Genomic DNA, 104091 nt, shown 5'->3' on the forward strand with positions numbered 1-104091 from the left:
CCGCAGTCCGCTGCCGCGCGTTCAAGGTATTGCAGTACCTCCAGCGGGGTGTAATCGGCCAGTTCCTCTTCGGTCGCGTCCTCGCCGGGCACATCAAGGCCCAACACCTGCGCCGGGTTCAGATCAATGCGGTCAAACTCTTCGGAACCCTCGGAAACAGACAGGATCGCCTCGGCCAGAGGGACCAGCACACGCACCGAAAACTGACGGCGGCGCTGCACGGCCTGCTGGTCCTGACCGCCCCGGTCACCGCCGAAAAGCTCGCGCATCTTTTCCGCCACATAGCGGCCCCCCGCATGCTCGATGCTGTCCTGCAGACGCGGGATCACGATGGCGCTGACCACCCGGTGCACCAGGTCATCACCCGCGACGCGAAAGCCCTCGCGGAAGGTCTGCTCCGGATGCAGCACGCGGTTGGCCTCACCCCGGTAGGTCGTGATCATCAGGTCCGTCGTGCCGCCGCCGATGTCGATACAGGCCAAGCGCAAAGTCGGTTCCGGCGCCGTGTGTCCTGCGGGTTGCCGCGCCTTGCCCTTGAGCTTGAGGAAGGTGTCGATGCGGCCTTCGAACTTTTGTGTCAATTCGCTGTAGAGATACACAAGCTGCGTACAACTCGCCTCGTCCCACTCGATGATCAGTTCCGGCCTGCGCGAGATCGAACTGTCGCCCTCACCGATCCCCAGCATCGACCAGACAAGCTGAAGCGCCCCCGCCGTGCGCGACCGCATGATGGCTTGTTCCTGGATCGAGGTGGCCGTGGGCAGGCTGAGGATGATCCGGTTGAGTCGGCGCGGCAGGTCGCTCTGTGCGCGCCGCGCGCGGGACGCGGGATCATTCACCTGAATGAGCGCATGGGCGATGATCTCGGCCAGCATGAACCCAAAGAGCGAGGAGCGCGAGAACTGCGGACGGATCGCAGGTGTCAGGCTGGCCGTGCCCGCCCGTCGCAGACCGTTCTTGATGTCATAGCGTAGCTGCTCCAACACATCGCCCGCCTCATTGAGGTGGCGCATGGCGGCCCGCACCGCCTTGGGCAGGTTGTTGGGGTCCATGTGGTTGTGAAACCGCCAATCCTGCGACACCGCCGCATCGTCCCAGAGATAACGTTTGGGTGAACTGAGCCCCGAGATCGTCTCGGTCCCCGCTTCGCCCTGCACCAGACGCACCGCTTCGGGGCCCAGACGCACGAAGCTGGGCCAGAGAAACCCGTTGCGCCGCCCCGACCGGCTGGCATAGCGGTCATCGCCAAAGCGCAGTTCGGCAAACTCCACCCGGCTCTCGAAGAGGCCCGAGTATTGAAATTCAGGCCGCGACAGATCACGGATTTCCAGCGGGAAGGAGCGGGCGAGGTCCACCCGACTCTCGCCCGCGAATTGTTCGATCAGGATGCCGCAGGTCCGGCTGTTGCCAATATCCAGCACCAGATCGACCGACACCGGCGTGACCGCGTCGCGTTCGGCCACGGTGTTGACAAAGCGCATCTTGGGCGGGCGCACAGCGGTCTGAATGAGCTTGAGATAGGCCAGATAGCGTGCCCAATGCTCAAACTGATGCGGCAGGTTTTCCTCAAGGATTTGCCGCCCCGGACGCTCGACCCGCTTGAAGCTCATGAAAAGCTCCTTCAGCCAGTCCGACACCCAGAGCTGCAAGTCGATTAGGCTGCCGTCTTCGGCCTTTTCCAGACGACGCAGGAACCAGTCCATGTCGCCCGGATCAGATACCAGCCTGAAATCGCGCGGCTTTTCCGCATCGGCCACCTCGGGCGCGATGTAATGGCCCGGGTGGCCGCTGGCCATCAGGTTGGTGTCGAGCGCAAGCTGCACCCGGTGGCTGTGGCCGGTCTCGGGGTCTGCCTCTTCCAGCTCGACGACGCGCATCCGCGCCCAGCTTGACGGGCCGGGATCAAAGCGTTCCTCGCCGCTGGGACCGCGCTGGCTTTTCATCCGCAGCACCGGCACGGGGACCCATTTTTCCAAAAACGGCTCAAGCGCGGCAATCGGGCGGACCGAATAGGCATCATCCGTCTCAAGCGAGGCTTCGAGGATCGGCATATCGCGCTCTTCGTTGCCGCTCAGCGGGATCAGCGTGCGCTCCACCTCGCCTGCCTCTTCACGGGTCACGCGTTCAATGAACTTGGAGGCCTTGACCTCAAGCGCATCCAGATCGAACCCGAAATCGAGGATTTGCGCCCCGCTGTAAGGCACGAGAGCGATCTCATCCCCGAAATCGACCAGCTGTTTTAATCTTCCGACACGTTCTTCAAACATCATTTTCCCTTGTATCGGTACGTATACTGCCAGTTTTCATCGCTGGCAGAAACAGTGCCTTTTTGCGTGGTCACACGATCCCCCTCGCGCACCTGAAGCGTGAAGCTGACCGGCCCCGTGCCTTCGCGCTGGCGGTAAAGGTTCACCCGCACCCGGTAGTCGCCCGGAAACGGGTTGGTGAAATAGGTGTTCTCCACCGGGTTCGGCACAACCTGAAACCCGTTCATGTCGAGATCCATCGCGCCGTTACACCGGGCCTTGTCGAGGAAGAACAAGGTCTCGTTTCGGGGGCAGGTGGTGTGCAGGTCAAGATCGTCCGTGCCCTCCCAGATCAGCGTAAAGGACAGATCGCCGCGCTCTGCCCCGGCCGCTTCGGCGCGGTCGTCCACCTCGGGATCGATGGGCAGGCTGGGTTGAATGCCCGTGGGCGGCGGCACCGCGACCTGGGGTTCAGGGATCGGCAAGAGCGCGAAATCCGGCTGGCACAGGCGGTCCTGGATGCCGATCTCCTTTTGTACCAGGGCGATCTGATCTTCGAGCAAACTGCGCTCTTCCTGCAAAGTGTCGGGGACCACCTCGACCTTTTCGCAGGTATTGGGCAACCAGGAGACACGCAGCGCGCAGGGTTCGATCAGCAAGGCGATGACCGCGGCAATCAACAGCGCGAGAAGCGCCCAGCCCAGCCAGACCAGCCACCACCAGAGCGGGCTGACCCCTGCGACCGGAACCACGCCGGCAGCTGCGGGCGCTAAGAGCGGGGCCGGTACAAACCCCGGCCGCTTCTCCGGTGCGCGGCGGTCCATTCCGGTCAGGACCCCTCGGACGGCCACCTGCTCATCCCGCGTCCAGGCCCAGTTGACCAGCACGGGTTGCGCTGTCCCGCCCGCCTCCGGCGCGATCACGAAAACGGCGGTTTCGTCCGGGATTTCCAGCGCGTTGGCCAGCGCCTCCCCGAGGCGCTGGTCGTCCGGTAGCTTGCTGGCCAGAAGCTCATCCGCCATGCCCTTGATGTCAGACACCAGTTCCGACAGCGTCTCCCGCACAGGCTCGGGCGCGTCCATCTCGGTGAGCGGCACCGCTTTGCCCTCAACGGTGGCATACCAGTCAAACCGGTCGCCATACCGGGTGGCCACCGGCTCTGCAAAGAGCGCGGCATGGCGGTCGCCAAATCGTGCGCGCACCGTGTCACTGACCAGTTCGAACGACCGCTGCGGCGCTGTACCAAGCGGCTTGAGCCCTTCGGTGGAGGTGTTGGTCAGGAAGGATTCGATCATACCGCCCGGCCGCTACTGACTGGATGCCACGGGCAGCGGTGTGGGCCGGGCCACCAACGGTTCGCACACATCGCCCGAGATCACCGGCTGCGCGGGGGTATCCGCCAAAAAGCGTAGCAGATCGTCCGTGGCCAGTGCAAAGTTCATATTGCGTAGTGGCCCCTGCACGACAAAGGTGTTCACCCCGACAACGCGACCGCACATATCAATCAGCGGCCCGCCGGAATTCCCCGTCGAGATCGGCGCGGAATGCACGATGGCGCTGCTTGTCGCCGACAGGGACTGTTCTGTGTTCACGGTGCCATCGGTCACGGTGAGGGCCGGGACCGCCGCGACATTGCCATCCTGCAGCGCCTTGAACTCACTGTCCGTGTTGAGCACATCGCCTGGAAAGCCCGCCGCAATCACCGATTGCAGCCGCATCGATGCATCGCTCTGCCAGATCGAGTAAAACGGCTGGTCGACCCCTTCGACACGCAGCAGGGCGAAATCAGCGCCGACCTCGCGCATCGGACCGAAGGATTTCAAAATCTCCACACGTTTCAGGCCACCCATGGACTTGTTCGTCACAAAGATATTGTCCGAGGTGGCCCCTTCGATGACATGGTAATTGGTGACCATCAGGTCGGGGGCGATGAAAAATCCTGTCCCCACACCCATGCCCTGCTCGATGCCGACAATCACCATGGCGGTGCGATCATCAATATGCCGCAGCAGACTGGCGGTATCGGTGACCTGGCCGGCTTCTCCCGGCACCACCACGCGCTCAGGTGCAGGCGGCAGCACCGGCGTGCTGTCCGCCTTGAGAACCTGACCGCCCTGCGCTCTGCCCTGGTTCAATTCCGGCGGCAACAGACCCTCTATCGTCAACCCATCCGGCATCAGCAAGGTGCCATCCGCCCGGCAAACCGCCCCGTCCAGGGCAAGGGTCAGATCGTTCAGCCGCGCCTCAAGCGCGCGATTGATCTCGCGCGCGGCACGCAGGGTTTCCTCGTCCGCGATCACGGGTTGCGAGCCGTCATCCGCAAAAATCCGGTTGCCAGGCACCAACAACCAGGCCAAGGCACCACCAAAGAGCAGCAGCAAAACCACCAGCGGAACCCAGGCCAGCAAGGGCACCCGACCCCGTGGCGGCGGGTCAGACGGAGGGGGGGCCGATACGTCCTCTGCCCCTCCCGTCGCGGCTTCTTGACCTTGGTCCACCCCGCCGGATCGCGGAGCGATAGCCGCTGCCTCCGTTGCACTTGCCGCCGCAGTCGCGGCAGCCGGGGGCACCGTGGCCGCTGCCGCCGACGCAGCGGCGAGGTCCGCGCGTTTCTGATCCTGTTCGGCTTCGGTAAGCGGTGGCGCTGCGGCCATCGGTAGATAAGCCCCGAGCGTCTTTGCATAATGCGCGGCCCGCGTGGCGGCATCCGTCCCGTCCTGCGGCATCAGCCCCCAGTTGACCAGCACCGGCTGCCCCTCAACCGACCAGATATCGGCAGCACTGCCGATATGCAGAGCAGCAGCGATCTGCGGACCAACATCCGGATCGCTTATCAACCCTTCCAACGCTTGCAGACGCGCCGTGAGAATCGCCCCCACCTCTTGCTGACCTGCGGCATCGAGTTTTGTAATCGGCACCCCCTGCCCGACACGGTCGCTGTACCAGGAAACGGTTGAGGCGGCCTGATCGTTACCCTTGCTGACCAGCGGCTCGGCGAAAAGTTTCGCAACATCCGGACCCGCCTTAGCGGATACCTGCGCAAAGAAGTCCTCATAGCGCTCCAAAGCAGGCGCGCCCGCGACGACAATGCAGCGCCCCAGATCGATGCGTGACTTGGTCAAAAAGTGTTCAGCCATTATTGGCTCCAAATAATATCTGGCGCGGTATGTCGCCCCAACGTCAAACCAATGCCAACTTAGCCAAGGCCCGTGACGGTCGCAAAAAAGCCCAAAGATTTATCAAAATCAGGCGCCTACCATCGCGCCTCCTCTTGCTACACTCGCTCCCGCAGGCACAGATAACGGCATAAAAAATTCAACGTCAATCCGAGTCTCGCCCAGCTTTGGTCGGTCGCAAATCTGCGCGCAGGCGTTTTTTGCACCTACTGCCCGATCCTGTTCTCGCATTACAAGAAACTTCCCTGCCTGCGACCCGCCCGATGAGGATGCTGGATAGAATAGGCTCAGATTTCGCGCCAAATGCGTCCGCAGTCGGCGTTCAAACGCCTGAAAATCCGATCACATCACCGTATCAGGGCAAAAAACCAGTGCAGCTCAGGGCAGAATCTGATTTAATTACGCAAACGCATATGTTTCAGCGGGGTTTAGGTATGAAGAAGAGAAATGGTATCACGGGCGCATTGGCCGCAGCGATGATTTTGACATCCAGCGCGTCCATGGCGGACAGCACCTTGGGCGGCTTTGTTGCCGGTGCGGCCATTGGGGCTCTGATCAACAATCAGGTCAACAAGAACAAGCAGCAACGACAGCAGCAGCGCAGCACGACACAGCGGTCTTCGAGTGCAAACAGCTTTCAGCGTCAGCAGAACCGCGAAGTTCAGGCCGCCCTGAACGGGTTCGGCTTTCCGGTCGGTGCTGTCGATGGAGCCTTGGGCCAACGGTCCCGTGCGGCGATTTCAAACTATCAGTCCTACATGGGCTATCAGCCCACCGGCTATCTGGATGATTTTCAGCGCCAGAACCTTGTCGGCGCACACCAGCGGCTGCAGGCCGGCGGCGGTGCGGCCTATCCTGAGGTTGTTGCCAACGAAGGCACCAAGGGCCTGCTGAAAGCTTTCTCGGATCCGACCTATGCGAACCGTTACCGGAACAACGGGGTTCAATCCGCCTCTCTGCAAAACAACAACGCTTTTGCGGATCAAGGCCAGTCCAACAGCGCCGGCGCGGCGCAGGCGGCTACCCCGACAATTGCACCGCTTGATCTGTCCCTTGGTCAGGCACCGACCTCCATGGCCAGCCATTGCGAGTTGGTTGTTGGCATGACCCAGGCCAATCAGGGTGTGGTACTGGCCACGAACATCAGCGACCCTGAACAGGCACTCGGGGAGCAGTTCTGCGAGGCGCGCTCCTTTGCCATTACTCAAAGCCAGGGATTGATGTCACAGGCCCGCCAGACCGAAGATCAGGTTTCCGCCGCATGTTCGCAGATTGCCGATGCGATGTTGCCCGCAAGTGCACAGATCAGCACGGCAGATGTGAAACTGGTTGCAACCACCGCCCAGGGCATTGCGAACGGTATCTTTAACAACGATATGGCCACCGCGTCGGGCTACGGTCAGATTTGCCTCGGCCTGGGCTACCGGCAGGATGACGCAAAGATGGCGCTGGGTGCAGCGACAGTGATGTTGGCGACGGGCCAGATGCCCTATGCCGAAGTGATGGGGCACCATCTGCGCTGGGGCTTCGGCACCACGCGGTCGGCTGAGGCCTCCAATGCCTGGTATGACACTGCGCTGACAGTAATGGAGCAAGGCGCGCAACCTGTGTTCGTACCCAGTAAAACGGCAGAGCGTAACGCGATCATCAAAGCCTCCATCGAGGCACCCACAGGTGGTATTCCTCCGTTGCAATCGGCAGGAAACGGCGGGCTTTCCCTGCCTGCGTTAAACCTCGGCAACAACTGATCCAAAACTTGATCTAACAAAAAAAGCCCGCTGACCGACGTCAGCGGGCTTTTTCATGAAAGACCCCTTTCAGGGTCAGGCCTGTCTCTTCAAGCTGTCACGAATTTCCAAAAGCACTTCCAGTTCTGTCGGATCCGCCGGCGCTTCTTCTGCGACTTCCTTTTCGCCCTCTGCGGCGTCTTTGACACGGTTCACCATCTTGACCAGCATAAAGACGACAAAGGCGATGATCAGAAAGTTGATAACGGCCATGATAAAATTGCCAATTGCAAAGACCGGTGCACCGGCATCCGTTGCAGCAGCCAGGGACGCATAGCTTTCTCCGTCCAACGCATAGAACCAGCCGGAAAAATCGATGCCACCGGTAAAGAGAGCAATAAAGGGATTAACAAGATCGGCAACGAGCGAGCTGACAATCGCTGTGAAAGCGGCACCGATAATGATGCCCACAGCCATGTCCATGACGTTGCCTTTGGCGATGAAGTTTTTGAATTCAGATAGCATTATGCACCTCGCAATGTTTCATTTTGGCCATTCAATTGACCTTATGTGCGCCAGTTAACACATGGCTGCGCAAATGAAGTAGTGTTTTTCCAAGCAAAAACATGAACTGTCTGCTCCAAAGCATAAGGAGAGACCTGATGACCGAGCTATCCACACATCCGATCAACAATAAGTGGCCGGCAAAAGACCCCAAGCTGCTACAGCTTTACTCGTTTCCAACGCCAAATGGGGTCAAGGTCTCAATCGCGCTGGAAGAGATGGGCATCGCCTACGAGGCGCACACGGTGACGCTGTCCGATACGGATGTAAAAAGCCTGGAATTTCTGGCACTCAACCCCAACAACAAAATACCCGCGATCATTGATCCGAACGGCCCCGACGGCGGGCCTATCGCCCTGTTCGAAAGCGGTGCGATCCTGATCTATCTCGCGGAAAAGTCGGGAAAGTTGCTGGGCTCAACCGCGCATGAAAAGGCACAGATCATCCAATGGCTGATGTTTCAGATGGGTGGTTTGGGCCCGATGTTTGGCCAGCTGGGCTTCTTCTTCAAATTCGCCGGATCCGAGTGGGAGGACAAGCGCCCCCAGCAGCGTTACATCGACGAGGCCAGGCGGTTGCTCTCGGTGCTGGACAGGACCCTGGACGGTAAGGAGTGGATTGCCGGGCCTTATTCTATCGCCGATATTGCCATTGGCCCCTGGGTTAACGCGCTTGATTTTTACGGCACCAAAGCGGTGACGGGTTTTGCGGAGTACAAGAACGTCGTGACCTATCTCGACCGTTTCATGGCGCGGCCTGCGGTTGTCAAGGGACGGCAAATTCCACCAAGAACCCCCTGATGACATAGGCGGGTCTTACCCCCGCCTTTTTTGTCATTCAAACGGTGAGCCGGGCACGATCAGGCTGGAAGCTGCCCGGTCAGGACGTAGCGCAGTATTTCAACAACCTGTCCGGGGTCCTGCGCCACTGCCAGAGCAGCGGCGTCGACCTCTTTGAGGGCATGCGCATGGTCGGGACCGTGGAGGATAATCAGCGACTTGCCCAAAGCCGCTGCATATCCGGCATCAAAGGCCGCATTCCACTGCTTGTACTGCTCCCCAAAGTGCACCACGACAACATCGGCATCAGCGATGCCTTTGCGTGTGCGGATCGCGTTGACCATGGCGCCCTTATGGTCATGCCAGTATTTGTTCTCTTCCGCACCGAGGATTGCCACCCCGCAATCGTCACTCGCGGCATGATCCGTAACAGGGCTGCTGAAACGCACATCCAACCCTTTGGCCCCTTCGGTGATTTGTTCGCGCCAATCGGTGTGAATTTCCCCTGACAGGTAGACTTGCAGTGTCATTTTGGTCCTCTTTCATCTCCCAAGGGGAGCGGCTTCAAGCCCCCAGTCTGAATAAGCCAGCCCTCGCAGGCAAAATGTCCGGCGCACGATCAGGCGCGCAGGACACCCCCGGTGGCCTTTGTCACCTTATCAACGACTTTGGCGCTGACAGCTTCGATGTCCTGGTCCTTCAACGTCTGATCCACGGGTTGCAAACGCACTGTCAGTGCGAGAGATTTCTTGCCTTCCCCCAGCGATCCCCCGATGAATTCGTCAAAGACGTGCACATCCTCGATCAAGGATTTATCCGCGCCCAGCGCCGCATTGACCAGCGTCAGCGCCTCCACCTCGGCATTGACCACAAAGGCGAAATCACGTTCAACCGCTTGCAGATCACTGATCTGAAGGGCGGCGCGTGTCGCGCCGGATTTGCGCGGCAAAGGCACCTCCTGAGGCCAGAGCGTAAAACCCATCGCCGGACCCTTCACATCCATGGCTGACAGAACGAGGGGGTGAATTTCCCCAAAAACGCCCAGCACCTTTTTGGGACCAAGACAGATTTTTCCATGCCGTCCAGGATGCCACCAGGAGGCCGCATCGCGCAATATCTGAACCCGCGCAGGCGCACCCATCGCGGCCAGAAGGGCTTCGGCGTCCGCCTTGACGTCAAACACATCCACGGCCCGCGAGGCCCCCTGCACATCCTTTGGCCCGGTCCGCCCGACCAACAGACCGCTCAGCAGCAGATGCTGTTCACCCGGTTCGCCGCCTTGAAAGGCAGGACCCACCTCAAAAAGCGCCAGATCATTGAAGCCCCGCGCCTGATTGCGGGCCGCCGCCTGCAAGAGACCGGGCAACAACGCAGGCCGCATGTGGCTCATGTCGCTGCTGATCGGGTTTTCCAGCCGCGTGCTGTCGTCGCCGCCGCCAAAGAGCTTGGCCGACGCCTCATCGATGAAGCTGTAGGTGACACATTCGTTGTAACCCAGCGCCGCGCAGGTCCGCCGCGCGATGGCCTCGCGCCGCTGGATCGGCGACAGGATCGGGCGCGGCACCCCATCGGTCAGGCGCCGCAGCGGCTTGCCCTTGAGCTTGGTCAACGACGCAATGCGCGCCACTTCCTCCACCAGATCAGCTTCTCCCTGCACGTCCGGGCGCCAGCTCGGCACATGCGCCATATTCCCCTCGAGCCGAAAGCCCAGCGCCGTCAGCGTCTGGCGTTGTTCACTCTCGGGGATGTCCATGCCCACCAGCGACCGCACCCGCGCCGCGTCCAGCTTGTAGGCGCGGCTGGTATCGGGGATTTTGCCCGCGACGATCACCTCTGACGGCTCCCCGCCCGCGTGATCCAGGATCATCCGCGTGACCTGTTCGATGCCGTAAGGCGTCCAGGCAGGGTCGATCCCACGCTCAAACCGGTAGCGCGCATCCGAATTGATCTTGAGCGCGCGGCCCGTATAGGCGGTGCGCACCGGGTCGAAATAGGCCGCTTCGATGAACACATTCGTGGTCTCTTCGGTACATCCCGACGCCGCGCCGCCCATCACACCGGCGATGCTCTCCACGCCCTTTGCATCTGAAATCAGCGTCATACCTTCATCGAAGGTATATTCCTTGTCATCCAGCGCCAGCATGGTTTCGCCACCCCTGGCACGGTGCACCCGCAGGGTATCGCCCGCGACCTTGTCCACGTCGAAGACGTGCAGCGGGCGGTTGCGGTCGTAGGTGAAGAAATTCGTCACATCGACCAGGAACGAGATCGGACGCAGGCCAATCGCGCGCAGGGCATCCTGCAGCCACTCAGGGCTGGGGCCGTTCTTTACCCCGCGAATGACACGGCCATAGAACACCGGGCATTGCGCCAGCGTATCCGCTTCGATCGTGACACTGATGGGACAGGGGAAGGTACCCTCAACCCCCTGCACATCGCGGGGTTTGAGCTTGCCGAGCCCGCGGGCCGCCAGATCACGGGCGATCCCGCGCACGCCAAGCGCATCGGGCCGGTTGGGCGTAATCGCAATCTCGATCACCGGGTCCACCTTGGCCGGGTCATGTTCGGCCAGCCAATCGACAAAGCGCTGCCCGACCTCACCCGAGGGCAGTTCGATGATGCCGTCGTGTTCGTCTGACAGTTCCATCTCGCGTTCGGAGGCCATCATGCCAAAGCTTTCGATCCCGCGGATCTTGCCCACACCGATGGTCGTATCGAGCCCCGGCACGTAAACACCCGGCTTGGCCACAACCACCGTGATCCCTTCGCGCGCATTCGGCGCCCCGCAGATGATCTGCTTGACGCCCTCGTCGGTCTCCACCTGACAGACTTTCAAACGATCCGCGTCAGGGTGCTTCTCGGTAGATTGCACGTAGCCGATGGTGAAATCCCGCAGCTTTGACGCGCGGTCCTCGACGCCCTCCACCTCAAGCCCAAGGTCGGTGAGGGCATAGGTGATCTCGTCCAGCGTGGCAGAGGTATCAAGGTGCTCTTTGAGCCAGGAGAGGGTGAATTTCATTTTTAAGCCCTGATAGGAAGCAATTTCGAGTATTCTGTTGTTGCAATTGCCGATTTTTCGAAAACATCTTCTCGCATAGCAATCACAACATCTGACAACAGAGACTTTAGCTTTGCGTTTTCGCGCGGTTCAAAGCCTAAAGAAGTACTATCGGCATATTCGTTGTACGCGGCTAGCGCCATCAGAACTTTATCAGAAGCAAGTACAATCGCTCGAACACGTGATCTCAAATGAGGATCGGTATCTCCGTTTGCAGCATCTACAAGAGAACCAACGAATTCATAATAAAGCTCTCTGCGCTTTAATGTGAGCTCGTGTTGCCGGTCGATCCGTTTTTGGTTCCAGTAGGCCAATGCACCTCCCATAACCACTATTAAAGCGGCAACGAAACTTCCCAAATCAAAAGCAAAACTCACCTGCTCAACCCCCCATGCAGAGTCGGCTGATCGAGGCTTGCAAACCCATAGTGCCGCAACCAACGCAAATCTGAATCGAAAAACGCGCGCAGGTCGGGGATGCCGTATTTCAGCATCGCAATCCGGTCGATCCCCATGCCAAAGGCAAAGCCCTGCCAGTGCTCGGGATCGATCCCACCCGCCGACAGAACATTGGGATGCACCATGCCGGAGCCCAAGACCTCCATCCAGTCATCGCCTTCACCGATCCGCAGCTGACCGTCGACCCAGGAACACTGGATATCCACCTCTGCCGAGGGTTCGGTGAAGGGGAAATGCGACGCGCGGAAACGGGTCTTGATGCCGTCGATCTCGAAAAACGCGGCAAAGAACTCCTCCAGCGCCCACTTGAGGTTCGCCATCGAGATGTCCTTGTCGATCGCCAGCCCTTCAACCTGGTGAAACATCGGTGTGTGGGTCTGGTCGTAGTCGGCCCGGTAGACGCCGCCGGGGCAGATGATCCGCAACGGCGCGCCCTGCGCTTCCATGGTGCGAATCTGCACCGGGCTGGTGTGGGTGCGCAACACATGCGGCGGGCGGTTGTCGCCCTCGGCGCGGTGCATGTAGAAAGTATCCATCTCGGCCCGCGCGGGGTGGTGACCGGGGATGTTCAGCGCATCAAAGTTGTACCAATCGGTATCGATGCGCGGCCCCTCTGCGACGGAAAACCCCATCTCGCCGAAAATGGCGGTGACTTCCTCTGTCACCTGGCTGACGGGGTGGATTGTGCCGCGCGGGCGCCCACGCGCAGGCAGGGTCACATCCAGCCATTCATCGCGCAGACGTGCATCGAGGGCGGCGTCGGTCAGGGCGGCTTTCTTTGCAGACAAGGCGGCATTGATCTCGTCTTTGAGCGCATTCAGAGCCGGGCCTGCGACCTGCCGTTCTTCGGGGGTCATCCTGCCCAGCTCGCGCATCTTGAGTGCGACCTCGCCTTTCTTGCCCACGGCCGCCAGACGGATTGCCTCCAAAACGTTCTCATCGCCGGCATCTGCAATCTGGCTGAGGTATTTCTGCTTGAGATCGTCCATCATTCACCCGTCGTTTGGTTTGGGCTTTGTCCTAGCAGATGCGACACCAATGACAAGACGACAGCTCAATGCTGGTGGCATTTCAGGAAGGGCCCTAATGTGCCGTCCGAACGCTCTTGCTTAACCGGAAGGTCACGTTTTCGAAATCACGCGGTTTGATCGCAAAACCTGCGGTTGCGGGGCAAAGCTGCCCAGGACTTGAACGTGCCGCCTGTCCGGTTATCGTTGATGCATGAGTGCTCACGCAAATCAGATCATCGACCTTTATCGCCGCCACGCACGTGAATGGACGGCGCGGCGCAGATCAGGTTTCCAAGAGAAAAAATGGGTCGACCCGTTCATCGCACTCTTGCCGGAGATGCCGTCAGTTCTTGACATAGGGTGCGGGTCGGGAGAACCGATTGGCCGTTACTTGTTTGATCGCGGCTGTGCCGTTACCGGGATTGATGCCTCCCCGGAGTTGATCGAGATTGCAAGAGAGAACAACGCGGAGGCCACCTGGCGCGTCTCCGACATGCGTTCTCTCGGGCTGGAGGCCCGGTTTGATGGCATCTTGGCCTGGAACAGCACCTTTCATCTGACGCCCGATGATCAGCGCAAAATGTTCCACATCTTCGCGCGACATGCGGCCAACGGAGCCGCGCTGATGTTTACCAGCGGCCCAAGCTGCGGGGAAGTGGTCGGTGCGTTCGAAGGAGAGCCGCTCTATCACGCAAGCCTGGATCCGGATGAATATCGGGCTTTGCTCAATCAGTACGGGTTTGAAATCCTACAGCATGTCGTTGAAGACCCGGACTGCGGTCTTCAAACGGTCTGGCTCGCCCGGTTCCAGAACAAGGCATAGTGGCAAAAGACAAGCCCGGGCGCCAAAGCATCTCTCCCTTTGGGCTCGATGCGGATGCGCCATCGCTTGGAGAATTCATGATGAGAGAAAAAATAGCCGCACCTGGAAAGGTGCGGCTTGATATCTTTGGGCTGGGCTGGAGAGTTACGCGGCCAGCGCGTCCTGTGCCTGCTTGACGATTGCGCCAAACGCATCGGGCTCGTGCACGGCCAGATCAGCCAGAACCTTGCGGTCCACTTCGATGCCGGCCAGCGTCAAACCGTTGATGAAACGGCTGTAAGTCAGCGCTTCGTCATGGCTGCGCACGGCCGCGTTGATCCGCTGTATCCACAGCGCGCGGAAATTGCGCTTGCGGTTCTTGCGGTCGCGGGTTGCATATTGGTTGGCCTTGTCGACCGCCTGGCGGGCGACCTTGAAGCTGCTCTTGCGGCGACCGTAGTAGCCTTTGGCGGCCTTGATGACCTTCTTGTGACGGGCGTGGGTGACGGTACCACCTTTTACACGGCTCATATCTCTATTCCTTCTGGCTTAACGGTCGTAGGGCATGAAGCCCTTGATGATCTTTGCATCGGGCTCGGACAGGGTTGTCGTGCCGCGCGCGTCGCGAATGAACTTCCTGCTCCGCTTGATCATGCCGTGGCGTTTCCCCGCCTGGCCGCCGATGACCTTGCCAGTGGCCGTCACCTTAAAGCGCTTCTTGGCGCTCGATTTCGTCTTCATCTTGGGCATTTCCGTCTCCTAATCTGTAGATCGGTTTGCGCGCGACTCGGCATGCCACATTGGCCGGTCCCGCAGCGAGAAGCCGCTCTTTAGGCGAAAGCGAATTTGATAGCAAGAGAGAAGCAGGGATGCTGCGCCGTTTCCTCGACACATCCCACGCAAACCATTGAATGCCCGGCTGGCGATCAGAGACCGAATGCCAGAACGCGTACCGCGATACTCTCAACGCCTGTTAGTTGCTCTCACGCGAGGCCTGCGCGGACCCGTAAAAAACATTTGGCTGAAGTAATCATCGTGGGGTCGGCATCCCGAAACCGGACCTTCATAAAAAATGCAGGAGCATTCGAGACAGAAATGTCCGTTCGAGCAGAGCTTCTGATAATTACCCAAGGCGCGTCCATCACCGCTTTTCGCAATCGTGGGCCCTTCTGAATCTAGACCCGGTCTGAAAGCATCCTGAACGATTTTTTCTAGAAAACGCGAAAGGCACAAGATTTTGCTCAAACGGATCCCAGCTACCAGCGGAGAAAGAGAAGGGGCGTCAAGTCTAACTCTTTGTGATGAGATGGCTCTCTGGTCCCTTCGCTTCTGCGTAAGCCGCGAAGTCCGCAAAAGGCATCGGTTTGCCGAAGAGAAAACCCTGCGCTTGGGCATGGGGGTGTTGCCTCAGAAAGGCCAGATGCGCTTTCGTCTCCACGCCCTCGCAGAGGAGCGTCATCCCAAGGCTCCGGCTCAGGTCACTGATGGCCGACAGGATTGGTTCCGCCGATGGATCGGTGCCCAAAGCCTGTATAAAGGACTTATCGACCTTGAGCTTGTCGATTGGCAACTGTGAGAGATATCCCAACGAGGAATACCCTGTCCCAAAGTCATCCAATGCCCAATGAACTCCGCGAAACTGTATGTCGCGCATTTTTTCGACAACGTCACTGGTCCCATCGAAGAGAACGGTTTCCGTGAGTTCAAGACACAAGCGCGATGCCGGAAAGCCTTTCTTGTCCAGCAGCTTGCACAAATCGTCTATCAGCCGGTTACCGATCATCTGAACGCCGGACACGTTCACAGCTATGCCCAAGTCACCGGGAAACAGCAGCGTATCCTGAACAGCTTTTTCCAAGACCCAGGCGCCGAGCTCATTGATGAACCCGGTCGATTCGGCGATTTTGATGAATTCATCCGGATAAATCTGACCCAGTGTTTCTGATTTCCAGCGCACCAGCGCTTCTGAGGCGATCAGTCTGAGGTCACTGAGCCGGTGTTGTGGCTGATACCATACCTCAAACTCCTCGCAGTCCAACGCACGTCCCAGCGCACGCTCGATCTTTCTGGACCGGAATTGCCTGCTGGAGAGCGTCGGGTTGTACACCTGCGGCTCATTGGATCCGGCAAGTCGCGCGGCATCAAGTGCTTCTTCGGCCTGGGATAACACATCCGCCGCCGTGACCGCACTGTCCGGGGCAAATGTGGAATATCCAAGTTTGACCCCAACGCGCGCCTTTGCCCTTTCCAAAGAGTAAGGTTCAGAGATCACCTCACAGAGGCGACAGGCGAATGCAGAAGCTTGCGCCTCGTCCAGCGCCATCTCGGAAAAACAGGCAAAGGTATCACCCCCCAGCCGCGCAGCTGCGGAAATCTCCATATCCGCATCCGCCAGTCGCTTCACCACATGCTGTAAAAGCGCGTCGCCAATGGCGCGTCCCAGAACCACGTTGATCGTTTTAAAACGGCTCAGGTTGAACACAAAGATGGCAAAGGGCTCTTGGTCAGACGCGCGAAGGTTCAGGAACTCAAGAAACACGCTGCGCCTGAGCGCGCCCGTGAGCGCATCGTAGCTCGACAAATAGGCAATCTCGCGCTCCTGCTGCCTGATCTTGGTGACGTCCCGCATGGAAAGCGTCGCAATCCGCGTTAAGCGTTCTGGTCCTTTGTCAAACGATACCATTTCGGAACGCGTAACGGTATATTCAAGATGCAGTGGTGCGGCCCTGTTCAAAACCTCATGTTGCCGGACTGTTCGATCCGATTGACCTTCCATCGCGGCCAAAGCGTCGTTTCTCAATCGTTCAGGGAGCAGAAGTCGGCCACCCGAATCAAAGCCAAAGAGATTTGCCGCTGTGCCGCTGTGCATCTGGACCGTACCGGCACTGTCGAGAACGGCAATCGCATCAAAACTGTCATCAAAGACCTGTCGCAACAGCGCCGAGGTGTTCTCGACCTCCTGTCTCTGCCGTTTGATGACCCGTTTGTTGCGGGCCAGCCGCCGCAGCAGCGACCAGCTGCAAAAAGCAAGTAGGCTTGGGTAAAGGGCTGCAGTCGGCACAACGACGGCATTTTGCACAAAAAGAGCGTATGCCGCTGCCTCACTTGCGATCAGCGCAAAGCCTGCTGACGAAATCAAGAGGGAGGGCTTCTGAAAAACCGAGATTTGTAATAGGAGGAGCCCTGCCAAAAGCGACAGTAGTACCCACTCCACAGCGACGGTCGCCGGGACAAGCCCCGCCGCCAGAGTTTCCGCTGCCAAAGCGTGAACCAAAGCGCCGGGAAGGATGCCATGCACAGGAACGGCAAACAAATCACCCAGTTCCACGGCCGAGGCGCCCACGATGACAGAGCGACCAGCAACGAGATTCGTGTCGAATTCACCGGTCGCGACCGCTACGGCCGACAAGATCGGAATTGTTTCGGGTCGAATGGCATAGTTGATCGGAAAACTCCCGACCGTCTCCGAAAAGGAGCCGGTCAATACAGCAGCGGCGGAGGGGAGATATTCATCCTCGATCCTCTCGCCGTATGGGTAGAAGCGAACAGCGCCCTGCCAGTCGCTGAACACGTTGACCAGTGCCGGCCAGCTTCGAGCGGCAAAGAGCTCCAACGGTGCGTTTGTTATTCTCTCGGCCTCCCCGGTGCGACCTGCCTGTCGGAAAACCGGAAGATAGGCATTGCCGGACCGCTCCAGAGCAGACGCAAAGGCGGTGTCACCCGGAGCGTCAGCGGCAAACGCGAAATCAATATCGAAAAAGACATCCACGGCACCTGAGGCCGTCAGATTGTCGAGAATATCTGCATGGACCCGACGTGACCAGGGCCATTCACCTAAGTTGCGGATCGACGCCGCGTCGATTGCGACAAAAACGAAATCACCAGAAGCAGGCCGTTCTGCATGAGCCGACCGAAAGTCCTCCAATCGATCGTTCCAACCCTGTAGAAAACCGCCGCGGTCCAAAAAATAGACTGCGGCGGTGATCAGATGTGCGACGAGGATGCACCGTAGTGCGCTAGCGTGAAAACTCAGTTGCCACCTCCATTCCCGTTGCCGCCGCCATTGCCGCCACCGTTCCCATTGCCGTTGCCGTTGCCGTTGCCACCGCCGTTCCCATTGCCACCGCCGTTGCCGTTGCCGCCGCCGTTCCCATTGCCGCCGCCGTTGCCACCGCCGTTCCCATTGCCGCCACCATTCCCATTGCCACCGCCGTTGCCGTTGCCGCCGCCGTTGCCGCCACCGTTGCCGTTGCCACCGCCGTTGCCGTTGCCACCGCCGTTGCCGTTCCCGTTGCCGCCCGCGTTATTCTGCCTGCCCGTTTGGTCTGATCGTCCAAGCGCGTTGCCATTTGCCAAGCCTGTTGCACTTGCATTCCGTGCCCCAATTGACGGGTTCGCCGGAACTTCGCGCAATTCAGTGGTAAAAGCATTTGGAGACCCAGCGACCCGGCTTGTCACGCGTGCTGCTGCCACGCTCAAAGAGCCGCCATCCGACACCGCCTTGTTGCCTGCACCCACACTCACGCTTTCACCATCCCGCTGGACCTCAACAAGACCTTTGTCGACCCGGACCGATGCACCCTGTCGGTCGGTGGTGACCTCCAAAACAGTCCCCTTGATGACCGCCGCAAGATGCGGCGTCAGGACACTGGTTCGTTTTCGCTTTTTTGTGGTCACCGACAGAAAGACCGAGCCGCGCTGTTGGGTCACCTGTGTTGTTTGCCCGGTTGGGCGCGAAACGGATACTGCCGCGAGTGTATTGGCGCGATAAATGATCCTCTCCGCACCCCGACCGAGGATTGCTCGACTGCGTGCCCCCGTTCTGATCCATGTACCGCTGGCAAGATCGGAACCATCGGTCGCGCGGCTCCAGTTCCTACCATCAACAGAGATACGGACGTTGCCGTCCGCACGTTGCAAAACCCACCCGTCCGCAGCGGCAGTTACAGTCCACACGACAAAGGAGAGGGCAGCAAGAAGCAGGCGAGAGATCACGGCGTATCCTTTCAATCCAGAACGCATATCTCCTGGCCCTGAGAAGTAAAAAAAACCTCAATCGAACCGTATATCTTTGCCGGGTGGTTAAAGAGCCCTTACTTAATCGGGGCGAGATGGTGAGGGTGCAAAGCGGCTAGCGGCAAGGAACCGCGCTACTTGACCAGAGAGCGCAAGCCTGCGCGGGGGGAGTGAGGGCAGCGTTGCCGTGATCCAGAGGAACAGCAGGCGATCACCTCTGACACCGAAAGCCAGCGAAGGTGTTTTGTGCTGCAGATTCAATTTTCAGAAAGAAACCCAGCATTGAATATCTTGCGCAAAAAGCCGGGATTACCCCGCAAAACAGACCGATGCAAGCAGGCCGATCACAACGTTCGTCGGCACTGCGACGGATGCATGAACCTTGCGTCCGTTTCCGATATTCAAAGGTTCCGGCAGCCGCTGCGTTTTGTAAGAGAAATGCGCCGCCGAAAGCGTCAAGGTGCCGGAACTATTCCTGTTTCTTCTGTTGGTGATCGACCGCCAGGGCGTCCTGCCTCTTGTGCCGTTCGACATCCTGCGTTTGGCCAGGGTCATCTGGGTGTTTGCGCCAGTCAGTGGCTGTTGCAGAACTGGACAAAGGGTAAATGCGTGTCGCTTCGAACATGCATTGTGCGAATAAGCCTAACATGACGGTCACCTCCAGACTCAGCGTATTTGAGGTCTGTATATTTTCAAAACGAGTTATATTGCTCTTGTTGATGATTTTTGTTAATCATTCCTAATGAGGAAAGATCTCGAAATCGACCTTCTCCGGTCATTCCTTGCGGTTGCCGCGCACCGCAATTTCACACAGGCCGCGCGGGCCGTGGGCCGCACGCAATCTGCGGTCAGTCTGCAGATCAAGCGGCTGGAAGACATCGTGGGCAAGCGGCTCTTTGAACGGAGCCGCCAGTCCGTGTCGATTACGCATGTCGGCGAGGCGCTGCTGGTCTATGCCAACCGTATTCTGGCGGCCAATGACGCCGCCCTGTCACACATTCAACAACCGGAAGCAGCGGGGCTCATCCGGCTCGGTGCACCTGATGATTATGCAACCTACCTCTTGCCGCCGATTATGGCGCGCATCAAGAAAGACCACCCCCGCCTGCGCTTCGAAGTCTCCTGCGACAATGCCTTTGACTTGCTCGGGATGCTGACCAACGGTGATCTTGATATCGTGGTTGCAACGCACCACCCCAAGGCGGTTGCCGGTCAGATCGCCAGATACGAACCACTTCACTGGGTCGCAGCGCCCGGTTATGTGGATGACCCCGGAACGCCACTTTCACTTGTTCTGTTTCCATCCGGCTGTGTGTGCCGGGACATTGCATTGGATGCACTGCGGCAGATCGAACGGCCTTGGCATGTGGCTTACTCGACGCGCAGCATCGGATTGATGGAACAGGCCATGCTGGAGAGCGCGGGCGTGTCGGTCATGGAGGCGTCCATTATCCCACCAGGGCTGACGGTAATCGACGGCCAATCTGGATTTCCGCCTTTGTCCGAGGTCGCGATATCGGTACACCGCGCAGAAACGGGCGAGCCGCATGTTGCATTGGTAGCAGATGCTCTTGCAGCCAGGCTTGGTCAGATGATCGATAAGCAGACTGCCTTGGCGTAGAATGCTTCCCACGCAGCAAGATTGGCATTGCTTGATTGAGGTACGGTTTCTCCGGTGTTGATGTTTTCCGGGGTTCTGGTCACGGCCCCATTTGCGGCAGACTGAGCCGACACCGTAAGTTCTTCGATGGCCGCAGACGTCTCTTCGATACTCACCGCAGTCTGCCCGATGCGCGGCGCAGGTCACAAGCGCGCTGACGCCAAGTTTGATGTCTTCCTTTACGCGCTCGTCAGATTTATCGCCTATGCGCGCAGTAAAATTACCTGCCTCGGCCAGCATAACGACACAGCACAGGTTGCTCTTTTCAGCTTTTGCGATTGGGCAGTACGAGCTACCGCTTCTTGGCGGTCTCTCAGATCGTGTTCCGGGACCGCTGCTGCCCCCGCTTCTTGTGCCAGTTGCATTCTGCGTTCAGCTCCGGCCTGTTTTTGAGCAGATGGCACATTGTTTGTGTCATCCGCGTAATCGGGCCAGAAATTGACCGGACGACCACAGCCGCGACAAGACTGGATGCCATAAAACGGATCGCCGCACTGAGCTGAAAGCGCAAGGTCGCTTGAGCGGCTGCGACACTGGCCGCTTTAGCGACCCGAGGTGTCTGTTCTTTGTCTTCGGTGCTGGCGGCCTGTGCTTGTGCGATAAGTTGGATGTAAATCTCATCGGCGTCGGTTGTAAAACCGTGCCCGTACCGGAAGTTAATTATGTCTGGGTGGGATCATCACAAGATGGCAGCTTTCGGAGGTGCCGGTCCCGAACGGTCAGTGCTGATTTGACTAGACGAATTTGTCGCACCAGAGAGCATACCCTGTTGCTAAAACGTGGCTGCGGATGAGAGATGCGCAGACCCCGCAACCGATCCACACGGTCTGCGGGAACATCTAGAAAAAACTGGTAAAACGGATCGAGCACATAAGCTAACCCAAGGTAGAATGTCAGCGCTCCGGGTTCGCAAGTGGTGCCGTAAATCCCTGCCGGGCGGGCGCCAAAACGCAAACAGATGCGCCGCGTCGGCCCCCAGCAACTTCCGTGACATCGCAACAGATCAGGTCAGAAAATCCCCGCGGCGGCGGCCGGTTTGGTGAGCCCTTGTCCCATATCCTCTGGGCGTAACGTCACACCCCCTGTCACGTCAGACAGGAGGGCTTGTTACACCCACTTTCAAAGCCCTGAAGCACATTAACAGTGTTCACGCCAATCTCGGCGATGTCATAGCCGCCTTCCATCACAAATAGCGTCGGCAGGCCGAGGGCCGCAATATCTGCGCCGTAAGTCGTGAAATCGTCTGATGTGAGTTTGAAAAAACTGATCGGATCCGTTTCGAACGTGTCCACACCCAGCGAGATGATCAGTACATCCGGCGCAAATGTTGCCATCCGGGACAGCGCGTCGCTCAGGGCAGCGCGCCATGTCTCAAAGCCGGTGCCCGGCGGCATCGGGTAGTTGACCGTAAAGCCTGCGCCTGCACCGCTGCCGATCTCATCCGCGTGACCCAGAAAATGCGGGAAGGCATCCATCGGGTCGCCATGCAGCGACAGGAAGAGCACGTCATCGCGGCGGTCAAAGATGTCCTGCGTGCCATTGCCGTGATGAAAATCAACATCGAGGATGGCGACGCGCGCAGCCCCATTTTCCAGCAAGTATTGCGCCGCAATTGCCGCATTGTTGAGAAAACAATATCCACCATACATATCAATCGCCGCATGGTGACCCGGCGGACGGCAAAGCGCAAAAGCCGACCCCGCCCCCTGCCTTATCCGTTCGGCCCCGGTCAGCGCCACCTGCGCAGAAGCATAGGCCGCCTCCCATGTACCTTCCGAAATGGCGGTTTCACAAGACAGCGAATAGTACCCCAGCCGCCCCTCGATATGGGTCGGAATGCGGCTAGACATGCGCCGCGCGGGCCAGACGGTGGTCATCGCCTCACCTTTGAACCCTTCTGCCCGCCAATCGGTCCAGGCGGCTTGCAGGAAGGTCAGGTAATCCGCGTCATGAACCGCTGCAATCGGAGCAATGCCAAAGTCATTGGGTGCGCTGACCGGGCCCAAGGCAACCTCACGGACCCGTCCGATAATGTACTCCGCGCGCGAAGGGCGCTCGAATGGCTCTACCAGTTGCCCCCCGTAGAGCTCTGTCTTTGAGTTCCTCAGGTGATGCTTTTCCGTGAAGATGGTGTCCATGCCGCCCCCGAAATGCGTCATCCGGCAGACACAGATGCCTGCCGGAGCCGTTTTGCTGGAAAGATTACTTTTTCAGGTTGGTCCAGATCTGGTCATAGACGGCTTGCGTCGCCTCATCACAGACCTCGATGAACGCGCCAGCCCCGGCATCGGCCGGTGGATTGGATTCTGGCAGTGTGGCCAGTTCAGGATCAAGGAAATCCTCCGCCCCCGTCACGCCGAGACCGTAGCGCGCGTAGTTGGAGACAGCAGCGATATTCTCTGGCTCGAGCAGGAAGTCCATGAACTTGATCGCGTTTTCGCGGTTCGGTGCATCTTTCAGCAACACAACATTGTCCATCCAGACCACGTAGCCCTCTTTAGGGAAGGCATAGGTGACAGAAGCTTTCTCCTCCCGCGCCTTGGCACTGAACCCGTCATAGATCATGCCGACGACCGCATCGCCCGAGACCAGCACCTCCTTGGCGGTATCAGAGTTGAAGGATGCCCAGTTCGCCTTGGCCCCCTGCAACATGTCGTTCAGCGCCTTGAGTTGGTCGCGGTCCGTAGAGCACTGCGGGATGCCCATGTGCAGGGATGCCATCGCCATCACCTCGCCCTGACTGTCGAGCATGTTGATCTTGCCCCTCAACTCTTCGGGTGGGTTAAACAGGATGTCCGTGGTGTTGATGTCGCCCTCATAGCTGCCGGTGTCGACCGCAAAGGCGGTAGAACCCCACTGATAGGGGATCGAATGCTTGCGGCCAGGGTCAAAGCTTGGGTCGGCCCATTCAGGGGCGATGTTGCCTTTGTTGGTCAGCTCACCATCTGCAATCGTATCCAACAGACCCTCGCCCGCCATGATCGCAACCATGTAGTCCCCCGGTACGGCGACGTCATAGGTGCCCATGCCGCCTGCCTTGAGCGATGCCAGCATCGCTTCGTTTGAATCGTAGGTATCCATGGTGACATTGACGCCGGTCTCTGCGGTGAATTTGTCCAGCAGCTCCTGCGGCATGTATTCAAACCAGTGATAGACGACAAGGTCGCCTTCGGCAGCCGCTGCGCCGACGGACAGGGCCAAGGCCATGGCGGTGGATGCAAAGTATTTCATATCTGTTTCTCCCGGTTGATCTTCATTTTGTGTTGTCCCACTTCGACAGGAAGTAGGAGATCGTGACCATCATGATCGACAGCGACAAAAGCATCGTCGAGATGGCCATGATGTTGGGCTTGATGCCCTGTTTCACCGACCCGAAAATCGCCGTGGGCAGGGTTTCGACCCCTGCTCCTTTGACGAAGTTGGTGATGATGAAATCGTCAAGGCTGACGATGAACGCCAGCAAAAAGCCCGAGATGATGCCCGGCATCATCAAAGGCAGCAGCACCTGGCGAAACGCCTGCGCCTTGGTCGCATAGAGGTCCATCGCGGCCTGTTCATAAGTGTTCTCTATCCCCTGCATGCGGGCCTGGATAGGCAGGTAGGCAAAGGGGATACAAAAGGCGATATGCGCCACAAGGATGGTCATATAGCCGCGCGTGAAACCGATTGAATTGAAGAAAATCAGCGTGGCGACCGCGAGCACGATCTCAGGCACCAGGATGGGCAAGGTGATGAGCCCCAGTGACGGCAGTCGCAGCCGGAACCGCCCTGCGCGCACGATGGCGGTGGCCGATGCCGTCGCAATCGCTGTGGCGAGGGTCGCCGCGATCAGCGCAATGCTGAAAGAATTGAATGCCGCCTGTTTGAACTTGTCGCTTTCCGGCCCGGTGAAGACATCCGCGTACCAGCGCAGAGACAGGCCTTCCCAGACAGTGATCGACGGTGAGGCGTTGAAAGAATAGACTGTCACCACCATCAGCGGCGCATAGAGGATGACCATGCAAAGCAGCGTGATCGCAAAAAAACCAGGGTAGGTTTTGACGTCGGTGCGGGCGCTCATCGCATGTCCCCCATGCGCCGTTGCTGGCGGGCAAAGACCATCAGAATGATCAAGACCAGCGTGAGCAGGATCATGGAGGCCGCAGCGCCAAAAGGCCAGTTGCCTGCATTGCCTTTGAACTGCTCTTCGATCAGTGAGCCGATCATGAAATTCCTGGCCCCGCCCAGCAGGTCAGGAGCCAGAAACGCGCCAAGGCTGGGCACGAACACAAGGATGCACCCCGCGATCACGCCCGGTTTCACCGCAGGCAGCAGCACCCGGCGCAAAGTGGCCCATTTGCTGGCGTAAAGATCGGCGGCCGCTTCGGAGAGGGTGAAGTTGTAACGCTCGACTGCCGCATAGATCGGCAGCACCATGAACGGCAGATAGCTGTAGAAAAGGCCCAGTTGCACCGCAAGGTTGGTGTTTATGATCCGCAAGGGGTCATCAATCACACCGGTCCAGATCAGAAAATCATTCATCGGCCCTTGATCGCGCAGCAGGAATTTCATCGACACAGTCCGGATCAGCAGGTTCACCCAATAGGGGATTGTGATCACAAACACCCAGAGCGCGCGCGACCGTTCGGGCCGTGTGGCGATGAAGTAGGCCGTGGGAAAGCCAATGAGCAGGGAGAGCACCGTGGCAAGGCCCGCCTGCCAGATCGAGCGCCAGAAGATGTTGATATAGGTCCAGTCGATCTGCGGCGGGTCATCTCCGAACAGGCCACGGTCAAAGAAAAACTGGTCATAGGCGCCCAGCGAAAACTCCCAGATCACGCCGCCGCGGAACTCCTTGGTCAGGAAAGAGTAAACCAGCATCATGGCTACCGGGGCGGCAACAAAAATCAGCAGCACAAACCACGACGGCATCAACAGCCAGTGCCGTGCGCCCGCGTAGGTATCGCTTGCGGTAGAGCCGCTGCTTGCCGCCCCCCCTGCCATCAGTCGCGCAAGAGGCGCGCTGCACCTCGCTCCATGGTGACAAAGGCCATTTGACCGGCGTCGAAAATCCGCTTGCTCCCGCGCTCGGAGTTCGAGGTACGCACCGTGATCTCGGAGCCGTTGTCCAGAACCAGAAGGGTCGCGATATCGGTGCCGATAAAGATATTCTCAAGCACTCTTGCCCGCAGGCTGTCAGCGCCGGTTGCCGTTTCCGACAGCACCAGACGTTCGGGCCGGATCGACAAATGGACCTGCGCACCTTTGCGGACCCCCTCCACGGCTTCACAGCTCAGCGTCAGCCCACCATCCAGGCTACAGGCCGCACGGCATTCCGTCACCTCATCAACCGTTACCTCCAAGAGATTAGTGTCACCGATGAAATCGGCCACGAACATGTTGCGCGGCAGTTCATAGATATCGCGTGGCGCGCCCAGTTGCTGAAGCTCACCCGCCGACATCACCGCGATCCGGTCTGACATGGTCAGCGCTTCTTCCTGATCGTGCGTGACGAAAATGAACGTGATGCCCGTCTCGCGCTGGATATGCTTGAGCTCGATCTGCATCGCCTTGCGCAACTTCTGGTCAAGCGCAGAGAGCGGTTCATCCAGCAACAGCACTTTGGGCGCAGGTGCCAGCGCCCGTGCCAGGGCAACACGCTGTTGCTGCCCACCCGAAAGCTGCGCAGGCTTGCGCGATGCAAATTGCGACAGTTGCACAAGCTCCAGCATCTCAGCGGCACGGGTACGGGCTGCAGCCTTGGACTGGCCCAGCATTTCCAACCCAAAGCCAACGTTTTCAAGGACCGTCATATGCGGGAACAACGCGTAGTTCTGGAACACCGTGTTCACGGGCCGTTGGTGCGGCGGCAGCGTCTCAATCTCATCTCCATAGAGGAAAATGGCCCCCTCGGTCACATCTTCAAACCCCGCGATCATCCGCAGGAGCGTTGTCTTGCCACATCCCGAAGGCCCAAGCAGCGTAAAGAACTCATTGTCACGAATGCCGAGTGAGATCTGCTGAAGCGCCGTGAAATCACCATACCGTTTTACGGCATCGCGCACATCCACCGCAATCTGGGTGTCGTCGGTCACTCAAACATCCCCGGACTTGTCCAACCCCTGACGTCTGAGGGGGCCTGATGTCATGTCCGCCGAAGGGGAATGAGGCAGTGAATACATCCGGATCTCCAAGTCTTCGGGTTTACGCTAGAGCGGAATCGCGGTTTTGAAAACGTCGTCTTTAGCGAAGATTGGGTTAGGGGAAACCTTTGCCTGGCACATCAACCTTAGGGACCACCTAAGCCGGGGTAATGCAGACTGTTCTTTTCGGGGAGGCCTCAGATGGCACACTGCAAGCCTGTCGCTTGGCCTGCGTCCGCCGCGGTTCTGGAAGGAAATCTGATGTCCGTAGAAAAGATTGACACCGTTATTGTCGGCGCCGGACAGGCCGGTATCGCGCTGAGCGAGCATCTGGGCCATCACACCATCCCACATCTGCTGCTGGAGAAAGACCGCGTGGCAGAAGCCTGGCGCAGTGGCCGTTGGGACGCTTTGGTCACCAATGGGCCGGTTTGGCATGACCGCTTTCCGAACCTTGAATTTGAGGGCGATGCGCCCGATGCCTTCGTGACCAAAGACCGTGTGGCGGCGTATCTTGAGGATTATGCCCGCATGATTGACGCCCCTATTCGGACAGGCGTTGAGGTGATCCAGGCCAAACGGCTGATCGGGGAGCCGGGCTTTCGCCTGGAGACATCGCAAGGCCCCCTTGAGGCAAAGCGCGTGGTCGCTGCAACGGGCGCATTTCAGCACCCGGTCATACCGCCGATTGTCCCGGAGACCGCCGGGATCACACAAATACATTCCTATCACTACCGGAACCCTGAACAGTTGGCCGAAGGGGCCGTCTTGGTCGTGGGGTCAGGGTCCTCGGGGGCGCAGATCGCCGACGAACTGAACCGCGCAGGCCGGCGCGTGTTTCTGTCAGTCGGTCCACACGACCGCCCGCCCCGGCGCTATCGCGGGCGCGACTTCGTCTGGTGGCTGGGTGTGCTGGGGCTGTGGGACATGGCAGCGATGGAGCCTGGAACGGAACATGTGACCATTGCCGTCAGCGGCGCCTATGGCGGGCATACCATGGACTTCCGACGCCTGGCCCATGAAGGTGTCACGCTTGCAGGTATGACAGCAGGGTTTGCCGACGGCACAATCACCTTTGCCCCGGACCTGCAAAAGAACGTGGCCGCGGGGGATGCAAACTATCTGGGCATGCTCGATGCAGCGGACGCGTATGTCACACGCATGGGTCTTGATCTGCCGCAGGACCGCAAGGCCCGTGAGATGCTGCCTGATCCGGCCTGCCTGACCACACCGATCACGCAATTGAAGCTGGCCGAGGAGGGTATCGACACCCTGATTTGGGCCACGGGCTACCGCAGGGATTATGATTGGCTGGAGGTGGATGCCTTTGACGCCGACGGCGCACCGATCCATCAGCGCGGCGTCTCGCGCGAACCGGGCGTCTATTTCCTTGGCCTGCCGTGGCAGTCCCGCCGGGGCTCGACCTTCATATGGGGCGTCTGGCATGATGCCAAATTCATCGCGGACCAGATTGCCATTCAGCGGGCCTATGCCGAGTATGACGGCGACGCGGGCATCGTGCGGTCCGCAGCAGAGTAAGTTTCAACGGCAAGGAGCCTCTGATGGCCCATCAACGCATTCGCAAATTCAACACGGGGGACACCTACCCCGAACAGAGCCTCGACAACGACCTGTGCCAGGCGGTGGTGACCCGAGGGGGCAAGACCGTCTGGCTGCGCGGTCAATGCCCGCAGAACCTTGAGGATGCAGTGAACATTGACAGTCATGATCCGGCAGAGCAGACCCACAAGGTGATGCAGAACATCAAACAGCTGATCGAAGAAGCCGGCGGCACGATGGAGCATCTGGTCAAGGTCGTTGTCTATATCACCGACGTCCGGCATCGCGAGGCGGTCTATCGCACGATGGGTGAATACATCAAAGGCGTGCATCCGGTCTCCACCGGGCTGGTTGTGCAGGCTTTGGCGCGCCCTGAATGGCTGGTTGAGATTGACGGCACGGCGGTGATCCCGGAATGACGTTTTCGCTTGTTGCACGGTGCCGGGAAACGGGAATGTTCGGCGTGGCGATTTCGTCGTCTTCTCCGGCAGTGGCCGCGCGGTGTTCCTATGTTCGTGCAGGCGTCGGGGCAGTGGCGTCACAGAATGTTACCGATCCGACACTGGGGCCGTTGGCGCTTGACCTCATGGAACGCGGGAGAGACGCGGCCGCCGCCATCGGCGAGGTGCAGAAAAGAGGCGCCCATATGACCTACAGACAGGTCCTGGCGGTGGATGCGGCGGGACAGACCGCCATTCATTCAGGCGCAAACAGCCTTGGGATCTGGACGCAGGCGCAGGCGGCAGATGTCGCGTCGGGCGGCAACCTTCTTGCCAATGACACCGTGCCCCAAGCGATGATCGATGCGTTTCTGTCAAGCTCTGGCCATTTGGGAGACCGTCTGATCGGCGCGATGCAGGCTGGTCTTGCCGCCGGCGGTGAAGCAGGGCCCGTGCATTCTGCCGGCATGATGCTTGTGGACACCGTGTCGTGGCCCGTCGCGGATCTGCGCTGCGATTGGACCGAAGAGTGCCCGATTACCGCGATCTCGACCGCCTGGCAGATCTATAAACCGCAGCTGGACGCATATGTTCAACGGGCGCTCGACCCGACCAAGGCACCGTCTTACGGCGTGCCGGGCGACGCCTAGTCGGTCACTGCAATGCGCAAACATCGGACTTGAAGCTGCAGCACAGCACAGCATAGTTGCTGCCATGCCTTTGCGTTTCACCCTTCGTCAGCTGGAATACTTCGTCGCCGTTGGCGAGGAGGGCTCAATCGCGCAGGCCAGTGAGCGGGTAAATGTCTCCTCCCCCTCCATCTCTGCCGCCATTTCGCAGTTGGAAGGTGAATTCGGTCTGCCGCTGTTCGTCCGCAAACACGCACACGGGCTCAGCCTGACGCAAGCCGGGCTGCAATTTCTGAGCAAGGCGCAGAGGGTGCTGGCGGAGGCGGAGGCGCTGAACCGGTTGGCCGACAACATATCGGGCAAAGTCCAGGGACCGCTCAAGATCGGCTGCTTGCTGACCTTTGCACAAGTCCTGCTGCCCGCGATCCGGCGCAAGTTCGAGCAGAGCCACCCCGATACAAGGGTAAGCCAGATAGAGGCCGACCAGCTGGAACTCATCGAAAAGCTGCGGCGCGCAGAGATCGATGTGGCGCTGTCTTATGACCTTGAAATCCCGCCAGACCTGGATTTCGTGCCGCTGCGCGCCTTGTCGCCCTATGCGATGATGGCCGCGGACCACCCGCTGGCAGACCGCGATGCGGTGTCGGTTGCCCAATTGCTGGAGCACCCCATGGTGCTGCTCGACCTGCCATTCAGCAGCGACTACTTCCTGAGCTTTTTCGACCAGGCCGGACGGCGCCCACAAATCGTGGAACGCACGCGGGATATGGCGGTGATGCGGTCGTTGGTCGCCAACGGCTTTGGCTTTGGGATCGCCAACATCCGCCCACACACCGATCTGTCGCCAGACGGGCGACCGCTTCGGTTCGTGCCGCTCAAAGGTCCACAACGCCCTATGCGTCTGGGCTTGATCCTGCCGCAGGGCGCGCGCAGCATTCTGACGGTCAGCGCCTTCATCGATCACACTGCGCAGACGATTGCCACATGGGGCTATCCAGGACGCGCAATCAAACAAGAGGTTTAGCGCAGACCTAAGCCATGCTTATCCAACCATGACTTTAGCCTAAGCCATTTATCTGCGACGCTCAGACCGATGACGATCCCCGATGGAGTGCCTGCCCGTGCGTGACCCCCGCTACGATATCCTGTTTGAACCGGTGCAAATCGGGCCTGTCACCGCAAAGAACCGATTTTACCAGGTGCCCCATTGTAACGGCGGCGGTTATCGTGACCCATCCGCGGCGGCGGCCATGCGAGGCGCCAAGGCCGAAGGCGGCTGGGGGGTGATCTTTACCGAACAATGCGAGATGCACCACAGCTCGGAAATCACCCCCTTCATCGAACTGCGGCTGTGGGAGGACAAGGACATCCCGATGCTGCGCCGGATGTCAGAGGCCATGAAAGGCCACGGGGCGCTCGCAGGTATTCAACTGGCCTATTCCGGTGTGAACGGCCCGAACCTTTATACCAAGGAAGTGCCGCTGGCGGTCTCGGCCCAACCGATCCGCACCTTCACCAATGATCCGGTGCAGGCGCGCGCGCTCGACAAGACCGATATCCGTGATCTGCGGCGGTGGTTCGTGACTGCGGCAAAGCGGTCCAAACTTGCAGGCTTCGACCTCATCTGCCTTTACGGTGCGCATGGCTTTGGCATCTTTCAACATTTCCTGAGCCGTGCCACAAACCACCGCGGCGATGAATATGGCGGCAGCCTCGAGAACCGGTCTCGTTTTGCACAGGAGGTCGTGGCCGATATCCGCGATGCTGTGGGCGATACCATGGGGCTGACGATGCGGGTGTCTCTGGACGAAAGCATCGGTGATCTTGGGTTCTCCAACGCGGAAGTGCGCGAGTTCATCGAGATGAATCGCGATCTGCCGGATCTGTGGGATCTGGCGCAGGGCACCTGGGAGGACTGCTCGGGCCCCTCGCGGTTCACCGAAGAGGCCTCCCAGCAGACGCTGGTCCAAGGTATTCGCGAACTCACGGACCGACCCATCGTCGGCGTCGGGCGGTTCACCAGCCCCGATGTGATGGCAAAGATGATCCGCAGCGGCACGCTCGATTTCATCGGCTGCGCGCGGCCCTCCATTGCGGACCCTTTCCTGCCCAAGAAGATCGAAGAAGGCCGCATTGAAGACATCCGCGAATGCATTGGGTGTAACATCTGCATCACCGGCGACATGACCATGTCGATCAGCCGCTGCACCCAGAACCCCACTTTCATGGAAGAATGGCGCAAGGGCTGGCATCCGGAAACAATGAATGTCAAAGGCGAAAGCAGATCTGTTCTTGTTGTAGGTGCCGGTCCAGCCGGTCTCGAAGCAACGCGCGCACTGGCGGACCGCGGGTACGACGTGGCACTTGCCGAAGCGGGCACCACCCTGGGCGGTCGCGTCGCGCGCGAGCGACTGTTGCCCGGACTGTCGGCCTGGGGCCGTGTGGTGGATTACCGTGAATACCAGATCCGACAGAAGCCAAATGTTGAAACCTACTTCGACAGTGCACTGGATGCCGAAAACATCCTTGAGTTCGGCTTTGAACATGTTTGTCTGGCCACCGGCGCACACTGGCGGCGCGATGGCGTGGCACGCCAGCATGTGGTGCCTTTCCCGACGGATGCAGCGATGCCGCTTTTCACGCCGGATGATCTCATGGACGGGACACTGCCCACCGGGCATGTGGTGGTTTATGATGACGATCACTACTACATGGGCGGTGTGCTGGCAGAGCTGTTGGTGCAAAAGGGCTGCAATGTGACCCTGGTGACGCCCGCCGCCCATGTCAGCGAGTGGACCCTCAACACGTTGGAGCAGCATGAAATTCACCGCAGGCTGGCCAAGATGGGTGTCACGGTTGAATTGAACCGCGGCGTGACGGCGGTTGGTGCGAGGCATGTTGAGACCAACTGCATGTTCACCGACACCCGCCGCGAAATGGCTTGCGATGCCGTTCTGCTGGTCAGCTCGAGAGTTGAGCACAACGGTGTTTACAAAGACCTGCAGGCGCACAAGGCGGCGTGGGCGGATGCTGGGATCAAATCGGTTACGCTCATTGGCGACGCGAATGCACCCGGTCCGATTGCTTGGGCAACCTATGCCGGCCACAGGTATGCGCGGGAATTGGATGCGCCGGATATCGGCGACGCGCTCTCGTTCCGGCGAGAAATCACAGAACTTGCGGTCGATTGATGAGTGTCTTTCCCTTTCCCCAAACGCTCGTTTCAGACATCCTTGATTGGACGAGGCAACGCATCCTAAGCGGCCCGGACCCCAAACACGGGGCGCAAAGCCATGCAGCACTAGACCCGATATTGGGCGGATCGATAACCCCGGACGGCATTGGTGGAAATGCTGCCTTTGATCTTTTCACCAAAACAATCGTCCCTTCGACCCGACCCTTTGGCCATCCCACTTCGCTGAGCTTTGTCGCCTCCGCCCCCAGCCAGGCGTCGTTGAGCTTTGATGCAGCCCTCGGGGCTGCCGGCATCTTTGCGGGCAATTGGGACGGAGGCGCGGGGGCGATCCATGCCGAAAATCAAGCCCTGCGGTGGCTGTCGGACATGGCGGGCTGGGGGGCGGATGCGGGCGGAGTTTTTGTCGCGGGCGGAACCCTGGGCAATCTCAGCGCCTTGCATGCGGCCCGGACATGGAAAGCGCGACGCTCCTCAGCGCCAACCCGGTGGGCGATCCTGTGTTCGAGCGAAGCGCACAGCTCCATCAGGGCCGTTGCATCCGTGATGGATGTCGATATCATCAAGGTCGCCGCCGATGCAAATGGCCGCATGGATGCAGAGGCCGCAAGGGCTGCTTGCCAGCCGAATGTCTTTGCCATTGTTGCAAATGCAGGCGCCACGAACTGCGGCGCAGTCGATGACATCAGCGGGCTGGCCGATCTGGCGGCCGAACACGACCTTTGGCTGCATCTTGACGGCGCATACGGGCTGGCAGCCCTTGCGGCCCCTGCCACACGCCCGGTTTTCGATGGGATCGAACGCGCGCATAGCCTGATCGTTGATCCGCACAAATGGCTTTTCGCGCCCTACGATAGCTGTGCGCTGGTCTACCGGCATGCGGCAGACGGGGCGAATGCACACGGACAACGTGCTGAATACCTTGATGCGGTCGACAGCTCGCACTGGAACCCGTCAGACTATGCCTTGCATCTGACCCGCCGGGCGCGGGGCCTGCCGCTTTGGTATGCGCTGGCGACGCATGGCACCAGAGCCTATGGCGATGCGATTGCAAAGACCATGGCCATTGCAGGGGATATCGCGGCGGGCATCGACGCAATGCCTGGTGTAGAGCTGATCCTCGGGCCGCAACTCTCCGTCGTGCTTTTTCGCCCCACCCAGATGTCGGATCAGGCTATGGACCAGTGGGCCGAGGTACATCGCCGGTCCGGCGCACTGTTGTGCCTGCCGACGACGTGGAAGGGAGAGAAGGTCTTTCGGCTCTGCGTTGTGAACCCTGACACCCATGCCGGTGATGTACTGTCTGTTTTGCAGACGCTGAGCGGAGGGCCCTCCGCATGACCCGCACCCTTGAGCTTCTTGAGCACCTGATCGCATTCCCGACGGTAAGCCACCAAAGCAATCTTGACCTCATCGACTGGGCACAAGATCTGCTGCAAACGGCCGGTTTCGACGTAACGCGGATTTACGCACCCGACAGGGCAAAAGCCGGTCTTTTTGCACGGCTCGGGCCCGCCACCGACGGCGGCGTTTGCCTTTCGGGTCATACCGATGTGGTGCCGGCTGAGGGGCAGCAGTGGACCCGTGATGCTTTCAGTTTGACCCGCGACAGAACGCATGTGTTCGGGCGCGGCACAACGGATATGAAGGGCTTCCTGGCCTCTGCCTTGGCGCTGGCGGAACGGGCGCAAGACGTTCGTCTGGTCAAACCGCTCAGCCTCGTTCTGTCCTACGACGAAGAAATCGGCTGTGTCGGGCTGGGCGAAATGCTGCCCCGGCTGACCCCTTTGATTGGCAAGCCACGCGTGGTGATCGTGGGAGAGCCGACATCGATGCAACTTGCAACGGGTCACAAGGGAAAAGCCACGTTAAAGGTCACCTGCCATGGTGAGACCGGCCACAGCGCGCTTGCACCGCATTTCGTGAATGCGATCCATCTGGCCGCGGCCTTTGTGGACGAAGCACGGCACTTGCAGAGCAAACTCTCGCAGGGGCCTTGCGACCCCGCCTATGACATTCCCTATTCTACCGTTCATATCGGCAAGATCGCGGGGGGACGCGCACTGAACATCGTACCCGATTTGGTGAGCATGGATATGGAGTTCCGGCATTTGCCGGGGACAGCGGCCGCCGATCTTCTGGAGGCCATCAACGCCGCGGCGACCCATGTGGGCGATCTGTTTCAGCGCCCTGATGCCATTTCGGTTCAGCAGATCAATGCCTATCCGGGTCTCAATCTATCCGCGGATAACCCAGTCATTGATTGGGTCAGAGGTCTGGCCAATGGCGGAGCACCAACGAAGGTCGCCTTTGGAACAGAAGCGGGTTACTTTGCCCAACTTGGTCTGGATGCCCTTGTCGTCGGCCCCGGCGATATGGCGTCTGATGGTCATAAACCCGATGAAGCCTTGGCGCTAACCCAGCTTGCCGCCTGTGATGCGATGATGGATCGGATCCTGCAAAGCCTCGCCTGCCAAAACACGATCTGACAGCTGTCCTATGATGGATTGATCGGAAACACGAAGCTGGATGGTGACGCGCATCCTGACGGCTGCAATGCCCGTTTGCCGACCCACCCTTTTGAAGATTCCTCATTCGCTGCGAAAGTTTGCGAGGCGGGACAGAGCTTTGTCCCGCAAGAGGTCACGTCCGCTTCGCAAATCTTACCACTGGACCAGCCGCTGTTTGACCATTACAGAAGTGCAAGACTGATCTCAGGAACAAGCGCCAGAAGCACCAGTGCCAAACATGTGACAAGAAAAAACGGCACAGCAACTCGGAAGACGGCCAATGGGCTGACTTGCGCCACTGACGCCGCGACATAGAGACCAATCCCAACGGGCGGAGAAAGCAATCCAAGGATCAGGTTGATCGATACAACCACCCCGAAATGGACCGGGTGGATACCATAGACCTCGGTCGCAATCGGCAGCAAGATGGGCACCACCATGATAAGACCCGCAATCCCATCGATCACCGTCCCCACCAAGAGCAGCATCACCAACACCAACAACATGAACGCGGTCGGCGTCGTCGCAACGGTCTGGATCCAGACTGCGGCGGACTGGGGAACCTGACCGAAGACCAGAACCCAGGAAAAAACACTGGCGGAGGCAACCAGAAACAGAACCAGCGCGGAGTTGACCCCCGTCCGCAGCAGGATCGTCGGCAGGTCAGAGAGTTTCAGCGATTTCGTCACGAACATGCCGATAAAGGCAGCGGCAAGCGCGCCCAGTGCGGCCGCTTCGGTCGGTGATCCGATGCCGCCAAGAATGGTGCCCGTGATGATCGCCGGGATCGTCAACATCGGCAGTGCCTTGCGAAGCGCTGATCCTTTCTCACGCCAGCTCAGTTTTTGGCCACGCGGGTAATCATAGCGCAGACCCAGTATCGCAATTGTTCCCAGGAACAGGCCGGTCAGTATCAAACCCGGCAAGAGACCCGCGAGCAACATGTCCCGAACCGCCAGTTGAGCCAAAACCGCGTAGACCACGAAGACAATGGAGGGCGGGATAATGGGCCCCAACAGCCCGCCAAAGGCGGTCACAGCCGTCGAGAAATCGCGCCGGTACCCCTCGCGCTCCATTTCCGGCACCATGACCTGGCTCATCATGGCAATCTGCGCCGTCGCAGACCCCAGGATAGACGCAACCATCATGTTGGCGACCAGGTTGATATATGCGAGCCCGCCCCGCAGCGCACCGAGAAAGGCCGCTGCCAGTCGCACCAGGCGCTGCGTGATGCCTGCGCCATTCATCAATTCGCCGATCAGGATGAATAGAGGGATAGCCAGCAGGCCAAAGTTGTTGAGAGATCCGAAAAACTGGAGCGCAAAGCTGTCAAGCAAGAGCGGATTGCCGGACGACAGGATGAAAGCAAGCGCTGTAATGCACAGGACCAGACCGATCGAAACACCCAGAAACAACAACACGATGAAAACAACAGCAGCCATGCGTTACGCCTCCGACGCCGACACTCTGATCGGGTTTTCGACGCGGTCAACCACCCCGAGATCTTCCATCAGGTTTGCAGCCGCATGTATTGTCAGGGTCGTGGCAAACCACGGCATGACCAGATAAAACCAGAACGACGAGGCCCCCATCACTGGTGTTGTGTCCGTGTAGATGAAGTTGAAGGTCGTTGCCTCGAAAGTGCCCACGTCAAAATCTGCCGCAATGAGACCAAGCGGGTCAAACCATCGCCAGCACAGGTAAAACAGCACGATCCCGAAGCCCACGGAGAGAAGCGAAATCACTGTCCTCAGTCCTCGGACAACACCTCGCGGCAGGACCTCATGCAACAGGAACACCGCCGGATCGATGCGACCGCGCAGCATCAGCGACGCGCCGACAAAACCCGACAGGATCATGGAATGGATCGCGATCTCATCCGCCCAGGCGATGGTGATGCCGACCATGCGTAACAGGACGTTTGCCAAAACAAACATCGCAATACTCGCAACGAGCGATCCAAGAATTGGTCTTTCTATCGCAACAACAAGAGAGGAAAGCCGCAGGATGGCACGGGCGATGAACAAAGAGGCAGTCCACTTCTTCAAAGATTTGTTCAAGAACGAAGCGCCCGCACACAGCGGACGCCCCGGATTAGCGCATCAGAAGATCAGAAGCTTGCGACCAGGGCACGCAACCTTTCGACGTAGTCCGTCTGCTCCGACCACTCCGCATCCCATTCGGCAACCACGTCACCGAAGAAGTCCATTCCGACATTTTCGATGATGTTAAGGCCTTCGACGGCCTTCAGTGTCTCAAACTTGCCCGCCTCACCTTCGACAAAGCGGTCGATGGTGGCGTCACAATGCGTTTGCACAGCTTCCCGCAGGATGGCCTGATCCTCCGGGGACAGTCCCGCCCAGACCCGACCGGATACAAGGGCGACCATCGGGAACATCTGGTGGTTGGTCTGCAGCAGGTTCGGTGCGTGCTCGTGATACCCAAAATTGATGATGGACTCGTAATCCATTGCAATCGCGTCGATTTGCCCGTTGGCAAGTGAATCGTATACCTGTGTCAGAGGCATAGGCGCGGGGGCGGCACCCATCATCTCAAAGAAAGACCGCATCGGCGGGGCGGGTGTGATGCGAAAGCGTTTGCCATCCAGATCGGCGGCACTTTCCAGCGCCTCGCGGCTCATCATCTGACGCATACCGGTCATCGCATAGCAGATACCAACGGCCCCAGTGGCGCGCGGCATTTGCTCAAGGATCTCCCGCGCCTCATCGGAGCGCAGCACGCGGGCGGCGTCTTCGATGTTGCGCACCAGGAAAGGTGTGTGCAGCGCGCTCATGTCGGGAATGCGGGTCGTGACCTCTGCGGTCGTCAGCCAGGCCATATCCAGCGCCCCGGTCTGAAGCTGTTGCAGCATTTCGCCCTCCGAGCCCAATTGCCCCGAAGGGAAAGCCGTGACGGAAAAGCGGCCGTCAGACAGGCTGCCCAAGGTCTCGCCCATGGCCGCAACTTCCTGGTTCCAGACATGCACCGGCGGTGTAATCAGGCCAACGCCGAATTCGCGCTCCTGAGCGGCGAGTGCGCCGGGAAGGACCGCGGCGGCGACACAGATGGAGACTGCAAAGGTCTTAAAGTTCATTATTCTCTCCCGTTGGTGGGGTTACGTATTCTACCATTAGGCATTTTCTGCCCTTATATCATTAGTACACAAACTATTTTCCAAGATTTTCATCAGGTCAAGCTTTTCCTTTGGCTGCCACCTTTTATCCCCGGAATATAGTTTTTCTTGCCGTTTGGCACTGCAAATACCCCGCATCGTACCCGCAGAGCCAGAAGCCCACCGGTCAGGACACGGTTCTTTTGCGCATAACCCTCGCCACCATTCCAGGCAGGGCATTTGGCTCACCTCGCGGCTGCGTGCGCGTGACGCTCGACCACAGCGCATCTTTAGGCCGAGGCGGCCAGTAGTTCAATTGCGCAGCACGCGAGATTGAATTGCAGCAGGTGGAAAATGAAACCCGACGCGCCTGTCGGGGCGGTATCTTGGGGGCGGTTCTGCCCTAATCGACAAAGGCGCGTTCCACGACAAACGTGTCGGGACGGTTGTTTGACCCTTCTACCAGACCAAAACCTTCAAGCGCCGATTTCGTATCCCGGAGCATGGCCATGGAGCCGCAGATCATGCCCCGGTCGGTCTCCGGCGAAATCGGTGGAACGCCCAGGTCCTCGAACAGCTTTCCGGATACCATCAGATCCGTGATGCGCCCCCTGAACGGGAATTCTGCGCGTGTCGTCGAGTTATACAGACGCAAAGCTTGCGCGCATTCCCCCACCAGGGGATCGTCCTTGACAGCGGCCACCAGCTCTTGCCCGTATTTGAGCTCCTCCACGTCCCGACAGGTATGGGTCAGGATCACCTCTTCGAATTTCTCATAGGTGTCGGGGTCGCGGATCAGGCTGGCAAAAGGGGCGATACCGGTGCCCGTTGAAAACATCCAAAGCCGCTTGCCCGGCAGCAGCGCATCATTGACCAAGGTGCCCGTGGGCTTCTTGCGCATCACCACTGTATCCCCCACCGCTACCTTTTGCAGATGTTCCGTGAGCGGTCCTCCCGGCACTTTGATCGAGTAGAACTCAAGTTCTTCATCCCAGCTTGGCGATGCAATCGAATAGGCTCTGAAAACGGGCTTTGTCGCATTGGGCAAGCCGATCATCACGAACTCGCCGGAGCGAAAGCGAAACGTCGGGGGACGGGTGATGCGGAATTTGAACAAACGATCCGTGTAGTGCTCGACCGACGTGACTTTTTCGGCAAAGACACCCGCCGGGATCGGAAGCTCTGGATCTTGCTGTGCAGTATCAAGGGACATTTGTCTGGCTCCTATTTTAATGGCGTTGCGGATGAACAACCCAGATTATCGCCCTTCTCGGTCCATTCGGGGCATAAGCTATACCGTCGGTTGTCGCCTCGTACTTTCATTAGTATACGAATGAATATGTGAGTGAATATCCACCTGTCAATAGCTCGCCAAAGGCTGGTGAGGTCGCCTATCTCCCTTGACCCAAGCTTTGCGAGTATGTTTGTGTACGAATGAAAATTGCCGAAAGGGAATTCCTTGGAAAAACTTGTCATACGAAACATCGGCCAGATTCTCTCTGGCAAGCTCGAAGAGCCCGTCTTTGATGGCGATTGCATGATTGCTATCGACGGCAAAATCAACGACTGGGGGCATGAGAAAAACCTCGATTGCGACGCGGCGACGACCGTGGTGGATGCCAATGGTGTGACGCTGGCGCCGGGTCTGATCGACAGCCACGTCCACCCCGTTGTGGGCGACTACACGCCACGCCAGCAGCAGCTTCACTGGATTGATTCGACCCTTCATGGCGGGGTCACGACGCTGATATCGGCTGGCGAAGTGCATATGCCCGGCCGTCCCAAAGATGTCGTGGGCCTCAAGGCCATGGCGATTGCCTCCCAGCGCTGGTATGAGAACTTCCGCCCCTCCGGCATGAAAGTTCATGCGGGCGCCCCTGTGATCGAGCACGGCATGGTCGAGCAGGACTTCAAAGAAATGGCAGATGCAGGGGTCAAACTGCTGGGCGAGGTTGGCCTTGGCACGGTAAAGGACGGCAAAACCGCGCAGCAGATGGTGAGTTGGGCCCGCAAATACGGGATGCAAAGCACCATTCATACCGGCGGGCCCTCCATACCCGGTTCCGGCTTGATTGACGCGGATATGGTGATGGAAACCGGCACGGATGTCATCGGTCACATAAACGGCGGCCACTCTGCCCTGCCAGACGATCAGATCATCTGCCTGTGCGAAAGCTGCAAGGCCGCGTTTGAGATTGTACACAACGGCAATGAGCGGGCGGCTGTTCTGACGGTGAACACGGCACGTGAACTGGGCAAGCTCGATCAGGTCATCCTTGGGACCGACGGACCTGCGGGGTCGGGCGTGCAACCCCTGGGCATTCTGCGGATGATCGCGATGCTCTCGGCCTTCGGCAACGTCCCCGCAGCAGAGGCGTTCTGCTTTGGCAACGGCAATACGGCGCGGCAGCGGAAACTCGATACAGGGCTGATCGAGAAAGGGTATTGCGCCGATTTCGTATTGCTGGATCAGGCACAACATGCACCCGGTAAGAGCATGCTGGAGTCGGTGCAGTTGGGCAATCTGCCCGGCGTCGGCATGACCATCATCGACGGCGTCATCCGCTCCGAACGCTCGCGCAATACCCCGCCCGCGCACCGCTTGCCGGAACACATCGCATGACGGCCCCCCTGGCCGGGCTGAAGGTTGTTGAACTGGCACGGATTTTGGCGGGTCCCTGGATCGGCCAGACGCTGTCAGACCTGGGGGCCGATGTTCTCAAGGTGGAAAGCCCGCAGGGGGACGATACCCGCACCTGGGGACCCCCCTTCATCGCGCGCAAGGACGACACATCCGCCGCCTATTTTCACTGCGCCAATCGCGGAAAACGCAGCATGGCCGTGGACTTCAACAATACCACCCACATGGCCCGCCTGAAAGCGGAGATCGCCGAGGCCGATGTTCTGATCGAGAACTTCAAGGTCGGGGGGTTGCGCAAGTTCGGCCTTGATTTTGAGAGCCTGCGCGAGGCGCACCCCCGGCTGGTCTACTGCTCGGTCACCGGGTTCGGACAGGATGGGCCCTATGCGCACCGGCCGGGATATGATTTTCTGATCCAGGGCATGTCCGGTATCATGAGTTTGACGGGCGAACCTGACCAAGATCCGCAAAAGATCGGCGTTGCTTTCGCCGATATCTTTTCCGGCCTTTACGGTGTGATCGGGATTCAGGCGGCCCTGTCCGACAGGGCTGAAACCGGATTAGGCCAGCATGTGGATATCTCTCTTCTGGATTGCATGACCGGCGTTCTGGCCAACCAGGCCATGAACTATCTGGCAACCGGCACCGCACCGACACGTCTGGGCAACGCGCATCCGAATATTGTTCCTTACCAGACATTTGCAACAAATGACGGGCACATCATTGTGGCCTGCGGCAATGACCGCCAATTCAAGGCGCTCTGCAAGGTTCTGGCGTTGACGGACCTGGCCGCTGATGACCGGTATGCGACAAACCCGGCGCGCGTTGCCCATCGGGAAATCCTCATTCCTGTTTTGGCGCGCGCGCTCAAAGCATGGACAAAAGCAGATATCCTGTCAGCCCTTGAAACCGCGCAGGTTCCGGGCGGCCCCATCAATACGGTCGAAGACGCCCTGGCGGATCCTCAAATCAAACATCGACGCCTGCAAATTGCGCCGGAAGGCGTGCCCGGAATACGGACACCGCTTACGTTTTCGCGGTCGACTCTCGCGCTTGATCGTGCATCACCAGCAAAGCCAAAACCGATGTGATCCCCCATTTCACGAAATCTTCTTGAGCAGCTCAAGAAGTCTTTTCTGTTCAGCAGGTTTAAGCGGTGACAGCGTTTCCTGCGTGATGATCCGCCCATCTTGCCTGAGACCGTCTATCATCCGAGCGCCCTGCTTGGTCAGCGAAATGATGGACCGGCGCTTGTCATTCGGGTCGGGGTTGGTGGCCAGAAGTCCCTTTTGCTTGAGGCGATCCACAACACCTTTGATCGTGGCAATATCCATCGCGGCCAGACGGCCCAGATGGTTTTGCGACACGTCCCCATGCTCTGCCACACGGATCAGGGTCGTAAACTGCGTTGGCGTCAGGTCCTCGGAGATATTGTCCTGAAAAATTCCGGCATGCCGCTGGCTCACCAATCGCAGCAGATAGCCCACCTGCTCATCCAGTTGGTAGTCGGAAATCTCGGGCTGGGGCTTCGATAATGTCTCCATGTCGAAGTTTAGGTCTTATCCAGAGACAAGCGCAAGGCGACATTTGCGAAGAGGGTCATCGCAAACCATCTTTTCCTTCCGCCTGGGCATGAGTCAAGCCACCGACACGCGGCAGGGGCCGACCGCTGTCGGTCACGGCGACGGCGACCATAATCTCGTCGCGGCGCGGCGCGTCGTTCAGGCGCACCTCAATGCCGTCGAAATGGCTGCGCACATAGGCCGCATCCTTATGCCCCAAAGGCACATCCAGCACCTGACCGGGGCTGCCCATTTTCTTGGACGATGGCACGAGCGCCGCGCCCTTCTCAACCTCGGCCCGCAGCGGGGCGCCAAGTTTCGGATGCAGTATGGCGGCAGCATGCTCCAGCTCACCTTTTTCACCGACCATGGCGGATTTGCCGTAGCTTTCGGCCTGCGCCGGCGTGATCCCCAGTGCCTCGACGCATTTCCGCCCCAGCAACGCGCCGAGTTCCGCGCCAATCTCCATCAACTCTGAAAGATCCTCCTGGTAAACACCCGCAAAGGGGTTTTCGATCACGGCCACCGCAACAGCCTTACGCGTCGCCGGCGTAATCTCACGCCCGATCTCGCGGTGTGTCTCTTCCACATTGACGGCAATCTTTCGGATCTTCACGCTCATCTCAAACCGTCCTTTCCCACGATGTCTTCTGCCGCCAGCCCGCCCATCCGGTTGTGGATGCGGCCCCCGGTGGTCATCACCAGGATCAGCGCCATCTCACCCGCTTTCGGGGCATCGTTGAGGCCAACTTCCATGGTGTCGAAATGGCTGCGCACATAAGACGCGTTGATATGTGTAACCGGCACGTCAAGGCGCCCGCCAACGCCGACAACCTTCTTGTTCGACGGCACAATCGCATTTGAGTTGTCGAGAATCTGGCGCATCGCGTAACCGCCCGGCACATGCCAGAGCGCGCCATGTTCCAACTCGCCCGCCTCCCCGATCATCGCGCCCTTGCCGTAGCCTTCGATCTGGTCGGCACCGCCAAGCAGATCGACCAGCCGCTCGGCCATCGCGAGGCCCAAGGGTTTGAGCTCTTCCATAAACCATTGGATATCAGGCTCGTAGCGCCCGGCAAAAGGGTTGTCGATAACGGTCATTCCGGCGGCACGCCGCAGGCTCTTGGGCGGCAACGGCCCCCCTTCATGGAAGATTTCTTCAACCGAATAGGCCGTTTTTCGGATAGACACATCAGGCATAAAGAAACTCCGGTTTTTGACTTGGCAGCATATGTTCGTTGGTTGTCATGACCTGACCTTGCAGGAAAATACCTGCCGCGCAGATCATGTTTTGAGATTGAAAGGCAAGCGCGCAATCCTTGCCGGCCTGCAGCGCGGCCTGACGGTCAAAGGCGGACAGCTTAGCACATCCGACCACAACAGGCTTGTCCCCCAGATCGCTGTCCTCTGTGATCGCATTGGCCGCCCGCCGGGCAATTCCGGGATGTCCAGGAAGGTCAACCGCATTGCCGATCAGGGTTGCCGCAGCATCGGCCTGCGCGGCTGACGCGGCCAGCACCGTCACACTATCCGCGATGCCCAGGCTGAGGCTACGGCCATGTCGTCCGCTGGTGGCAATACCGCCAATGCCATCCTCGGCGGCCACCGTGAGACGCCCGAGGTCCTGCCCGTCATGGGTTTGCATGGCGGTGGTGAAGGCTGTGCCCGGTGCCAGATGCAAGGCGATGTCTCCCCCGTTGTTCACATAGGCCCGACGAAGCTCAGCGGCATGCGTCATGGCCAGCAGCACCTCATCCGCCACCGCCCCGGCGACTGCCGCCATGCGCGTCACATAGGCGGAACCGCAAAGCGGCAGGGCTGCATCATGCATCCGCCGTGCGACCGCTCCTTCGGGGACGGACGTCATGGCGCTCATGGGGGCTCGCAACGCGGGCAATTCAGCCACAAGCTCATCGAGAATTGTTGCAAAACGACAGGTCGCGGCCTCAAATGCGGTTTGCCGTTGCCCGTCTGCCCCGATGATCAGATCAATTGGCCCGTGTTGCAGATGCAGACGGGCGCCGTCGGGCAGCATGTTGGCTGTTGGCCCCATGGATCAGGACCTCTTGGACCAGCGATAGTTTTCATGGGCCATCGGATCTCGGGCGTTGGGGTTTTGCGAGACCTGACGCGTGGCGTCCCGGTTCACCTCCGAGACCTTTTTGAGATGCTCCATATGGCCGCCCAGCGTCTGATAGTCGCTCACCCGCAGGGTAAATTCAATGGGGGCCACGAGCGCCGGGGTGGGCACGTAACCGAAGGATTGCGTCGGCATATCCAGCACGTCGACCATGACGGTGATGCCCCCTCCCGGCCAGACATAGGCATTGGCCCCGCCGCAGGACACATGGGTGAGGGATTCCTTCACCGAACGGGTCAACCGGACCGGGTTTTCGGTCACACCCGCGCGCAGGCTGCCACCCGCTCCCCCCATGAAAAGCACCGAGCAGACAGAAGGTTCGCAGTTTTCGGCAATGAGATCGGCAGAGGCGGCCAGGGGCGCAGGTACGTCCTTCTTTTGTGGAACGAGCGCTGCGTCAAGCTCGTAGTAGGCCACCTGCTCCCCGGTCGTGGAGACCATCAACAGCCGCAACCCTTCCCAGGCGATCTTGGGGTTGAAGGGCCCCAGGATTCCGAGCGGATCGTCGATGTCCGTTCCGCCCCATCCGGTACCCGGATTGGCCACCTGGAAATACCGACCCGGCGTCGAGCGACGGCCGAGTATTTTGATGCCCGTGGCAGGCACATCCAGTTGCTTGCCGGTTTCATGCTCCGACAAAACGCCGGTGATGTGGTCATCAACCACCACAACCTCGTCCGCGTGCCCGATCCACTGCTTGGGGAACATCCCGATGGTGGCCGATCCACAGCCCACCCGCATCAAGCTTTCCGTGACACCATTCACAATCGGCGGCTTGCCGGCCTCAACCACGACCTCGGTCCGGTGTTCGCCCTCGCCCACCGTCATCGTGACAGCTTCGCGGTTGCACAGGCGCATCAGGGCGTCGCAGGTCACCCGCCCCTCTTTCTTGCTCCCCCCCGTGAGATGTTCCACCCCCCCCAGGGACAGCATCTTTGACCCGTATTCAGACGTCATCACGTGGCCGATCGGCTCGCCCTCCACCCGGACCACATCACGTTCATGGCCAATGTGGCGGTCGGTGTCGATCTTCACTTTCACGCCGCAGTAACTGAAAATACCCTCGGTCACGACCGTGACCATATCCACGCCGTCCACCTCCTGGCTGACGATGAAGGGCGCCGGTTTGTAATCGGGATAGGTGGTGCCCGCACCGACAGCGGTCACGAAGGGGCGGTCTCCCTTGACGATGTCGCCGTCCCAACCCTCCTGATCCATCCCGCTCCCCATGAAGGGGACAAGCTTCTGATCGGTGCCCTGAATGATCGTCAGCGGGTCCAGCCGGACAAGCGCGCCGCCATGGTTGGCGTAGCGGTCACAGGCACCGGATTTACCGTCTGCGATGTAACACATCACCGGACAGGCGTCGCAGCGGATCTTTTCTGGATTATCTGCGGTCGTCATGACGCCCCTTTGAGGATCGCTGCGCGCACGCGGTGAGGTGTTGCCGGCACCTCAAAAACCCGCACGCCGGTTGCATGTTTGATGGCATTGAGAAGCGCCGGTGCGGTCGGGATCAGGACATGTTCGCCCAGCCCCTTGGCCCCGTAGGGCCCATGTTCATCCGGCTCTTCGATGATGATGGTGTCGATTGGCGGAATATCTCCGATGGTCGGGATCAGGTAGTCATGCAGATTTTCTGTCACGCCGGGAATATACTCTTCCATCAGGGCCATGCCGAGGCCTTGCGCGATGCCACCATGCACCTGCCCTTCGACCAGCATCGGGTTGATGGCCTGCCCGACATCATGGGCCGCCACGAACTTGAGGGGTTTGACCGTGCCCAGGGCCGTGTCAACCTCAACGACCGCCAGATGGGCCGCGTAGCCGAACTGCGCATAGGGGCTGCCTTGTCCGTTTTCATCCAGGGGCTTGGTCGGGGGATCATAAGTCTCCTCCTCCCGGAGCACGAAGCCCTCTGCATCCGCAGGCAGCGACGACAGCTCCAGATGATGCCGCCCCGCCCCATCCGTCGCCACGATCCGGGCACCTTCGAGCGTCAGGCTGGCGTCTTCACCGACATTGATTTTTTCAAGGATACGGGCCCGCAATGCCGTGCCCGACAAGCGCGCCGCATTGCCGGACACAAATGTCTGGCGAGAGGCCGAGGTCTTGCCCGCATCCGGCGTGACATCTGTATCGGCTCCCACAAGGACAATGTCCTGAATGGGCATGCCGAGGGCCGTCGCGAAAATCTGAGTGATCACGGTGTTCGCCCCTTGGCCGATGTCCATGGCCCCCTGATGCAGGATGACCCGCCCATCTGCCGTGACACCGGATTTGATGGTGGAAGGGTTTGGCAGCGAGGTATTGCCACAGCCATACCAACCGGCAGCAAGGCCAACCCCGCGCTTGAGCGTCTCATGCTCGGCGTTGAAGGCATCAGCCTGGGCACGTTCGGCATCCCAGGCATGCTGCAGGGCCTCAAGGCAAGCCTTGATCCCGACGCCCTGGCGAAAGACCTGGCCACAGACCGTCGGCACATTGTTGTCCAGCGCATTCAAAATGCGGAAGTCCAGCGCGTCCATGCCCAGTTTCTCGGCCAGCTCATCAAAGAGACATTCCTGCGCAATAGCCGATTGAGGCACACCGAATCCCCGGAACGCCCCGGCGGGCGGGTTGTTTGTATGAATACCCTTGGATTCCGCACGGTAGTCGGGGACCGCATAGGGCCCCGAGGCGTGCACCGGCACGCGTGTGGCCACGGTTGGCCCCCAGCTTGCATAGGCACCCGTATCGAAATCACCTTTGAAATCAAAGCCGCATATTTTACCATGCCTGTCGGCACCAATCCTCAAGATGATGTCCGAGGGATGGCGCTTGGTCGAGCTTTGCATCGACTCGGTCCGCGTGTAGCACAATCGAACGGGCCGACCGGTCTTCATGGCCCCGAGGGCCAGATAGGGCTGCACTGAAATATCCAGTTTCGCCCCAAACCCGCCACCTACGGCGGTCGGCACAATACGAATTTGCGATCGGTCCATGCCGAGGATTGCCTCAAGACTTTCCAGATCCATCACCGGCGCTTGCGTACAGGCATGAACTTCGACACGGCCCTCCACCATCTGCGCAAAGCCCGCCTCGGGTTCAATATAAGCATGTTCGACAAAGCCGCTGCGGAAACGCCCCTCTACGGTCATCTCCGCCTCCGCCAGGCGTGCTGCCGGGTCGCCGCAGGTTACAAATCCGCCACACATCACGTTGCCGGGCCGTCCGTCATGCAGTTGTGCGGCCTGGGCACTTTTTGCAAATGGCACGTCTCGGGCAGCCGGAAGCTCGGTCCAGGTGACGGGAAAGTCAGCCGGGTCAAAAGCCGCGATGATCTCGGGCCGGGCAATGACTGCCGCGACAGCTTCCCCCCGGAACCGCGTCTCTTTTTCGGCAAAGACAGGCTGATCCACGAATTGCGGGATCACACCGAACAGGTTCTCGCCGGGCACGTCATCTGCGGTCAACACCGCCTCAATCCCCACAGCCTCCGCAAAGGCGTCGAGATTGCCAATGGAGAACGCAGCCCGGGCAAAGGGCGAGCGGATGATCAGGATCTCCAGGCAGGACAAGGGCGCGACATCGTCGCCGAAGACCTCCTCGCCGGAGATCTTGGGGAGGCCATCGAGGCGCGGAATAGAGGTGCCAAGCGCACCGTCGCCTTGCCGTGCGATCGCAGGAGCCTGCGTCACCGCGTCCAGAATTTTCCGGTAGCCCGTGCAGCGGCACAGCACACCGCCCAAGGCATCCTGCACCTCTTGCAGTGTCGGTGTCGGTTTTTCCCGCAGCAAGGCAACCGCAGACACCATCATCCCCGGCGTGCAAATGCCGCATTGTGCAGCCCCATGATCCTGAAAGCTCTGCGTCAGGGATTTGGCGTGCGGGTCGCGCCCGTGCAGACCGGCCAAGGTCTCTACCCGGCGCCCCTCCGCCTGATGGGCTGCCATGAGACAGGCGCAAACCGGCTGGCCATCAACCAAGACCGTGCACGCCCCGCAATCGCCCGCATCACAGCCGATCTTGACATCGCGCGCATCGAGCCCCTCCCGCAGCATCGCTGAGAGCCGCTGCCCCGGCGTGGCGGGTGCTGAAACTTCAGTGCCGTTCAACTCAAATGAAATGGCCATTGATGGGAAATGCTTGTTCATACCGCGCCTGCCCTCAAGATCGCCCGTTTGCACTGCTCTTGCGCCGCATCCAGCCGGTAGGTTCCGCTGCCCCGCACATCGTCAATCGGTGACAGGGGCGACAGGTGCGCTGTGCTGACCGTGACATCCTGCAATCGCTTGCCAAGCAAATCGGCTTCGAGCGCCGGCAATCGCTGCGCCACCGCCGAACACGACCCGACAGCGACACGCGCCTGCGCAATGCGCCCTTGCGCGTCCAGTAAGATATTGGCGGCGGTCATGCAGATCGAGATCACCAGATATCGGCGGCTGCCCAGCTTTTCAAACGCGGATCTGGTGCCTAGCGCTTGATCCGGGATCAGGACTGCGGTGACCAGCTCGTCCTCTGCCAGGGTCGTCTTTCGGACGCCCTGGATGAATTGCGACAAAGCCAAGACCCGCGTTCCGCGCGCCGCACTCGCGATCTCCACACGGGCATCAAGCGCCAGCAAAGGCGGCACACCATCCGCCGCCGGAGAGGCGTTGCAAAGATTACCGGCGATTGTGCCCGCGTTCTGAATTTGCACACTTCCCACCTCGCGCGCTGCTTCCTTTAAGCCGTCAAACGCTGCAGGCAGCTCCGCCCTGACGATATCGGTCCACGTGGTCGCAGCCCCTATTCGGGTCGTCCCGTCGCCCCGCGTGATCCCTCCAAGACCCGCGATCCGGGTCACATCAAGGAACGCAGACGGCAGTTGCCCCTGTTGAACTGCCGGAAACACATCCGTCCCGCCCGCGATCACTCTGAATGCGCGCGTTTTCAGCGCATCCAATGCAAGCTCGAGATTGTCCGGGCGTTCAAAAGCCAAATCGACCTCCATATCGTTTGTATACGAATGATAGTAGGGCAGCATTTCTCATGTCAACAGGATTGTAGAGCAGCCGCACGCAAACAGGCCGTTGCAGAGATGTGCTGCCAGTTCCACGAGCCCGAAGCGAAGAAATGATAGCGTCGCTTTACCCTGAATGTCCGGGGAGCCGGTCGTTTCTGCCGGCCCCCCAAATGATCGCATCTTGACCGTTGCTGTGCTGCAAACGGCTGCTCAAGCATGGAGATCAGGAAGTCGGGGACCGTGGAGCGGCGCCCCCTTGTCGCTGCCGAAGTCCGCCAGATGAGGCCGAATGCTATTCGGCTCGGGGTCGCGATCCATGGACAGCGGTAGATGATGCTGCAGCGAGAACTCATAGAATGAGGCGGCATGCACCTGCCTCCTCGGGCACCCCCATGATCGGCTTAGAAGTCTGCCTTCCCATCCTGGTTCCCCACGTGTCCTCGTGACTTGTATCTGGCCGCGGGGCAATGGGGCGAGGGTGTCGTTGTTCCCGGACCAAGACACGTCACCGTGCCGGATCGTTCCAAGTGCAATGGGATTGGCTTTTGAAACTCGGCACTTTGAGAAGCCCGGGAATGGATAGGCGCCTTTCGGCCAATGCTTTCATACACTACTCTACTCAGGGTAGTTTGTGCTAACCTGCTGTAAGAACGTTCGGAAAGGATTCGAAGGTGTTATTTTTGCTTGCTTTTTGTTGCTTCCGAGCGTGACACTCATAAACATAAAACAACACGGAGAGTATCTTGACGCAATTCTACATTCTGACCGCCTCAACTGTGCTGACAATGGCCCTGAGCACCGCCGCATGGTCTCAGGAAACGCATCCGGTGACCGGCGACAAGCTCGCAGAGGATCAGACCTTCAGTTACAGGCTTCTCGATCAATTCCCTTCAATCGACCCCCAGCTTGTCGAGGAAGTTGAAGGCGGCCATGTCTCGAGACAGTTGTACGAGGGGCTCCTGACCCAGAATGCGGATGGAACGCTGCGCCCGGGTGTTGCCGAAGAGTGGTCATCGGAAGACAATAAAACCTGGATTTTCAAACTGCGCCCGGATGCCAAGTGGTCGAATGGCGACCCTGTGACCGCGCATGACTTTGTCTTTGCCTGGCGCCGTGCCGCCGACCCCGCCACGGCCTCCGAATACGCCTGGTATGTGGAATTGGCCAAGATCGAAAAGGCAGCTTCGGTGATTGCCGGAGAATTAGAACCCGAAGAACTGGGCGTTCGCGCGATTGATGACCAGACACTGGAAGTCACACTGGGACAGCCGCTCCCCTATTTTCCGCAGATGACGGTGCACTATACGTTCATGCCGACGCATCAGCCCACCGTTGAGGCACATGGGGCCAATTGGACCAACCCCCGGAACATTGTCAGCAACGGGGCCTACACACTCGAAGAAATGGCGGTTAACGAGTTTTTCCGTCTGAAAAAGAATCCCGAATACTGGGGCGCCGATGATGTGATAATCACCGAAGTGACCGGCTATGTGATAAACGACGTCAATCAGGCGCTGAACCGGTTTCAGGCCGGTGAGTTTGACATGATGGATGAGCTGCCCGCGGGCAGCTATCCGCGGCTTGAAGCCGAAGCGCCCGATGTGGCCCATTCCGTGCCGCGGCTGTGTTCCTATTATTACACCGTCAATCAGTCCGAGAGCGGGCACGAGGCGTTGAAAGATCCGCGCGTGCGCACGGCGTTGAGCTACGCGATAAATCGCAGCGTGATCACCGATCAGGTGCTTCAGGCGGGACAAGCCCCTGCCTACAGTTTTACCCATTGGGCCACGGCCGGATTTGAACTGCCTGACATCGAATACGCGAATTGGTCGCAGGAGGAGCGCATGGCGCGCGCGATGGAGCTGATGGTGGAGGCAGGATATGGGCCGGACAATCCGCTGGAGCTTGATCTGATCTACAACACTTCGGAAAATCACCGACAGATCGCAACTGTGATCAGCCAGATGTGGCGGCCCCTGGGCGTGACCACGGTGCTCAGCAACTACGAATGGCAGTCCTATCTGGACATCCGGGGCAATCAGAATTTCGACATCGCGCGATCCGCCTGGTGCGGCGACTACAACGAGGCGTCGACCTTTCTCGATCTCTTGACCTCGAACAACGACAACAATGACGGCAAGTACAACAACCCGGAGGTCGACCGCCTGATGGAAGAGAGCCTGACCCAGGCCGACCCGCAGCCGACATACACGCAGGTGGAGAAGATCCTGGCCGAGGATATGGCGATCCTGCCGATCTATCACTACACCCAGAACTTTGTACTGGACCCGAGCATTCGGAACTGGCCGATGGAGAACGTCGAGAACAATTGGTACGTGCGCGATATCTACCGCGCCGCTGCTGAATAGGCCGGTCTGGGGCGGGTGACCTGACCCGCCCCAAGCCCGGACGTCTCCGATGCTCGTTTTCATCATCAAACGCCTTCTCGTCGCGATTCCGGTTCTGTTGATCCTGGTCGTCGGCACTTTCATCCTCATGTACACCGCACCCGGCAGCCCCTTTGCCACCGAAAGGGGTATCCCCCCCGCCGTGCTGGCCAATCTGGAGGCGCAATACGGGCTGGATCAGCCCTTTGTCGTGCAGATATGGCGCTATATCACCGGGATCGTCACCGAATTCGATTTCGGTCCCTCCTTCATCTACCGCGATCAGAATGTGAATGACCTGATTGGTCAGGGGTTTCCCGTGACCCTGACCTACGGGTTCTGGAGCTTTGTGGTCGCCGTCATCATTGGCGGTGCGCTGGGAATCCTGGCAGCAGTCAAGCATAACACCTGGCTTGACTATCTGGCTGTCGGTATCTCGATCGGGGCGCAGGTTCTGCCGAACTTCGTGCTCGCACCAATCCTCGTACTAGTCTTTACGCTCTGGCTCGGCTGGTTGCCCGGTGGCGGTTGGCAGGGTGGGCAATGGCAATATATTATCCTGCCGGTGATCGCGCTCTCCACCAGTTTCATGGCGTCCATCGCGCGGATTTCCCGTGCCTCCATGCTCGAAGTACTGACGTCGAACTTCATTCGCACCGCCCGTGCCAAGGGCCTGCCGATGCACCGCGTGATCTTTCGCCATGCGCTGAAACCTGCGCTGCTGCCGGTGATCTCCTATCTCGGACCCGCCTTTGTCGGCATGATCACCGGGTCGGTGGTGATCGACATCTATTTCTCAACCGGCGGGATCGGACAGTTCTTCGTGGCCTCCGCCCTCAACCGTGACTACGGCGTGATGATGGGGATCACGGTGCTGCTGGGCACGCTCACCATTCTTTTCAACCTGCTGGTCGATATCCTCTACGCATGGATCGACCCGAAAATCCGGTATTGAGGCGATGATAGCAACAAAATCCGTCGCAGATGAGCTTGCCGCAGCGGCCCCGATCAAGGGGCGGTCGCTCTGGGCCGACGCGCGCGCGCGGTTCTTTCGGAACAAGGCTGCCGTCGCCGGGCTGATCGCGCTGGTCTGCGTCATGCTCTTTGCGCTGATCGGCCCCTTCATCTCACCCTGGAACAACGAGGACATCGACTGGAACGTGCTGGGCAACGTGGCGGAGGCAGGACGCCCGTCGCTGGAGACCGGTCACTGGTTCGGTACCGACGCGCTGGGGCGCGATCTCTTTGCCCGTACCGTTCAGGGCACCCAGATTTCCCTGATGGTGGGCATTGTGGGCGCGCTGATCTCGGTGATTGTCGGCACGCTCTACGGCGCGGTTGCAGGCTATTTCGGTGGCCGTATCGACGCCATCATGATGCGCACGGTCGATGTGCTGATGTCGATCCCTTACATGTTCGTCCTGATCCTGCTGCTGGTGGTCTTCGGGCGCTCCATGCTGATGCTCTTCATCGGCATCGGGTTGGTCAGCTGGCTCGACATGGCGCGGATCGCGCGCGGCCAGACCCTGTCGCTGCGCAGCAAGGAATATGTCGAGGCCGCGATTGCCACGGGCGTGCGCCCCTTCACGATCATCCTGCGCCACATCGTGCCGAACCTGCTCGGCGTTGTGATCGTCTATGCCACGCTGCTGGTGCCGTCGATGATCATCTATGAGAGCTTCATCAGCTTTCTGGGGCTTGGCGTGCAGGAGCCGCTGACGTCCTGGGGCGCGCTGATCAATGCCGGGGCCGCAGAGATGAACAAGAGCACACTCTGGATGCTTGCCTGGCCGCTGTTTTTCTTTGTCATCACGCTCTTTGGATTTTTCTTTGTCGGCGACGGCCTGCGCGATGCGCTCGATCCGAAGGATCGGTAGCGCTCACCTTGTCCCGAAGGATCGGTAACATGAATAATTTCCCAAAGGATCTGTGAACTATGGCCCTGCTTGAAGTCGCGGACCTGCGCGTGAGTTTCGACACCCCGGACGGGACGGTGCATGCGGTCAACGGCATGACGCTGTCACTGGACGCCGGACAATCCCTTGCCATTGTCGGCGAAAGCGGGTCCGGCAAGACGCAACTGGCCTTTGCGATCCTCGGCCTTCTTGCCAAGAACGGCCAGGCGACCGGCAGTGTACATTTTGACGGCCAGGAGATTCTGAACCTGCCCGAGCCGAAGCTGAACAAGGTCCGCGCCAATGAGATCGCGATGATCTTTCAGGACCCGATGACCTCGCTCAACCCCTACCTGCGGGTGGGCGATCAGATGGCCGAAGTTCTGATGCTCCACCAGGGTACCTCAAAGCGGAAGGCGCTGGATGAAAGCGCCAAGATGCTGGATGCAGTGCGCATTCCGGATGCGCGGTCACGCCTGAGAATGTACCCGCATGAGTTCTCCGGCGGCATGCGACAGCGGATCATGGCAGCCATGGCGCTGCTGTGCCGCCCCAAACTGCTGATCGCGGATGAGCCGACAACGGCGCTGGATGTGACCGTGCAAAATCAGATCATGGAACTGATTGCCGACATTCAGCGCGATTTTGACACCGCGCTGATCCTGATCACCCATGATCTGGCGATTGTCGCCGGGGCGTGCCAACGCACCCTTGTGATGTACGGCGGACAGGTGATGGAGATGGGCACGACCGACGATGTGTTCGAAGCGCCGTCACACCCCTATACGCTCGGGCTTCTCAATGCCGTTCCGCGTCTCGATATCCCGCAGGAGGCACTGCAGACGATCCCCGGCGATCCGCCCGATCTGACGCGGTTGTCACCGGGTTGTCCGTTCAGCCCACGCTGCGCGTTCGCGGATGGTCCCTGCCGCGAAACCATGCCCCCGCTGGAGGGCTTCGGACAGGGGCGCTTGCGGGCCTGCCATGCTGATCGGGAGACCGTGACATGAGCGCCCCGCTGCTGGAGGCCGAAGAGGTCAGCGTTACCTTCGATGTGCCACGCGCAGGCGCCTGGCCCTGGACACCACCCGACAGGCTGCAGGCGGTCAAGGCAGCTTCGATCACGCTGGAGCCCGGCAAGACACTTGGCCTCGTGGGGGAAAGCGGGTCCGGCAAGTCAACGCTGGCACGGGCCATTGTCGGCACGGTTCCGGTCAGTTCGGGCCGCGTGCTCTGGCGCGGGCAGGACTGGGCTGCGGCAAGCCCAAGGCAACGGCGCGCGCATGGGCGTCATGTTCAGATGGTGTTTCAGGATCCGCTGGCCGCGCTGAACCCGCGGATGAATGTGGGCCAGGTGGTGGCCGAGCCGCTGGTCACCCATTTCCCGGAGATGCCAAGGAGCGAAGTGCGCAAGAAGGTCGGCGCGATGATGGAGCGCGTCGGCCTGCTGCCGTCACTGGTCAACCGCTATCCGCATGAGTTTTCCGGCGGCCAGTGCCAGCGCATCGGGATTGCGCGGGCGTTGATTACCGAACCCGATCTTGTGATCTGCGATGAGCCGGTCAGTGCGCTGGACGTGTCGGTGCAGGCACAGGTCGTGAACCTGCTGCAGAGCCTGCAGCGGGACATGGGATTGGCGCTGATGTTCATTGCCCATGACGTCAGTGTGGTGCGGCATATCTCACATCGGATTGCGGTGATGTACCTGGGCCGGATCGTGGAAACCGCGGAGGCCTCGGAGCTGGTCGAAAACCCATGCCACCCCTACACGCGTGCATTGATCGCATCGGTTCCGATCCCCTCCCCCAAGGCCGAACGCGCCCGTCACCGCCCGGTCTTGCAGGGCGAGCTCCCGTCGCCCCTTGCTCCGCCGTCAGGATGTATCTTTCGGACGCGGTGTCCGATCGCACGCGACACCTGCGCGCAGGCTGTTCCGGAATTCAATGACATCGGCGGGCAGCATTACGTCGCCTGCCCCTATCTCCCGGGGTCGAGCTGACGCGGCTACATCCTTGCAGACCCTCTTCAGGCTGCCATCGTAATCCGCAATGGGGATCATGAAGACGCGAAGTATCTGCTGTGAAAGACCACCAGCCAGATCAGTCGCCGAGAGGCATTGACTGGCAGGGGGCGGGATGGGCTGTGCTCTTTGGATACATCGTCTTCCAAAGCAAACTCATGGAACAACACCCCTTGCTGCAAAGGGGGATGCGGGTATTGATGATGAACCGGGTGATCAGATTGCCGTCTGTGAAATCGAGCGGTTAACGCCCACTTTTATCGGCTTTGCCAAACCGGCGGATCGGCTGGATGCGTCTGAGGCTTTCTTTGCTTTTCATTTATTTAGCCTCGCCATGTTGGATTGCGAAACTCAACCGGCGGCCCCGGTTGCCAACGCCGGAGATCAAATGCCCTAGATCAGAAAGCTCGACTGTGTCGGCTTCCCGGTTTCCGCAGAGATGGATAGCAATGCAGAAATTTGCCAGCCCTGAGCCGTAACAGTTGATCAGTATGCGGGCAGAAGCTTAGCATAAAATGATCAATATGAAACTATTTTCCGACTTTCGAATTCCAGGTCGACGTCGTTTCTGACGCGCTCTGTCCGTGCTGTTACATCGATTCTCCCAACGACGTCACTTTACCAGCCCTATCGGATCAGTTGATCTTACTATTGTTCTGCTCCAGATATAGAGATTTTTCTTCTGGCTGTCCCACTCTGAGCGCAGAGTTTCGGAATGCCAATTTTTATCAAAATGATAAAAAAGTTGACTCTGCAGATTTCAAAAAATATCAAAGTGATAATTTTAATCTGCTGTCGACGTAACAGCGCTCTAAATGCATGGGATGAGATTGATAATGAACTCTTTAAACCACCCGAAGACCGGGATTGAAGTATCAAGCGATATTGAACTGAGCAATGCAGTGCATGCCGGGCACTACCTGACCGGTGTTTTCGTTTGTGCAGACAGCGACACTCAGCACGCATTGCTGCGGCAGGACAACATGGTCAAAGTCGATGTGCCGACTGCTCCGGCTGCCCGGGTGAAGTATCTGAAGAACTGGGCCAAGCGGCAGAGAAAGACTGCGATGTCCACTGGATTTGCCAGCATGCTTGTGCTGCCAATGTTCGCAGTGTCCGCTTCTGCACAAGATAGTGCTGCGGTGAACGCTTCCGTTGCTGAAGATGTGGTCAGCGCAACCATCCAGGACGACGGAACGTTGCTGCTCACCATGGAGGACGGCAGCACTCAAATAATAGCCGAAGGTGACTACAGCGTTACCGCCGATGGCCAAATCATGATTGAGGCCGACGCCCTTGCAGGCGTGGAAAGTGCCCTTGCTGGCGGAGTGATGGCGCCGGTTCTCGGTGTTCTGGCGGGCGGTGCTGCTCTCGCTGGCGGGGGTGGCAGTGGTGGTGGTAGCGGTGGCGGCAGTCCGGTTGCGACAACAACAGGCTTTGTCATCGACGGATACATCTCTGGTGCGACCGTTTTTCGGGACGCAAACGGCAATGGCCTTTTGGATGATGGCGAGGTGTCCACAACAACCGATGCACAGGGGGGCTTCACCCTTGGGGGTGATCAGAGCGTCTCAATCGTTTCGACCGGGGGTACTGACATCTCAACAGGCTTGCCGTTCACGGGCACGCTGACGGCCCCTGCAGGATCGACGGTGGTGACGCCTGTCACAACAATGATCCAGAAGATTGTTGAAGAAGGGACGACGCTGGAAGCTGCAATTGCTTCCGTCAATGCGGCACTGGGCCTGCCAGCAGACACGGACGTTCTGAATGAAGATCCCATCGCAGGTGAAAATGATGCCCTTTTCGCAGCAGGTGCCAAGATTGCAAACATTGTCAGCGTTGGTGTTGCGAATGGCGCCAGCGAAACGGCAGTGCTTGAAGCCTTGGCAAGGTCCCTGGCAGACGCTGAAGACGGTGAGACACCTCTGAATGACAGCGTGAACCTGACGGAAGTGTTTGTGGAAGCGCTGGGGGCTGATCCGGAAAATAATGATCCTGCTGACGTGGCAGGCTCTGTCGCAAATGCCAACAACCTGATCGATGAACGCGCTGCCGAGGGAGATACCGATGGCATCGCTGATGTGCAGCAGGTGGTTCAGGGGGATATCTCTGACCAGGTCAGAAATGGTGAAGTGGACGACGTCATATCCGCAGACGAAGTAGAAACTGCTGCCAACGATGCTCAAGACGTTGTGGATGGCAAGATTCAGTTTAAAGCCGCTTTCGCTGAGGATTTTGACGGCGAAATCGTTCTGGCCGACGAGGCATCAGACGGAGCTTGGTATGTTGATCGCTACGCCCCCGAAGCGTTTGAAGTCGTCGAACTTGAAGGCGAGTCCGTTCTGCGTATGACCACCGAGGCTATCGAGGGCCAACCGACATTCGAGCAAACGCAAGGTCGCAAGATCGATCTGCCTGTCGGGGCGACGGAGGCCTCCATCAAGCTCTATATTGATGCATCTTGGGATCCTGCAGACAGCGGGACCGGCTTTCGACAGTCCGGTTTCTGGACGACGGCCTTGAATTCTGAAAATGAGTCCGATCTTTCTTTTCCGCTCATTGAGTTCTCCACGTTGGATGGCGTGCCAAATTTTCGAGTTTATACCGGCGTAGGTTCAGGGGTGGACGCAGAGTGGATTGATCTTGGCGTGCCGGAGGGTTTCGAGTTCGGAACGTTTCAAGAGCTTGGCATTGCGATTAATCCAGATGGATCAGTCACATACACTATCGGCGACCTGACCCAGATCGTTGATACATCTAATGGCGACTTCGACGTGGCGGCCTTGGATAATGTTATCTTGCAGGGCTATAATCAGGTTCCCGGCGACGAGACTGCAGCGCGCCCGTCCTATGATATTCACTGGGATGATCTTGAGGTGACAAGCGAAGCCGGTTTCGTTGATAAAGATGTAAACCTCTCAAAATTTGGCCCCAATGTGGATTTCCTGTCCTCGTCATACGAGGTATTAGAGGGCGTCGATCTGACGCTTACGGTGGGGCAGGCAGACGGCCTGAATGTTTTTGGCAATGGTACGGTCAAACTGGTCGGTGCGGCTGATCCGGATGTTGATTTGTCGGGCATTTCGGCAGAAATCGACGCGACCGACGTGGAAGGTTTTGCGTTCACCTTGACGGCGGAGCAGGCCAATGGGTTCGAGATTGATCTGGCCGATGATGCCACGCTGACCATTGACGTCGACTACGCCGATCTGAGCAGCGACAACCCGTCCCTGAGCCCTGAGATTGATATTTCCGGGATCACCGTCAATGGCTCCAGTTCTCCCGTTGATTGGTTTCAAGTTCTGGACGCGGGCAGTGTTGCAGACACGTTCAAGCTGATTTGGAACGTGGCAGATAATGCTTATTACGATGCCTTTCCGGGCGGAACGCCAGACGTCAACGGCGCCAATATTGAGCTGGGCAATCTCTACGCTCAATACCTTCTGGATGGGGGTGCCCCCCTGCTGGACATCGTGCAAACCAAGGTTGGCGGGACGCCAGATTTCGAAGCCCGTCAGCAATCCTTGCATGACAACCTTCTGGGCAATCTGACCGACGCTGCGGTGAACAGCCGGTTGAACTCGGTGCCGGCGCAACTGGACGAAGACAACCGCAATGAGGCTGGTCTGCAGTTTCATGACCGTCCGATCTATGATGGTAACGATGGCAACGAAGACGATCTGCTGGCAAGCCAGGTCTGGGATGTCGCCAACGGTATCCCCCGCGCGGACTTTACCCCCGGGGACGGTGAAATCTATGTGCTGAACGGTAATATCGTTGTCGACGCGGATCCTGATGCTGACGGAATTCAACCCTTCACGGACCTTGATGCGGCGGGACTGGCATCCGATGACGGCGCCTACATTGTGATCGGTGCCGGGACCTATGCCGGTGATTTGACAATTATCGGTACGGTCACGGTGATGGGGGTTGGCGAAGTCATCATAGACGGTGGCTTTCGGGTCGAACCTGATCCCAACGGGTCATCATCGGTTGTAACCATAACCGGCCTGGATTTGGCTTTGAGCGAAGACACCAATAGTGTCGGTTTCTACGTCAGGGGCGATGAGGTCACGCTGAACCTGACAGACACCTCTGTGGCCGGTGTTGGTGGCGAGCGTATGCTTGGGATCGAGACGGAGACCGGATCGACGCCGACGATCAACGTCAACGGAGGAGCGTTCTCGGATTTGACAACCGGTATCTATCTGAACCCCGATGCCACATTGAACGTGGATGACACGACCTTCACCGGCAACACCGCTGGGATTGGAACCGACGATCCTGCCGCTGTTACCGTCACAGACAGCACGTTTGACGGAAACGACGAAGCAATCGGGTTCAGTGGGGATGTCGACAACAGCAACGTCACGCTCTCTGGCAATCAATACGTCCAGGAAACCGACCAGGTCCTTCTCTACTTTGCTCGCGAAGAACCCGTCGTCATTTCGGGTGAATGGGACAATGTGACCATTGTTCAGTCCGATCAGGCTACGATCACCGGCACGGATGGTAACGACGTGATCGTCGACAATGCCCTCGGTACGGTGATTGATCTTACCGCCGGGGGGTCGGATTTTGTACTCTTTGTCTCAGGCGGTGCTGAGGAAGGCATCAACCAGATTCTGGGGTTCACTGCGGGTGCTCCGGAAAATGGCGGTGATATTTTTTCCTTCACGTCGGAGACTGACGCCTTGGCAGATCTGCGCGGCATGACTGTCGAGACCCTGGAGGAAGGGGACGCAATTGGTTCAGACACCGGGTTTGTTGTGTTCACAACCGAAGTGGCGTTTACATCATCGTTCTCCGATATCGTTCAGGCGGGGCTCTCAGGTGTCGAACTGACCGCCTTGCTGGAAGCGGCCGACTCGCTGGAAGGTGGCGAGGGTGGAAGCGTCCTCATGGCGGTATCCAATGGTGAGGATACGCTGATTCTGGATGTGGATATGGACGACCAGATTGCCAGCGAGGACCGGGTCGCAAGTATCGCTTACCTCGAAGGTACGGTCTCGTCAGGCCTGACAGCGGATAATCTTTACGATTTCTCAGCCGTCTCTGCGAACACCTGAGGACAGTCATCAGCACAAACACGGCTCACGAACTGCGGTACCGGGAAATGTTTCTCCGGTACCGCAGTCAGAAAGTAGTAAGACAATGCCTTCGAAGCGACTTGTTCCTGTGGACGCCCAGTTTCTCGGAAAGAGCTGGGCCCGCTTTTCCTCTTACAGCTTTGCCCGATCAGAACTTGGCGCTGTAATTGGCGCTGTCGAAGTTGTTCCGGTTGCAAGCTTTGCTCCTTTTTTGTTTTGGCAATTCAAGACGGGCATGATGCCCTATATCCTGTTCTCGCTCTCGGGGGAGCGTAACGAATTCGTAGACCCGGACGGACGATGGGTTGGCAGCTATGTCCCGGCGAGCCTGCGCGCACACCCCTTTGAGATGTCGCAGGGACCTGATGGTCAGCGGCTGCTTGTCGACGTCTCCGCTGACGCGGCCCATGGTGTCGGTCAGCCTGAAAGCATTCCATACTTCGGCAGTAGCGGTGGGCTGTCTCACCCGCTTCAGGGTGTCCGCAGCTTTCTTTTGGAGCAACGGAAAGAAGCCAAGCGCACCGCTCTGCTCCTGCAAAAGCTGTCTCAGAAGCGGCTCTTTGTCAGGTACACCCCTGCGCATCTGACCCGCAAAGATCGCGAGCACCTGTTTGTGGTCGATTGGAAGCGTCTTTATGCGGACAAGGAATTGGTGGCAGATCTGTCCCAGGATATCGTTCTGCAATCTATCCTTCATGCGCACGCGGTTTCCCTGATCCAGATAGGAAAGCTGCGGGCCCTTCAGGCTGGTGACTATAGCAAAGCTGCCGAGCACGTCGGCATACCTCAGGGCTTTGATGCATTCATCGATACTGTAAGCACAGCGATCCAGAATGAGTAACATACTGAAGCATTTGGAAACCCGTGACCGACCGGGAACAATTGTTGTTCTGTTCTTTTTCCTAACGGGATGTACGGTGATTCCGCCCGAGGTATTTACCACAGAAACAGCCACCACATTAGGTGAGGTCTCAGCCCGCAAGGATCAGGCCCCGCCGTCTATCGTTCGCGACTCGACCTTCAAGGACAGTTTTTTCGGCAAGACAGTGCGTCAGGCAGTGTTGGATTTCCCCGCGCTCAGTGGCCAGAACGCACGGGTGAGCGGCGCCGCAGCTCGTCTCGATGCCTTGCAAGGTAGCCTGCTGCCGCAGCTTTCGGCGGGTGTCTCCGCTGGCCAGGCTGTTGCTGGTGACAATTCCGGGGCAACCGCCGATGCCTATGTCACGGTCCGGCAATTGATATTTGATGGCGCCGCTACGAAGAACCGGATTGCGTTGACACAGATCAGTCAGAAACAGCTGACCCTCGAATTGGATGTACTGCTGTCCAGCCTTTCGCGACGGATCGCAACCGCTGCGCTTGATTTATGGGAACAGACCCAACTGTTGGAACTGGCCGGAGACGATGTCGCAGCGCATGAGGTCTTTGTTCAGCAAACACGAGAGCGCGTCACCGGCGGAACGACCACAGAAAGTGACTTACTCTCTGCTCTCAGCAGGCTTGCGGATGCGCAGTCGCAACGGGCTCAGGCGGTCGCTGCTCAGGCTCAGGCGCAGGCGTCCTATATTGCTTTGATCGGTCCTTTGCCTGTCGTTTCCGGCCTTCCGCCACCGCTGCCGCGCCTGAGCGATGAACTTGCTCGCAATCGCATTGATACCAGCAGTCAACTGGCAGTGTTGAGGATGCGTCTGGCTGGGGCGGGCGCGGAAGTGGACGTGGCCCGGTCGGGTCGGTTTCCGGGTATTTTCCTTGAGCTCACAGGGCGTCAAACCGATCTGGCGAGCGAGGACTCCGAATTTGAGGTATTTGCAGGTTTTTCCGTCGACCAGAGTATTTTCTCAGGGGGTCAGCAACGTGCAAGGGAAGAGCAGGCGGCAAGCAACCTGCGTCTCGCCGAAAGTGTGTTTGATGAAACCAGGCGTGAAATTCGCCGACAATTGGATGTTGCGTTGGCCAATCGCTCCGCGGCAGAGCAACAGGCTGCGGCCGCCGCTGAGGCTGCGCGGGCAAATGCCGCGGTGCTGGATGCTGCACGTATCCAGTTCAGCATTGGGCGCCGCGGCATCGTCGAGATATTGGATGCACAGCGCGACCTGACCAGTGCACTGGCACGTGAGATTGCCTTGCAGGGTGTTCGCATCAGGACGGAGTTGGAGATCCTGGAAATGACTGGCGATCTTGCGACGGTTTTCGGCATCGATCATGCCGGCACCAAAAGCGCCCGCCGCGCGCCACACCGGATGTCGGCTGAGAGGGTATCAGAGGATGGATAGACGCCTGATATGTAAATGGGGTCGCTAGAATGACGGTCGACGAAGGGTCAGACAGCAAGCCGTCGGCACTTGAAGCCTGTCTGATATTTGCGGCCAGAGAATTCGGACAGCCCACCTCTCTGGTCAGTCTGCGTGCAAATGCCGTTGGTCAGGAAAATGAGATTGGCGTCGAGGATGTCACCCGCGCTGCGGAGCGGCTGGGTTTTGTCGTGGCACTGGGTCAGATTTCGTTGACACAGTTGGATGCGGACATGCTGCCTGCCATCCTCGTCGGTCCGGAAGGCCGGGCTGTTCTCGTGACCCAACGCAGACGGGACAAGGTTCTGATCCTCAATCCGGCAATTTCCAATGTCGACCTTAGCCTGGTCGCATTGACCGAATTGGGAAAGACCTATTCGGGACAGATGATTTTTCTGCGGCAGCCTGACACAGCGCAAAGCGGCGGGATGTCCAATGCGAAAAATTCGCATTGGTTCTGGTCGACGCTGCTGAAGAGCAAATGGTCCTACACCCAGGTGATGCTTGCCGCTGCGGTTTCAAATGTGCTCGGCCTATCCACCTCGATCTTCATCATGGTCGTTTACGACAGGGTGCTGCCTAATGAAGCGACGGAATCTCTGATTGCGTTGACGGTGGGCATCGGGGTGGCATTGGTGTTTGATTTTATCATCAAGTCCCTGCGGGCCAGTTTTGTTGATCGCGCGGGGCAACGGTCCGATCTGATCATGGGGCGGCTGATTTTCGAAAAGCTGCTGGATATTCAGATGCAGGCCCGGCGCGGATCAACCGGCGCAATTGCAAACACCATGCGGGAATTCGAGACACTCCGCGATTTCATCACATCCGCAACACTGATCGGGCTGGTCGATCTTCCATTCATTGGCCTTTTTATCCTCGTCATCAGCCTTGTGGGCGGGCCGCTTGCCCTTGTTCCAGCGATCGCGGTTCCGCTGGTTCTGATAATTGGCTTGGCCGTGCAGCCAATCTTGAGCCGGTCAGCTGACAAAAACCATTCCGAAGGTCAGAACAAACAAAGCGTTCTTGTTGAGACGGTGTCGGGCCTCGACACCATCAAGACCATCGGCGCGGCCCGTGTCATGCGGCAAAGATGGGACCGGGCCCTTGCGCAGCAATCGGGTCACGCGCTCCGTTCGCGGGCGGTCTCGCAATTTGCGCTGAACGCGACAGCCTTTGCGCAACAAACAGCACAGGTCATGATCGTCTTCTACGGGGTCTTTCTCATCCAGGCAGGCACGGTCAGCATGGGTGCTTTGATTGCCTGTGTAATCCTGACCGGCCGAACCCTCGCCCCCCTGGCCCAACTGGCGCAGACCATGACACGGTTCAGCCAGGCCAGATCATCGTTCCGCTCCATCAGCCAGCTCATGCAGCAGCCCACCGAACATCAGCCGGGCCGGACCTGGCTCAGCCGTCCCCGCCTGCAAGGTGCGATTGAGTTTCGGGATGTCTCCTTTGCCTATCCGGAGGCGAAAAACGCCATCCTGCGTGATCTGTCTTTTCGGATTGAGCCGGGTGAGAAAGTTGCCATTTTGGGTAAGGTCGGTTGCGGCAAAAGCACCGTCGGCCGATTGCTCACCGGGCTTTATACTGCCGACACCGGGCAGGTTCTGGTCGATGGTACAGATGTTACGCATATTGATCCGTTGGATTTACGGAACAACATCGGAACTGTACTGCAGGATGTCTGGCTCTTCAGCGGCACAGTTCGCGAGAATATTGCCGTCGGGGCACATCGACCCAGCGATGACGACATACTTGCCGCCGCACATCTCGCTGGCGTGCACAGTTTTGTCGCGGCCCATCCGATGGGGTACGATTTACAAGTTACCGAGCGGGGGGCGGCCCTTTCCGGGGGCCAGCGTCAGGCGATTGCGCTGGCGCGCGCGTTGGTTGGCCAAAAGCCAATGCTGTTTCTTGATGAACCGACCAGCGCAATGGATGTTCAGACGGAAAAGACCCTGATCGAACGTCTTTCAGAGTATGGCGCGGATCGTACCGTCATTCTTGTCACCCATCGCACGGCGCTGCTGGAGGCAGTGGACCGGGTCATTGTGATGGATGACGGTCGCGTTGCGCTTGATGGTCCCAAGGAACTGCTGACCAAACGACAGATGTCAGGCAAGGTCGCACCCACGGTTGTTTCAAATGCAGGGTGATGAAACCTTCCATAAGATGCTGAAACAGAGGCAAAAACACCGTGGCCTTCGGGGCTCGCTTCTTCTGTTTTCGATCCTCGCGCTTTTTGTGTTTGTCATTGCCTGGGCCTCAATTGCCGAGATCGATGATGTAACCCGCGCGGATGGCCGGATCATTCCCAACAGCAGTGTGCAGGTAATCCAGGCCCCTGAGGCTGGTGTGGTTCAGCACGTGCTGGTCAAAGAAGGTGATCTCGTTGAAATTGGCGACATGCTGGTCGAAATGGATGGCACCTTTGTTTCAGGGCATCTTGATCAGGAGCGCCAGCGCGTCTTTGCGCTCAGGGCACGAGCTGCGCGCCTGGAAAGCGAAGTCAACGGCAGCGGCATTTCGTTCTTGCCCGATGTAACTGCGTCTTCTCCAGCTGTGGCAGCGTCCGAAGCGGCATTGTTCAGCGCGCGCAAGTCAGTCTTGCAGGCTGAAAAGGATGTATTGCTCAAGCAGATTGAACAACAGGGCGTTGCGATAAGGGAGGCCGAAACCCTGCTGGAGTCGGCGACATCAACACGCAATCTGGTCAAGGAACAGATTGCTCTCATTGCTCCTCTTGTGGATCGGGGGCTTGAGCCAAAGACCTCCCTGCTGCAAATGCAAATCCAGCTTGGCGAATGGGACAGTCGCGCAACGCAGGCCAAGTCTGTCATGAACCGCGAAAGGGTCCGTCTGCAAGAAGTTGAAAACAGACTTCTGGCATTGGATATGAGCTTTCGATCCGCAGCGTTGGAAGAGTTGACCCATGTCAAAGGCGAGTTGGCCGGGTTGGTCCCCTCCTTTCCCGCGCTTGAAGAGAGGGTAAGAAGACTGGTGTTGCGCGCGCCCGTGCGCGGGATCATCAATCAGGTTTTCGTCCCGAATGTGGGAAGTGTTGTTGGTGCCGGACAGGAATTGATCGAGATCGTACCTGTCGATGAGACGCTGCTGGTGGAAGCGTTCGTGCGCCCCGCCGACATCGCGTTCCTGTATCCCGGACAGCCGGTTAACACCAAGATTACTGCGTATGATTTCTCGCGTTACGGCGCCATGGACGGACAGATCAGACGTATCGGTGCCAGTGCAGTCAAACATCCCGATCGAGACGTCAATGTCTTTGTCGTTGAGGTCGTAACCTCGTCAGAGTTGCTAGATGCTGATGAGCAGGCCGTAGACATCGTGCCCGGAATGGTCGCAGAAGTGGAGTTCTTGTCAGGGCGCAAGACTGTGCTGGACTATATTGTCAGACCAGTTGTGCGCGTTCGAGATCGCGCTCTTCGAGACTAATGTGATGTTTTTTTGAGACTGACGCAGGGTCATTTGAATTCTACCGGTATTCAGATTGAAAATCCCCCATACAATATTGTAGAGAAGATCGACATTATACGGTCTGAACAGACTTGCACAGAATCTGCGTCAGATTGAGCGCCTGGTGTCTGAAAGGCAACACGGTAAAATTTTTTACCTTTAAAGTCAAATGGATACAATGAACCGAAAAAAGATATGCCCAGATCTTTTAAGATACTTCTGTTCCCGAAAACGTGGAGCCTGATGTAAAAATTGTGAGCACGTGGTCTGAGTGAAAACATTCAATATGAGAAAAATTTGTCAGCCTGAACCAATTAACGACTAATTTCCGCCGTTTTTTGGATTTAGTAAAAAGTTTAGTGCATTTGTCTCGTCGATCTTTCATTCGGACTTACCTTCTGTTTTCAACGACAGGTAGGATGCGCGTGCAACTCCTGCCGGGATAAGCTTGTGGATGATAATGAAAGTATTGGTAATTTGCATCATTAGTGAGAAATTCTTCGGATGACGAGAAACATTAGTACGCTTGCGCAGCTTCGGATGCTCTTGGAGAGTATGGAGCATGATCTCGGCCTCAAGAAGCTTACACCCAACGAACGCGATCTTCTTTATGCAGCCCAAAACCTGTCGGGCGAGACCAACGAATACGTTCGCAGTGAGGAACTCAAGGGCCACCCGCTTTTGAAATCCATGACACAGCCTACATACTATCGATCGCTCAAGCGTCTTCTTGAATTGGGCTTCATAGAACTTCCAAGCGGTAAAAAGACCGGCCTCTATCGCGTTAACTTCAGCATCGTGATTGATTAGCTTATTCACAGTCGTAAATCTTTTGATGTCAGTTACTTAGAAATTCATACGCAGCCAGAATGACAGCTATAAACATGCTGAGTTGCACCCAGGATGACGTCCAACTCTCACTTTCGGATGCGGCGCGGGCATTTTTTTCCTGCCGCATCGGGGGATGATACTCCAAGGCGCAGGCAGATCTTGTGTTAAGCTTGCGATATTCCTCGCACTGATATCCCGGCTGTTCATTCACCGCGCTGCTGAGGTTATTGGTACTTGCCGCTGAAAGCGCTATCGACAGCCCGGTTTTCGTGGTGGGCAAGCGCAAGCTTGCGTCGTAAAGCAGACATGTGGTGGCAGTGAACGCGGTCGTTTTTACACTCTCACCAACAAGTACGATCGGCACCTCACAATTTGCCTGCCGTATCCGTTGAGCGGTCTGGGATGACAGGCTGTTTAGGGGGTCACCAGAATTTCTCTCATGGTCTGCCCCGGCTGTATCCACGAGAACGATGACCGACATTGCGTCCAGGTCGAGATGATAAACCTCCTCAGGCCTGCTCAGCAATATCGAGAACACTTCTGCCCCCCACGCCGTCATCCACTCGGCCAGTTCAGGGCACCCCGCCTCGTCGAAACGGACCAGACCGATTGTTTTTTGAGTCAGAAACGGGCCTCCGCATGGCATGGGCTCCCAGGTTTTCTTCTCCGCCTGCGGCGCGCGCTCTGTCGTTTCCCTCTTTAAGCCTATAGCCTGCAAAAGGTGAACAAACCGCCCCTCATAAATATCATTATGATTATTCGTGTCGGAGCTTGTTAGTAAAGTCATTCTAGGATACATGGCTATAGCCCTTTGTTAACTTATATAAAAAGGATTTTTTTCAAGCGGACTTCCCAGGGTCTATCTCTTAAGCTTGAATAATAATATCAAAATGATAAATTTACAAGAAGATGTCACCCGCGCTTTGAACATTTTTTTCGAGCTATACTAGGCGTGCTGGGGTTTGCTTCTTGATTTGAAAATAGCTGCTCTCTTGTCAACTGGATGGGCCTTTTCGCACTTCTTAACCGTGGTCGCTATTGAACTTGCCTTGGTCGCGCCGCTTCCCAAGACCGTGCCGCTGTTTTATCTGCCGCATGGCATTCAGCTGCTGGCGGCATGGGCTTATGGGTGGCGGTCCGTGTTGTATCTGCTGCCCGTTATCATGCTCATCACCTTTGGAGGCGCTGATATTCAAAAATGTGAACTGTCCGACATCTTCATGTCATTTTTCAGTTTGATCTCCGCCCCTCTTGCTATCTACGTTGTTCGTTGCCTCATCGCCAATGAACGAAGGTTTGCGCGCTTGCGGCTGAATTGGCGGATTTTGATACTGGGTGGGTTGCTTGCAACTGTGTTTAACTCGGGCAGCATCCAAGTTGTCAATCAGTCCACATTGCCACTCCCGGAAGGGATGAGCTATTTTCTATGGCTGGTCACAAGTGACATGGCAGGGCTGATGATTGTCCTAACCTGCCTGATGTTCATGTTTCGATGGGTGCGGATGTTGTATCAGAACAAACTGGAATCACCTTAGCCGGCACTATTCAGTCTGAATTTTCTTCTGCCGTTGCAAACCGACCCTGCCCTTGAGTTTATGAAAAAGAAAAATGGCAAGGCAGAGTCCAATTGCCACGGCGTAGAGGGCGACCAAGGCGGTTAACCAGCCATGGCCAGCGACCAGAACAATCGCCGCGACACCAAATCCAACCACACTTGCGAATATGACTACAATGCTTGCCATTGCTCGACATCCGCTGATTGAATTACTGGAATGGCAACATTGTATGACATCGAGTGTAATCCCTGTTATGAAGTAAGATAATGTATTAATTTATCATAATAATAATAATAAACAGGATTATTGCTGTTATACAAGATATTTTTTTTCAAAATGATAATTTTTATTGAGGGCTTATTTTCTGATCCGCATGTTGCTTCGAAAGCCAGCCGGATTGCCGGAAAAGCGAAGACAGTCTTGCAGAATTGTCCCGTCGCAAGGGATCCCGCAGAACCGGTATTGCAGCTGATCGGAGGCACTCCGTGAGGCGACGAAGAAGCGTTTGGCGGCAGATAAGCCGCGTGCTTTGCGGGTTCAGGCCACCCTTAGCCTCAACATCCGTGATGACGAAGCGTGCCGGTTTTTTGACATATCGGCGGGATCTCTCCGATTGCATGACATGCTGATAAGCTCTGCATGAATAGGCAATGAATTCCGAATTAAGGGAAAATTCTGCCCCTGTCGCGCGCCGACCGGTTCCTTATCTTTCAAGTATATCCCGGAAAACATGACCATCAATTGGTCCTGTGCCTTCCATGGATAGCGGTGCCTTTGCGCCGCGACCGCAGAGTTCAAGCGGCCATTGATTTTGAGACGCCCTGACAAGGCAGAAACGAAAGAAGGTGAGAGCATGGAGATTTTCGAGACAACCTTACGGGATGGTGAACAACAGGCTTTTCTCCATTTTACGGCCCGGCAGAAAGGCGAACTGGCCATTTTACTCGAACAGCTCGGCGTTGATGTCATCGACGCCGGTTTTCCCGCTGCATCGCAGGTTGACACGGACGGCGTCACGCAGATCGCCGGTCAGACGGATACCGTCAAACTCAGCGTCCTGTCGCGGCCGATCAAGAAGGATATCAAACGGGCTTTTGAGGCATTGAAAGGCGCCGAACATCGCTCTCGGATCGCCACATCCGCACGGCCTTTCGATCTGCTTGCGCCCTCCTCGGAGCAAGCCCGTCGCGCATGCAGGAAAACGATAGATCGCTCCTGCGACCTGATGCATGAAGCACGAATCTATTTTCCCGAAGCGCAGTATTATCTCATTTGCGCCGGAAACCGTGATCCATCGTTTCTGATGGATTTGAGCGCATCCGCCGCCTGTGCAGGTGCCACGCATATCGTGGTTGCCGACACCCTCAGCACAATGGAACCAGACGGTTTTGGCACACTGGTCGGCCGCATCAAGGCCGCCTTGCCGCCCGGCACGACGCTGGGCGTTCATTGCCATAACCTGCTTGGCCTGAGCCTGGCAAATTCGATTGCCGGAATCAGGGCGGGTGCGACCCAAGCCGAGGTGACAATCGGAAATACCGGCGATGGCGGCGGCAACACTGCTCTGGAACAACTCCTGGCCTATGCCGCTTACTTTGCACCCGAGAATCCGCAATTCGCCAATGGCTGCAAAACTCAGATGATGGCCGAAGTTGTGCAGGCTTTCATGGATCATACCGGAATGCAGTTCTCGCCGAACAAACCCCTGGTGGGAGATATCAGCTTCCTTGTCGAAACCGGAATCCACCAATCCATTCCGGCAAAGATCATGCAGGATGTGTTTTCCCCCGAAACAATCGGACGCAGCTCAGAAATCGTTATCGGGCGGCATAGCGGCATCGCGGGCATTCTGGACCAACTCGACAAGATGAACCTGCGCCCAGCGAATGTGGATCAGCAGCTGCTCTACCAGCACGTCATGCGCGCTGCCCAAAAGAACGGATCGGTTCCCAATCGTGAACTGGGTCAGATCGCGCAGTCACTGGTGACAAAAACCAACGTCGAAAGACCCTGATACCTGCCCGATCAGACCTCGCTATATAGGAGCAACCGACATGGCCAAGAAGCCTGCCAAGTCAAAAAGACCGGAAGACCCCGAGCTGATGCGCGACCTGCGCCGCTTCATACGAACCCGGGGGACAACTTATCTGCGTGATCCAAATGTCACGTCGATTGGCATCGGGCGCAAGAACGGCGACGGAGAGATCAGTGTTGTCTTCACCGTTCGCGAAAAGCTTGGCGTGTCCGCCCTGGAGAGCCTGGGGTCGAAGGTGCTTCCTGAACGGATCGACACAAATGGGCGATCCGTGCCCACGGACGTCGTTCAACGGAGCTACAAACCGTCTTACACGATCGTCGAGCGCGGCCCGGCTTCGGCTCTCAAATCGCGGCTCGATCCCCTGGTGCCCGGCGCCAGTGTCAGTCATCCTGATGGAACTGCGGGGACTTTGGGGGCGATTGTGTTCGACGCCACCAGCGGCGCACCCTGTATCCTGTCGAACTGGCATGTTTTACATGGTGAGACGGGCCAGATCGGTGACAGGATCGTTCAGCCCGGCCCCTTCGATGACAACAACACCAAGGACAACACCTGCGGTTCGCTGTTGCGCAGCCATCTGGGCATTGCCGGTGATTGCGCGCTTGCGCGCATCGAGGAACGCAGCTTTGAACGGGCGGTGTACGGCCTTGATACCGTCCTGACACAAATAGCCGATGTCAGTCTGGGCGATACGGTTGTAAAGACGGGGCGCACAACCGGGACGACATATGGCATTGTGCGGCGGACGGATGTCATCGTTCAGATCGATTTCGGAGACACAGTCGGCACTCAGGATATCGGCTGTTTTGAGATCGCGCCGAACCCAGAGTTTCCTGCTGCGGACGGCGAAATCAGTATGGGGGGAGATTCCGGCGCCATCTGGATTATCTCCGAGAGCGAAAGAGCGACGGATATCTTCGCAGGGCTGCATTTCGCCGGCGAAGGCGATGCCAGCCCCGATGAGCATGCGATGGCCTGCTACCCCAAATCGGTGCAGAGCAAGCTTGGCTTCACATTGGCCCCGCCGAACGCGCAGCCGTCCAAAAATCACACGGTGCCTGCGAATGAGACACTCGGCTACGACACTGATTTTCTGGGACTTCCCGCGCCGATGCCGGATCTGTCACTTGCGCTGAAACGCGATGCGGTGAATTTCGGAAAAGCACAGACGATCCCTTACACACATTTCTCCATCTGCCTGAGTGCCGAGCGCCGATTGGCGCGGTTCGTTGCCTGGAATACGGATGGCGCGCGCAAGGTGCAACTTGGGCGTCAAGGCTTTCGGCTGGATGATCGTATTGCAACGAAATACCAGCTTGATGACACGCTATACGCCAACAACAGACTTGACCGCGGGCATATCGCGCGGCGCGCCGACCTGGCCTGGGGAGAGATCGAAGAAGCACGTCAGGCCAATCGCGACTCCTTTTGCTTTACAAACATTGCCCCTCAACACGAAAGCTTTAACCAATCCGGACGGGGCGGCATCTGGGGGCAGCTCGAGGATCTGATCCTGGAAGACGCCGATGTTCAGGATATCCGCATTTCCGTGCTTGCGGGGCCCTTGTTCGCCGAGGACGATCCCAGCTATCGCAATGCCCTGATCCCCCGCAGCTTCTGGAAGCTGATCGCCTACCGTGGTGCGGATGACACTCTTAGAGCCGCTTGTTTTGTCTTGTCGCAAAGTGACTTGCTAAACGACATCGAAAGCATCGATTTTGATCCGTTTCGGCTCTTTCAGATCTCTATCCCGGAACTCGCGGACCAAACGGGGCTCGGGTTCGATGCCTATCAGGATGCAGATATCACGCGTCACTCCGAGCGACTGAGCGACACCAGCGCCTCGACCCTAGCCGATGTCAAAATGGGAGTCGCGATGCGTGAAATCAGGCATCGGCGGGAGGTGGCATTTTAAGCAGCCGCTCGCCGCTCTGATCGTGAAACAACGCCAGGCAATGGAAAGGAACGACCATGGCAGATACTGTTATCGACGCAGGACACGGTGGGTTCCGCGACATGGGCGGCTCAAGTTGGAACAACGCGGTGGGTCCGAACGGAACACTGGAAAAGAACCTGACGCTGAAGGTTGCGATACGGATCACCGAACGACTGAAAGACGTCCAGCTCACGCGTGAGCAGGACGTGAATGTCAGCTTGGCTGCCCGTGCGCGGATCGCGAAAACGACAAAGGCAAGGGCATTTGTTTCGATCCACTTTAACGCGTCCGATGACGGTCAGGCGCAGGGGACAGAAACGCTCGTGCACACCAATTATTCCAACGCATCCGCACAGCTCAGCCTGATTGTTCAAGACAGTCTGCTGCAGGTGACACAGCTCCCGGACCGGAATCGCAGCTTTGATCCAAGCCGGATCAAGCCTCAACCTCTTGGGGTTCTGAACCCTTCTCGCCATCACCCGTCAACGGCCGCTTGCCTTGCCGAAGTCAGTTTTCTGGACCGGGCAGATGAAGAACAAAGGCTGCAAGATCCCGCGTATCTCGATCAGATCGCTGCAGCCATTTGTGAGGGCATCGAGACCTACCTCGGGCTGCCAATCGCCTTGCCGGAACCAGCGATTGAGGAGAGCGAAGACGCCGTTGCAATCGCGGCGCAGCAGCAGGAGTTGACCGCGCTCAGCTACCAAAAACTGGATATGGAGGAAGCTGATCGAGGCGATGACGAAGAACAAACCGAACGCGAAACCAAGCCACCTGCCCTGTTCGGCGCAGATTTCATAAACGGCACCGTTCGCGCACAGGCTGTCAGCGCCTTAAAGGCGTTAGACAGCGACTATCTGAATGCATTTACAGCCTTCCTGGAACCCCTTGGCTTGCGGCACTTCACCCCGAGTGAGCTTCTCTTTCTTGGAAACGCGCATGGTGGATCGGGCGCATGCGGAGGGCTGAACGGACTGCCGCCAAGGGATTTGTGGACCAATGTTGTGCCGACGATATCGATGCTGGATGAAATCCGCGCGCGCCTTGGGGCGCCGGTACGCGTGTTTTCGGCATACCGCAATGACGCATACAACGCCTGCATCTCGGGAGCCGCCAATAGCCATCACAAACAATTCCGTGCGATCGACTTCACCGCCAGCGCCGGCACGCCCGAAATCTGGCGCAGGATCGCCGCTGACATCCGCGCAAGCGACAGCCGCTACGCCGGCGGAATTGGCAAGTACATCTCAGGCAACTTCGTTCACATCGACACGAGAGGACAGAACAGCGATTGGACACAAAGCTAGTTCAATGACTGCAATGATGGCGCTTAGCCCAAAGAAGCAGAGAGCGGTGCAGTTTGAGCCACCACTGTCGCAACGCTGACGAGCCACAGGCGACCTTCTTCGCATAGTACCCTGCGGACCGGATGTCATTCATCAAAGAAAGTGATCCGGGTTCAGATTTGAAATCTCCCGGAAGTTGTCTGCCCCCAGAACGTGCCGTAGTTGCATCGATAGATAGCGATCATCAAACTTTTCGGTCTCGGTCATGTAGTAATCTGACCCAAAAAGTGTCCTGGCCCGCACCTTTGGATTGCCACGCAGGATGACTGAAATTGCCGGCAGAAAGCGTTGGGTCGCAAAAACCGTGTGGGAGATATCAGTGTAGAGACCTGGATACGCGCCACACTCAATCAATTGCATGATCTTGGAGAGCCAGTTGATATGCCGTCGCTGTTCGATCGGTGCGTCATGCGGCAAAAGCTTGCGGCTTTCGGCAACCTCGAAATACATGGCCCAGTGCTCCAGGCCGCCGAAATGCGCAAGACAGATCCGCAAGCCGTGATGTTCCTTGAGAATGTCGCGATAGTTGTCTGGATCGCTATACCGGACGGCCTCGGCACGCGATTCTTGCCGCGAATAGATGCCACCTCTGGAGCAATGTGTCATCACTGGCACATCGTTGGCAGCGCAATATGCCCACATGTGTTTCAGGCGCGCATCCTGTGGCCAATATCCAAGCGGCGGATAGAGTTTGATCCCCCGGAATATCCGCTGTTCTGCAGCGCGCTGCCTGGTGGAAAACGTGGCTCAAGCTGCTGATGAAGCCTTGCCTGCCCCTCGGGGCCATCATAGCGGCGTGGGTCAATCGCCAAGAATGGCGAAATACAACCGTCCGACTGCTTGGCGATGCTTTCAAGCTCGTCATGTTGCTGATCGATATCGATGTTCGGCTTGCCCGCACCGATATATGCCATATCCATAGGCAAGACGATAAACCGTGTGTTATCAGGATAATAGCTTTGGATGATCTTGAAAGTCTCTGACTGGCTAGGCCTGCCCTCAATCTCAAGGAAATTCGCATATCTGCTGAACCGATCACGATCATTGAACGGATTGAGTGACCGCAGAACGCGTGCAATCGTTCGTTGAAAGGGCAGCCTTGCCAAGGCCATCGTCAGGCCAAAGGGCAGAAAACCGCGCGGTACGTGGTCCAGCAAGAATGTGTGGGTGTGACAGTTGGTGATTACATCGTCTGCGTTCTTGGGCATTATGCACCTTTTACTGGATCAGGGCACCACCGCAGTCCGGTGAATTCAGAGGCAGGTCTGACGGGGTGTGACGACACGTATCTGTTGCAAGCATCCCGACAAGGCCGCATAAATCTTGTGACCCGCGCACTTGTATCACCAATGCCCATCACGGAGCTGCCGTTGAAAGCGGTGGACGCTGCAACCTGCGCTCTGGTGAAACGCGCCGCAAATCTTTCAGATCTATCAGAGCTTGTCTAAATCGCTGTCGTCGCAAGACCTGAGAATGACGCCAAGCAAGGGCACAACCTGAACAAGGGCATACTGTCCCCGGTCGCCGCGTATGGTGATTGCAATTCGAAGGTTTTCCCGGACATTCAGCACTCCTGAACATGTCATGTGTTGAAGCGAGCCTCTGTGTGCATCCGCCGCGTCGGTGATAAAGACAAGTGATCGCCCGATGCCAATCTTTAGCCAAAGCGCAGGTCTTGAAAACCGAATGAATAGGGCGTGAACGCGTGGTAAGGACGCCCGCAGAAATCCTGCAGCGCGGTGCCTTAGACCGGATACGAACGCACCCAAGCCAGCATCCATCAATAGCGCGACCCCTTCGATAGATGGGTCCCCAGGTGCGATCTTCGCAAACCTTGTGCTGCGGCATTAAACCGACACGCTCTGCAACTGCCTGTATTCGGTATCGCACCATTGAAAAATGTTACTTTATAAAATAACATCAAACTGTCTGGACAGGGAGAACCATTCATGCGCAAGCAGGCCGCAATCCGCCAATCAGATGTTCTGGATATCTTGAAAAAACATAACAAACCCATGACAGCCTACGCTATTCTGGATCGCATGAAGTTGGTCGAACCTGACCTTGCTGCTCCCACAGTCTATCGCACGCTGGCAGCGCTTACGGATCAGGGTCGTGCTCACAGGCTGGAATCAATCAAAGCCTTTGTTCCTTGCCGCTGCAACCATGAAGCGGCAGTTCCGATCCTTGCCATATGTGAAGACTGCGGGATCGTTGAAGAACATGACGGTACCCCGCTGCTGCCGCAGCTGACAACAATCTCCGCACAATCCGCTTTCAGCGCCACACGTCACATCGTCGAAATCCATGGACGATGCCAGAACTGTATCGCTTGAACCCTCATCCCTTATCCTGAAGGACGACCAAAATGAAAAACCTCTCCCTCGTCGCGCTCTTTGCACTGGCGGCAAACCCCGTTTCTGCCGAAGAAACCCGTCAGCTTGGCGCCCATGAACATGGTGTCGGGCAATTGGATATCGCGTTTGATGGCACTCAAATCGCAATGGAGCTGCGGGCGCCCGGTGCCGATATCGTCGGCTTTGAATATGAAGCGCAAAGCGTTGATGACAGGGCCAAGGTTGACGCCGCCGTCGCGACGCTTGCCCGTCCGCTGGATTTGTTTTCATTGCCCTCTGCCGCCGGATGCAGCGTCGTGCAGGCCAGCGCATCGCTGGAAAGTGAGGAGGAGCATGAAAGCCATGGCGACGCACACGCGCATGAGGATCACGGTGACGAAGATCACGCGGATCATGCCCATGAGGCAGGTCATACCGAATTTCACGCGGAGTACCTGGTGAACTGCGCGGACCCCGCCGCGGCATCTGTTATCTCCTTCGCGTATTTCGATACTTTTCCAAACGCATTGGAACTTGAGGTCCAGGTCATCTCTGACAAAGGGGCCACGGCATTCGAGGTGGAGCGTGACGCGCCAACCCTCGATTTGCGAGGCATGTTTTAAGCAGTCGCAGGAAGGACATGGGCACAGATACCCCTATTCTTGACCTGAAAGATGTCCGGTATCGCTGGTCGGGTCGGGTGTCCTTTGGTCTGGATATCCCAGATTTAACTTTGCAGGCGGCTGAGACGGTTCTGCTGCTGGGCGAAAGCGGCTCCGGCAAGTCGACGCTACTGTCTCTGATCTGCGGCACGATCGCACCGCAATCAGGTGCTGTGTCGGTGGCCGGTACGGACATCGCGTCGCTGTCGGCGGGCAGGCGTGACAGGTTCCGTGCGGAGCACATCGGGCTGATTTTCCAGCAATTCAACTTGCTGCCCTATGCCAGTGTCCTGGACAATATCCTGCTTCCTTTGCGCTTTGCGCCCCAGCGCCGGGCCCGCGTGCCATCCCCGCAAGACACCGCAAGAATGCTTTGCCAGGATCTGGGCCTGCCGGATGACGCCATAGCGGCCCAGGCAGGCACGCTGAGCGTCGGGCAGCAGCAACGCGTGGCCGCAGCGCGGGCATTGATCGGCGCACCGCCGCTGCTCATCGCGGATGAACCGACATCAGCCCTTGATGCGGCAACACAGGCAACCTTTCTGAACCTGCTGTTCACGCAAGCACGGGCGCACGGCAGCACGCTTCTGATGGTCAGTCATGATGCGCGGCTGGCGACCCATTTTAACCGCGTGGTGCAGATGGCGGATATCACCAAGACCCACAGGGCCGCCGCATGATCCTGCGTCTGGCTCTTGGCTCCCTGATGGCCCGCGCCTTAACGGTCGGGATGACCATCCTGGCGATTGCCCTGTCCGTGGCGCTGTTTCTTGGCGTTGAAAAGGTGCGTACCGGGGCAAAGGCCAGCTTTGCCGATACGATCTCGGGCACCGATCTCATCGTCGGTGCCCGCTCCGGCTCTGTTCAACTTCTGCTCTATTCGGTGTTCCGCATCGGCAACGCCACGAACAATATGACGTGGGAGAGTTATCAGGATATTGCCGCACGGCCGGAGGTTGACTGGATCGTGCCCATCTCGCTGGGCGATAGCCATCGCCAATTCCGTGTCATGGGCACCACCAACGCCTTTTTCGAGCGCTATAAGTATCGCTCGGGCCAAGCGCTCGCCATCGCGGACGGCGCGATCATGGAGGAGCTTTTTGACACCGTGATCGGGGCGGATGTGGCGGCAACGCTGGGCTATGAAATAGGTGATCCCATCGTGGTCGCACACGGGCTTGCCTCCTTCATCGACCATGACGACCAGCCGTTTCGCATATCCGGCATTCTGGAGAAAACCGGCACGCCCGTGGACCGCACCGTTATCGTCAGCCTTGAGGCGATTGAAGCCATACACGTCGATTGGCAAGGCGGGGCCAGAACTCCCGGTCAGTCCACGCCTGTGGATGTCATCCGGCAGATGCAACTCGAACCTGAGGCGGTTACCGCCGCCCTGATTGGGGTCAAAAGCCGTCTTCAGGTTTTTGGCCTGCAACGCGCTATAAACGAATATCCTCAGGAACCGCTGCTCGCGATCCTGCCCGGTGTCGCCCTGCAGGAGTTATGGCAAATCGTTGGCATCGCTGAAACGGCCCTCATCGCCGTTTCCGGGATGGTCGTCGTCACTGCCCTCATCGGCATGATGGCCACGATTTTCTCCAGCCTGAACGAACGCCGCCGCGAAATGGCGATCTTTCGCGCGATGGGGGCCCGCCCGCGTGCGGTGCTCAGCTTACTGGTCCTTGAGGCCGCCTTGATGGCTGCAATCGGGGCGATCCTCGGCATCGCGCTGCTCTATCTGGGCCTCACCGTGGCACAGCCCCGCGTCGATGCCGCGTTCGGGCTCTGGCTTCCCATCGAAGCCCCTACGCTCCGCGAGTTCTGGGTTCTGCTTGGGGTCGTTGCCGCTGGCGCAATTGTGAGCCTCGTCCCCGCATTCAGAGCCTATCGTATGTCCCTTGCCGATGGTATGATGGTGCGGATATGACAAAGAAGTATGAGACGATAAAACTGTCCCGCCGACATCTGATTGCAACCACTGCAGCTTTTGCCGCAGCCCCGGGTGTCGGCCTTGCGGCCACGCCACGGGTGGTCACTTGGGATGATCTGATCCCCCCCGGTGTTCCTTATGCGGAAATCATCGGCGAAGGTGAGATGGACCCTGTTCAGGACACTTGGCTGCCCGAGTTTGACGAGAACGCCACCAAGCTGAATGACGCCCTGGATGGCGCATACATCAAGATGCCCGGCTATGTGCTGCCCATCGATATGTCCACCGCGGGTGTGACCAGCTTTATCATGGTGCCCTATGTTGGGGCCTGCATCCACGTGCCACCACCACCGGCCAACCAGCTTGTGTTTGTCGACAGCGAAAAGCCTTGGCCCGGTACGCAGCTGTGGGATCCTGTGTGGGTCACAGGCAGGATGAAACACGAATTACAATCCACAACGATCGCAGATATCGGCTATGCGCTGACTGCTGACAAGATTGAGGCTTACGAATGGTAGCCTCGCACCTGACCCGAAGGGCCGTCTTGGCCGCGCTTGGGGCCTGCGCCCTGACAGCAAAAGCTGCAAACGCCAGGGGATACATTGATCTGGAATGGACCGATCTGGTGCCGGAAGGCCAGCCAGCAATCCCGCCCGATCTCCAAAGCCTTATCCAGCATGATGGCCCCAGCCTTTCCAGCCAGCAACCGCCCTCCCAAGGCGTGCGCACAGACTGGAACGGTGAGATCGTGCGTCTGCCTGGCTTTATCGTGCCCATCGATTATTCTGGCACAGGTGTCACCGCCTTTATTCTGGTGCCTTTCGTAGGGGCTTGCATCCACGTGCCGCCGCCGCCCGCCAACCAGCTTGTCTTCGTCACGACAGAAAAGCCGTATGAAAGTACCGGTCTCTTTGAGCCGGTAAACGTCATCGGCATGTTCGGTACGGCTTCAACCTCCACACAGCTTGCGGATATCGCCTATGCCCTCTCAGCAGATCATATCGAGCCCTTCTAGGCACAAGTCGGGTTGTTGGGACTGAGGTCGGCTTGCGACGTTTCAGGTTAAAATAGCACTGAAGACAGACGCCGTTTCCAAAGCCCCAAGTCAGTTGTCAGCAATTGCCCGTCGATATCAGCTGTCGTATTTTCTGGATCTTCTGTGCCCCCATGTGGCGCTTTCGCTCTTTAATGAGGGTGTAATCGCCCAAACCAGACCTACGCAAAATCTGCACTTCACGCCCCCAAAGCGGCCGTCCCGCATAACGCGCAGATGATCCGTCAGGAACGCGATCTTGCCGAAAGGCTGTATCGCCGTGCGGACGGCGCCAAAGTCATCGTTGCCATGCCGACCTTAGCCCAAGGTCTAAATCTCCCCGCTCATATTGCGATCCTTGCCGGAGACAAACGGTCTGACGATGGCGAGCGCGAAGCGCTTGAAATCCTTAACGCAGCGGCAAGAGCGGGTCATCTTGCCAATGGCATCGTGCTCCTTGTACCCGAACCAATTTTGCAATTCTCGCAGGCTGACTTAGTTGAACCCGACGTCATCCAGAAGCTTCAATCGGTCCTCCCGGAAGATGACCGCTGCCTTCCCCTCGGCGATCCGCTTCAGGTAATATTAGACCGCGTCAGCGCTGCCGATCTAACCGACCACGACGTCGAATACGCCCTCAATCGCCTAGCAACTGCCATAGCACCAAATGAGGCGGATGCGGAGGTCAAGACTGGGTTCGTAGTCAAGAACTCATTTGCGGTGGTAGTCCCGTGAAAGTTTAGGGGTGTCTGAAAGTAGCACTTTCTCGAAGATGAACGAGGAGATTCTGATGAAGAAATCAAAGTACAGCGACGCGCAGATCATGGCGATCTTGAAGCAGGCGGAGAATGGTGTGCCTGTTGCCGACCTGTGTCGTGAACACGGCATGAGCAGCGCGAGCTTCTACAAGTGGCGATCCAAGTATGGCGGCATGGCTGCCAGCCTGATGGCGTGGATGAAGGAGCTCGATGAGGAGAACAAACGCCTGAAGCGTTGGAGGGATCAGAAAAGGCCCCAGTGGGGCGTTTTCCCCGAACAACGGATGCCGAGAAGAGCATGCAGAACGATTTGCTGAAGGAAGCCCTTAGGAAAAGTGGTGAGGCCGTCTCAAAGGCGCGAGATGGCCGAATGGGCGGTGCGCTACCGATCCGCCAGCATCGCCTTGGCATGTAGGGCCTTCAGCATCAGTGAGACGTGCTATCGGTATCAGCCCAAGCTCAGCGATGAGAACGAGCTGATCGCCGATTGGCTGGTCGCGCTCACGAATGCCAAGAAGACCTGAGGCTTTGGCCTGTGCTTTCTGCATCTGCGGAACGTGAAGGGGTTCAAATGGAACCACAAGCGCGTCTACCGCATCTATCGCGAGCTGGAGCTGAATATGAGGACCAAGCCGCGGAAACGGTTGCAGCGTGAGAAGCCTGAACCTCTGGCGGTGCCGGAAGTCCCGAACGAGGTCTGGTCGATGGACTTCATCACCGATCAGTTGTCCGACGGTCGGTCCTTCCGCACACTGAACATTCTGGACGACTTCAATCGGGAGGGGTTGGCCATCGAGGTCGACTTCTCATTGCCATCTGAACGCGTGGTCTGGACGCTGAACCAGATCATTGCATGGCGAGGGAAGCCGTTGGCCATTCGCGTCGATAATGGCCCTGAATACATCAGTGCCAGGCTGCAGAACTGGGCAGAGAAAGCTGGGATCGGTTTGATCTACATCCAACCGGGCAAGCCGCAGCAGAATGCCTATGTCGAACGCTACAACCGAACCGTCCGCACCGAATGGCTGGGACGCTATCACTTCAACAGCATCGAGGAAGTGCAGGAACACACAACACGCTGGCTCTGGACTTACAACACTGAAAGGCCAAACATGGGCATCGGCGGGATGACCCCGATACAGAAACTGAAAGCAGCTTAGATTCTACTGAAGCACCCCTCCAAAAATGGGGGGATTACCACTCTACGTCCAAGGCGCAACGCGCTGCTATATTAGAGGTCTCCGCGCGCCCCGACTTTGCTACGCGGTTGTGCTGCATCTTTCTGCAACTGGTGCTGCATGATAGCTGGGACGGGTGTTGTAGGTCCCCGGAATACGCAAACGCACTTGCAGCCCCTTTTATGAAAGGTCCGGCGACAGAATGACTTACATCAATCCATACAGAGCGGATCACGGCATTCTGTCTTCAGCCCCTAAAAAAAGGATTAATGATGCAAAATTCCGGCGCACTTGTTATCGATTTCAGCAAAGTCACACGCCATGATGTCGACCTTGTCGGCGGCAAGAACGCCTCTCTGGGCGAGATGATTGGCGCTTTGGGGCGCCAGGGAATACTTGTCCCGCCGGGCTTTGCAACAACGGCAGATGCATTTCGTCACTACCTGTCCGCCAACAATCTGGATGCAGTCATCGCTGCCGAACTCGACAAGCTGGCTGCCGGAAAGATCGAATTGCACCAGGCCGGTGAGACCATTCGCACTCTTATTCTGGGCGGCGATTGGCCCAAGGAAACCGCCAACGCGATCCTGACCCACTACAGAAACCTCGGGCAAACGCAGGGGGATGAAAATGTCCCTGTCGCGGTGCGCTCAAGCGCCACTGCCGAGGATTTGCCGGATGCGAGTTTTGCGGGCCAGCAGGAAACCTTTCTCAACGTGACCGGAGAAGCGGCCCTCCTGAACGCCTGCCGCAAATGCTACGCGTCTCTCTTTACGGATCGGGCGATCTCTTATCGGCAGATTCAGGGCTTCTCTCACACCCAAGTGGCGCTTTCGGTAGGTGTACAGCTGATGGTGCGCGCTGATACCGGCGGATCGGGCGTCATGTTCTCTATTGATACGGAGACGGGATTCCCCGATGCGGTGCTGATCAATGCCGCCTGGGGCCTGGGGGAAAATGTCGTGCAGGGCGCTGTCGATCCGGATGAGTATCAGGTCTTCAAACCGTTTCTAGACAAGACCGATCTGACCCCCATTCTCGAAAAACGCCTCGGCGGCAAAGAGATCAAGATGATCCAGAATTCTTCAGGTGCGCCGCGCAATGTGCCGACCTCGAAGGCCGAAAGGCAGCAATATGTGCTGAGTGATGCCGAAATCCTGACCCTCGCCCGCCAGGCCCGCATCATTGAAGATCATTATGGCCACCCGATGGATATGGAATGGGCGCGCGATGGTAAGACCGGGACACTTTACATCGTGCAGGCCAGACCGGAGACAGTGCAGTCCCGCAGCACGCATTTGTCGCTGAAATCCTATGCCGTGCAATCACCGGGCAAGATACTTCTGACTGGCCTCAGCGTTGGCGACGCCGCCGTGGCCGGACGTGTGAGCGTCATCGAGAGCGCCGCGGACATCGACCGGTTTGTCGATGGATCCGTATTGGTGACCTCCACGACAGATCCCGACTGGGTACCAATCATGAAACGCGCGGCGGCCATCGTAACAGACCATGGCGGCCGGACGTCACATGCCGCGATCATCAGCCGGGAGCTCGGTCTGCCAGCAATCGTAGGATGCGGAGACGCCACGCATATCCTGCACGACGGACAGGATGTGACCGTCTCCTGCGCGGGCGGGGAGGAAGGCGTGGTGAGTGAAGGGGTGTCGGAGATCAAGGTGACCGAAGAAGCGCTGGCAGACCTGCCGCAGACGCGCACGAATGTGATGCTCAATCTGGCCAACCCTTCGGCTGCATTGCGGTGGTGGCGTTTGCCGACCAAGGGCGTGGGTCTGGCGCGGATGGAGTTCGTCATCAACAACGCGGTGCGCGTGCACCCGATGGCGCTGGTGAACTTCGACGCCATCGGCGATCCGGCGGTGCGGTCAGAGATCGAGGCGCTGACACTGGGCTACGATAACAAGCCCGCTTATTTCGTGGACCGTCTGGCGCGCGGACTGTCCCGCATCGCGGCCTTTTGCTATCCCCGGCCCGTCATTGTGCGGATGAGCGATTTCAAGACAAACGAATACGCCGATCTTCTGGGGGGGCGGGATTTCGAGCCACATGAGGAAAACCCGATGATCGGGTTTCGCGGTGCGTCGCGCTATTACTCTGACAATTACAGGGACGGGTTTGCCCTTGAGTGTCAGGCCATTGCACGCCTGCGGGGAGAAATCGGCTTTGACAATGTGATCGTCATGATCCCCTTCTGCCGAACACCCCAAGAGGCAGACCGCGTGCTTGGTGTGATGGCAAAGCACGGGCTGAAGCGCGGTGGCGATGGGCTGGAGATCTATGTAATGTGTGAAATTCCCTCCAACGTGGTGCGCGCGGGGGAGTTCGCAGAACGCTTTGACGGTTTTTCAATAGGGTCGAATGACCTGACGCAGCTGACCTTGGGGATCGACCGCGATTCAGAAGAGCTTGCAGCACTGTTTCGCGAGGATGACCCGGCGGTTCTGTGGATGATCGAAACCGTCATTCGTGAGGCACATGCAGCCGGTTCAAAGGTCGGCTTTTGCGGTCAGGCACCCAGCAACGACCCCTCCTTCGCGCAGCGACTGGTGAGCTATGGCATCGACAGCATCTCTGTCACACCGGACAGTTTCATCAAGGTGCTGCGCAACGTCGCCAAAGCCGAAGAAGATCAGAATACTTCGACCTGACATCGCGGGGACAAGCGCCTCCACAGCGGCAAGCGGCTTTGTTGCGTTGATGATTTTGGGTACGGGGATTGCACTTTTGGCGTGGTTTACGCGGCATTTTTGAACAAGCTTTCAACAGATGCGATGTCGTTCAAGACGCCAGGCGCGTTGTTGGCGAAGGGGCCTTTCTTGATTGCCCGGAACCCGTCGCGCTTTGTCGAGGCTTGGGCCTTTACCGATAACCCGGTCGATATCTCCATCGGGGTGTCCAATTTCGACGCGGCGCACATGGCTGCCGAAGCACTTCTTGCCAAACAGTCGGGCGCAGTGGCCTTTGCTGCCCGGAGGCTCGGCTACGCGATCGAACGCCATCGGGAAGATGGTTACCGAACGGCCGTGTCTGATGTCGCACAGGATCCTATCGTCTATACAGTCGAAGCCGTCAGACCGGCCTTTGCTGCCGGCGCAGAGCTGATGCGCCAGGTGATGGGTGACGACCGCGTGAAATCCGTCCTGTTTGCGGGCGACGTCATTGCCGTCGGGGCACTCTTCGAGGCACAACGCATGGGTGTTTCCGTTCCCCAAGATCTCGAGATTTGCGGAATTGGAAATTACGAAATCGGCGCTCATTGCGTCCCATCCCTCAGCACGGTTTCCATTCCATCCTTCGAAGTCGGGAAGAGGACGGTTGAGGCCTTTTTCGACGAGACCGGAAGCTCAAAACTGAGTTCAAAACTGATCTTTCGCGAAAGTGCATCACTCTAAGCCGTCGCAAGTACAGCTCCATATGGGGTCCAATTATCGTTACCGGCTGAGTGGTGGTTACTGTTGTACTGTCGAATTCACCTTCGGCTGCTTGAGAGCAACTGGCAAAGAGGATTTTGTTAGATGCCATGCAATCTGCAAGTACCGACGCGCATTCTGCCTCGTGTTCAAAGACGTAGAGGCGACTTGCAAACGGTATTCATTTGAGATGACTACAGCAAACGCCCGACGTCTCCGAGCTTAATCGTCCCGCCTTCAACGACTTCAGCGTAGATTCCCATATCCAGGTGCCCTTCGTTTTGTCGAAGCAATCTTGGAACATTCAGGTCTCTCTTGGCGGTGTCCGGGTTCACCTCAGTCGCGGCACAGCGTCTTGTACGCAATAGAACTCGCAGTCGCGCGGTACCCAAGGTCAAGTCACGACCGACAGCGGCGAGCTCCGCCCAAGGCTTCCAGCCCTCAACCTCAATGTTCATGCGGAAACGGCGCGTATCGACCGGTTCACCAATGTCGGCGGCGAAGGCCGCGACACTGTCGCGAGACAGAATTGAGACCGAATTCATCAGGTCTGGCGAGACAACAGACACATCCGTGAAGCGATGCGGATCGGACCTCACAAGCGTCGGCGTCTCGGCCAAATCGAGCCGCTCGCGCACGAAATCCGCTGCCGCAGCGCGATCGGGCGCGTCCACCAAAGAAAAGCACTCCTCCACATCGCCATCGCGGATCGACAGCACCTCGCCTTCCAGCTGCGTCTGGAGGCGGGCGAGCCCGGCCTCCCGCAGCAATACGACGAACCGATCTTTTGGCAAGGGCTTCGGGTCGGCGGGATCGAACCCGCTGCCGGGCCGAGCAAAGCCCCACCGACGGTCGCCCGCGATACCCTGACCCTGGACTAATTCCACGGCATTCAGCCGCTCGGCTGTCATACCCTTCACCGGAAAACGTGCCAAAGACATGATCCGCCCGATCATCTCAGCGCCCTTTCGACAACGGCGGCACATCCCAACAAGTCGAGATCCCGGCCGGGGTGACCCAACAGCTCAATTCCAAGAGGGCGAGCATCGAAGCCTTCAATCGGTAACGAAATGGCTGGGGCACCAGCCAAGCATGCCACCGGCGCGCGCTCAGTAAGCAACGGGAATAGCGGGTGCACGACCCCGTCGATGTCTACTTCAGTCGTACCCAAAGGCGGCGCAGCAATCGGGACAGTCGGATAGATCAATCCGTCCAACCCCTCCATCGATTGAGAAAGTACTCTCCGGACCCGCTCCATGCCGGCGCCCTGCAACTCTGCAAGCGTGGCATCGTCCCTCTCGTCGGTCGCAACAGCGCGGAAGACATCAGCCACATCCGGGCTGGCAATGCGTTCTGACAAGTCGGCAAACTCCATTTCCAAGCACTTTGCCAAAAACGGCTGCCACCAGCGTCGTACCTCTGCAATTACAACAGGAAACGCCACCGCCTTGACCGCGTCAGTCAATCCAGGCGCGACCCGGTCTTCGACAATGGCACCGCCGTCTGCGAGATGGTCGAGCATACGGTCTGCAACATAACGCACACGGGTGTCAAGATCAGTCCAAAAGGGATCCTTGATGCGCCCTAAGCGCAATCCCTCAAGCCCCGCTGGCTCAAGGCACAGAACCTCACCAGCAAGCACGGCGTCGAGCTTCGCTACGGAGGCAACATCGCTGGCCATCGCGCTTACTGTATCGAGCGATGGCGAAAGGTTGAGCACACCGCCCGCTGGATATCGGCCCGTGCTCGGTCGCAATCCGACCACACCACAGAATGCTGCCGGCAGCCGCCCGGATCCGCCCGTATCGGTGCCAAGGCCAATGCCGGCCAGACCGCGGGCGATGGCCGCGGCGGTACCGCCGGACGAGCCACCCGCTATACCGCCAAAAGGACTTTCAACAGCACCGTAAGCCGCATTGTCCGACGTGATGCCAAACGCCAGTTCGTGCATATTCGCCTGTCCGATGACGGTAGCACCTGCATCCAACGCACGTGCGACCGTCGGCGCGGTATCCTCAGCAATCACCCGGTCTAGCGCGGGGGAAGCTCCGTCCCATGGCTGGCCCAAAACCGCGATATTGGCCTTCATCGCCAGTGTTTCACCTGCGAGGGGACCCGCGATAGCCCCCTCGATATACACCTGGCGAATAAGGGCTGTCATTCGGCAGCCACCGGCGCCTCGACCCGTCCCAGAATACGGGCAGCGTCGGTCATCATCTCTTCGACAATTTCCGCGGCCGGGAGGATATCGCGCACCAGGCCTACACCCTGCCCCATCAGCCAGGCCATCTCCTCGAAATCGCCCGTGGTCTCAGGCGTCGGTAAGATCACGTCGAAGCGCCGCTTTTCATGCGGTTGACCCAGAAAGGTCGTCTGCCCAATCACTGGCTCAGCGGAGCGTTCCATTGGGACATCCTCCAATCGGCCCTCGAATTGATCAACCGGGCGTACCCGCATCAGACGCATAGGGTTGAAATCCGGCATCTCGGGTCCGAACACGCCCGACCGCGTGGTGTCCGCGCCCTTCGCGGCCACAAGGCGGCGGTGGTGCTCAGGGTGAACCCAGGCCTCTTCGGCTGCGACAAGCCGCGTGCCGACCCACACACCATCTGCCCCTAGCGCCAGCGCCGCCGCTACGCCACGTCCATCCGCTATCCCACCTGATCCCAGCACCATCGCTCGATCGCCCAGCGCATCCACCATGGCAGGGATCAGTGCCATGGATCCCATTCCACCGTAATTGTGGCCACCAGCTTCCCACCCTTGCGCAACTATGACATCAGCACCCAGCTCGACGGCCTTTTCGCCGTCTTCTACTGTGCCGACCTGAACCCAGATATCGGCCCCAGAATCCTTCAGCCGCTTGATCTGGTCCTCAGGCGGCAAGCCCCAATGAAATGAGGCCACGGGGACGTGCTCACTCGCGGTGGCGCGCACTTGATCCTCGTTTCCGAAGCACGTGATGAAGTTGATATTATAGGGCGTGCCCGCGTCGCGCAGCCGGGCGATGTGTTCACGCAACTCATCGGGCGGCAAAAAGCCTACGCCGATCGCCCCGATGCCGCCGCCGCGCCCCACGGCTAGGGCGAGTTCAGGCTTTTCACCGGCAAATGCCATTCCAGCTTGCGTGAAGGGATAGCGAACGCCATACCTTTCGGTCAGTCGAGTACCAATTCCTACCATGATATCCTCCGTATCGCTGATGTTGCGACAGGATGGCACAGGCGGTTTGGACTATTGCGCCGAAGTTTTGGACAATCGTGCGCCGCGCCATTCACGCGGGCTTTGGCCGTGCGCACGTTTGAAGACACGAGTAAAATACGCTGTATCGCGAAACCCTGCGCGCGCGGCAACCTGCGAAATCGGAAGCCCGCCCGTCTCGAGCAGGCGACGTGCTGTCACCATCCTTGCAGCTTCGATACGCATACCCACACTCTGCCCCGTGCCGTGAAATAGTGCATGAAGGCGACGTTCACTAACACCGAAGGCCGCGGCGAGTGGACTGGCAGATAGGTTCGGATCGTTGTGCCGTCGAGCAATATGCGCCTCGACTGCTGCACGCAGGACCGAAGGATCGTTGGGCATTTGTTCTTCTTCAACCGAGGCTGCAAGTTGAAGGGTGCTCAGGATCTGCATCATCAACGAGTCGCCATTCTCGGGCAAGGCGCGCGCCAAACGCGCGAGCCCCACAAGAACGGCTGCTATCTCCCGTCCCACGGCGCTATTCGAAAGTGCGATGGGTCCGAGAGACAAATCCTTGGGAAGTACCCGCGAGGGTATCGCAATCGAGATCAGCTCGAAAGGGGCAGTGTGGTGGATTTGATAGGGATCCGATGTTGGAACAAGACAAAGATCCATCGGCGATACTGACCATTGCCCCCGACCGATCGAAACCGCCCCGCGCCCGGCAACCTGCAGATTGGCGAACACCATATCTTGCCGGGCGCGGGCCGCATGCTCTTTCCTGCGGATCACTCTGTGCGCATCGGCGGCCACGCGGCTGACCTGCAAATCTCCGGCTCGGACTTGATCAACGCATCCACCAAATACTCCTGAGACACCAACGGCCTCTGCGTCTAGCCGCACAAAGGCCCGCGCCAACCCTTCTTGCCAACGGTACAACGCATCACGTTGCGAACCTGGATGAACAACCCAACAACCCATGATGCAACCCTAGTACTGACCAGTTGGTTTGGCGAGTCGCCCCTAAGAAAGGTTGATGGAAATTGCGCACGGGTCGCATTATCCGAAAGCTTGAAAGACCATCTAGCGTCCAAGCTAACTGCAGATTCCTCAACACCAGATCCCAGCATCCTGGAGCCTCGGAGTAACGATAACTGTAAATTACCGTTACCGCCCTGCCCTACAGTCGATCGCATCGCTCCGGGTAATGATAAACGAGAATTGTCATGACCAACTGGGCGCAACTGGCGACGCGGTCGCATGGTTGCGGCAATGGCAAAGTTATCGTGACACCACGCTAGGATCGAATTCGCTTTTTGGCTTCGGAGGGCAACTTGCAGAATGTTTGGCCAACTCTTCGAGTGCGTTGAGCGCCCACTCTACGCATCAGTGCGTACGGCTCACAGGGGCTTCGAAATACCATGTCGAGCGGGCGAAATCGCGTCGACATCGAAGCCGGCTTGGTCGATCGCACGCTTGAGCAAAAGGTCGGCAGCAAGCTTGGCGAGCGCCGGCGCCATCATGATGCCGTAGCCTCTCTGGGCGGCTAGCCAGAGGAAGTCCGGAATGTGGCGGTCGAAACCCACAACCGGGGCCTCGTCGGCCACGAAACTGCGCAAACCGGCCCAGGAATGCGAAATCCGACGCACCGGGATCAGCGTTTCGGTTTCGATCCAGTGGGCGAGGTGGGCGATATCGAGTTCCTCGGGTCGCACGTCCTGAGGGGTGGTCGGCGTCGCGTCGCCGGGCGAGGCCATGAGCTTGCCCGCATCGGGTTTGATGTAGGCCCCCGACGTTGCGAAATCGACGGCGGGGCTGGCCGCGAGGTCAAGCCCGCCGGGTGCATCAATAATGATGCCCGTGCAGCGCATGGGCACAAGCCCGATCCGTTGCGCCCCGGCGAGGGTCCCGATCTCGTCTGCCCAAGCCCCTGCAGCATTGACGATTGTTTTCGCCCGGTAGATCTGATGTTTGGTTTTGACCTCCCAGACCCTCTTCTGATGCAAAAGGCTGAACACCGCTTCACCGGTCGCGATGGTGCCGCTACGCCGCCGGATGCCCTTGAGATAGCCCTGATGTAGGCCCGCAACATCGATATCGGTGACGTTCGCTTCGTACACCGCGCCGACGATCCGCTACGGTTTCAGATAGGGCGCCAAATCCAGGGCCTCTTCTGCGGTAATCTCGATCACATCCTCATTGGGTTCCGACAGGGCCAGAAGGGTCGGCAGTTGATCCAAGCTGTTCGCGTCAGCCACGGTCAGCGCGCCGCGCGGCGTCAGAAGGGGCGTATCGCAGAAACCGTCCGGCGGCGATGCGAAGAAGGGCGCGCTGGCGGCGTTGATCTGACGTACGACAGCGCCGCCGTAATTCCGCGTGAAGAGCGCGGCGGACCGGCCTGTGCTGTGGTAGCCAAGCGAGGTCTCGGCCTCCAGAACGAGAACCGAGCCCGCATCGGCGAGCTCATAAGCCACCGACGCGCCGGAAATGCCACCGCCGATCACGAGAAAATCATGGATCATGCCGGTCGAGCCCTCTTTTGCGACGCCGACTTCTCGATAGGCCGGAACGCTACAAGGTGCTCATCCATGCTAAATTGCAAGAAAAATGAATTTTATTGACTTGATAAAAGTTTTCTTTCTTACTTGCATCAACTGACAGGAAACCTTTCATGTCCAAGCCCTTGCGCGATCGCCTGACCGAGGCGCTGCAAACCGCTTCAAAAGCGGATCGCGCGCTTGCGAATTACATGCTGTCGGATATGGGGGGCCTGCCCTTTGAGACGGCTGCCAGTCTGGCCTCCAAGGTCGAGGTCAGCGAACCGACCGTGGGCCGCTTTTGCCGGTCAATCGGCTATGAAGGATTCAAGGACCTTAAGAGAAATCTCAAGAACGACATGGGTGATCAGCCGTGGTTGATTGGTGACCGTTTGCGCGATCTGCAGGAACGCACCAGGGCCGGAGAGGATCAGCTGACACGCGGGCTTGAGCTGGAAATGGCAGCGCTCGTAGCCGTCTACGAGGCCGCCCACAGGCCAGAATGGCAGGGCGCCGTGACGCGTTTGGCCACGGCAAGACAGGTTTTCGCCGCGGGCTTCCAGACCGAGCGCGGCATGGCGCAGATCTTCGTCAATCAACTGCAGTACATTCGTGACGGCGTGCACCTGATGGATCTCGCAAGCGGCAATTTCGCCGAGCTTTTGGCGATGGATGGCGATGACGCCGCGCTCGTGATCTTCGAGGCGCGCCGCTATTCACGCCACGCCCGGATGCTCGCTGAAGACGCGAAGGCCGCCGGCATCCCCGTCACACTCATCACCGACCCCTATTGCGACTGGGGTCATGCCGTATCGGACGAGATGTTCGTCGTGCCCACAGCGGTCAACCTGTTCTGGGAATCGACCGCGCAGATGGCGAGCCTCGCCAATCTGCTGGTCAACGGCGTGTTTCTGGAACTTGGCCCCGAGGTCGAGGCCCGGATGAGCAAATTCGCCCAACTCTACGGACGCTTCACCGGCCATGTCGGCGATGCACCCCATCTGCGTGCGGAGGGCCGCCGCACCACGTAAATCTGCCAAAACACATATAACAGGGAAATCTGCCATGCGATATTCGACCAAGACCCAGCTTCTGACAGGATCGGCTATCGTAGCAGCCGGTCTTCTGTTGTCCTCCAATGCCATGGCGCAGGACGTGACGATCGCGTTTTCCGCAAGCGAACTCGGCGCGACCGCCTATAATCCGGTCGCCGCAAGCAACCTGAACACTGCCACATCGCTGATCTATGACCGGTTGGTGGAACAGGATGCCGACCAATCCTACCATCCCCACCTCGCCACCGCATGGGAGGAAACGCCTGATGGCATGGCCTGGACCTTTACCCTGCTCGACGGCGTCACGTTCCATGACGACACGCCGTTCAACGCCGAAGCCGTCCAGACCTGGATCGCGAGCTATGCAGGCACGGAAAACGAGTATCTGGTGGAGGCCATCGGCTCGGTCGACGTGATCGACGATCTGACGGTGCGTTTCAACATGGACCGGCCTGAGCCGAATCTGCTTTACAATCTTGCAAGCGCCTTTATGGGCGTGCCCTCACCCACGGCCTATGCCGCGTTGGGCGAGGATTTCGGGGTGACGGCGGCTGTCGGTACCGGCCCGTATGAGTTGCAGAGCTTCGAAATCGGGTTGGAAACCGTCCTTGTACGCAACGAGGATTACATTTGGGGCTCCGACCTGTCGGAAAACACCGGCCCCGGCCATATCGAAACCTTCACCTTCCGCGAGATCCCCGATCAGTCGACTGCGTTTCTGGAGCTGCGCACCGGCGGCATCGACCTGCTTCTGGGTGTGCCGACGGATTTCCTGCAAATCCTCGAAGCCGAGGCGAATATCCAGGTCATCCAGATGCCTGGCACCGGGATCAGCTACATGCCGATCAACGTGACCGCGCCGCCCTTTGACGACATTCGAGTACGGCAGGCCACCAGTATGGCGATCGATCAGGATTCCATCGTGGCCGCGGTTTATGGCGGTGTCGGTGCTCCGGCGCGGAACTTCCTGATTTCCTCCCTGCCCGAGGCCGATGTCAACCCGAGCCTCAACATCATGTACGACCCCGCCCGCGCGGGCGAACTTCTCGACGAAGCGGGTTGGATGATGGGGGACGACGGTGTGCGCGTGAAGGATGGGGAGCGGTTGTCGGTCGACCTCTTCACCGCCAACAGCACCGAATTTACCAGGCTGACCCAAGTCGTGCAGGCGCAACTGGCCGAGATCGGGATGGAGGCAACCATCACCGTCTTCGACAGTTCCACCATCCGCGACGAATACCGCCGCAATGCCCACCAGCTTGCGGTGCGGGCCTATGACTGGAACAACTCCGACATTCTCGACTGGTTCTTCAGCGGCAATCGCCTCGGCTATCCCAACGTGTCGATGTGGGAGGACGCGGAAGGTCAGCGTCTCAACGATGTGGCCATGACCGAGAGCGCCACGGCGGCCGAGCGGATTGCGAATTTCACCGCATATCATGAATATGTGCTCAGCCAGCACCTCTTCGTGCCGATCTATCAGCCGACCCAGAACATTGCCTTTAACAGCACCCGGATATCGGTGCCCGATCCGGTGCGCGGCTCGCGGTTCCGGCAGCAGTCGTTCATGGACATCCAGATCGTCGAATAAGTCTCTGAACTCCGAAGAAAGGAGGCACCGGGATGATCCTCAGATACACGTTTCAGCGTTTGCTGATGCTGATCCCGGTGTCCTTCTCGATCTCGGTGGTGATCTTCATGATCGTCTACTTGCTGCCGGGCGATCCGATCGACAATCTGCTGCGCGTGGGATCCTCGGCCGAGGACCGGGCCGAACTGGTGGCGCGCTACGGCCTAGACCGCAGCCTGTTCGTTCAGTACTTCGTCTGGATCGGCAACATGTTCCGGGGCGAGTTCGGGGACGCCATCGTTCTGCGCCGCCCCGTCGCCGATCTGGTGGCGCAGAACCTGCCCTACAGCCTGACGCTCGGCGGGCTGGCCTTTCTCTTCTCGTCGACGGTTGGCATGGCGCTCGGCACGATTTCGGCCATCGTGCGCCAACCGGTGCTGGACCGTTTGATGCGGGGCTTCATTTTGCTTGGTTCAACCGTGCCGGGCTTCTGGCTGGCGCTTCTGCTGATCCTGTTCTTCTCGGTCAATCTGGGCTGGTTTCCAGTGTCTGGCGCGGGCGGCTGGCAGGCGTTGGTCCTGCCGGTCTTGACCATCGGCTTTGGCGGTGTGGCCCTTGTGGCGCGGGTCACGCGGGTTGCGCTGCTGGATGCCCAACGCGAGGATTTCGTGACGCTGCTCCATGCCAAAGGCCTGTCCTCGGGCACGATTCTGTTCCGCCATCTGATGCCCCATGCCCTGCTGCCGGTGGTGACGATCCTGGCGCTCCGCATCGGCTGGATCCTCGGCGGCGCGGTCACGGTGGAGTTTGTCTTCGGTCGTCCCGGCCTCGGCTCGCTTCTGATCCGCGCCTTGGGCCAGCGCGACTATCCGGTCGTGCAAGCCTGCCTGCTGATGCTGGCACTGGCCGTCATGCTCGGCACCTTAATCGGCGATGTGGCTCAAGCCGCCATGGACCCCCGTATTCGAGAGAAGAAATCGTGAGAGTTTCCGCAATGGCCAGCCGTTCGCTCGACGCGTTTGCGCGGATGAGCATCGGACGTGCCTTCGCCTCGGGTGTCGGGATGGTGGCCGGTGGTTTCCTGATCCTGCTGGTCCTGGTCGCCATCTTCGCGCCCTGGATCGCGCCCTTTGACTATGCCGCGCAGAACCTGATGAACGCCAATGCCGCCCCTGGCTGGCCGCATCTACTTGGCACGGACGAGTTCGGGCGGGACGTGCTGTCCCGCGTGATCCATGGCGCGCGCACGTCGCTTTCGGTCAGCGCCACGGCCATCGCCATTTCTATGGCCGCAGGCATGACGCTCGGGGCGGCGGCGGGCTATTTCGGCGGATTTTTCGAGCGAGCCGTCATGACCATCGTGGACCTGACATGGTCCTTCCCCGACATCCTGATCGCGCTCATTTTCGTGGCCATCATCGGGCCGGGTCTGACCTCAACCACCTTCGCCATCGCCATTGCGTACCTGGCGCAATTCACCCGCTTGACCCGCGCCCAGATCGTGCGTCTGAAACGCGAGACCTTCATCGAAGCCACGATCAACCTTGGCGCCAAGCCCTCGCATATTCTGCTGAAACACCTGATGCCCAACGCGATAGCGCCGGTGATCGTGGTCGGCATGCTGGCGATTGGCGACGGGATCGTGCTTGAGGCGACGCTTGGTTTTTTCGGCCTCGGTGCGCAGCCACCCACGCCAAGCTGGGGGGCGATGATGTCATCGGGGACCGCGCAGCTGTTTCTGAGCCCCTGGGTCATCATCTTTCCCGGTTTAGCCGTCGCCGTCACCGTCATCGCGGTGAACCTGTTCGGGGACGAACTGATCCGCGCGCTCGATATCCGCGACCGGCTCAGAGGAGCGTGACCATGCTCAGCGTCCGAGATCTGGGTGTGGCCTTCGGTATGGTTCAGCCCCTTTCAGGCGTCAGCTTTTCCGTGGGCAAGGGCGAGACGCTGGGAATCGTGGGCGAAAGCGGGTCCGGCAAGTCGCTCACGGCGATGAGTGTCATGGGTCTTTTGCCGCTCAGCGGCGGGCGGATCACCGGCGGCACGGTGGAGTTCGACGGCCAGGATCTGACCAAATTGCCCGAACGCGCCTATCGCAAACTGCGCGGCGGTCGGATCGGGTTGATCACCCAGAACCCAATGACCTCTCTCGACCCGCTGAAAAAGATCGGCCCGCAGGTGGATGACGTCGCCAAGCTGCATCTTGGCCTTGATGCCGCTGCTGCCCGTGCCCGGACCGAGGAGATCCTCGGCACGCTCCGTATCCCAGAACCGGCGCTGATCTGCGACCGGTATCCGCATCAGATGTCGGGCGGCATGAAACAGCGGATCGTCATCGCCATGGCGCTGACCGCCGACCCGGATGTGCTGATCGCCGATGAACCGACCACGGCGCTGGACGTGACGGTGCAGGCGCAGATCATTCGGCTGCTCGACGATCTGGTGAAAGACCGTGATCTGGCACTGGTACTGATCACCCATGACATGAGCGTCGTGGCACAGACCTGCGACAAGGTCGTGGTGATGTATGCGGGCCGCGCGGTGGAACACGGGCCCGTCGAGGCGATTTTCGATCACCCGCGCCATCCCTATACCCAGGCGCTGATCGGCTGCATCCCGCGCGGGCTCGTCGAGGCCAAACGCCTGACCGGCATCGAAGGCACCGTCCCCACGGTCGTGAACTACCCCGATGGCTGCCCGTTCCATCCGCGCTGCCCCCGGGCGCAGGCGGTCTGCGCAACCGAGCCGCCAGCGTTTTCCGTCGCGGGCGACAGCGCCGCGGCCTGCCACTTCGCGGAGGTGGCCCATGCCGAACCTGCTTGAAGTCCGCGATCTGTCCAAACGGTTCACCAGCGCAGGCGGCCCGTTCCGCAAGGCGCGGTCCATGCACGCGGTCAATGGCGTCTCATTCGACCTGCCAGAGCGTCGGGTGATCGGCATCGTGGGGGAATCCGGTTGCGGCAAGTCCACGCTTGCCCGTCTGATCCTGCGCCTGATCGAACCGTCGGGCGGCGCGGTGACCTTCGACGGGGACGACCTGCTGGCCAAATCGCCCGCGCAGATGCGCAAGCTGCGGGCCCGGATGCAGATGGTGTTCCAGGATCCCTATTCCGCCATCGATCCGCGCTATACGCTGATCCGGGCCGTGGCCGAGCCGTTCGAGGTTCAAGGCGTCACCCCCGAAAAACCCATGGCCGAAGAAGTCGCCGAACTGCTGGAGATGGTCGGGCTGAACCCCGGCCTCGCCACCAGCTATCCGCATCAGATCTCTGGCGGGCAGAAACAGCGCGTCGGCATCGCGCGGGCGCTGGCGCTGCGGCCATCGCTTTTGGTGCTGGATGAGCCGACCGCCTCGCTCGACGTCTCGGTCCAGGCGCAGATCATCGGCCTGTTGGAGGACCTGCGTGCCGAGCTTGGCCTGACATATCTGTTCATTTCCCACGATCTCAGCCTGGTGAAGTATTTCTGCGACGAGATTCTCGTGATGTATCTGGGCCGGGCGGTCGAGGCCTTGCCCGACACCGCCGCGCCCGCGCGGCATCCTTATACAAGAACGTTGATGGAAAGCACCTTCGAGCCCGACCCGAAGAAACGCCGCCTGATCGCCCCCCTGGAGGGCGAGGTGCCAAGCCCCTTCGACCTGCCCCCCGGTTGCGCCTTCGCCGACCGGTGCCCCAATGCCAGCGGGCTGTGTCGCACCGAAACACCCGCCCTCTCGACCGAGACCGGTCATGCTGTGGCCTGTCACCATCCAATCTGACCAAGAAGGACACCGGATTTGGGGTTCAATATACTTTCCGCTGAAATCTCCCACGAGACCAACACGTTCAACATCCGGCCCACCGACCTGCAAGCCTTTCGCGACCGCTACCTGCTGGATGGACCGGCGGCGATCGGGGCTAAGGGCGCCAAGAATACCGAACTGGCCGGGCTGCTGGACGTCGGCCGGGCTTATGACTGGGCTATCACGCATGTGATCAGTGCCGCCGCCGGGCCGGGCGGACGTGTGACGCGCACGGCTTTTGAGACTCTGCTGGCCCCGCTGCTTGACGCCGCCGTGCAGGGCGGTTGGGACGGCGTCTTCCTGATCCTGCACGGAGCGATGGTCACCGAAGACCATGACGACGGCGAAGGTGAGATCCTGCGCCGCCTGCGCGAGGTGATCGGCCCCGACCTGCCCGTTGCCGTCACGCTCGATCCGCATGCCAATGTCACCGGCGCGATGTGCGATCTGGCCCAGATCCTCGTCTCCTTCACCACGTATCCACATGTAGATGTCCGCGCCACGGGACGGCGCACAGCGGAACTGCTGCAGCGCACGATGGCCGGAGAGATCCGTCCGCGCACATACCGCACCCATCGGCCCATGTTGGAAGAGGTCAATGGCGGGCGCACCGATATCGGCCCGATGATAGATCGCCACGCGATGGCCCGCGCGTTCGAGGCCCGTCAGGACGTCTATGCGATTAGCATCAACGGCGGCTTCCCCTGCGCCGATATCGCCGAAGTCGGTCCGACCGTTCTGGTGACGGGAGCGGGCGAAACCGCGCATCTGACGGCGATGGCCGACGAGTTGGCTGACGACATCTGGGCGCGGCGCCACGAGGCCTTCAACCCCTATCTGAGCCCAACAGAAGCCGCCGAAATCGCGCGGGGCTGGCGGGCTGGCGGCGGCCCGCTGGTTATCGCCGACTACGCAGACAATCCGGGCTCGGGCGCCTATGGAGACGCCCCCGCGCTTTTGCTGGCGCTTCTGGAGGCTGAAATCGAGAACGCATGTTTTGGACCGCTGATTGACGCCGAAGCCGCGGCGGCACTGCAGGACAAGCCCATCGGCAGGGATGTAAACCTCGCCATCGGCGGCAAGACCGCGCCCGAATTCGGCGGCGGGCCGCTGGACTTAACCGGCACGGTGACGTGGCGCGGCGAAGGCCGTGTTGTCGGCGACGGTCCGATCCTTGGTGGACAGGAACGCAGTTTCGGGCCGACTGCGGTGCTGCGGGTGGCGGGCATCGACGTGCTGATCGTCTCCATCGCGCACCAGATGCTCGACCTCCAACAATTCCGCGCTTTCGGGATCGACCCCGCATCGAAGTCCGTCGTTGCCCTTAAATCCATGCAGCATTTTCGCGCCGCCTTCACGCCTATTGCAGGGCGGATCATCGTCTGTGACACCGGTGCGCTTTGCACGACGCGATACGACCTGTTGCCCTACAAGAACGTGCCGCGGCCGATCTTTCCGCTGGACAAGGGCACGGCAGTCTAAACTCCAAAACCCGAGGTTCACTTGGCAATCAATGGATTGAGTTGCGGACTACTGGCCCAAAAGATTGAAGACTCGCTTGGAGACAGGCGCAACTATGTCGCAGTGGACTTCCTAGAGCAAGGCTGGCCAATGCCTGAAGGTCTGCGCGATCCTCGGAAGCGCGATCCTCTCAAGTTCACTTTGGAAGATTGGCCAAAGGCGAAGCGAACAGGCCTCGACCCTAAACAAACCAAAGCTCTTCTACGGGAATGTTGTAATATCTCAGATAGTCCCGAGAGCTTCGAAGCGGCGCTGCGTGAGAAAGGGTTCTGGCTTGCGCATGGTGATCGACGCAACTTCGTCGCGGTCAGCTGGAACGGCCAGGCCCACTCAATGTCCCGCGCCTGCAGTGTGAAAGTCAAAGAACTGAAATCATGGCTGGGCGATCCTCATCAATTGCGATCTGTGGACGACACCAAGGCATTTATCGGTGCACTTCCGACTCCGAAGCTCAAGGCATGGGCAGAGGACGCACATGCCAAGGCGAAACATGCCAGCCTTACCCTTCAGTTCCAGCGAGAACAGATTGTCGAGCGACACAGAAAGGCGCGCGCGCAAATGAAAGATGCCCAAGAGGCGCGCCGCATCGCCGAAGAGCAAAAGCGCGCCGCGCGAACCCCGCGCGGTCTGCGTAACCTTCTGTGACAGGAATGATCCGGCCATCTTCGACGTGGAGTTCGATATGGTCAAAGTCAGATTTCCAGCGGCGTTTGCGGTAGGTGATCTCTATCTGGACACTGTCCCAGATGATCTGGGAAGTCATGGGGGCGCTCATGCGCGCCCCGCTTCGTTTGTTGTGTCCGGTGCATCTTCCAGCGGGAGGCGGAGGACGATCCGGCCATTGATCGGGCAGGTTTCAAGTTGAAGCGTGTAGCCGCGCCTGTCTTTGTGCTTTCATGCTGCTCCGACCTTGGTCCAGAAGGATTTCTCAGCCCTTTGGGTGACGTGCCATGCCAGATAGTCCGGCGCATTGATCTGTGGGCTTTGGTTCGTGTTTTCGCGTGCCATGTTGTTTCTCCTTTGCTTGGGGCTTGCTTGCTAACGCCCTCCCGATAAGCCGGAGGCAAAGGATCAGGGTGCATGTTCAACACGGCTGGCGTAGCCAGGTGGTGCGGGCAGAACATTGAAGACTGAGCCGCATCCGGCTAGGGATTTTAGGGCTCTTGTTGCAAGCAAGCCCCAAGCAAGGCTGGAAACTCTGGCCTTCAGAAATTGCGGCCTGTCCAGTGAGCATCGCCGCAGTTCAATCTTGGTGTTGCGCCGTCATCCCCTCATGAGAATTTCGATGCAGAAAGAGCAAGAGTAGCGCAGAATTTACCGGCGAGGCTGGCAAATGCATGCTGAACAGCTTCGTCTGTCGTCCGATCAAGCATTCCGCCTGCTGAATAAGCCTGAACAAATCGAAGTGGCGAGCCTCAAGCGCATCACTCCCCTGTGTCACAAGATCGTTTGCCGAACCATCAGCGCCTTCACTGGCCGATGATTTTCTTGTGTCCGGGCCGAAAGGCCCTGAGTGTTTCGGGGCCTCCTTGAAATAAGAGGAGGATTGCCATGAAACTCGTCTCACGATTTGAAGCGGCATCCCGCAGTACGGCAGAATTGCACGGTCTTCTGACCAAGGCCTTCAACGCCTTTGCAGCCGCTCCGCGCGGTAGCGATCAGCGCCGCGATGCTCTGGCATCGATGCGCAATATCGAGGATGAACTGGCTACCCGTTCGCCAAGCATCTGATCTTTTTGCGGCCGGCCACTCGGTCAGCCGCATTTCTTTGTCATCCAGTTGGACGCCTTTCAGGCACTCATGATCTTCAGATCATACTTTATATTTATGCGCCATAGATCATAATCAATCTTTATGCCCTACAGATCATATTGACATTTTATGATTTAAGGATCATACTGGGTCTAAGGAGTCACAGATGAAGAACCTGGCACGCACACCAAATGATATCGGGCACGCCATCCGCCAAGCCCGCAAGGCAAAAAAGCTGACGCAGAAAGAGCTCGCTGAACGCAGCGGCGTCTGGCAAGAGACTATTTCCAAGGTTGAGAACGGTTTGTCTGGCACCAAGCTGGAAACCGTTTTCGACATCTTTGCCGCGCTTGATCTTGAGATTCTGGTGCAAGGCCGCAGCAAGGGCTCGGCTGAAAGCTTCGAGGACATCTTTTAAGGATGGGACGCAAACGAATCTATCCGCCGCTGAATGTTTTTTTGAACGCGCGCCATGTTGGCCAGCTTTTGCGGGAAAGCACGGGCGCGATCAGCTTTGTCTATGATCAGGACTGGCTGGCATGGGAGCACCGGCTCCCCGTTTCACTTTCCCTGCCGCTGCGTGAAGATCGCTATATCGGCGCGCCTGTCATGGCCGTTTTCGAAAATTTGCTACCGGATAATGACGGTATCAGGCGGCGCGTCGCCGAGCGCGTTGGCGCTGCTGGCACGGACGCCTATAGCCTGCTGAGTGAAATTGGCCGCGATTGTGTTGGCGCGCTGCAATTTTTGCCAGACGGCGAAGAGCCGCAAGACGCTGACGATCTCACCGGCCATCCTGTCAGTGAGACGGACATCGAGGCACTGCTGGGTGAGCTGGATGTCGCACCGCTCGGTATCAGGAGAGAAAAGGACTTCCGGATATCGGTGGCAGGAGCGCAGGAAAAAACCGCCCTGCTTTGGCATGAGGGCAAATGGTTTGAGCCTTCGGGCACCACACCGACAACGCACATTATCAAACCGCAGATCGGGCGGCTCCCAAACGGCATGGATTTGTCGAACAGCGTCGAAAATGAATATTTATGCCTGAAACTGATGGAAGGTTTTGGCCTTCGTGCCGCAAATGTCGAGATGGCCAGTTTCGGCGCGCGCAAGGCTCTTGTTGTTGAGCGGTTTGACCGACTCTGGACGAGGGATGGCCGCCTCATCCGCTTGCCGCAAGAAGACTGCGCACAAGCGCTATCGGTGCCGCCAACCCAGAAATATCAGAATGAGGGCGGGCCAGGCATCGCTGAAATCATGGGGCTCTTGCGCGGGAGCGATGAAGCCACCCAAGATCGGTTGGATTTCTTCAAAGCCAATATCCTGTTTTGGCTAACCGGCGCGACCGATGGCCATGCCAAGAATTTCAGCCTCGCCCTGATGCCAAGCGGTCGTTTCAGGCTGACGCCATTTTATGACGTGCTGACCGTTCAACCGACATTGGATGCAAACCAGCTGAATAGAAAAGACTTCAAGCTCGCGATGCGCTTTGGCAAGTCCAATCACTACAAGGTCGGTGATATCATCGGGCGGCATATCATGGAAACGGGCGTAGAGTCCGGCCTATCCCGAAAAGCTATCGCCGACATTTTTGAAAACATCCACGCATCGGCAGAAGCCGCGATGGATAAAACTTTCGCTGCACTTCCCGCAGGATTCCCAGATGTGCTTGTCAAATCAATCCGCAGCGCGGTCTTGGACCGACTGCGCCAACTCAAACCTTGAGCACGCGATCAAGGCTTGCATGAAAGGTGTTTTGCTCGACCTGATTGAGCAAATCCGTATAAATCCAAATCATGGGTTTTCCGCCCGCCACATGGCGGGCGAAATTTTGTGCCATTGAAGCCGACTTATGCGGCGGCTCCTTGCCTTTCTTCCTCAACAGAAGGCTGGCACCCATGCAGAAAATCAGCTGCGCGCTGTGCATGGGCAGCGGCGGAAAAAATCACCCGCTTATCTTCTTTCAAGACCTTCAACCAGCTCTGAATATAGGCCGCGTGATCGGTGCGCACCTCTGGGGTCAATTCTAGATTGGTACAAAGAAATGCTGCGTCAAGTTCCGCAAAAAGTTCCTCGCGCATAGCGGTGCGCTCGTTACAGGTCTTTGTGTAGCGTCTGCACTTCGAGACCTGGCAGCGCTGGCGCAAAACGTGCATCGAACCTTCCGCGCCATGCGCCCCAAATTGAGCAACGCTTCTGCAAGCTGGCTGACAAAACGTCAGGCCCGTAAAGCTGGCCTTGCCAAAACAGATGGTCTGTTTCTCGGCATCGCGGACGGCCAGCCTCTGTTTTTATCAGACGGCGTTCACGGATTGATCTGCGCACCTGCGCGAAAAGGCAAGACAACCAGCTTTGTCATGCCTGCGATTATTCAAGACTTCGGCGCATCCAAAATCGTGGCCGACATGATAGGTGATCTAGCTGCTCAGACGAGTGAACTGATTACCACGGGGCCCGATCAGGACGTCATTATCCTAAACCCTGCCCACAAATTCGATCTGGGCAACGCCGCTTATAACCCGATGCAGATCATTCTGGATGATCTGGAACACGCGAAAGAGGACTTGATTTCCGATGCATGGTCGATGGCAATGCAGCTTGTCTCTCAACTTGCCGCCAATTCGAGCTCTGAAGGTAGGCTATCAGGAAATTTCACTCTGGCGAAAGGTCGTAGCGGCCAATCCGCTGCATGGCGGCACGCAGTTCTTAGGACGGGTGAAACTGAATATCAACGGTGGTAGTGCAGCTGCAACTCGCTTCGGAACGCGCATGGTTAAACGCGCAAAGCGCGCGCTGCTACGCCCCCTATTTGCTGCGCTTGGCCTACTTTCGCCGTCAAGGCAAGCTGCTGGCCCCGCTGCGCTTGTTGTTGTCATTCTGACGCTGGGCCTTCCGCATTTGAGGGTTCAGTACACAGCAAGCCATAGCTGGTGCCGTTATGTCGGTCTTCCGGTCGTATCGGAGTCCTTCGATACCTGAAGGTGACTGGCTGGGGCTGGTTCTATCTGTCGACCATCCTCGATGACTACAGCCGCTACATCGTGGCGTGGAAGCTCTGCACAACGATGAAAGCCGGGGATGTCACCGACACATTGGAGG

At 58.5% G+C, this 104091-nt stretch carries 88 protein-coding genes and 3 pseudogenes (1 of these 91 running past the window's edge); 52 read left to right on the top strand and 39 right to left on the bottom strand.

Going from position 1 to position 104091, the window contains the following annotated elements:
* The 3 genes in view from H7847_RS05335 to H7847_RS05345 are tightly spaced (at most 12 nt apart) and all read right to left on the bottom strand, a layout consistent with a single transcriptional unit that may run on beyond the window.
* A protein-coding gene (locus H7847_RS05335; RefSeq protein WP_227268350.1) for a virulence factor SrfB crosses the window boundary here: on the bottom strand, nucleotides 1-2267 show its 5' portion. It extends 838 nt beyond the left edge of the window; only the first 2267 of its 3105 coding nucleotides appear in the window; the start codon lies at nucleotides 2265-2267; its stop codon lies beyond the left edge, outside the window.
* Nucleotides 2267-3541 carry a hypothetical protein gene (locus H7847_RS05340; RefSeq protein WP_227268351.1) on the bottom strand — a complete coding sequence of 425 codons (1275 nt, stop codon included), beginning with the start codon at nucleotides 3539-3541 and terminating at the stop codon, nucleotides 2267-2269. The genes H7847_RS05335 and H7847_RS05340 overlap by 1 nt, the downstream gene beginning before the upstream one ends.
* Before the next feature lie 12 nt (nucleotides 3542-3553).
* The gene (locus H7847_RS05345; protein ID WP_227268352.1) at nucleotides 3554-5383 is read right to left on the bottom strand and encodes a trypsin-like peptidase domain-containing protein; all 1830 of its coding nucleotides are present in this window, start codon (nucleotides 5381-5383) and stop codon (nucleotides 3554-3556) included.
* 473 nt (nucleotides 5384-5856) lie between these two features.
* Between H7847_RS05345 and H7847_RS05350 the strand changes: the two genes are divergently transcribed.
* Nucleotides 5857-7170, top strand: coding sequence for a peptidoglycan-binding domain-containing protein (locus H7847_RS05350; RefSeq protein WP_227268353.1), 1314 nt, complete (start codon nucleotides 5857-5859; stop codon nucleotides 7168-7170).
* Between the two features lie 75 nt (nucleotides 7171-7245).
* Here the strand turns inward: H7847_RS05350 and mscL are convergent, their stop codons facing one another.
* The gene (mscL, locus tag H7847_RS05355) at nucleotides 7246-7674 is read right to left on the bottom strand and encodes a large conductance mechanosensitive channel protein MscL (RefSeq protein ID WP_227268354.1); all 429 of its coding nucleotides are present in this window, start codon (nucleotides 7672-7674) and stop codon (nucleotides 7246-7248) included.
* 137 nt (nucleotides 7675-7811) lie between these two features.
* On the opposite strand from mscL, the gene H7847_RS05360 reads away from it, so the two are divergent.
* Nucleotides 7812-8513: a glutathione S-transferase family protein gene (locus H7847_RS05360; protein WP_227268355.1), complete on the top strand. Its 702-nt coding sequence runs from the start codon at nucleotides 7812-7814 to the stop codon at nucleotides 8511-8513.
* Between the two features lie 59 nt (nucleotides 8514-8572).
* Here H7847_RS05360 and H7847_RS05365 read toward each other — a convergent pair whose 3' ends face one another.
* The 4 genes from H7847_RS05365 to pheS all read right to left on the bottom strand — a co-directional run bounded on the left by H7847_RS05365 (nucleotide 8573) and on the right by pheS (nucleotide 12997).
* Nucleotides 8573-9022 (bottom strand): YtoQ family protein, encoded by a 450-nt coding sequence (locus H7847_RS05365; protein ID WP_227268356.1) that lies wholly within the window; start codon nucleotides 9020-9022, stop codon nucleotides 8573-8575.
* A gap of 89 nt (nucleotides 9023-9111) precedes the next feature.
* The gene (pheT, locus tag H7847_RS05370; protein ID WP_227268357.1) at nucleotides 9112-11511 is read right to left on the bottom strand and encodes a phenylalanine--tRNA ligase subunit beta; all 2400 of its coding nucleotides are present in this window, start codon (nucleotides 11509-11511) and stop codon (nucleotides 9112-9114) included.
* A 2-nt stretch (nucleotides 11512-11513) separates the two neighbouring features.
* A complete protein-coding gene (locus tag H7847_RS05375; RefSeq protein WP_227268358.1) occupies nucleotides 11514-11927 on the bottom strand; it encodes a hypothetical protein in 414 nt (137 codons plus the stop codon).
* Nucleotides 11924-12997 (bottom strand): phenylalanine--tRNA ligase subunit alpha, encoded by a 1074-nt coding sequence (pheS, locus tag H7847_RS05380; RefSeq protein WP_227268443.1) that lies wholly within the window; start codon nucleotides 12995-12997, stop codon nucleotides 11924-11926. Before pheS ends, H7847_RS05375 begins: the two co-directional genes overlap by 4 nt.
* Before the next feature lie 232 nt (nucleotides 12998-13229).
* On the opposite strand from pheS, the gene H7847_RS05385 reads away from it, so the two are divergent.
* Nucleotides 13230-13841 (top strand): class I SAM-dependent DNA methyltransferase, encoded by a 612-nt coding sequence (locus H7847_RS05385; RefSeq protein WP_227268359.1) that lies wholly within the window; start codon nucleotides 13230-13232, stop codon nucleotides 13839-13841.
* Between the two features lie 144 nt (nucleotides 13842-13985).
* On the opposite strand, the gene rplT is transcribed toward H7847_RS05385, so the two are convergent.
* The 5 genes from rplT to H7847_RS05410 all read right to left on the bottom strand — a co-directional run bounded on the left by rplT (nucleotide 13986) and on the right by H7847_RS05410 (nucleotide 19391).
* Nucleotides 13986-14351, bottom strand: coding sequence for a 50S ribosomal protein L20 (gene rplT / locus H7847_RS05390; RefSeq protein ID WP_227268360.1), 366 nt, complete (start codon nucleotides 14349-14351; stop codon nucleotides 13986-13988).
* Nucleotides 14352-14369: 18 nt separating this feature from the next.
* The gene (gene rpmI / locus H7847_RS05395) at nucleotides 14370-14570 is read right to left on the bottom strand and encodes a 50S ribosomal protein L35 (protein ID WP_227268361.1); all 201 of its coding nucleotides are present in this window, start codon (nucleotides 14568-14570) and stop codon (nucleotides 14370-14372) included.
* A 538-nt stretch (nucleotides 14571-15108) separates the two neighbouring features.
* Nucleotides 15109-17784: an EAL domain-containing protein gene (locus H7847_RS05400; protein WP_227268362.1), complete on the bottom strand. Its 2676-nt coding sequence runs from the start codon at nucleotides 17782-17784 to the stop codon at nucleotides 15109-15111.
* A 65-nt stretch (nucleotides 17785-17849) separates the two neighbouring features.
* A complete protein-coding gene (locus H7847_RS05405) occupies nucleotides 17850-18842 on the bottom strand; it encodes a FecR domain-containing protein (RefSeq protein WP_227268363.1) in 993 nt (330 codons plus the stop codon).
* Nucleotides 18843-19145: 303 nt separating this feature from the next.
* Nucleotides 19146-19391, bottom strand: coding sequence for a hypothetical protein (locus H7847_RS05410; protein WP_227268364.1), 246 nt, complete (start codon nucleotides 19389-19391; stop codon nucleotides 19146-19148).
* A 187-nt stretch (nucleotides 19392-19578) separates the two neighbouring features.
* Here H7847_RS05410 and H7847_RS05415 point away from each other — a divergent pair, with 187 nt between their 5' ends.
* Nucleotides 19579-20457: a LysR substrate-binding domain-containing protein gene (locus H7847_RS05415; RefSeq protein ID WP_227268365.1), complete on the top strand. Its 879-nt coding sequence runs from the start codon at nucleotides 19579-19581 to the stop codon at nucleotides 20455-20457.
* Nucleotides 20458-21581: 1124 nt separating this feature from the next.
* Here the strand turns inward: H7847_RS05415 and H7847_RS05420 are convergent.
* The 5 genes from H7847_RS05420 to H7847_RS05440 all read right to left on the bottom strand — a co-directional run bounded on the left by H7847_RS05420 (nucleotide 21582) and on the right by H7847_RS05440 (nucleotide 26570).
* Entirely contained in the window at nucleotides 21582-22634 is a 1053-nt protein-coding gene (locus H7847_RS05420) for a histone deacetylase family protein (RefSeq protein WP_227268366.1), read from the bottom strand.
* Nucleotides 22635-22698: 64 nt separating this feature from the next.
* Entirely contained in the window at nucleotides 22699-23727 is a 1029-nt protein-coding gene (locus H7847_RS05425) for an extracellular solute-binding protein (protein ID WP_227268367.1), read from the bottom strand.
* Between the two features lie 22 nt (nucleotides 23728-23749).
* Nucleotides 23750-24556: an ABC transporter permease gene (locus H7847_RS05430; RefSeq protein ID WP_227268368.1), complete on the bottom strand. Its 807-nt coding sequence runs from the start codon at nucleotides 24554-24556 to the stop codon at nucleotides 23750-23752.
* The gene (locus H7847_RS05435; protein WP_227268369.1) at nucleotides 24553-25479 is read right to left on the bottom strand and encodes an ABC transporter permease; all 927 of its coding nucleotides are present in this window, start codon (nucleotides 25477-25479) and stop codon (nucleotides 24553-24555) included. Before H7847_RS05435 ends, H7847_RS05430 begins: the two co-directional genes overlap by 4 nt.
* Nucleotides 25479-26570, bottom strand: coding sequence for an ABC transporter ATP-binding protein (locus H7847_RS05440; protein WP_227268370.1), 1092 nt, complete (start codon nucleotides 26568-26570; stop codon nucleotides 25479-25481). Before H7847_RS05440 ends, H7847_RS05435 begins: the two co-directional genes overlap by 1 nt.
* A gap of 309 nt (nucleotides 26571-26879) precedes the next feature.
* On the opposite strand from H7847_RS05440, the gene H7847_RS05445 reads away from it, so the two are divergent.
* The 7 genes from H7847_RS05445 to argE all read left to right on the top strand — a co-directional run bounded on the left by H7847_RS05445 (nucleotide 26880) and on the right by argE (nucleotide 34929).
* The gene (locus tag H7847_RS05445; RefSeq protein ID WP_227268371.1) at nucleotides 26880-28157 is read left to right on the top strand and encodes a flavin-containing monooxygenase; all 1278 of its coding nucleotides are present in this window, start codon (nucleotides 26880-26882) and stop codon (nucleotides 28155-28157) included.
* Between the two features lie 23 nt (nucleotides 28158-28180).
* A complete protein-coding gene (locus tag H7847_RS05450) occupies nucleotides 28181-28597 on the top strand; it encodes a RidA family protein (protein WP_227268372.1) in 417 nt (138 codons plus the stop codon).
* Nucleotides 28594-29268, top strand: a complete 675-nt coding sequence (locus H7847_RS05455; RefSeq protein WP_227268373.1) for a DUF1028 domain-containing protein — start codon at nucleotides 28594-28596, stop codon at nucleotides 29266-29268. Before H7847_RS05450 ends, H7847_RS05455 begins: the two co-directional genes overlap by 4 nt.
* A gap of 64 nt (nucleotides 29269-29332) precedes the next feature.
* Nucleotides 29333-30271, top strand: a complete 939-nt coding sequence (locus H7847_RS05460) for a LysR substrate-binding domain-containing protein (protein ID WP_227268374.1) — start codon at nucleotides 29333-29335, stop codon at nucleotides 30269-30271.
* 97 nt (nucleotides 30272-30368) lie between these two features.
* A complete protein-coding gene (locus H7847_RS05465; RefSeq protein ID WP_227268375.1) occupies nucleotides 30369-32438 on the top strand; it encodes an oxidoreductase in 2070 nt (689 codons plus the stop codon).
* Entirely contained in the window at nucleotides 32438-33781 is a 1344-nt protein-coding gene (locus H7847_RS05470) for a pyridoxal phosphate-dependent decarboxylase family protein (protein ID WP_227268376.1), read from the top strand. Before H7847_RS05465 ends, H7847_RS05470 begins: the two co-directional genes overlap by 1 nt.
* Nucleotides 33778-34929: an acetylornithine deacetylase gene (argE, locus tag H7847_RS05475; RefSeq protein ID WP_227268377.1), complete on the top strand. Its 1152-nt coding sequence runs from the start codon at nucleotides 33778-33780 to the stop codon at nucleotides 34927-34929. Before H7847_RS05470 ends, argE begins: the two co-directional genes overlap by 4 nt.
* 203 nt (nucleotides 34930-35132) lie before the next feature.
* On the opposite strand, the gene H7847_RS05480 is transcribed toward argE, so the two are convergent.
* From H7847_RS05480 to H7847_RS05495, 4 genes are all read right to left on the bottom strand, one after another.
* The gene (locus H7847_RS05480; RefSeq protein WP_227268378.1) at nucleotides 35133-36392 is read right to left on the bottom strand and encodes a TRAP transporter large permease; all 1260 of its coding nucleotides are present in this window, start codon (nucleotides 36390-36392) and stop codon (nucleotides 35133-35135) included.
* A gap of 3 nt (nucleotides 36393-36395) precedes the next feature.
* Complete coding sequence (locus tag H7847_RS05485) at nucleotides 36396-36887, bottom strand: TRAP transporter small permease (RefSeq protein WP_227268379.1); 492 nt, start codon at nucleotides 36885-36887, stop codon at nucleotides 36396-36398.
* Nucleotides 36888-37060: 173 nt separating this feature from the next.
* The gene (locus H7847_RS05490; protein WP_227268380.1) at nucleotides 37061-38044 is read right to left on the bottom strand and encodes a TRAP transporter substrate-binding protein; all 984 of its coding nucleotides are present in this window, start codon (nucleotides 38042-38044) and stop codon (nucleotides 37061-37063) included.
* Nucleotides 38045-38465: 421 nt separating this feature from the next.
* The gene (locus H7847_RS05495; protein ID WP_227268381.1) at nucleotides 38466-39275 is read right to left on the bottom strand and encodes a ferredoxin--NADP reductase; all 810 of its coding nucleotides are present in this window, start codon (nucleotides 39273-39275) and stop codon (nucleotides 38466-38468) included.
* Between the two features lie 246 nt (nucleotides 39276-39521).
* Between H7847_RS05495 and H7847_RS05500 the strand changes: the two genes are divergently transcribed.
* Together H7847_RS05500 and H7847_RS05505 are read left to right on the top strand one after the other, a co-directional pair.
* Nucleotides 39522-40685: an amidohydrolase family protein gene (locus H7847_RS05500; protein ID WP_227268382.1), complete on the top strand. Its 1164-nt coding sequence runs from the start codon at nucleotides 39522-39524 to the stop codon at nucleotides 40683-40685.
* Nucleotides 40682-41794: a CaiB/BaiF CoA transferase family protein gene (locus tag H7847_RS05505; protein ID WP_227268383.1), complete on the top strand. Its 1113-nt coding sequence runs from the start codon at nucleotides 40682-40684 to the stop codon at nucleotides 41792-41794. The genes H7847_RS05500 and H7847_RS05505 overlap by 4 nt, the downstream gene beginning before the upstream one ends.
* A 9-nt stretch (nucleotides 41795-41803) precedes the next feature.
* Here the strand turns inward: H7847_RS05505 and H7847_RS05510 are convergent, their stop codons facing one another.
* The 7 genes from H7847_RS05510 to H7847_RS05540 are packed head-to-tail and all read right to left on the bottom strand — an operon-like array spanning nucleotide 41804 to nucleotide 49368.
* Nucleotides 41804-42247, bottom strand: a complete 444-nt coding sequence (locus H7847_RS05510) for a MarR family winged helix-turn-helix transcriptional regulator (protein ID WP_227268384.1) — start codon at nucleotides 42245-42247, stop codon at nucleotides 41804-41806.
* 55 nt (nucleotides 42248-42302) lie between these two features.
* Entirely contained in the window at nucleotides 42303-42887 is a 585-nt protein-coding gene (locus tag H7847_RS05515) for an amino acid synthesis family protein (RefSeq protein WP_227268385.1), read from the bottom strand.
* Nucleotides 42884-43465 carry an amino acid synthesis family protein gene (locus H7847_RS05520; RefSeq protein ID WP_227268386.1) on the bottom strand — a complete coding sequence of 194 codons (582 nt, stop codon included), beginning with the start codon at nucleotides 43463-43465 and terminating at the stop codon, nucleotides 42884-42886. The genes H7847_RS05515 and H7847_RS05520 overlap by 4 nt, the downstream gene beginning before the upstream one ends.
* Complete coding sequence (locus tag H7847_RS05525) at nucleotides 43458-44318, bottom strand: UPF0280 family protein (protein ID WP_227268387.1); 861 nt, start codon at nucleotides 44316-44318, stop codon at nucleotides 43458-43460. The genes H7847_RS05520 and H7847_RS05525 overlap by 8 nt, the downstream gene beginning before the upstream one ends.
* Before the next feature lie 3 nt (nucleotides 44319-44321).
* Nucleotides 44322-45809 carry a 6-hydroxynicotinate reductase gene (locus H7847_RS05530; RefSeq protein ID WP_227268388.1) on the bottom strand — a complete coding sequence of 496 codons (1488 nt, stop codon included), beginning with the start codon at nucleotides 45807-45809 and terminating at the stop codon, nucleotides 44322-44324.
* The gene (locus tag H7847_RS05535) at nucleotides 45806-48541 is read right to left on the bottom strand and encodes a molybdopterin-dependent oxidoreductase (RefSeq protein WP_406675969.1); all 2736 of its coding nucleotides are present in this window, start codon (nucleotides 48539-48541) and stop codon (nucleotides 45806-45808) included. The genes H7847_RS05530 and H7847_RS05535 overlap by 4 nt, the downstream gene beginning before the upstream one ends.
* Nucleotides 48538-49368 (bottom strand): FAD binding domain-containing protein, encoded by an 831-nt coding sequence (locus H7847_RS05540; protein WP_227268390.1) that lies wholly within the window; start codon nucleotides 49366-49368, stop codon nucleotides 48538-48540. Before H7847_RS05540 ends, H7847_RS05535 begins: the two co-directional genes overlap by 4 nt.
* A 767-nt stretch (nucleotides 49369-50135) precedes the next feature.
* Here H7847_RS05540 and H7847_RS05545 point away from each other — a divergent pair.
* From H7847_RS05545 to H7847_RS05600, 12 genes are all read left to right on the top strand, one after another.
* A complete protein-coding gene (locus H7847_RS05545; RefSeq protein ID WP_227268391.1) occupies nucleotides 50136-51761 on the top strand; it encodes a peptide ABC transporter substrate-binding protein in 1626 nt (541 codons plus the stop codon).
* Between the two features lie 49 nt (nucleotides 51762-51810).
* Nucleotides 51811-52734 (top strand): oligopeptide ABC transporter permease OppB, encoded by a 924-nt coding sequence (gene oppB, locus H7847_RS05550; protein ID WP_227268392.1) that lies wholly within the window; start codon nucleotides 51811-51813, stop codon nucleotides 52732-52734.
* A gap of 4 nt (nucleotides 52735-52738) precedes the next feature.
* Nucleotides 52739-53656, top strand: coding sequence for an ABC transporter permease subunit (locus H7847_RS05555; RefSeq protein WP_227268393.1), 918 nt, complete (start codon nucleotides 52739-52741; stop codon nucleotides 53654-53656).
* 59 nt (nucleotides 53657-53715) lie between these two features.
* Nucleotides 53716-54684, top strand: a complete 969-nt coding sequence (locus H7847_RS05560) for an oligopeptide/dipeptide ABC transporter ATP-binding protein (RefSeq protein WP_227268394.1) — start codon at nucleotides 53716-53718, stop codon at nucleotides 54682-54684.
* Nucleotides 54681-55673: an oligopeptide/dipeptide ABC transporter ATP-binding protein gene (locus tag H7847_RS05565; RefSeq protein WP_227268395.1), complete on the top strand. Its 993-nt coding sequence runs from the start codon at nucleotides 54681-54683 to the stop codon at nucleotides 55671-55673. The genes H7847_RS05560 and H7847_RS05565 overlap by 4 nt, the downstream gene beginning before the upstream one ends.
* A gap of 136 nt (nucleotides 55674-55809) precedes the next feature.
* Entirely contained in the window at nucleotides 55810-56091 is a 282-nt protein-coding gene (locus H7847_RS05570) for a hypothetical protein (RefSeq protein ID WP_227268396.1), read from the top strand.
* 439 nt (nucleotides 56092-56530) lie between these two features.
* The gene (locus H7847_RS05575; protein WP_227268397.1) at nucleotides 56531-60766 is read left to right on the top strand and encodes a hypothetical protein; all 4236 of its coding nucleotides are present in this window, start codon (nucleotides 56531-56533) and stop codon (nucleotides 60764-60766) included.
* 85 nt (nucleotides 60767-60851) lie between these two features.
* Nucleotides 60852-61628 (top strand): SapC family protein, encoded by a 777-nt coding sequence (locus H7847_RS05580; RefSeq protein ID WP_227268398.1) that lies wholly within the window; start codon nucleotides 60852-60854, stop codon nucleotides 61626-61628.
* The gene (locus H7847_RS05585) at nucleotides 61621-63060 is read left to right on the top strand and encodes a TolC family protein (protein ID WP_227268399.1); all 1440 of its coding nucleotides are present in this window, start codon (nucleotides 61621-61623) and stop codon (nucleotides 63058-63060) included. The genes H7847_RS05580 and H7847_RS05585 overlap by 8 nt, the downstream gene beginning before the upstream one ends.
* 29 nt (nucleotides 63061-63089) lie before the next feature.
* Entirely contained in the window at nucleotides 63090-65237 is a 2148-nt protein-coding gene (locus H7847_RS05590; RefSeq protein WP_227268400.1) for a type I secretion system permease/ATPase, read from the top strand.
* A gap of 16 nt (nucleotides 65238-65253) precedes the next feature.
* On the top strand, nucleotides 65254-66534 hold the full coding sequence (locus H7847_RS05595) for an HlyD family type I secretion periplasmic adaptor subunit (RefSeq protein WP_227268401.1): 1281 nt from the start codon (nucleotides 65254-65256) through the stop codon (nucleotides 66532-66534).
* A 525-nt stretch (nucleotides 66535-67059) separates the two neighbouring features.
* Nucleotides 67060-67365 (top strand): hypothetical protein, encoded by a 306-nt coding sequence (locus tag H7847_RS05600; RefSeq protein ID WP_227268402.1) that lies wholly within the window; start codon nucleotides 67060-67062, stop codon nucleotides 67363-67365.
* A 28-nt stretch (nucleotides 67366-67393) separates the two neighbouring features.
* On the opposite strand, the gene H7847_RS05605 is transcribed toward H7847_RS05600, so the two are convergent.
* Nucleotides 67394-68173: a hypothetical protein gene (locus tag H7847_RS05605; protein ID WP_227268403.1), complete on the bottom strand. Its 780-nt coding sequence runs from the start codon at nucleotides 68171-68173 to the stop codon at nucleotides 67394-67396.
* A gap of 175 nt (nucleotides 68174-68348) precedes the next feature.
* Between H7847_RS05605 and H7847_RS05610 the strand changes: the two genes are divergently transcribed.
* A complete protein-coding gene (locus H7847_RS05610) occupies nucleotides 68349-68921 on the top strand; it encodes a hypothetical protein (protein WP_227268404.1) in 573 nt (190 codons plus the stop codon).
* A gap of 6 nt (nucleotides 68922-68927) precedes the next feature.
* Here H7847_RS05610 and H7847_RS05615 read toward each other — a convergent pair whose 3' ends face one another.
* Nucleotides 68928-69128 (bottom strand): hypothetical protein, encoded by a 201-nt coding sequence (locus tag H7847_RS05615; protein ID WP_227268405.1) that lies wholly within the window; start codon nucleotides 69126-69128, stop codon nucleotides 68928-68930.
* Between the two features lie 667 nt (nucleotides 69129-69795).
* Here H7847_RS05615 and H7847_RS05620 point away from each other — a divergent pair.
* The 3 genes from H7847_RS05620 to H7847_RS05630 are packed head-to-tail and all read left to right on the top strand — an operon-like array spanning nucleotide 69796 to nucleotide 74223.
* Nucleotides 69796-70956, top strand: coding sequence for a LeuA family protein (locus tag H7847_RS05620; protein ID WP_227268406.1), 1161 nt, complete (start codon nucleotides 69796-69798; stop codon nucleotides 70954-70956).
* A gap of 40 nt (nucleotides 70957-70996) precedes the next feature.
* Nucleotides 70997-72895: a DNA/RNA non-specific endonuclease gene (locus tag H7847_RS05625; protein ID WP_227268407.1), complete on the top strand. Its 1899-nt coding sequence runs from the start codon at nucleotides 70997-70999 to the stop codon at nucleotides 72893-72895.
* A 56-nt stretch (nucleotides 72896-72951) separates the two neighbouring features.
* On the top strand, nucleotides 72952-74223 hold the full coding sequence (locus H7847_RS05630; RefSeq protein WP_227268408.1) for an N-acetylmuramoyl-L-alanine amidase: 1272 nt from the start codon (nucleotides 72952-72954) through the stop codon (nucleotides 74221-74223).
* 132 nt (nucleotides 74224-74355) lie between these two features.
* On the opposite strand, the gene H7847_RS05635 is transcribed toward H7847_RS05630, so the two are convergent.
* Together H7847_RS05635 and H7847_RS05640 are read right to left on the bottom strand one after the other, a co-directional pair.
* A complete protein-coding gene (locus H7847_RS05635; RefSeq protein WP_227268444.1) occupies nucleotides 74356-74970 on the bottom strand; it encodes an amidohydrolase family protein in 615 nt (204 codons plus the stop codon).
* On the bottom strand, nucleotides 74910-75470 hold the full coding sequence (locus H7847_RS05640) for a hypothetical protein (protein WP_227268409.1): 561 nt from the start codon (nucleotides 75468-75470) through the stop codon (nucleotides 74910-74912). Before H7847_RS05640 ends, H7847_RS05635 begins: the two co-directional genes overlap by 61 nt.
* Nucleotides 75471-76211: 741 nt before the next feature.
* On the opposite strand from H7847_RS05640, the gene H7847_RS05645 reads away from it, so the two are divergent.
* From H7847_RS05645 to H7847_RS05690, 10 genes and pseudogenes are all read left to right on the top strand, one after another.
* On the top strand, nucleotides 76212-76598 hold the full coding sequence (locus H7847_RS05645; protein WP_227268410.1) for a Fur family transcriptional regulator: 387 nt from the start codon (nucleotides 76212-76214) through the stop codon (nucleotides 76596-76598).
* A gap of 32 nt (nucleotides 76599-76630) precedes the next feature.
* Nucleotides 76631-77221 (top strand): zinc uptake protein ZrgA, encoded by a 591-nt coding sequence (gene zrgA, locus H7847_RS05650; RefSeq protein WP_227268411.1) that lies wholly within the window; start codon nucleotides 76631-76633, stop codon nucleotides 77219-77221.
* A 17-nt stretch (nucleotides 77222-77238) separates the two neighbouring features.
* Complete coding sequence (locus tag H7847_RS05655; RefSeq protein WP_227268412.1) at nucleotides 77239-77940, top strand: ABC transporter ATP-binding protein; 702 nt, start codon at nucleotides 77239-77241, stop codon at nucleotides 77938-77940.
* Nucleotides 77937-79187, top strand: coding sequence for an ABC transporter permease (locus tag H7847_RS05660; RefSeq protein ID WP_227268413.1), 1251 nt, complete (start codon nucleotides 77937-77939; stop codon nucleotides 79185-79187). Before H7847_RS05655 ends, H7847_RS05660 begins: the two co-directional genes overlap by 4 nt.
* Nucleotides 79184-79708: a DUF3299 domain-containing protein gene (locus H7847_RS05665; RefSeq protein ID WP_227268414.1), complete on the top strand. Its 525-nt coding sequence runs from the start codon at nucleotides 79184-79186 to the stop codon at nucleotides 79706-79708. Before H7847_RS05660 ends, H7847_RS05665 begins: the two co-directional genes overlap by 4 nt.
* Nucleotides 79702-80205, top strand: coding sequence for a DUF3299 domain-containing protein (locus tag H7847_RS05670; protein ID WP_227268415.1), 504 nt, complete (start codon nucleotides 79702-79704; stop codon nucleotides 80203-80205). Before H7847_RS05665 ends, H7847_RS05670 begins: the two co-directional genes overlap by 7 nt.
* Before the next feature lie 255 nt (nucleotides 80206-80460).
* Nucleotides 80461-80958 carry a P-loop NTPase family protein gene (locus tag H7847_RS05675; protein WP_227268416.1) on the top strand — a complete coding sequence of 166 codons (498 nt, stop codon included), beginning with the start codon at nucleotides 80461-80463 and terminating at the stop codon, nucleotides 80956-80958.
* A gap of 55 nt (nucleotides 80959-81013) precedes the next feature.
* Nucleotides 81014-82141: pseudogene (locus H7847_RS05680) on the top strand (IS3 family transposase).
* A 290-nt stretch (nucleotides 82142-82431) separates the two neighbouring features.
* Nucleotides 82432-84825 carry a phosphoenolpyruvate synthase gene (gene ppsA / locus H7847_RS05685; RefSeq protein WP_227268417.1) on the top strand — a complete coding sequence of 798 codons (2394 nt, stop codon included), beginning with the start codon at nucleotides 82432-82434 and terminating at the stop codon, nucleotides 84823-84825.
* Nucleotides 84826-84924: 99 nt separating this feature from the next.
* A complete protein-coding gene (locus tag H7847_RS05690; RefSeq protein ID WP_227268418.1) occupies nucleotides 84925-85569 on the top strand; it encodes a substrate-binding domain-containing protein in 645 nt (214 codons plus the stop codon).
* Nucleotides 85570-85781: 212 nt separating this feature from the next.
* Here H7847_RS05690 and H7847_RS05695 read toward each other — a convergent pair whose 3' ends face one another.
* The 5 genes and pseudogenes from H7847_RS05695 to H7847_RS05715 form a co-directional block, all read right to left on the bottom strand.
* Nucleotides 85782-86543, bottom strand: coding sequence for an MOSC domain-containing protein (locus H7847_RS05695; protein WP_227268419.1), 762 nt, complete (start codon nucleotides 86541-86543; stop codon nucleotides 85782-85784).
* Nucleotides 86540-87748 carry an amidase family protein gene (locus H7847_RS05700; protein ID WP_227268420.1) on the bottom strand — a complete coding sequence of 403 codons (1209 nt, stop codon included), beginning with the start codon at nucleotides 87746-87748 and terminating at the stop codon, nucleotides 86540-86542. The genes H7847_RS05695 and H7847_RS05700 overlap by 4 nt, the downstream gene beginning before the upstream one ends.
* Nucleotides 87745-88770, bottom strand: a complete 1026-nt coding sequence (locus H7847_RS05705; RefSeq protein WP_227268421.1) for an NAD(P)H-dependent flavin oxidoreductase — start codon at nucleotides 88768-88770, stop codon at nucleotides 87745-87747. The genes H7847_RS05700 and H7847_RS05705 overlap by 4 nt, the downstream gene beginning before the upstream one ends.
* 51 nt (nucleotides 88771-88821) lie before the next feature.
* Complete coding sequence (locus H7847_RS05710; protein ID WP_227268422.1) at nucleotides 88822-89751, bottom strand: AraC family transcriptional regulator; 930 nt, start codon at nucleotides 89749-89751, stop codon at nucleotides 88822-88824.
* A 419-nt stretch (nucleotides 89752-90170) separates the two neighbouring features.
* Nucleotides 90171-91292, bottom strand: a pseudogene (locus H7847_RS05715) (NAD(P)/FAD-dependent oxidoreductase).
* 149 nt (nucleotides 91293-91441) lie between these two features.
* Here H7847_RS05715 and H7847_RS05720 point away from each other — a divergent pair.
* From H7847_RS05720 to H7847_RS05770, 11 genes are all read left to right on the top strand, one after another.
* Nucleotides 91442-92338, top strand: a complete 897-nt coding sequence (locus H7847_RS05720) for a MurR/RpiR family transcriptional regulator (RefSeq protein ID WP_227268423.1) — start codon at nucleotides 91442-91444, stop codon at nucleotides 92336-92338.
* Nucleotides 92339-92372: 34 nt separating this feature from the next.
* Nucleotides 92373-93953 carry an ABC transporter substrate-binding protein gene (locus H7847_RS05725; protein WP_227268424.1) on the top strand — a complete coding sequence of 527 codons (1581 nt, stop codon included), beginning with the start codon at nucleotides 92373-92375 and terminating at the stop codon, nucleotides 93951-93953.
* Between the two features lie 32 nt (nucleotides 93954-93985).
* Entirely contained in the window at nucleotides 93986-94915 is a 930-nt protein-coding gene (locus tag H7847_RS05730) for an ABC transporter permease (RefSeq protein WP_227268425.1), read from the top strand.
* Complete coding sequence (locus H7847_RS05735) at nucleotides 94912-95793, top strand: ABC transporter permease (protein ID WP_227268426.1); 882 nt, start codon at nucleotides 94912-94914, stop codon at nucleotides 95791-95793. Before H7847_RS05730 ends, H7847_RS05735 begins: the two co-directional genes overlap by 4 nt.
* 2 nt (nucleotides 95794-95795) lie before the next feature.
* Complete coding sequence (locus H7847_RS05740) at nucleotides 95796-96758, top strand: ABC transporter ATP-binding protein (RefSeq protein WP_227268427.1); 963 nt, start codon at nucleotides 95796-95798, stop codon at nucleotides 96756-96758.
* Nucleotides 96742-97695: an ABC transporter ATP-binding protein gene (locus H7847_RS05745; RefSeq protein ID WP_227268428.1), complete on the top strand. Its 954-nt coding sequence runs from the start codon at nucleotides 96742-96744 to the stop codon at nucleotides 97693-97695. The genes H7847_RS05740 and H7847_RS05745 overlap by 17 nt, the downstream gene beginning before the upstream one ends.
* Before the next feature lie 18 nt (nucleotides 97696-97713).
* A complete protein-coding gene (locus H7847_RS05750) occupies nucleotides 97714-99201 on the top strand; it encodes a M81 family metallopeptidase (RefSeq protein ID WP_227268429.1) in 1488 nt (495 codons plus the stop codon).
* Between the two features lie 21 nt (nucleotides 99202-99222).
* Complete coding sequence (locus H7847_RS05755; RefSeq protein ID WP_227268430.1) at nucleotides 99223-99885, top strand: hypothetical protein; 663 nt, start codon at nucleotides 99223-99225, stop codon at nucleotides 99883-99885.
* 906 nt (nucleotides 99886-100791) lie between these two features.
* Nucleotides 100792-100971 carry a hypothetical protein gene (locus tag H7847_RS05760; protein WP_073200850.1) on the top strand — a complete coding sequence of 60 codons (180 nt, stop codon included), beginning with the start codon at nucleotides 100792-100794 and terminating at the stop codon, nucleotides 100969-100971.
* 187 nt (nucleotides 100972-101158) lie between these two features.
* Entirely contained in the window at nucleotides 101159-101410 is a 252-nt protein-coding gene (locus H7847_RS05765; protein WP_227268431.1) for a helix-turn-helix domain-containing protein, read from the top strand.
* Nucleotides 101411-101412: 2 nt separating this feature from the next.
* On the top strand, nucleotides 101413-102717 hold the full coding sequence (locus H7847_RS05770) for a type II toxin-antitoxin system HipA family toxin (protein ID WP_227268432.1): 1305 nt from the start codon (nucleotides 101413-101415) through the stop codon (nucleotides 102715-102717).
* A 125-nt stretch (nucleotides 102718-102842) separates the two neighbouring features.
* Here the strand turns inward: H7847_RS05770 and H7847_RS05775 are convergent, their stop codons facing one another.
* Entirely contained in the window at nucleotides 102843-103148 is a 306-nt protein-coding gene (locus H7847_RS05775; protein WP_319799750.1) for a zincin-like metallopeptidase domain-containing protein, read from the bottom strand.
* Here H7847_RS05775 and H7847_RS05780 point away from each other — a divergent pair.
* Nucleotides 103143-103733: a type IV secretory system conjugative DNA transfer family protein gene (locus H7847_RS05780; protein WP_227268433.1), complete on the top strand. Its 591-nt coding sequence runs from the start codon at nucleotides 103143-103145 to the stop codon at nucleotides 103731-103733. The two genes, H7847_RS05775 and H7847_RS05780, sit on opposite strands and share 6 nt — an antisense overlap.
* 231 nt (nucleotides 103734-103964) lie before the next feature.
* A pseudogene (locus H7847_RS05785) lies at nucleotides 103965-104091 on the top strand (DDE-type integrase/transposase/recombinase); the annotation flags it as partial.

The sequence above is a fragment of the Roseobacter weihaiensis genome, from assembly GCF_020622345.1.
Lineage (GTDB): Bacteria > Pseudomonadota > Alphaproteobacteria > Rhodobacterales > Rhodobacteraceae > Roseobacter > Roseobacter weihaiensis.

Excerpts from the sequence above, each read along its gene's own strand:
- H7847_RS05745 (WP_227268428.1), top strand. The coding sequence starts at position 96,742 with ATGCCGAACCTGCTTGAAGTCCGCGATCTGTCCAAACGGTTCACCAGC.
- H7847_RS05595 (WP_227268401.1), top strand. The coding sequence starts at position 65,254 with ATGCTGAAACAGAGGCAAAAACACCGTGGCCTTCGGGGCTCGCTTCTT.
- H7847_RS05505 (WP_227268383.1), top strand. The coding sequence starts at position 40,682 with ATGACGGCCCCCCTGGCCGGGCTGAAGGTTGTTGAACTGGCACGGATT.
- H7847_RS05430 (WP_227268368.1), bottom strand. The coding sequence starts at position 24,556 with ATGAGCGCCCGCACCGACGTCAAAACCTACCCTGGTTTTTTTGCGATC.
- H7847_RS05600 (WP_227268402.1), top strand. The coding sequence starts at position 67,060 with ATGACGAGAAACATTAGTACGCTTGCGCAGCTTCGGATGCTCTTGGAG.
- H7847_RS05340 (WP_227268351.1), bottom strand. The coding sequence starts at position 3,541 with ATGATCGAATCCTTCCTGACCAACACCTCCACCGAAGGGCTCAAGCCG.
- H7847_RS05555 (WP_227268393.1), top strand. The coding sequence starts at position 52,739 with ATGATAGCAACAAAATCCGTCGCAGATGAGCTTGCCGCAGCGGCCCCG.
- H7847_RS05455 (WP_227268373.1), top strand. The coding sequence starts at position 28,594 with ATGACGTTTTCGCTTGTTGCACGGTGCCGGGAAACGGGAATGTTCGGC.
- H7847_RS05420 (WP_227268366.1), bottom strand. The coding sequence starts at position 22,634 with ATGGACACCATCTTCACGGAAAAGCATCACCTGAGGAACTCAAAGACA.
- mscL (WP_227268354.1), bottom strand. The coding sequence starts at position 7,674 with ATGCTATCTGAATTCAAAAACTTCATCGCCAAAGGCAACGTCATGGAC.
- argE (WP_227268377.1), top strand. The coding sequence starts at position 33,778 with ATGACCCGCACCCTTGAGCTTCTTGAGCACCTGATCGCATTCCCGACG.
- H7847_RS05585 (WP_227268399.1), top strand. The coding sequence starts at position 61,621 with ATGAGTAACATACTGAAGCATTTGGAAACCCGTGACCGACCGGGAACA.
- H7847_RS05705 (WP_227268421.1), bottom strand. The coding sequence starts at position 88,770 with ATGGTAGGAATTGGTACTCGACTGACCGAAAGGTATGGCGTTCGCTAT.
- H7847_RS05770 (WP_227268432.1), top strand. The coding sequence starts at position 101,413 with ATGGGACGCAAACGAATCTATCCGCCGCTGAATGTTTTTTTGAACGCG.
- H7847_RS05720 (WP_227268423.1), top strand. The coding sequence starts at position 91,442 with ATGTCCAAGCCCTTGCGCGATCGCCTGACCGAGGCGCTGCAAACCGCT.
- pheS (WP_227268443.1), bottom strand. The coding sequence starts at position 12,997 with ATGGACGATCTCAAGCAGAAATACCTCAGCCAGATTGCAGATGCCGGC.
- H7847_RS05525 (WP_227268387.1), bottom strand. The coding sequence starts at position 44,318 with ATGGGGCCAACAGCCAACATGCTGCCCGACGGCGCCCGTCTGCATCTG.
- H7847_RS05365 (WP_227268356.1), bottom strand. The coding sequence starts at position 9,022 with ATGACACTGCAAGTCTACCTGTCAGGGGAAATTCACACCGATTGGCGC.
- H7847_RS05535 (WP_406675969.1), bottom strand. The coding sequence starts at position 48,541 with ATGAACAAGCATTTCCCATCAATGGCCATTTCATTTGAGTTGAACGGC.
- H7847_RS05580 (WP_227268398.1), top strand. The coding sequence starts at position 60,852 with ATGCCTTCGAAGCGACTTGTTCCTGTGGACGCCCAGTTTCTCGGAAAG.
- H7847_RS05700 (WP_227268420.1), bottom strand. The coding sequence starts at position 87,748 with ATGACAGCCCTTATTCGCCAGGTGTATATCGAGGGGGCTATCGCGGGT.
- H7847_RS05645 (WP_227268410.1), top strand. The coding sequence starts at position 76,212 with ATGCGCAAGCAGGCCGCAATCCGCCAATCAGATGTTCTGGATATCTTG.
- H7847_RS05460 (WP_227268374.1), top strand. The coding sequence starts at position 29,333 with ATGCCTTTGCGTTTCACCCTTCGTCAGCTGGAATACTTCGTCGCCGTT.
- H7847_RS05565 (WP_227268395.1), top strand. The coding sequence starts at position 54,681 with ATGAGCGCCCCGCTGCTGGAGGCCGAAGAGGTCAGCGTTACCTTCGAT.
- H7847_RS05435 (WP_227268369.1), bottom strand. The coding sequence starts at position 25,479 with ATGGCAGGGGGGGCGGCAAGCAGCGGCTCTACCGCAAGCGATACCTAC.
- H7847_RS05640 (WP_227268409.1), bottom strand. The coding sequence starts at position 75,470 with ATGCCCAAGAACGCAGACGATGTAATCACCAACTGTCACACCCACACA.
- H7847_RS05480 (WP_227268378.1), bottom strand. The coding sequence starts at position 36,392 with ATGGCTGCTGTTGTTTTCATCGTGTTGTTGTTTCTGGGTGTTTCGATC.
- H7847_RS05675 (WP_227268416.1), top strand. The coding sequence starts at position 80,461 with ATGATCCGTCAGGAACGCGATCTTGCCGAAAGGCTGTATCGCCGTGCG.
- H7847_RS05670 (WP_227268415.1), top strand. The coding sequence starts at position 79,702 with ATGGTAGCCTCGCACCTGACCCGAAGGGCCGTCTTGGCCGCGCTTGGG.
- H7847_RS05410 (WP_227268364.1), bottom strand. The coding sequence starts at position 19,391 with ATGACCCTGGCCAAACGCAGGATGTCGAACGGCACAAGAGGCAGGACG.
- H7847_RS05660 (WP_227268413.1), top strand. The coding sequence starts at position 77,937 with ATGATCCTGCGTCTGGCTCTTGGCTCCCTGATGGCCCGCGCCTTAACG.
- H7847_RS05740 (WP_227268427.1), top strand. The coding sequence starts at position 95,796 with ATGCTCAGCGTCCGAGATCTGGGTGTGGCCTTCGGTATGGTTCAGCCC.
- H7847_RS05730 (WP_227268425.1), top strand. The coding sequence starts at position 93,986 with ATGATCCTCAGATACACGTTTCAGCGTTTGCTGATGCTGATCCCGGTG.
- H7847_RS05665 (WP_227268414.1), top strand. The coding sequence starts at position 79,184 with ATGACAAAGAAGTATGAGACGATAAAACTGTCCCGCCGACATCTGATT.
- H7847_RS05495 (WP_227268381.1), bottom strand. The coding sequence starts at position 39,275 with ATGTCCCTTGATACTGCACAGCAAGATCCAGAGCTTCCGATCCCGGCG.
- H7847_RS05625 (WP_227268407.1), top strand. The coding sequence starts at position 70,997 with ATGGCCAAGAAGCCTGCCAAGTCAAAAAGACCGGAAGACCCCGAGCTG.
- H7847_RS05590 (WP_227268400.1), top strand. The coding sequence starts at position 63,090 with ATGACGGTCGACGAAGGGTCAGACAGCAAGCCGTCGGCACTTGAAGCC.
- H7847_RS05350 (WP_227268353.1), top strand. The coding sequence starts at position 5,857 with ATGAAGAAGAGAAATGGTATCACGGGCGCATTGGCCGCAGCGATGATT.
- H7847_RS05490 (WP_227268380.1), bottom strand. The coding sequence starts at position 38,044 with ATGAACTTTAAGACCTTTGCAGTCTCCATCTGTGTCGCCGCCGCGGTC.
- H7847_RS05450 (WP_227268372.1), top strand. The coding sequence starts at position 28,181 with ATGGCCCATCAACGCATTCGCAAATTCAACACGGGGGACACCTACCCC.
- H7847_RS05405 (WP_227268363.1), bottom strand. The coding sequence starts at position 18,842 with ATGCGTTCTGGATTGAAAGGATACGCCGTGATCTCTCGCCTGCTTCTT.
- H7847_RS05620 (WP_227268406.1), top strand. The coding sequence starts at position 69,796 with ATGGAGATTTTCGAGACAACCTTACGGGATGGTGAACAACAGGCTTTT.
- H7847_RS05710 (WP_227268422.1), bottom strand. The coding sequence starts at position 89,751 with ATGGGTTGTTGGGTTGTTCATCCAGGTTCGCAACGTGATGCGTTGTAC.
- H7847_RS05765 (WP_227268431.1), top strand. The coding sequence starts at position 101,159 with ATGAAGAACCTGGCACGCACACCAAATGATATCGGGCACGCCATCCGC.
- H7847_RS05630 (WP_227268408.1), top strand. The coding sequence starts at position 72,952 with ATGGCAGATACTGTTATCGACGCAGGACACGGTGGGTTCCGCGACATG.
- H7847_RS05615 (WP_227268405.1), bottom strand. The coding sequence starts at position 69,128 with ATGGCAAGCATTGTAGTCATATTCGCAAGTGTGGTTGGATTTGGTGTC.
- H7847_RS05485 (WP_227268379.1), bottom strand. The coding sequence starts at position 36,887 with ATGTTTGTTTTGGCAAACGTCCTGTTACGCATGGTCGGCATCACCATC.
- H7847_RS05725 (WP_227268424.1), top strand. The coding sequence starts at position 92,373 with ATGCGATATTCGACCAAGACCCAGCTTCTGACAGGATCGGCTATCGTA.
- H7847_RS05510 (WP_227268384.1), bottom strand. The coding sequence starts at position 42,247 with ATGGAGACATTATCGAAGCCCCAGCCCGAGATTTCCGACTACCAACTG.
- H7847_RS05385 (WP_227268359.1), top strand. The coding sequence starts at position 13,230 with ATGAGTGCTCACGCAAATCAGATCATCGACCTTTATCGCCGCCACGCA.
- H7847_RS05570 (WP_227268396.1), top strand. The coding sequence starts at position 55,810 with ATGGGCTGTGCTCTTTGGATACATCGTCTTCCAAAGCAAACTCATGGA.
- H7847_RS05445 (WP_227268371.1), top strand. The coding sequence starts at position 26,880 with ATGTCCGTAGAAAAGATTGACACCGTTATTGTCGGCGCCGGACAGGCC.
- H7847_RS05345 (WP_227268352.1), bottom strand. The coding sequence starts at position 5,383 with ATGGCTGAACACTTTTTGACCAAGTCACGCATCGATCTGGGGCGCTGC.
- H7847_RS05760 (WP_073200850.1), top strand. The coding sequence starts at position 100,792 with ATGAAACTCGTCTCACGATTTGAAGCGGCATCCCGCAGTACGGCAGAA.
- rpmI (WP_227268361.1), bottom strand. The coding sequence starts at position 14,570 with ATGCCCAAGATGAAGACGAAATCGAGCGCCAAGAAGCGCTTTAAGGTG.
- H7847_RS05520 (WP_227268386.1), bottom strand. The coding sequence starts at position 43,465 with ATGCCTGATGTGTCTATCCGAAAAACGGCCTATTCGGTTGAAGAAATC.
- H7847_RS05655 (WP_227268412.1), top strand. The coding sequence starts at position 77,239 with ATGGGCACAGATACCCCTATTCTTGACCTGAAAGATGTCCGGTATCGC.
- H7847_RS05425 (WP_227268367.1), bottom strand. The coding sequence starts at position 23,727 with ATGAAATACTTTGCATCCACCGCCATGGCCTTGGCCCTGTCCGTCGGC.
- H7847_RS05470 (WP_227268376.1), top strand. The coding sequence starts at position 32,438 with ATGAGTGTCTTTCCCTTTCCCCAAACGCTCGTTTCAGACATCCTTGAT.
- H7847_RS05530 (WP_227268388.1), bottom strand. The coding sequence starts at position 45,809 with ATGACGACCGCAGATAATCCAGAAAAGATCCGCTGCGACGCCTGTCCG.
- H7847_RS05695 (WP_227268419.1), bottom strand. The coding sequence starts at position 86,543 with ATGATCGGGCGGATCATGTCTTTGGCACGTTTTCCGGTGAAGGGTATG.
- H7847_RS05575 (WP_227268397.1), top strand. The coding sequence starts at position 56,531 with ATGAACTCTTTAAACCACCCGAAGACCGGGATTGAAGTATCAAGCGAT.
- H7847_RS05360 (WP_227268355.1), top strand. The coding sequence starts at position 7,812 with ATGACCGAGCTATCCACACATCCGATCAACAATAAGTGGCCGGCAAAA.
- oppB (WP_227268392.1), top strand. The coding sequence starts at position 51,811 with ATGCTCGTTTTCATCATCAAACGCCTTCTCGTCGCGATTCCGGTTCTG.
- H7847_RS05415 (WP_227268365.1), top strand. The coding sequence starts at position 19,579 with ATGAGGAAAGATCTCGAAATCGACCTTCTCCGGTCATTCCTTGCGGTT.
- H7847_RS05605 (WP_227268403.1), bottom strand. The coding sequence starts at position 68,173 with ATGACTTTACTAACAAGCTCCGACACGAATAATCATAATGATATTTAT.
- ppsA (WP_227268417.1), top strand. The coding sequence starts at position 82,432 with ATGCAAAATTCCGGCGCACTTGTTATCGATTTCAGCAAAGTCACACGC.
- H7847_RS05560 (WP_227268394.1), top strand. The coding sequence starts at position 53,716 with ATGGCCCTGCTTGAAGTCGCGGACCTGCGCGTGAGTTTCGACACCCCG.
- zrgA (WP_227268411.1), top strand. The coding sequence starts at position 76,631 with ATGAAAAACCTCTCCCTCGTCGCGCTCTTTGCACTGGCGGCAAACCCC.
- pheT (WP_227268357.1), bottom strand. The coding sequence starts at position 11,511 with ATGAAATTCACCCTCTCCTGGCTCAAAGAGCACCTTGATACCTCTGCC.
- rplT (WP_227268360.1), bottom strand. The coding sequence starts at position 14,351 with ATGAGCCGTGTAAAAGGTGGTACCGTCACCCACGCCCGTCACAAGAAG.
- H7847_RS05775 (WP_319799750.1), bottom strand. The coding sequence starts at position 103,148 with ATGCACGTTTTGCGCCAGCGCTGCCAGGTCTCGAAGTGCAGACGCTAC.
- H7847_RS05515 (WP_227268385.1), bottom strand. The coding sequence starts at position 42,887 with ATGAGCGTGAAGATCCGAAAGATTGCCGTCAATGTGGAAGAGACACAC.